Source organism: Buttiauxella noackiae, from assembly GCF_000737905.1.
Lineage (GTDB): Bacteria > Pseudomonadota > Gammaproteobacteria > Enterobacterales > Enterobacteriaceae > Buttiauxella > Buttiauxella noackiae.
This window is the reverse complement of record NZ_JPRU01000006.1, coordinates 1-115343: the sequence shown is the minus strand read 5'-3', so window position 1 is coordinate 115343 and position 115343 is coordinate 1. Positions and strand designations below refer to the sequence as shown.

Annotated in this window: 103 protein-coding genes, 1 tRNA gene, 2 rRNA genes and 1 riboswitch (1 of these 107 running past the window's edge); of the genes, 50 read left to right on the top strand and 56 right to left on the bottom strand. The window is 49.5% G+C overall.

Translation table 11 applies throughout. The features are described from left to right. Positions 1-1037, bottom strand: the 5' portion of a protein-coding gene (gene glnA, locus IX31_RS20510) for a glutamate--ammonia ligase (RefSeq protein ID WP_034461488.1). The gene continues 373 nt to the left of window position 1, outside the view; only the first 1037 of its 1410 coding nucleotides appear in the window; its start codon is at positions 1035-1037; its stop codon lies beyond the left edge, outside the window. 343 nt (positions 1038-1380) lie between these two features. Here glnA and typA point away from each other — a divergent pair, with 343 nt between their 5' ends. The 5 genes from typA (at position 1381) to fabY (ending at position 6246) form a co-directional block, all read left to right on the top strand. After that, a complete protein-coding gene (gene typA, locus IX31_RS20505) occupies positions 1381-3207 on the top strand; it encodes a ribosome-dependent GTPase TypA (RefSeq protein ID WP_034461487.1) in 1827 nt (608 codons plus the stop codon). A gap of 153 nt (positions 3208-3360) precedes the next feature. Further along, a complete protein-coding gene (gene yihX / locus IX31_RS20500; protein ID WP_034461486.1) occupies positions 3361-3957 on the top strand; it encodes a glucose-1-phosphatase in 597 nt (198 codons plus the stop codon). Beyond that, entirely contained in the window at positions 3954-4826 is an 873-nt protein-coding gene (locus IX31_RS20495) for a virulence factor BrkB family protein (protein ID WP_034461485.1), read from the top strand. The genes yihX and IX31_RS20495 overlap by 4 nt, the downstream gene beginning before the upstream one ends. Further along, complete coding sequence (dtd, locus tag IX31_RS20490; protein ID WP_034461484.1) at positions 4823-5260, top strand: D-aminoacyl-tRNA deacylase; 438 nt, start codon at positions 4823-4825, stop codon at positions 5258-5260. Before IX31_RS20495 ends, dtd begins: the two co-directional genes overlap by 4 nt. A 44-nt stretch (positions 5261-5304) precedes the next feature. Beyond that, complete coding sequence (gene fabY, locus IX31_RS20485; RefSeq protein WP_034461483.1) at positions 5305-6246, top strand: fatty acid biosynthesis protein FabY; 942 nt, start codon at positions 5305-5307, stop codon at positions 6244-6246. A gap of 20 nt (positions 6247-6266) precedes the next feature. On the opposite strand, the gene IX31_RS20480 is transcribed toward fabY, so the two are convergent. Next, the gene (locus IX31_RS20480) at positions 6267-7949 is read right to left on the bottom strand and encodes an AsmA family protein (RefSeq protein ID WP_034461482.1); all 1683 of its coding nucleotides are present in this window, start codon (positions 7947-7949) and stop codon (positions 6267-6269) included. Positions 7950-8074: 125 nt separating this feature from the next. Then, complete coding sequence (locus IX31_RS20475; RefSeq protein WP_034461481.1) at positions 8075-9466, bottom strand: nucleobase:cation symporter-2 family protein; 1392 nt, start codon at positions 9464-9466, stop codon at positions 8075-8077. 230 nt (positions 9467-9696) lie between these two features. Here IX31_RS20475 and gltS point away from each other — a divergent pair, with 230 nt between their 5' ends. Further along, positions 9697-10899 carry a sodium/glutamate symporter gene (gene gltS / locus IX31_RS20470; protein ID WP_034461480.1) on the top strand — a complete coding sequence of 401 codons (1203 nt, stop codon included), beginning with the start codon at positions 9697-9699 and terminating at the stop codon, positions 10897-10899. Between the two features lie 4 nt (positions 10900-10903). Here gltS and recG read toward each other — a convergent pair whose 3' ends face one another. The 5 genes from recG to gmk are packed head-to-tail and all read right to left on the bottom strand — an operon-like array spanning position 10904 to position 16767. Beyond that, entirely contained in the window at positions 10904-12985 is a 2082-nt protein-coding gene (gene recG, locus IX31_RS20465) for an ATP-dependent DNA helicase RecG (RefSeq protein ID WP_034461479.1), read from the bottom strand. A 4-nt stretch (positions 12986-12989) separates the two neighbouring features. After that, entirely contained in the window at positions 12990-13679 is a 690-nt protein-coding gene (gene trmH / locus IX31_RS20460; RefSeq protein WP_034461478.1) for a tRNA (guanosine(18)-2'-O)-methyltransferase TrmH, read from the bottom strand. Positions 13680-13683: 4 nt separating this feature from the next. Next, complete coding sequence (gene spoT / locus IX31_RS20455) at positions 13684-15795, bottom strand: bifunctional GTP diphosphokinase/guanosine-3',5'-bis pyrophosphate 3'-pyrophosphohydrolase (RefSeq protein WP_034461477.1); 2112 nt, start codon at positions 15793-15795, stop codon at positions 13684-13686. A gap of 18 nt (positions 15796-15813) precedes the next feature. Continuing rightward, positions 15814-16089 carry a DNA-directed RNA polymerase subunit omega gene (gene rpoZ / locus IX31_RS20450; protein WP_034461476.1) on the bottom strand — a complete coding sequence of 92 codons (276 nt, stop codon included), beginning with the start codon at positions 16087-16089 and terminating at the stop codon, positions 15814-15816. 54 nt (positions 16090-16143) lie between these two features. Then, positions 16144-16767: a guanylate kinase gene (gene gmk, locus IX31_RS20445; protein ID WP_034461475.1), complete on the bottom strand. Its 624-nt coding sequence runs from the start codon at positions 16765-16767 to the stop codon at positions 16144-16146. Positions 16768-17023: 256 nt separating this feature from the next. Between gmk and ligB the strand changes: the two genes are divergently transcribed. Beyond that, positions 17024-18715 carry an NAD-dependent DNA ligase LigB gene (ligB, locus tag IX31_RS20440; protein WP_034461474.1) on the top strand — a complete coding sequence of 564 codons (1692 nt, stop codon included), beginning with the start codon at positions 17024-17026 and terminating at the stop codon, positions 18713-18715. Here the strand turns inward: ligB and IX31_RS20435 are convergent. Together IX31_RS20435 and IX31_RS20430 are read right to left on the bottom strand one after the other, a co-directional pair. Continuing rightward, complete coding sequence (locus tag IX31_RS20435; RefSeq protein ID WP_034461473.1) at positions 18709-19326, bottom strand: trimeric intracellular cation channel family protein; 618 nt, start codon at positions 19324-19326, stop codon at positions 18709-18711. The genes ligB and IX31_RS20435 overlap by 7 nt on opposite strands. Positions 19327-19562: 236 nt before the next feature. Then, positions 19563-20426 (bottom strand): YicC/YloC family endoribonuclease, encoded by an 864-nt coding sequence (locus IX31_RS20430; RefSeq protein WP_034461472.1) that lies wholly within the window; start codon positions 20424-20426, stop codon positions 19563-19565. 125 nt (positions 20427-20551) lie between these two features. Between IX31_RS20430 and rph the strand changes: the two genes are divergently transcribed. After that, on the top strand, positions 20552-21268 hold the full coding sequence (rph, locus tag IX31_RS20425; RefSeq protein ID WP_034461471.1) for a ribonuclease PH: 717 nt from the start codon (positions 20552-20554) through the stop codon (positions 21266-21268). 123 nt (positions 21269-21391) lie between these two features. Beyond that, the gene (gene pyrE, locus IX31_RS20420; RefSeq protein ID WP_034461470.1) at positions 21392-22033 is read left to right on the top strand and encodes an orotate phosphoribosyltransferase; all 642 of its coding nucleotides are present in this window, start codon (positions 21392-21394) and stop codon (positions 22031-22033) included. A gap of 30 nt (positions 22034-22063) precedes the next feature. On the opposite strand, the gene slmA is transcribed toward pyrE, so the two are convergent. The 3 genes from slmA to coaBC form a co-directional block, all read right to left on the bottom strand. Further along, positions 22064-22660, bottom strand: coding sequence for a nucleoid occlusion factor SlmA (slmA, locus tag IX31_RS20415; RefSeq protein ID WP_034461469.1), 597 nt, complete (start codon positions 22658-22660; stop codon positions 22064-22066). Between the two features lie 252 nt (positions 22661-22912). After that, entirely contained in the window at positions 22913-23371 is a 459-nt protein-coding gene (gene dut, locus IX31_RS20410; RefSeq protein WP_034461468.1) for a dUTP diphosphatase, read from the bottom strand. Next, the gene (coaBC, locus tag IX31_RS20405) at positions 23349-24560 is read right to left on the bottom strand and encodes a bifunctional phosphopantothenoylcysteine decarboxylase/phosphopantothenate--cysteine ligase CoaBC (RefSeq protein WP_122974073.1); all 1212 of its coding nucleotides are present in this window, start codon (positions 24558-24560) and stop codon (positions 23349-23351) included. The genes dut and coaBC overlap by 23 nt, the downstream gene beginning before the upstream one ends. Positions 24561-24724: 164 nt before the next feature. Here coaBC and radC point away from each other — a divergent pair, with 164 nt between their 5' ends. The 4 genes from radC (at position 24725) to mutM (ending at position 26918) form a co-directional block, all read left to right on the top strand. After that, entirely contained in the window at positions 24725-25402 is a 678-nt protein-coding gene (gene radC, locus IX31_RS20400; RefSeq protein ID WP_034461466.1) for a RadC family protein, read from the top strand. Positions 25403-25618: 216 nt separating this feature from the next. Then, positions 25619-25855 (top strand): 50S ribosomal protein L28, encoded by a 237-nt coding sequence (rpmB, locus tag IX31_RS20395; protein WP_034461465.1) that lies wholly within the window; start codon positions 25619-25621, stop codon positions 25853-25855. Positions 25856-25868: 13 nt separating this feature from the next. Next, positions 25869-26036 (top strand): 50S ribosomal protein L33, encoded by a 168-nt coding sequence (gene rpmG / locus IX31_RS20390; RefSeq protein WP_002208990.1) that lies wholly within the window; start codon positions 25869-25871, stop codon positions 26034-26036. A gap of 72 nt (positions 26037-26108) precedes the next feature. Then, complete coding sequence (gene mutM, locus IX31_RS20385) at positions 26109-26918, top strand: bifunctional DNA-formamidopyrimidine glycosylase/DNA-(apurinic or apyrimidinic site) lyase (RefSeq protein WP_034461464.1); 810 nt, start codon at positions 26109-26111, stop codon at positions 26916-26918. A 29-nt stretch (positions 26919-26947) separates the two neighbouring features. On the opposite strand, the gene coaD is transcribed toward mutM, so the two are convergent. The 7 genes from coaD to rfaQ form a co-directional block, all read right to left on the bottom strand. Then, complete coding sequence (coaD, locus tag IX31_RS20380) at positions 26948-27436, bottom strand: pantetheine-phosphate adenylyltransferase (RefSeq protein ID WP_034461463.1); 489 nt, start codon at positions 27434-27436, stop codon at positions 26948-26950. Next, on the bottom strand, positions 27433-28209 hold the full coding sequence (locus IX31_RS20375) for a glycosyltransferase family 2 protein (RefSeq protein ID WP_034461462.1): 777 nt from the start codon (positions 28207-28209) through the stop codon (positions 27433-27435). The genes coaD and IX31_RS20375 overlap by 4 nt, the downstream gene beginning before the upstream one ends. After that, positions 28209-29483, bottom strand: a complete 1275-nt coding sequence (waaA, locus tag IX31_RS20370) for a lipid IV(A) 3-deoxy-D-manno-octulosonic acid transferase (protein WP_034461461.1) — start codon at positions 29481-29483, stop codon at positions 28209-28211. The genes IX31_RS20375 and waaA overlap by 1 nt, the downstream gene beginning before the upstream one ends. Positions 29484-29650: 167 nt before the next feature. Further along, positions 29651-30652, bottom strand: a complete 1002-nt coding sequence (locus tag IX31_RS20365) for a glycosyltransferase (protein ID WP_034461460.1) — start codon at positions 30650-30652, stop codon at positions 29651-29653. A gap of 20 nt (positions 30653-30672) precedes the next feature. Then, complete coding sequence (locus IX31_RS20360) at positions 30673-31773, bottom strand: glycosyltransferase (protein WP_034461501.1); 1101 nt, start codon at positions 31771-31773, stop codon at positions 30673-30675. A 3-nt stretch (positions 31774-31776) separates the two neighbouring features. Continuing rightward, the gene (locus IX31_RS20355; protein ID WP_034461459.1) at positions 31777-32904 is read right to left on the bottom strand and encodes a glycosyltransferase family 4 protein; all 1128 of its coding nucleotides are present in this window, start codon (positions 32902-32904) and stop codon (positions 31777-31779) included. Next, entirely contained in the window at positions 32901-33977 is a 1077-nt protein-coding gene (gene rfaQ / locus IX31_RS20350; protein ID WP_422110238.1) for a putative lipopolysaccharide heptosyltransferase III, read from the bottom strand. The genes IX31_RS20355 and rfaQ overlap by 4 nt, the downstream gene beginning before the upstream one ends. 159 nt (positions 33978-34136) lie before the next feature. On the opposite strand from rfaQ, the gene IX31_RS20345 reads away from it, so the two are divergent. Next, entirely contained in the window at positions 34137-35096 is a 960-nt protein-coding gene (locus IX31_RS20345; protein WP_034461457.1) for a polysaccharide deacetylase family protein, read from the top strand. 18 nt (positions 35097-35114) lie between these two features. Here the strand turns inward: IX31_RS20345 and IX31_RS20340 are convergent, their stop codons facing one another. The 6 genes from IX31_RS20340 to rfaD form a co-directional block, all read right to left on the bottom strand. Beyond that, positions 35115-36329 (bottom strand): O-antigen ligase family protein, encoded by a 1215-nt coding sequence (locus IX31_RS20340; protein ID WP_034461456.1) that lies wholly within the window; start codon positions 36327-36329, stop codon positions 35115-35117. Further along, complete coding sequence (locus tag IX31_RS20335; RefSeq protein WP_034461455.1) at positions 36317-37237, bottom strand: glycosyltransferase family 2 protein; 921 nt, start codon at positions 37235-37237, stop codon at positions 36317-36319. Before IX31_RS20335 ends, IX31_RS20340 begins: the two co-directional genes overlap by 13 nt. Positions 37238-37268: 31 nt before the next feature. Further along, positions 37269-38363 carry a glycosyltransferase family 9 protein gene (locus IX31_RS20330; protein ID WP_034461454.1) on the bottom strand — a complete coding sequence of 365 codons (1095 nt, stop codon included), beginning with the start codon at positions 38361-38363 and terminating at the stop codon, positions 37269-37271. A gap of 6 nt (positions 38364-38369) precedes the next feature. Continuing rightward, complete coding sequence (gene rfaC / locus IX31_RS20325; RefSeq protein WP_034461453.1) at positions 38370-39347, bottom strand: lipopolysaccharide heptosyltransferase RfaC; 978 nt, start codon at positions 39345-39347, stop codon at positions 38370-38372. Then, positions 39347-40396 (bottom strand): ADP-heptose--LPS heptosyltransferase RfaF, encoded by a 1050-nt coding sequence (rfaF, locus tag IX31_RS20320; RefSeq protein WP_034461452.1) that lies wholly within the window; start codon positions 40394-40396, stop codon positions 39347-39349. Before rfaF ends, rfaC begins: the two co-directional genes overlap by 1 nt. A gap of 80 nt (positions 40397-40476) precedes the next feature. Continuing rightward, entirely contained in the window at positions 40477-41451 is a 975-nt protein-coding gene (gene rfaD / locus IX31_RS20315; protein ID WP_034461451.1) for an ADP-glyceromanno-heptose 6-epimerase, read from the bottom strand. Positions 41452-41667: 216 nt separating this feature from the next. Between rfaD and kbl the strand changes: the two genes are divergently transcribed. After that, complete coding sequence (gene kbl / locus IX31_RS20310; RefSeq protein WP_034461450.1) at positions 41668-42864, top strand: glycine C-acetyltransferase; 1197 nt, start codon at positions 41668-41670, stop codon at positions 42862-42864. A gap of 10 nt (positions 42865-42874) precedes the next feature. After that, positions 42875-43900 carry an L-threonine 3-dehydrogenase gene (gene tdh / locus IX31_RS20305; protein WP_034461449.1) on the top strand — a complete coding sequence of 342 codons (1026 nt, stop codon included), beginning with the start codon at positions 42875-42877 and terminating at the stop codon, positions 43898-43900. 51 nt (positions 43901-43951) lie between these two features. Here the strand turns inward: tdh and IX31_RS20300 are convergent, their stop codons facing one another. The 5 genes from IX31_RS20300 to gpmM all read right to left on the bottom strand — a co-directional run bounded on the left by IX31_RS20300 (position 43952) and on the right by gpmM (position 49974). Beyond that, positions 43952-44872 carry a hypothetical protein gene (locus IX31_RS20300; RefSeq protein WP_034461448.1) on the bottom strand — a complete coding sequence of 307 codons (921 nt, stop codon included), beginning with the start codon at positions 44870-44872 and terminating at the stop codon, positions 43952-43954. Next, complete coding sequence (locus IX31_RS20295; protein WP_034461447.1) at positions 44865-46097, bottom strand: glycosyltransferase; 1233 nt, start codon at positions 46095-46097, stop codon at positions 44865-44867. Before IX31_RS20295 ends, IX31_RS20300 begins: the two co-directional genes overlap by 8 nt. Before the next feature lie 61 nt (positions 46098-46158). Continuing rightward, the gene (locus IX31_RS20290; RefSeq protein ID WP_034461446.1) at positions 46159-47130 is read right to left on the bottom strand and encodes a divergent polysaccharide deacetylase family protein; all 972 of its coding nucleotides are present in this window, start codon (positions 47128-47130) and stop codon (positions 46159-46161) included. Positions 47131-47133: 3 nt separating this feature from the next. Then, a complete protein-coding gene (gene envC / locus IX31_RS20285) occupies positions 47134-48417 on the bottom strand; it encodes a murein hydrolase activator EnvC (protein WP_034461445.1) in 1284 nt (427 codons plus the stop codon). A gap of 9 nt (positions 48418-48426) precedes the next feature. Then, positions 48427-49974 carry a 2,3-bisphosphoglycerate-independent phosphoglycerate mutase gene (gene gpmM / locus IX31_RS20280; RefSeq protein ID WP_034461444.1) on the bottom strand — a complete coding sequence of 516 codons (1548 nt, stop codon included), beginning with the start codon at positions 49972-49974 and terminating at the stop codon, positions 48427-48429. Positions 49975-50219: 245 nt separating this feature from the next. Between gpmM and IX31_RS20275 the strand changes: the two genes are divergently transcribed. The 5 genes from IX31_RS20275 to cysE all read left to right on the top strand — a co-directional run bounded on the left by IX31_RS20275 (position 50220) and on the right by cysE (position 53417). Then, a complete protein-coding gene (locus IX31_RS20275; protein WP_034461443.1) occupies positions 50220-50651 on the top strand; it encodes a rhodanese-like domain-containing protein in 432 nt (143 codons plus the stop codon). A 23-nt stretch (positions 50652-50674) separates the two neighbouring features. After that, positions 50675-50926, top strand: a complete 252-nt coding sequence (gene grxC / locus IX31_RS20270) for a glutaredoxin 3 (RefSeq protein ID WP_034461442.1) — start codon at positions 50675-50677, stop codon at positions 50924-50926. Between the two features lie 60 nt (positions 50927-50986). Next, positions 50987-51460: a protein-export chaperone SecB gene (secB, locus tag IX31_RS20265; protein WP_034461441.1), complete on the top strand. Its 474-nt coding sequence runs from the start codon at positions 50987-50989 to the stop codon at positions 51458-51460. Continuing rightward, positions 51460-52479, top strand: coding sequence for an NAD(P)H-dependent glycerol-3-phosphate dehydrogenase (gene gpsA, locus IX31_RS20260; protein ID WP_034461440.1), 1020 nt, complete (start codon positions 51460-51462; stop codon positions 52477-52479). Before secB ends, gpsA begins: the two co-directional genes overlap by 1 nt. Before the next feature lie 116 nt (positions 52480-52595). After that, positions 52596-53417: a serine O-acetyltransferase gene (gene cysE, locus IX31_RS20255; protein ID WP_034461439.1), complete on the top strand. Its 822-nt coding sequence runs from the start codon at positions 52596-52598 to the stop codon at positions 53415-53417. Here cysE and trmL read toward each other — a convergent pair. The 3 genes from trmL to cpxR all read right to left on the bottom strand — a co-directional run bounded on the left by trmL (position 53414) and on the right by cpxR (position 56042). Next, entirely contained in the window at positions 53414-53887 is a 474-nt protein-coding gene (gene trmL / locus IX31_RS20250; protein WP_034461438.1) for a tRNA (uridine(34)/cytosine(34)/5-carboxymethylaminomethyluridine(34)-2'-O)-methyltransferase TrmL, read from the bottom strand. The genes cysE and trmL overlap by 4 nt on opposite strands. 89 nt (positions 53888-53976) lie before the next feature. Further along, positions 53977-55347, bottom strand: coding sequence for an envelope stress sensor histidine kinase CpxA (cpxA, locus tag IX31_RS20245; RefSeq protein WP_034461437.1), 1371 nt, complete (start codon positions 55345-55347; stop codon positions 53977-53979). Beyond that, the gene (gene cpxR / locus IX31_RS20240) at positions 55344-56042 is read right to left on the bottom strand and encodes an envelope stress response regulator transcription factor CpxR (RefSeq protein ID WP_034461436.1); all 699 of its coding nucleotides are present in this window, start codon (positions 56040-56042) and stop codon (positions 55344-55346) included. The genes cpxA and cpxR overlap by 4 nt, the downstream gene beginning before the upstream one ends. Positions 56043-56192: 150 nt before the next feature. Between cpxR and cpxP the strand changes: the two genes are divergently transcribed. The 5 genes from cpxP to IX31_RS20215 all read left to right on the top strand — a co-directional run bounded on the left by cpxP (position 56193) and on the right by IX31_RS20215 (position 60873). Then, positions 56193-56705 (top strand): cell-envelope stress modulator CpxP, encoded by a 513-nt coding sequence (cpxP, locus tag IX31_RS20235; protein ID WP_034461435.1) that lies wholly within the window; start codon positions 56193-56195, stop codon positions 56703-56705. A gap of 124 nt (positions 56706-56829) precedes the next feature. Further along, positions 56830-57732, top strand: a complete 903-nt coding sequence (gene fieF, locus IX31_RS20230; protein ID WP_034461434.1) for a CDF family cation-efflux transporter FieF — start codon at positions 56830-56832, stop codon at positions 57730-57732. 183 nt (positions 57733-57915) lie between these two features. Continuing rightward, positions 57916-58878: a 6-phosphofructokinase gene (gene pfkA / locus IX31_RS20225; protein WP_034461433.1), complete on the top strand. Its 963-nt coding sequence runs from the start codon at positions 57916-57918 to the stop codon at positions 58876-58878. A gap of 152 nt (positions 58879-59030) precedes the next feature. Then, positions 59031-60020, top strand: a complete 990-nt coding sequence (gene sbp, locus IX31_RS20220; protein WP_034461432.1) for a sulfate/thiosulfate ABC transporter substrate-binding protein Sbp — start codon at positions 59031-59033, stop codon at positions 60018-60020. 94 nt (positions 60021-60114) lie between these two features. Beyond that, a complete protein-coding gene (locus tag IX31_RS20215) occupies positions 60115-60873 on the top strand; it encodes a CDP-diacylglycerol diphosphatase (protein ID WP_034461431.1) in 759 nt (252 codons plus the stop codon). Positions 60874-60919: 46 nt separating this feature from the next. Here the strand turns inward: IX31_RS20215 and tpiA are convergent, their stop codons facing one another. Both tpiA and IX31_RS20205 read right to left on the bottom strand, forming a co-directional pair. Continuing rightward, the gene (gene tpiA, locus IX31_RS20210) at positions 60920-61687 is read right to left on the bottom strand and encodes a triose-phosphate isomerase (protein ID WP_034461430.1); all 768 of its coding nucleotides are present in this window, start codon (positions 61685-61687) and stop codon (positions 60920-60922) included. A gap of 110 nt (positions 61688-61797) precedes the next feature. Beyond that, positions 61798-62364, bottom strand: coding sequence for a YiiQ family protein (locus tag IX31_RS20205; protein WP_122974070.1), 567 nt, complete (start codon positions 62362-62364; stop codon positions 61798-61800). Between the two features lie 147 nt (positions 62365-62511). Between IX31_RS20205 and IX31_RS20200 the strand changes: the two genes are divergently transcribed. Then, positions 62512-62931: a DUF805 domain-containing protein gene (locus IX31_RS20200; RefSeq protein WP_034461428.1), complete on the top strand. Its 420-nt coding sequence runs from the start codon at positions 62512-62514 to the stop codon at positions 62929-62931. Between the two features lie 2 nt (positions 62932-62933). Here the strand turns inward: IX31_RS20200 and fpr are convergent, their stop codons facing one another. From fpr to IX31_RS20180, 4 genes are all read right to left on the bottom strand, one after another. Then, the gene (gene fpr / locus IX31_RS20195) at positions 62934-63680 is read right to left on the bottom strand and encodes a ferredoxin--NADP(+) reductase (protein ID WP_034461427.1); all 747 of its coding nucleotides are present in this window, start codon (positions 63678-63680) and stop codon (positions 62934-62936) included. A 101-nt stretch (positions 63681-63781) separates the two neighbouring features. Then, a complete protein-coding gene (gene glpX / locus IX31_RS20190) occupies positions 63782-64792 on the bottom strand; it encodes a class II fructose-bisphosphatase (RefSeq protein ID WP_034461426.1) in 1011 nt (336 codons plus the stop codon). Between the two features lie 145 nt (positions 64793-64937). Continuing rightward, on the bottom strand, positions 64938-66452 hold the full coding sequence (glpK, locus tag IX31_RS20185) for a glycerol kinase GlpK (RefSeq protein WP_034461425.1): 1515 nt from the start codon (positions 66450-66452) through the stop codon (positions 64938-64940). Positions 66453-66473: 21 nt separating this feature from the next. Further along, on the bottom strand, positions 66474-67325 hold the full coding sequence (locus IX31_RS20180) for an MIP/aquaporin family protein (RefSeq protein WP_034461424.1): 852 nt from the start codon (positions 67323-67325) through the stop codon (positions 66474-66476). 443 nt (positions 67326-67768) lie between these two features. Here IX31_RS20180 and zapB point away from each other — a divergent pair, with 443 nt between their 5' ends. Beyond that, positions 67769-68008, top strand: coding sequence for a septal ring assembly protein ZapB (gene zapB / locus IX31_RS20175; RefSeq protein ID WP_034461423.1), 240 nt, complete (start codon positions 67769-67771; stop codon positions 68006-68008). A 183-nt stretch (positions 68009-68191) separates the two neighbouring features. On the opposite strand, the gene rraA is transcribed toward zapB, so the two are convergent. The 7 genes from rraA to priA all read right to left on the bottom strand — a co-directional run bounded on the left by rraA (position 68192) and on the right by priA (position 76203). Beyond that, positions 68192-68677, bottom strand: coding sequence for a ribonuclease E activity regulator RraA (gene rraA, locus IX31_RS20170; RefSeq protein WP_034461422.1), 486 nt, complete (start codon positions 68675-68677; stop codon positions 68192-68194). A 92-nt stretch (positions 68678-68769) separates the two neighbouring features. Continuing rightward, positions 68770-69699: a 1,4-dihydroxy-2-naphthoate polyprenyltransferase gene (menA, locus tag IX31_RS20165; protein WP_034461421.1), complete on the bottom strand. Its 930-nt coding sequence runs from the start codon at positions 69697-69699 to the stop codon at positions 68770-68772. Positions 69700-69775: 76 nt separating this feature from the next. Continuing rightward, on the bottom strand, positions 69776-71110 hold the full coding sequence (gene hslU / locus IX31_RS20160; RefSeq protein ID WP_034461420.1) for an HslU--HslV peptidase ATPase subunit: 1335 nt from the start codon (positions 71108-71110) through the stop codon (positions 69776-69778). Positions 71111-71119: 9 nt separating this feature from the next. Then, positions 71120-71650, bottom strand: coding sequence for an ATP-dependent protease subunit HslV (gene hslV, locus IX31_RS20155; protein ID WP_034461419.1), 531 nt, complete (start codon positions 71648-71650; stop codon positions 71120-71122). A 90-nt stretch (positions 71651-71740) separates the two neighbouring features. Beyond that, complete coding sequence (gene ftsN / locus IX31_RS20150; RefSeq protein ID WP_072009489.1) at positions 71741-72718, bottom strand: cell division protein FtsN; 978 nt, start codon at positions 72716-72718, stop codon at positions 71741-71743. 89 nt (positions 72719-72807) lie between these two features. Then, positions 72808-73842 carry a DNA-binding transcriptional regulator CytR gene (gene cytR / locus IX31_RS20145; RefSeq protein WP_034461417.1) on the bottom strand — a complete coding sequence of 345 codons (1035 nt, stop codon included), beginning with the start codon at positions 73840-73842 and terminating at the stop codon, positions 72808-72810. A 165-nt stretch (positions 73843-74007) separates the two neighbouring features. Beyond that, a complete protein-coding gene (priA, locus tag IX31_RS20140) occupies positions 74008-76203 on the bottom strand; it encodes a primosomal protein N' (RefSeq protein WP_034461416.1) in 2196 nt (731 codons plus the stop codon). A gap of 208 nt (positions 76204-76411) precedes the next feature. Between priA and rpmE the strand changes: the two genes are divergently transcribed. Beyond that, positions 76412-76627, top strand: a complete 216-nt coding sequence (rpmE, locus tag IX31_RS20135) for a 50S ribosomal protein L31 (protein ID WP_034461415.1) — start codon at positions 76412-76414, stop codon at positions 76625-76627. 185 nt (positions 76628-76812) lie between these two features. Here rpmE and metJ read toward each other — a convergent pair whose 3' ends face one another. Further along, a complete protein-coding gene (metJ, locus tag IX31_RS20130) occupies positions 76813-77130 on the bottom strand; it encodes a met regulon transcriptional regulator MetJ (RefSeq protein WP_034461414.1) in 318 nt (105 codons plus the stop codon). A 263-nt stretch (positions 77131-77393) separates the two neighbouring features. Here metJ and metB point away from each other — a divergent pair, with 263 nt between their 5' ends. The 4 genes from metB (at position 77394) to katG (ending at position 84531) form a co-directional block, all read left to right on the top strand. Further along, the gene (metB, locus tag IX31_RS20125; protein WP_034461413.1) at positions 77394-78554 is read left to right on the top strand and encodes a cystathionine gamma-synthase; all 1161 of its coding nucleotides are present in this window, start codon (positions 77394-77396) and stop codon (positions 78552-78554) included. A gap of 2 nt (positions 78555-78556) precedes the next feature. Further along, a complete protein-coding gene (locus tag IX31_RS20120; protein ID WP_034461412.1) occupies positions 78557-80989 on the top strand; it encodes a bifunctional aspartate kinase/homoserine dehydrogenase II in 2433 nt (810 codons plus the stop codon). Between the two features lie 226 nt (positions 80990-81215). After that, entirely contained in the window at positions 81216-82106 is an 891-nt protein-coding gene (gene metF / locus IX31_RS20115) for a methylenetetrahydrofolate reductase (RefSeq protein WP_034461411.1), read from the top strand. Positions 82107-82350: 244 nt separating this feature from the next. Next, entirely contained in the window at positions 82351-84531 is a 2181-nt protein-coding gene (gene katG / locus IX31_RS20105; RefSeq protein ID WP_034461408.1) for a catalase/peroxidase HPI, read from the top strand. A gap of 52 nt (positions 84532-84583) precedes the next feature. Here katG and gldA read toward each other — a convergent pair whose 3' ends face one another. Genes gldA through ptsP form a run of 3 tightly spaced genes read right to left on the bottom strand, consistent with a single transcriptional unit; the run spans position 84584 to position 88895 of the window. Then, positions 84584-85687 (bottom strand): bifunctional L-1,2-propanediol dehydrogenase/glycerol dehydrogenase, encoded by a 1104-nt coding sequence (gene gldA / locus IX31_RS20100; RefSeq protein WP_034461406.1) that lies wholly within the window; start codon positions 85685-85687, stop codon positions 84584-84586. 22 nt (positions 85688-85709) lie between these two features. After that, positions 85710-86372: a fructose-6-phosphate aldolase gene (gene fsa, locus IX31_RS20095; RefSeq protein ID WP_034461405.1), complete on the bottom strand. Its 663-nt coding sequence runs from the start codon at positions 86370-86372 to the stop codon at positions 85710-85712. A 21-nt stretch (positions 86373-86393) separates the two neighbouring features. Beyond that, complete coding sequence (ptsP, locus tag IX31_RS20090) at positions 86394-88895, bottom strand: phosphoenolpyruvate--protein phosphotransferase (RefSeq protein ID WP_034461404.1); 2502 nt, start codon at positions 88893-88895, stop codon at positions 86394-86396. A gap of 308 nt (positions 88896-89203) precedes the next feature. Between ptsP and IX31_RS20085 the strand changes: the two genes are divergently transcribed. The 5 genes from IX31_RS20085 to IX31_RS20065 are packed head-to-tail and all read left to right on the top strand — an operon-like array spanning position 89204 to position 94163. Beyond that, entirely contained in the window at positions 89204-90286 is a 1083-nt protein-coding gene (locus tag IX31_RS20085; protein WP_034461402.1) for a PTS fructose transporter subunit EIIC, read from the top strand. Between the two features lie 22 nt (positions 90287-90308). Beyond that, a complete protein-coding gene (locus IX31_RS20080) occupies positions 90309-90629 on the top strand; it encodes a PTS fructose-like transporter subunit IIB (RefSeq protein ID WP_034461400.1) in 321 nt (106 codons plus the stop codon). A 29-nt stretch (positions 90630-90658) separates the two neighbouring features. After that, the gene (locus tag IX31_RS20075; RefSeq protein WP_034461399.1) at positions 90659-92956 is read left to right on the top strand and encodes a formate C-acetyltransferase; all 2298 of its coding nucleotides are present in this window, start codon (positions 90659-90661) and stop codon (positions 92954-92956) included. Continuing rightward, positions 92922-93797, top strand: a complete 876-nt coding sequence (locus IX31_RS20070) for a [formate-C-acetyltransferase]-activating enzyme (RefSeq protein WP_034461398.1) — start codon at positions 92922-92924, stop codon at positions 93795-93797. Before IX31_RS20075 ends, IX31_RS20070 begins: the two co-directional genes overlap by 35 nt. A gap of 21 nt (positions 93798-93818) precedes the next feature. Next, positions 93819-94163 (top strand): PTS fructose-like transporter subunit IIB, encoded by a 345-nt coding sequence (locus IX31_RS20065; RefSeq protein ID WP_034461396.1) that lies wholly within the window; start codon positions 93819-93821, stop codon positions 94161-94163. On the opposite strand, the gene IX31_RS20060 is transcribed toward IX31_RS20065, so the two are convergent. From IX31_RS20060 to argE, 3 genes are all read right to left on the bottom strand, one after another. Then, the gene (locus tag IX31_RS20060; RefSeq protein ID WP_034461395.1) at positions 94150-95010 is read right to left on the bottom strand and encodes an AraC family transcriptional regulator; all 861 of its coding nucleotides are present in this window, start codon (positions 95008-95010) and stop codon (positions 94150-94152) included. The genes IX31_RS20065 and IX31_RS20060 overlap by 14 nt on opposite strands. A 120-nt stretch (positions 95011-95130) precedes the next feature. Beyond that, positions 95131-97782 (bottom strand): phosphoenolpyruvate carboxylase, encoded by a 2652-nt coding sequence (gene ppc / locus IX31_RS20055; RefSeq protein WP_034461394.1) that lies wholly within the window; start codon positions 97780-97782, stop codon positions 95131-95133. A gap of 238 nt (positions 97783-98020) precedes the next feature. Next, positions 98021-99172: an acetylornithine deacetylase gene (gene argE, locus IX31_RS20050; RefSeq protein ID WP_034461392.1), complete on the bottom strand. Its 1152-nt coding sequence runs from the start codon at positions 99170-99172 to the stop codon at positions 98021-98023. A 184-nt stretch (positions 99173-99356) separates the two neighbouring features. Between argE and argC the strand changes: the two genes are divergently transcribed. From argC to oxyR, 5 genes are all read left to right on the top strand, one after another. After that, on the top strand, positions 99357-100361 hold the full coding sequence (gene argC, locus IX31_RS20045) for an N-acetyl-gamma-glutamyl-phosphate reductase (RefSeq protein WP_034461391.1): 1005 nt from the start codon (positions 99357-99359) through the stop codon (positions 100359-100361). 19 nt (positions 100362-100380) lie between these two features. Next, on the top strand, positions 100381-101157 hold the full coding sequence (gene argB / locus IX31_RS20040; RefSeq protein WP_122974069.1) for an acetylglutamate kinase: 777 nt from the start codon (positions 100381-100383) through the stop codon (positions 101155-101157). Between the two features lie 30 nt (positions 101158-101187). Next, on the top strand, positions 101188-102405 hold the full coding sequence (locus IX31_RS20035; RefSeq protein ID WP_034461389.1) for an argininosuccinate synthase: 1218 nt from the start codon (positions 101188-101190) through the stop codon (positions 102403-102405). A gap of 156 nt (positions 102406-102561) precedes the next feature. Then, the gene (gene argH, locus IX31_RS20030) at positions 102562-103935 is read left to right on the top strand and encodes an argininosuccinate lyase (RefSeq protein ID WP_034461387.1); all 1374 of its coding nucleotides are present in this window, start codon (positions 102562-102564) and stop codon (positions 103933-103935) included. 270 nt (positions 103936-104205) lie between these two features. Beyond that, complete coding sequence (oxyR, locus tag IX31_RS20025) at positions 104206-105132, top strand: DNA-binding transcriptional regulator OxyR (protein ID WP_034461386.1); 927 nt, start codon at positions 104206-104208, stop codon at positions 105130-105132. Here the strand turns inward: oxyR and sthA are convergent. Further along, entirely contained in the window at positions 105106-106506 is a 1401-nt protein-coding gene (gene sthA, locus IX31_RS20020; protein ID WP_034461384.1) for a Si-specific NAD(P)(+) transhydrogenase, read from the bottom strand. The two genes, oxyR and sthA, sit on opposite strands and share 27 nt — an antisense overlap. 192 nt (positions 106507-106698) lie before the next feature. Here sthA and fabR point away from each other — a divergent pair, with 192 nt between their 5' ends. Beyond that, positions 106699-107343: an HTH-type transcriptional repressor FabR gene (gene fabR / locus IX31_RS20015; protein WP_115631628.1), complete on the top strand. Its 645-nt coding sequence runs from the start codon at positions 106699-106701 to the stop codon at positions 107341-107343. A gap of 14 nt (positions 107344-107357) precedes the next feature. Continuing rightward, the gene (locus IX31_RS20010; RefSeq protein WP_034461382.1) at positions 107358-107714 is read left to right on the top strand and encodes a YijD family membrane protein; all 357 of its coding nucleotides are present in this window, start codon (positions 107358-107360) and stop codon (positions 107712-107714) included. Positions 107715-107759: 45 nt separating this feature from the next. Here IX31_RS20010 and trmA read toward each other — a convergent pair whose 3' ends face one another. After that, a complete protein-coding gene (gene trmA / locus IX31_RS20005; RefSeq protein ID WP_034461380.1) occupies positions 107760-108860 on the bottom strand; it encodes a tRNA (uridine(54)-C5)-methyltransferase TrmA in 1101 nt (366 codons plus the stop codon). 110 nt (positions 108861-108970) lie between these two features. Further along, positions 108971-109155, top strand: a riboswitch (cobalamin riboswitch). A 68-nt stretch (positions 109156-109223) separates the two neighbouring features. Between trmA and btuB the strand changes: the two genes are divergently transcribed. The 5 genes from btuB to IX31_RS19980 all read left to right on the top strand — a co-directional run. Continuing rightward, positions 109224-111080, top strand: a complete 1857-nt coding sequence (gene btuB, locus IX31_RS20000; RefSeq protein ID WP_034461500.1) for a TonB-dependent vitamin B12 receptor BtuB — start codon at positions 109224-109226, stop codon at positions 111078-111080. Then, the gene (gene murI / locus IX31_RS19995; protein ID WP_072009488.1) at positions 111025-111891 is read left to right on the top strand and encodes a glutamate racemase; all 867 of its coding nucleotides are present in this window, start codon (positions 111025-111027) and stop codon (positions 111889-111891) included. Before btuB ends, murI begins: the two co-directional genes overlap by 56 nt. A gap of 385 nt (positions 111892-112276) precedes the next feature. Then, a 16S ribosomal RNA gene (locus IX31_RS19990) occupies positions 112277-113816 on the top strand. 89 nt (positions 113817-113905) lie between these two features. After that, positions 113906-113981 (top strand) — tRNA-Glu (locus IX31_RS19985). A 217-nt stretch (positions 113982-114198) separates the two neighbouring features. Then, a 23S ribosomal RNA gene (locus IX31_RS19980) occupies positions 114199-115343 on the top strand; the annotation flags it as partial.

Below are 115343 nucleotides of genomic sequence, written 5' to 3'. Positions count from 1 at the left end.
ATACGGATTGAAGCAGAACGGTTAGCTGCAGAGTAAGCCAGCATTACTGGAGCTTCGTAACCCGGGACCAGACGCTTGTAGGAGTTGGTTGTTGGGTTAGCAAGGGCGTTGATAGCTTTAGCGTGTTTGATAACGCCGCCGATGTAATACAGCGCTTGCTCAGACAGGCCCGCATATTTGTCACCAGCGAACAGGTTTACACCGTTCTTAGCCAGGGACATATGGCAGTGCATACCAGAACCGTTATCGCCAAACATTGGTTTAGGCATAAAGGTCGCTGTTTTGCCGTAAGCATGGGCAACGTTGTGAACGACATATTTGTAGATCTGAATTTCATCTGCTTTTTTAGTCATGGTGTTGAAGCGGGTAGCCACTTCGTTCTGACCAGCAGTTGCAACTTCATGGTGGTGAGCTTCAACAACCAGGCCCATTTGCTCCATAGTCAGACACATTGCAGAACGCAGGTCCTGAGAGGAGTCAACCGGAGGAACTGGGAAGTAACCGCCTTTAACTGCAGGACGGTGGCCTTTGTTGCCGCCTTCGTATTTGGTGCCGGTGTTCCATGCGCCTTCGATATCATCGATAGCAACGTGAGAACCGGAAATAGAGCTACCGAAACGAACGTCGTCGAACAGGAAGAACTCTGGCTCTGGCCCGAACAGAACGGTATCGGCGATGCCAGTAGAACGCAGGTAGTCTTCAGCACGCTTGGAAATGGAGCGCGGGTCGCGGTCATAACCCTGCATAGTGCCTGGCTCAAGAATGTCGCAACGAATGATCAGCGTAGAATCAGCGAAGAACGGGTCAATGACAGCAGTAGAAGCATCTGGCATCAGAACCATGTCTGACTCGTTGATGCCTTTCCAGCCACCAATTGAAGAGCCATCAAACATTTTGCCTTCTTCGAAGAAGTCAGCAGTAACCTGATGAGCAGGGATAGTGACGTGCTGTTCTTTACCTTTGGTGTCAGTGAAGCGCAGATCAACAAACTTCACTTCGTGTTCATTCAGCATCGTCAAAACGTGTTCAGCGGACATACTTAACTCTCCCGGATTTGGTCATTGAATTGGCTTGTTGCCCTGAAATGATTAAAGCGAAATCTGTGCCAACTTTTAAATTACCCCAAAAAGGCGCTATCATGCGCACTATAGTGCAAAAGGGCTGCACCACGATGGATAGTTTGCACCAATGTAGTGCTTAAGTCTGAGATTTGAGCACCATATTGGTGCAATTTTCGTTGTGGCTCCCTTTTTTGCTCCGTGAAAGCGATCACAAACCATTACTTTTTACATTGTTTGTAAAAGTTCTTTGTGATCCTGTTATGTCCTTCGATTAATACGTGTACAATAACGCGCTATTTCTAATGCCTGAGGCAAAGTTGTGATCGAAAATCTGCGTAATATCGCCATCATCGCGCACGTTGACCATGGTAAAACTACCCTGGTTGATAAGCTGCTGCAGCAATCTGGTACTTTCAGTAACGAGCGTGCTGAAGCCACTGAACGCGTGATGGACTCCAACGATTTGGAGAAAGAGCGTGGGATTACCATCCTCGCTAAAAACACCGCTATCAAATGGAATGACTACCGTATCAACATCGTTGATACCCCTGGGCACGCCGACTTCGGTGGTGAAGTTGAACGTGTAATGTCCATGGTAGACTCCGTTCTGCTGGTCGTTGACGCAATGGATGGCCCAATGCCGCAGACGCGCTTCGTAACCAAAAAGGCATTTGCCCATGGTTTGAAGCCGATTGTTGTTATCAACAAAGTTGACCGTCCTGGCGCGCGTCCTGACTGGGTTGTTGATCAGGTCTTCGACCTGTTCGTAAACCTCGACGCAACCGACGAGCAGCTCGATTTCCCAATCATCTATGCATCAGCATTGATGGGTATCGCAGGTAACGATCACAGCGATATGGCGGAAGACATGACCCCGCTGTACCAGGCGATCGTTGACCACGTTAAAGCACCAGACGTTGACTCTGATGGTCCGTTCCAGATGCAAATCTCCCAGCTTGATTACAACAACTATGTTGGCGTTATCGGCATCGGTCGCATCAAACGCGGTAAAGTGAAGCCTAACCAGCAAATCACTATCATCGACAGCGAAGGTAAAACTCGTAACGGTAAAGTCGGTAAAGTACTGACTCACCTCGGTCTGGAGCGTATTGAATCCACCGAAGCTGAAGCCGGCGACATCATCGCGATTACCGGTCTGGGCGAGCTGAACATCTCCGACACCCTTTGCGATACGCAAAATGTTGAAGCGCTGCCAGCACTGTCTGTTGATGAACCAACTGTTACCATGTTCTTCAACGTCAACACCTCTCCGTTCTGTGGCAAAGAAGGTAAATATGTTACCTCTCGTCAGATCCTTGACCGCCTGAACAAAGAGCTGGTGCATAACGTGGCACTGCGTGTTGAAGAAACCGAAGATGCGGATGCATTCCGTGTATCCGGTCGTGGCGAACTGCACCTGTCCGTGCTTATCGAAAACATGCGTCGTGAAGGCTTCGAACTGGCTGTGTCCCGTCCGAAAGTAATCAACCGTATGATCGATGGTCGTATGCAAGAGCCATTCGAAAACGTGACTCTGGATATCGAAGAACAGCACCAGGGTTCTGTAATGCAGGCGATGGGTGAGCGTAAGGGCGATGTCAAAGACATGATCCCTGACGGCAAAGGCCGTATCCGTCTGGATTACCTGATCCCAGCACGTGGCCTGATCGGCTTCCGTACTGAGTTCATGACCATGACTTCTGGTACTGGTCTGCTGTACTCCACATTCAGCCATTACGACGACGTGAAACCAGGCGAAATCGGCCAGCGTCAGAACGGCGTGCTGATCTCTAACGGCCAGGGTAAAGCGGTTGCGTTTGCTCTGTTCGGTCTGCAGGACCGCGGTAAGTTGTTCCTGGGTCACGGTGCAGAAGTTTACGAAGGCCAGATCATCGGTATTCACAGTCGTTCTAACGACCTGACTGTAAACTGCCTGACCGGTAAGAAACTGACCAACATGCGTGCGTCCGGTACTGATGAAGCAACGACTCTGGTTCCTGCATTGAAGATGTCTCTGGAGCAAGCTCTGGAATTCATCGATGATGACGAACTGGTAGAAGTGACTCCGACTTCCGTACGTATTCGTAAGCGTCACCTGACTGAAAACGACCGCAAACGTGCGGGTCGTGGTAGCAAAGAAGCGTAAGTTTCTTTCCTGCAAAGCATTGAAGCCCTGCCTGTTTAGGCGGGGCTTTTTTTTGCTTAATAACTCGCAGAACCCGGATCACTTTTTTATCAGCGATAGTCAAAGCTACCCTTTACCGCTACAGTTATTTGTCCATGCGCAAAGGAGAGGCTTATGTTGTATATCTTTGATTTAGGCAACGTCATTGTTGATATCGACTTCAACCGCGTGATGGGGGTTTGGAGTGATTACAGCCGCGTGCCACTGGCGAATTTGCAAAAAAGCTTTGTAATGGGCGAGGCGTTTCAACGCCACGAGCGGGGGCAAATTAGCGACGAAGAATTTGCTGCTGCGGTATGCGAAGAAATGGGAATGGCGTTGAGCTTTGATCAGTTTTCCGCCGGCTGGCAGGCTATCTTTGTTGCCTTACGCCCAGAAGTGATTGCCATCATGAACAAGCTGCGTGAGCAGGGACATCGTGTCGTTGTGCTCTCTAACACCAACCGTTTACACACTTATTTCTGGCCCGGTGAATATCCTGAAATTGCCCAGGCGGCAGATAAAATCTATCTGTCCCAGGAAATGGGGATGCGCAAGCCCGACGCTGAGATCTATCAAAAACTCCTCGAAACAGAAGGTTTTTCAGCGAGTGAGGCGGTCTTTTTTGACGACAACGCCGATAATATTAAGGGAGCCCAACAGTTGGGCATCACCAGCATTTTGGTGACTGGAAAAGATACGATACCTGGATATTTCGCCAAAAACCTATGATAAAAGACGTTCACCGCAAAACGAGCAAGCACCTCAGGCCATGTATCGCCTGGGGTAAATTGCTCTGGCATCGGATTGACCAGGATAATATGACCACGCTTGCAGGTAATCTTGCTTACGTGTCATTGCTCTCACTGGTGCCTTTGGTTGCGGTAGTGTTTGCGCTATTTGCAGCGTTTCCGATGTTTGCCGACGTTAGCATTCAACTCCGGCATTTTGTCTTCTCAAATTTTCTGCCCGCGACGGGCGATATCATCCAGCGCTATATCGAACAGTTTGTTGCTAACTCCAACAAGATGACTGCTGTAGGGGCCTGTGGTCTTATCGTTACCGCACTGCTGCTGATGTATGCCGTGGATAGCGCACTAAATACTATCTGGCGTAGTACGCGAACCAGGCCAAAAATTTACTCATTTGCTGTCTACTGGATGATTTTGACGCTAGGGCCGCTGCTGGCTGGTGCGAGCCTGGCGATAAGTTCGTATCTACTTTCACTGCGCTGGGTAACGGGCTTAAACAGCACGATTGATATTGTATTGCGTATCTTTCCATTGCTGCTTTCCTGGCTGTCATTCTGGATGTTGTACAGCATCGTTCCAACCACCCGAGTTCCGGTGCGAGATGCTCTGATTGGCTCGCTGGTAGCCGCTCTTTTGTTTGAGCTTGGGAAGAAAGGTTTTGCCCTCTACATCACTATGTTTCCTTCTTACCAATTGATTTACGGCGTGTTAGCTGTGATCCCCATTTTATTTGTCTGGGTTTATTGGACCTGGTGTATCGTGTTGCTCGGCGCCGAAATTACTGTCACTCTCGGGGATTACCGCAAACTCCGTGTCGAAGCACAGCAGGAAGAATTGGAAGAACCATGATTGCATTAATACAGCGTGTCACCCACGCTTGCGTCACCGTGGACGGTGTCGTTACGGGTGAAATTGGCCCGGGACTTTTAGTGTTATTGGGTGTCGAAAAAGAAGATAACGAACAGAAAGCGAATCGCCTTTGTGAACGGGTTTTGGGTTACCGCATTTTTGGCGATGAAAACGACAAAATGAATCTGAACGTGCAGCAGGCAGGTGGCAGCGTGCTGGTGGTGTCGCAGTTTACCCTCGCCGCTGATACCGAACGCGGTATGCGCCCAAGTTTTTCTTGTGGTGCGGCACCTCAGCTTGCTGAAGAGTTATATGAATACTTTGTTCAACGCTGTCGACAGCAGGGCATTGTTGCCGAAACAGGGCGCTTTGCTGCCGACATGAAAGTCAGCCTGACCAATGATGGCCCGGTGACGTTTTGGTTACAGGTCTGAATTCGCAGCCTTTACGGTCCCGCGTAACAAGAGAGAGTACATGTATGTATCACCTTCGCGTACCGCAAACCGAAGAAGAGCTTGAGCTCTATTACCAGTTTCGCTGGGAGATGCTACGTAAGCCGTTGCATCAACCCAAAGGCTCCGAACGCGATGCCTGGGATGCCTTAGCTCATCACCAAATGGTGGTGGATGAAGAGGGCAACCCGGTTGCAATTGGCCGTTTGTACATCAATGCTGATAACGAAGCAGCGATCCGTTTTATGGCCGTTCATCCTTCGGTGCAGGATAAAGGCTTGGGTACGCTGGTGGCGATGACCCTTGAATCTGTTGCGCGCCAGGAAGGGGTTAAACGTGTGGTATGTAGCGCACGTGAAGATGCCGTCGAGTTTTTTGCCAAGCTCGGTTTTGAGAACCAGGGTGAAATCACCACCCCTTCCACTACCCCTATTCGTCACTTTTTAATGATTAAACCGGTCGCCTCGCTCGATGATATTCTCCATCGCGCAGACTGGTGTGGGCAGTTACAACAGGCGTGGTACGAACACATTCCGCTTAGCGAGAAGATGGGCGTGCGCATCCTGCAATATACCGGGCAGAAATTCATCACGACGATGCCGGAAGCGGGCAATCAAAATCCTCACCAGACGTTATTCGCAGGCAGCCTGTTTTCACTGGCAACGCTCACCGGCTGGGGGCTGATTTGGTTGATGCTGCGTGAGCGTCACCTGGGCGGCACGATTATTCTTGCCGATGCGCATATTCGATATAGCAGCCCGATCACCGGAAGGCCGGGAGCGATTGCGGACTTAGGCTCGTTGAGCGGTGATCTGGACCGTCTGGCGCGTGGCCGTAAAGCTCGTGTTGCACTGCAAGTTGAGCTCTACGGTGATGATAAGCAAGGCGCTGTTTTTGAAGGTGTGTATCTGGTGTTGCCAGCTAAACCTTTTGGGCCGCTTGAAGAAGGCGGCAATGAAGAAGAATAGTTGAAGTAACAGCCCGGCGCTTATGCGCCGGGTACTTCCCCATTCTGCATGGTTTGCTGTACTTGTTTTCCGTCGGCGCTTGTCGCCTGTAATGTTCCATTCACCGTGGGTTTCAGTGGTGTTTGAGCTGCAAGGTTACCGGTCACTGAAAGCTGCAAATTGCCGTTGCCTTCCAGCGGCAAGGCAGGCCATCCCCATTGTTGCAACATGTTGACTGGTATCGAGCGCCCGCGCAGATTCATTGCTGCATTGCGTTGCGGAGCTTGTGAGATAGCGCCAGTTGCTTCCAGCATCCCTTCACCCGCAAAAGCACTCAGTTCGGTAATAGATATCTGGCTGTCGGTAGCATTCAATGAAATGGATGGGCGGCGAACATCCACACGGTTAAACGTGGCGGCCGCGGCGTTCAGCGTGGCGTTACCACTCCATATTCCCCACTGGCTATTGCGCACCACTTCGAGATTGTTCGCCGTGCCATCTAAGGCGGTGAGCTGGAACGGGAAGGCGGGATCAATATCGATGATCAAATTACGGTTTGCCGAAAGCTTTTTAATCGTGACTGAATTCAGCCATTCCGGTAAAGGCTCTATCCAACGGGTTTTCCAGTCAGCAGGCAGTGTGTATTCAAGTCCGGCAAAAACCAACTCATCAAGTGCCAGTTTTTTTTCATTGCGCAGCCATACGCCAGAGGTGCGAACCATGCCTCTTTCCCAGCGGGAAGTGAACTGACGTATCACTGCGGTTTGCGGGTTAAAATCGATATTTACGATCGGGTCATTTAGCTGCAGCGCACCAATAATAAAATCACTGGCATTCATCGATAAACGCCCGTCATCGCTTTGCCAGCCACCTTTTGCCAGCGTCAGGTTGCGCAAACTTAGATCTAAATCGGTTATCGCCCAATCTTTGCCTTCCATACGCGCATCTGTCACCTCGAGGCTATCGATTTTCAATGAAGGGACAGAGCCAAGAGGGGCCAGGAAATCGGTAATGGATTTATTAGTTTGTAGGCGGATATCGTTGAGCCGTAAGCTGCCAATCTGCCATGAGCCATCGGCAAGACGGTTGGCATTACCGGTGAGTGAGCCACGCGCAATGTCTGCACCGATAGTTGAGAGCGTCACCTGTTCGTTATTAATCGCACCTTGCAACAAGACGTTGGTAGCTGGCACTCCGTTAAGTGTCATGGAACCGGCGCTAAATTGAATATCAGCAGTATTACCCAGCACCTTACCTTGCTGTGGCTGCCAGGGTTTTACGCCCCCGTTGACGCGTTGAGCGTGCAGGTCCCACCCAGTATTTGGGCTATTGATTGCCATATCGCTCAATTGCAGCATATCGGACTGGAAGGGTAGCGGGGCAGCATTGGGGCTGATATTTAGCGTTCCGTTTTGCAGCACAATCGCATCGACGTGCAAAGGCTGCGAAAACTGACGTGAGCTCAGACCAATATCGATATTTTGCGCCACCAGTGTTGCTGGCTGGCCTTTGCGGCCGAAAGTGACGTTTTTCAGCGTGACATGAGTGGGCGATGCCCACTGGTGGTCGATCACTTCAAAAGAGAAATTGTAATCACTCTTTTCGTTGACCCAACTACTGATCTGGGATGCTCCCCAACGAGTTTGAAGTAATAAATAAGCGGCTATGAGTGCCACTATTATGACAACCAATAAAGCTATGATCAGCTTTCCTAGAAATTTCATTGTCTTCCATCCCATGAAGTTTCGGTAAGGGTGTTATGCCCCATTTACCGTTATAGCTCAAGGATGGGATTGTCAGGAGGGGTAACACGCGCTGGCGCGAACAAATCACCAGCGCGTGAAGTACATCAATTTTTCTCAGGCGGGAAAATCAGGTTTAACACGATGGCGGTGATACCACCGGCAGCAATGCCAGATGAGAGCAAGGTTTTAAGCCAGTCAGGAGCGAACTGGAGAATCAGCGGCTGTTGAGAAACACCCATACCGACCGCCAGTGACAGCGCAATAATCATAATCGCACGACGATTCAGCGGCTCGCGGGAGACAATACGCACACCGGATGCAGCGATTGTGCCGAACATCACAATAGTTGCGCCACCTAAAACTGGCTCAGGAATGTGTTGTACAAACCCACTGACTGCCGGGAACAGACCCAACACAATCAGCATCAGTGCGACGACAAATCCAACATAACGGCTGGCAACACCCGTAAGCTGAATAACGCCATTGTTCTGGCCAAAGCAAGAGTTAGGGAAGGTGTTGAATACGGCTGAAACACAAGAGTTCAGGCCATTAGCCAACACGCCACCTTTCAGGCGCTTCATATAGAGTGGTCCGGAAACTGGCTGCTCGGACACGTCGGAAGTTGCTGTGATATCACCGATGGTCTCCAGTGAGGTCACCATAAACACCAGCATCAGTGGGATAAGCAGATTCCAGTCGATACCCAACCCGTAGTAAAGCGGCGTTGGTACCATAATTAAATCTGTATTGGTTGATGGTGCAACATCTGGCAGCATGCCCATCGCCCAGGCAAGTGCATAACCCACAGCCATTGCGATAACCAGAGAAGCTACACGCAAGTAGGCGTTACGTTGGCGGTTTAGCAAAATGATGACTAACAGCACCGCACCGGCCAGTAGCAGATTTTTTGGTGCACCAAATGTATGGTCACTCATTGCACCATAGCCACCACCAATAGATGTCAGGCCAACCTGAATTAAGGAAAGACCAATAATCATCACAACTACGCCGGAAACCAGCGGCGTGATAATGCGGCGAGCAAGGTGCAGGAAGCGCGATATCAGCATCTCGGTGCAACTTGCGAGCATTAACGTGCCAAAAAGTGCAGCCATCATTGTCGGAACATCAGCCCCACCATTCTTCAATGCCATACCACCCATAATCAGCGGTGCCACAAAGTTAAAACTGGTGCCTTGAATAGACAGAAGCCCAGAGCCTACCGGGCCCCAGGCTTTAATCTGGATAATTGATGCCACACCTGATGCAAACAGGGACATACTGATAATGTGTTGGGTATCTTCAGCTGGAAGTCCCAGAGCCTGGCAAATCAACATCGCAGGCGTGATTACCGCAACAAACATTGCTAATAAATGCTGACCAGCAGCGAATAGAGTTTGTGGGAGAGGCGGGCGGTCCTCGAGGCGGTAAATCAATTCACTGGAACGAGCGTGGGCAATCGGTTGCGCATCTTCAGACTCAACAGCATTAACAGACATTAGAAATTATCCCCTGCCGAAAAAACGGTGATTTTAGCGGACTGAAGGCTAAAAGCAAACGTTTGCCAAGGGTGTTTCCTAAGATAAAAAGTGTATATGCCGAGCTTTTTATATAACTTTCGACTGTTTTTTGGTTAAAATCCAGCTGCTGACTTTTCTAGAACCTGAAATTCCAGTGAAGGATAAATTAAAAGCGTCTGTGAGAAATATGCGCAAACAGGAGCACTTCTATGTTTTATCTCGACACCCTTTCTACCCTTGTTGCTGCGACTCTCGTGTTGTTACTGGGCCGAAAAATGGTCCACACCATACCGCTATTAAAAAAATACACTATCCCTGAACCGGTAGCGGGTGGGCTATTAATCGCCCTTGCCTTGCTGGTACTCAAAAAGAGCGTCGGCTGGGAATTTGAATTTGATATGAGCCTCAAAGACCCTTTGATGCTCGCCTTCTTTGCCACCATCGGCCTTAACGCCAACCTTTCCAGCCTGCGTGCGGGCGGCAAAGTTGTCGGTATTTTCCTGATTGTGGTTGTTGGTTTGCTGGTCATGCAAAACGCCATTGGTATTGGTATGGCGAGTCTGTTAGGCCTTGATCCATTAATGGGTTTACTGGCGGGGTCTATTACGTTATCTGGTGGGCATGGTACAGGGGCCGCCTGGAGTAAATTGTTTACCGAGCGTTATGGTTTCCAGAATGCCACTGAAGTGGCGATGGCTTGCGCAACATTTGGCCTGGTGCTGGGTGGTTTAATTGGCGGGCCGGTGGCGCGTTATCTGGTCAAACACTCGTCCACACCGAACGGCACACCTGAAGATAGCATTGACCCAACCGCTTTCGAAAAACCTGCGGTAGGGCGCATGATTACCTCTATGGTAATGATTGAAACCATCGCGATGATTGCCATCTGCCTGACAGCAGGTAAATTTGTGGCGCATTTTATTCAGGGCACTAGCTTTGAATTACCGACTTTCGTTTGTGTGCTTTTTGTCGGGGTTATTCTTAGTAATTCGCTCTCGTTGCTGGGCTTTTATCGCGTCTTTGAGCGTGCGGTTTCGGTGTTGGGCAACGTGAGCTTATCGTTGTTCCTGGCCATGGCACTGATGAGCCTGAAACTGTGGGAATTGGCATCTCTGGCGTTGCCTATGCTTGCGATTCTGACGGTGCAAACCATCTTTATGGCACTGTATGCGATCTTTGTAACTTATCGCTTGATGGGGAAAAACTATGATGCGGCAGTGCTTGCTGCGGGGCATTGTGGTTTTGGACTGGGTGCTACGCCTACGGCAATCGCTAATATGCAGGCAATCACCGAGCGTTTTGGCCCATCGCACATGGCGTTCCTGGTTGTTCCAATGGTCGGTGCGTTCTTTATTGATATCGTTAACGCGCTGGTGATCAAAATGTATCTGATGCTGCCAATCTTCGGCTAAGTCATCAGGCGTTTGAATAACGTTCCGTTTCAGGCATCCAGCGTTCAATGAGCGCGGTTGCCTGTTCCGGATAGCGTTCATGGATATGGCGTGCAAGGCGCTGTACTTCCGGGATCATCGCCTGGTCGCGTAGCAAATCAGCCACTTTAAACTCGGCATTGCCCGTCTGGCGTGTGCCGAGTAATTCCCCCGGACCACGAATTTCTAAATCTTTCTGAGCAATCACGAAGCCATCATTGCTATCGCGCAGTACCTGTAAACGCAGCTGTGCGGTTTTCGACAGTGGCGACTTGTAAAGCAACACACAGTGAGATGCAACCGCACCACGACCCACACGCCCACGTAGCTGGTGGAGCTGCGCAAGCCCCAGACGCTCAGGGTTTTCGATAATCATCAGGCTGGCATTCGGTACATCAACACCAACCTCTATGACAGTTGTCGCAACCAGCAGATGAATTGAGCCTTCTTTGAAAGCCTGCATCACCGCCTGCTTCTCCTGCGGCTTCATACGGCCATGAACCAGGCCGACGTTCAGATTCGGCAGGGCGATTTTTAGCTCATCCCACGTGACTTCCGCGGCCTGGGCTTCGAGTAGCTCTGATTCTTCAATTAACGTACAAACCCAGTACGCCTGGCGTCCTTCATCACTGCAAGCTCCGCGCACCCGATCGATAATATCGTTGCGGCGTGAGTCTGGAATCGCGACGGTTGTTACCGGTGTACGGCCCGGTGGGAGTTCATCGATCGTAGATGTGTCTAAATCGGCATAAGCCGTCATCGCCAGCGTGCGCGGAATAGGTGTAGCAGTCATGATTAGCTGATGTGGGTGAAAGCCCTGAATCTGGCCCTTTTCCCACAATGCCAGGCGTTGATGAACACCAAAGCGGTGTTGCTCATCAATGATAACCAGTGCAAGTTGTGAAAACTGCACCTGTTCCTGGAAGATCGCGTGCGTTCCCACCACCATTGATACCTGACCGCTGGCGATCGCATCCTGTTGAGCAATTCGCGCTTTGCCTTTTTGCTTACCTGCAAGCCAGCCAACCTCAATACCCAATGGTGCAAACCATTGGCGGAAGTTATTAGCGTGCTGTTCTGCGAGTAATTCCGTTGGGGCCATCAGACCCACCTGCTTGCCGTGTGCGATTGCCCGTAATGCTGCAAGTGCCGCAACCAGCGTTTTACCCGAGCCCACATCACCTTGCACAAGGCGCATCATCGGCACATCCAGCGCCATATCGTGTTCGATTTCCGCCACGACACGCTCTTGTGCACCGGTCGGCTTAAACGGAAGGGCAGCCAACAGGCGGTTTTTTAATTCGTCATGATTATGCAAAGGCAGCGCGTGATAACGCTGCGCACCTGCGCGTAGCGCAAGCATGCTCAGATTATGTGCCAACAACTCTTCAAGAATTAAGCGCTGTTGAGCAGGGTGTTTTCCCGTCTCCAGATCGGCTAACTGCATGGTTGGTGGCGGGCGATGTAGTGTGCGCAATGCTTCTGGCAGGCTCATCATTCCCTTGCTCAAATCAGCCGGGAGCAATTCAGAAATGGCGCAGGTATCGAGCAATTCAAGGGCCTGATCGGTCAGCTTGCGCAATGTAGCCTGGCGGATACCTTCCGTTGTGGGGTAAACCGGCGTCAGCGTTTCTTGTAGTTCTGGTGTGCTGAGATCGCCCTGAATACGGTATTCCGGGTGAATCATTTCCGCGCCGTGCGTCCCGCGTTTTGCTTCGCCATAGGCAAGCACGCGTTTGCCGGTTGCGAGACTGTTTTTCATTGCCGCGTTGAAGTTGAAAAACCGCATCGTCAGGATGCCTGTACCATCAGTAATCTGGCAGGTCATCATACGGCGGCGGCCAAAACTGATATTACAGTTCAGCACTTCGCCTTCTACCGTGGCGTATACGCCGGGTATCAGGTCGTTAATAGGGTAGAGATGGGTACGGTCTTCATAGCGAAGCGGCAGGTGAAGCAGAAGATCCTGAATGGTATACAGGCCAATTTTGGCCAGTTTGCCGCTCTGGCTGGCACCCACTCCGGCAAGCGTGCTTAACGGTATGGCATCCAGCAAACGGCCTTTCATTCGGCTACTCCGCAGATTGCATGGTGGCCCACCATGCGGCATCAGCTTCTATTTCACCTTGCTGATTCACATGTGGGTAAGGCAAACCTTTACGGCGGGAGACTCGCGCCAGTACAGGGTAGCCGCCTTCAAACAGCAGGCGCTGTTGTTCAGACTCTGGTAGGGTGCTGTTTTCGCGCTGATACATACCGGCATTCTGGCGCTGGCGCTGTGCCTCATAAAGAATGAGTGCGGAAGCCACGGACACATTGAGCGATTGCACCATCCCGATCATCGGAATAATGATGTCCTGGTCTGCCAACGCTAACGCTTCCTGAGTAATCCCTGTTTTTTCCTGCCCCATCAAAATGCAGGTTGGGCGGGTGTAATCAATTTCGCGGAAATCGACGGCTTTATCAGAAAGGTTGGTGGCGAGAATTTGCATCCCGCTGCTTTTTAGATGGGTAACTGCATCGCCAATATCGCGGTGCGTTTTAACTTCAACCCAGGAGTTACTTCCGGCAGCAGAAGAGGCCATGGTGCGCATTCGGTTACCCGGCCAGACTGCGTGAACTTCATGTACACCCACGGCATCTGCGGTGCGAATAATCGCCGAGACGTTATGAGGTTTATGGACTTGCTCCATGCAGACGGTCAGGTCAGGCTGACGCCTGGCGAGCATCTCGCAAATACGCGCATAACGTTGAGGATTCATAACACTAGTTTCGGTTGCGGGTAACTTTGATCACATCCGGCATCACGCGGATTTTGCGCATAATATTAGCCAGATGAACACGATCGCGGGCAGACATACGGATAAACGCGCTATAGACGCGACCATCTTTTTCTTCGGTATTCAGGCTGTGGATATTTGAGCCTGCTGTGTTGATAGCAGCCGTCAGATTTGCCAGTGCACCCTGATGGTTGAACATATCCACTTTGATTTCAGTGAGGAACTCTTGCTCAGTTTCCTTATCCCATTCAACCGCCATAAACTTCTCGGCTTCTTTCTGATAGCCACGAATATTACGGCAAGACTCATGGTGGATAACCAATCCTTTACCAGGGCTGACGTGGGCAACAATCGGATCGCCAGGAATTGGGCGGCAACACTTAGCAAAAGTAATCAGCACGCCGTCTGCACCTTTGATAGGCAGATGGCTATGCGGTAGAGCATTCGCCTGCAAAGACGCCTGGGATTCGCCTTGCAGATTTTTCGCGACAACCACGCTCATGGCGTTACCCAAGCCAATTTCAGCCAGCAAATCATCAAGCGTGGCGAGCTTCATGCGCTCAAGCTCACGTTGAATATTTTCCGGCGGAACTTCGGCAAGCTTGCGGCTACCACCTAACGCATGGTTAAGCAGGCGGCGCCCGAGGCTAACAGAGTCATCACGCTTAAGGTTTTTCAGCATCTGGCGGATTTTAGCGCGCGCTTTGGAGCTTACGACAAAATTCAGCCACGCGGCGTTAGGGCGAGCGCCTGGTGCGGTAATGATTTCGATTGTCTGGCCGCTGCTAAGAGACTGAGACAGCGGATAGGGTTGTCTGTCGACACGAGCACCAACGCAGGCATGGCCAATGTCGGTATGTACGGCATAGGCAAAATCGACAGGTGTCGCACCAGCAGGCAATTCGACAATGCGCCCTTCGGGGGTGAAAACGTAAATCTCATCCGGGAACAGATCGGATTTCACGCTCTCGATAAATTCAAATGAGCTACCGGCACTTTGCTGAAGTTCCAGCAAGCTTTGCATCCAGCGTTGGGCACGGATTTGCGCGGTCGTGCTACTTTCACCTTGCTCTTTATAAGCCCAGTGAGCGGCAACACCCATTTCAGCCATTTGGTCCATATCTTCGGTACGGATTTGCACTTCAACCGGTACACCGTGTGGGCCAATCATTGAAGTATGTAGGGACTGATATCCGTTCGCTTTTGGAATGGCGATATAGTCCTTAACCCGGCCAGGACGTGGCTTATAGAGGCTATGCATCTGCCCAAGAACGCGGTAACAGGTATCCATGTCGTGAACAATTACGCGGAAGGCGTAAATATCCATAATCGAGTGGAAACGCTGCTCTTTGAGCGTCATTTTGCAGTAAATGGAATAAAGGTGTTTTTCGCGACCACTGACGCGACAAGGAATGCCTGCTTCTTGCAAACGACCATCGATTTCAGAGAGGATTTTTTGAATCATCTCTTTGCGGTTACCACGCGCCGCTTTAACCACTTCTTTAATGACGCGGTAACGGTTCGGGTAAAGCGCTTCAAAGCCCAGCTCTTCCAGCTCGGTTTTCAGATGATGAATACCAAGACGGTGTGCCAGAGGGCTATAAATTTCGAGGGTTTCGCGAGCAATGCGGCGACGCTTGTCAGGGCGCAAAGCCCCGAGAGTGCGCATATTATGCGTACGGTCGGCGAGTTTGATCAGAATGACGCGGATGTCTTGCACCATCGCCATGATCATTTTGCGGAAGTTTTCAGCCTGAGCTTCTTTCTTATCGCGGAATTTCAGTTTGTCGAGCTTAGATACCCCTTCCACCAGTTCGGCAACGCTTTTGCCAAACAGTTGTTCCATATCCTGGTAGGTGGCAGGGGTGTCTTCGATCACATCATGCAGTAGTGCAGCCATCAGTGTTTCATAGTCGAGTTTCATCTCGGCCAGAATGCAGGCTACAGCTACAGGATGGGTGATATAGGGTTCACCGCTTGAACGTGCTTGTCCCTCGTGAGCATCACGCGCAACAAGGTATGCTTGCCGAAGTCGCTTAATCTGCTCCTCGGGCAAGTATGGTTGAATCAGTTGATTCAGGCTTTCAAACAGATACAAGGGCTACCCGCAGGCTAATTAACGACGACCTTCAGCAATAGCGGTAACAGCCTGCAGTTCTGCGGCTTCCTGCTCTTGCTGTTCCTGGCGATCACGAACATCGAGAATCTGGTTGGTGATCAACCCTTCTTCGATTTCGCGCAGAGCGATTACAGTCGTTTTATCGTTTTCTTCAGGCACTAGTGGATCTTTACCACCAGTTTGCATCTGACGAGCGCGACGTGCGGCGACCAGAACCAGGTCAAAACGGTTACCAATTTTCTCAACAGCGTCCTGAACAGTTACGCGTGCCATAATTAAAATGCTCCACAGATGAAGAAATGACTGGGCATGATACTGAAACTAGGCTCAGTCTGCCAATAGTTTGCTGATTAAAGCGTCATGTCGCGCTTTTTGGCGACCCATTCGTAGACGCTCGGCACGAATGATAATTTTTAAATCTGACAGTGCGGTGTCAAAATCGTCATTGACGATTAAATAGTCATATTCAGCGTAATGGCTCATTTCTGCAACAGCCTGCTCCATTCGCTTCGTAATAACTTCTTCACTGTCTTGCCCACGGCCACGTAAGCGACGGTCTAACTCGTCTTTCGACGGCGGCAGAATAAAAATACTGCGAGCTTGCGGCATTTTCTCACGAATCTGCTTAGCTCCTTGCCAGTCGATATCCAGAAAAACATCTACACCTGTCGCCAAAACTTGCTCAATGGCATGGCGTGAAGTGCCGTAATAATTACCAAACACTTCCGCGTGTTCAAGGAATGCGTCTTCAGCAATCATCTGCTTAAACTCTTCCTTTTCTACAAAGAAATAGTGCTCGCCATGTTTCTCTCCCGGACGAATACCACGGGTGGTATGGGAGATAGAAACTTGCGTGTCATACAGCGGTTGTGTCTTTAACAAAGCCTGGATGAGGCTGGATTTCCCCGCGCCACTTGGGGCGGAAACGATATAAAGCGTGCCTTGAGCCATGAGTTCTAACTTATTCGGTAAGCATAAAAAGAAGTGCGTATACGGGCCTATTATACACGCCGTCTACGTGTCACGGAGAATTTGTCGTGTTCCTTGGCAATATTTCTGCCATTTTGCGCAAGGATTTCCAAAAAACATGCCGTATTACTGCAACACATTAAAAACCCCTGAAAGCTCCTCGCATCCTTTTTAAAACCCAATCGCACAGCGTGTTTCTTAGCGTTATATCTCTCTTTGCTTCTACACGGAGGGTCATATGAGGTGGATAACAAAGTTTATCGGAGTTCTGGGGTTGTTTAGCGCAATGGCGTCAGCATCATGCCCGGTCTGGTCATCTGAGCAAGCTCAACAGGAGATGGCGGCATTGAAAGAAAAGCTTGGGGAATGGGATCAAGCCTATTATCAGCAAGGCGTCAGTATCGTCACTGATGCTACGTACGATGGCCTACTCAGGCAGTTCAATAATTGGCAGCGGTGTTTTAGCCCGGCAGAAGAACCTCAACAGCCTGGGCTATTCACACAGGGTAAAGCGCTTCATCCCGTTGCCCATACTGGCGTTAAAAAACTCCCCGACAGAGCAGCCGTTGCAACATGGGTAAAGGGGAAAACCGATCTTTGGGTACAACCGAAAGTTGATGGTGTGGCGGTGACATTGGTTTATAACCAAGGCCAGCTCGTTCAACTTCTGAGCCGGGGTGATGGTGAAAAAGGGCAGGATTGGACAACAAAAGCCAAAATGATTCCTGACATCCCTAAAACCCTGACTGGCCCACTTGCCAATAGTGTGCTTCACGGTGAGATCTTCTGGAAAAGGGATAATCATGTACAGAAAACAATGGGTAGCATTAACGCCCGGGGAAAAGCCGCAGGCGCTATGATGCGCAAGGGGGACAATGCTTTACTCAACGAGTTGGGGATCTTTATATGGGCCTGGCCAGACGGTCCCATCCAAATGAACCAGAAAATGAACGTGCTTGCTCAGGCCGGTTTTCCGCTGACTAAAACCTGGTCAAAGTCCGTTAATTCTATAGATGAGATATCGAAGCAACGCGAGTCATGGTTTACGACCCCATTACCCTTTGTGACAGATGGCGTGGTTGTTCGAGAGGGGGGTGAACCTGCTGGAAAGCTCTGGGCTCCGGGACAGGCTGGATGGGTGGTTGCATGGAAATATCCGCCGTTACAGCAAATTGCTGAAGTTAAAAGCGTTCAGTTTACTGTGGGGCGTACGGGCAAAGTCTCCGTTGTACTTAATCTGCATCCTTTACAGATTGATGATAAACAGGTTAAACGAGTAAACATCGGTTCAGTTAGAAAATGGCAGGCGTTGGATATTGCCGCAGGTGATCAGGTAATGGTGAGCCTTGCCGGGCAGGGAATTCCTCGTTTTGACGAGGTTGTGTGGCGCATTAATCCACGGAATAAACCACAACCTCCATCCGAAAAAAAGACCACAACACTGAGCTGCCTCTATTTTGAGAGTTGGTGCAGCGAGCAGTTTATCGCTCGTCTTACGTGGTTAAGCTCCCCGGAAATACTGAATATCAACGGAGTTAGTGTACGTTCGTGGCAGCAGCTCCAACAAAACCTCAACCTGGAACATATCTTTTCCTGGTTGGCAGTCACTCAGGAAGATTTGTCTAAGATGAGTGATACGTCTGTGGCAAGAATTGCACATCTGTGGCAGCAATTCTTGCAAGCCCGGCAGCAACCCTTCAGGCAATGGCTTCTGGCATTTGGTTTGCCGCTACCAAGGACGGTACTCTCCATAATGCCCGATTCGCAATGGTCACATTTGGTTGCCAGAGATGAGCTTAGTTGGCAAAAGCTGCCGGGAGTAGGTTCTATAAGAGCAAAAAAGCTGGTGGAGTTTGTCAATAATCCCCAAATAGCTGCACTAGCGGCTTTTCTGGCACAGCAAGGAATTCGGGGATTTATTGATCAGTGATCTGCATGTTTGTAGTGGAATACTGGCAATCCAAGGCGCAGACGTAATGCCAGCAAACGTGTAGTGAATCCGAAGATAAGTGTGGAAATGATCACCACATCCTGGTTCGAAACATAGTGCTGCAAAACGATATAAAGAACAGCTGAGGCAAAGGCGATGCCGGCATATAGCTCTTTCTGGAAAACCAGTGGGATACGTTTACAGAACATATCGCGCAGGACACCACCAAATACGCCGGTCACTACGGCTGCAATAATGGCAATGATTGGGCCTTCACCCATATCCAATGCGATTTGTGCACCGATGATAGAGAAGACAACCAATCCAAGTGCGTCGAGAACCAGGAAAAGGCGGCGCAGATGGGGCATCACAGGGGCAAACACCGTGGTGAGTACAGCGGCAACGGCCACAATCACGACGTATTCAGGGTGTTTCACCCAGCCTAACGGGTAGTGCCCAAGCAGAATGTCACGCACAGACCCACCGCCAAGTGCAGTTGCTGTAGCAATAATGATGACGCCGAAAGTATCCATACGGCGGCGACCTGCTGCGAGTGCGCCGGTCATTGCTTCGGCAGTAATCCCGACTAAATAAAGAATATGTAATAGCATTGATACCCCCAGTGAAAACGCTGAGAGGGTAACGTTTTGTGAACGATATCACGATTGAGTTTTTTTAAAGCGAAGAGATTTTGATTACATTTACTAATGCTTAAGTGCTTTCTTTAGCAGTAATGTAGGGGTTTTTTGTGGTTTTTCTATTTAAAGTAGATTATTTAAATTGATGCTTAATGTCACTTAAATGACAAAAGCCCGCATAACGCGGGCTTAGAAAGGCAATGTGAACATCACTCGATGTTCTGAATCTGCTCACGCATCTGCTCAATCAGAACTTTCAATTCAATAGCTGAATTGGTGACATCTGAATTGATAGATTTTGATGCCAGTGTGTTCGACTCGCGGTTGAATTCTTGCATCATAAAGTCGAGGCGGCGGCCAACAGCTTCTTTTTTCTTCAGAATGTTATACGTCTCTTTAACGTGCGCTTCGAGACGATCCAGCTCTTCAGCGACATCAACACGCTGTGCCATCAACACCAGCTCTTGCTCAAGGCGGTTGTTTTCAAGCTGAACTTGCGCATCTTCTAGTTTTGCCAGCAGGCGTTCACGCTGCCATTTCAAAACTTCAGGCATCTGTGCTCGAACATTAATGACCTCAGCACTGACGCCTTGCAGACGTTGCTCAATCATCGCCTTCAGAGCTTCGCCTTCGGTTTCACGAGCAACAATGAAGTCATCCAGTGCGCCATCAAGAGCTGCAAGAATTTCAGCGGTGATGGCATCAAGATCTTGTTCCTGAGCGGACATCACGCCTGGCCAACGCAGAATATCAACTGGGTTGATTTCGCCTTCATCACTTTGCATTTTCACCCAGTTAGCTGCTTCAACTAGCTGTTTAGCCAGTTTTTCATTGAGCAGCAAAGAGCTTTGAGACCGAGCATCAGGTTCGAAACGCAGGTTACATTCGATTTTCCCACGGGTTAAGCGGGTGCGGATACGCTCACGAGCCACTGGTTCGAGGCTGCGGAACTGTTCCGGCATACGAATATAAGTTTCGAGATAGCGTTGGTTTACCGAACGTAACTCCCAGGAGGCGCTGCCCCATTCGCCTTTTACTTCACGTCGGGCATAGGCGGTCATACTGCGGATCATATTTCGTAACCGTATTGCGTAATAGATGTGGGGATTATAGCCATGCCTGGACTTGCAGGATAGGAATAAGCGAGTGAAGTCCGTATAATGCGCAGCCACATTCGTTTTAGCCCGGAGATAACCCCATGCGTCCATCAGGTCGTAGCGCCGAACAAGTGCGTCCAGTCACCCTGACCCGTAATTACACCAAACACGCAGAAGGCTCCGTGCTGGTCGAGTTCGGTGACACAAAAGTACTTTGCACCGCCACTGTTGAAGAAGGTGTTCCGCGTTTTCTGAAAGGCCAGGGCCAGGGTTGGATCACCGCAGAATACGGTATGTTGCCTCGTGCAACGCATACTCGTAACTTCCGTGAGGCAGCAAAAGGTAAGCAGGGTGGTCGTACTCTTGAGATTCAGCGTCTGATTGCTCGCTCGCTTCGTGCAGCAGTCGATTTGAAAGTTCTGGGTGAATACACCATCACGCTGGACTGTGATGTTCTGCAGGCGGACGGCGGTACTCGTACAGCGTCAATCACTGGTGCTTGTGTTGCTCTGGCTGATGCACTGAACAAGCTGGTGGCCGCAGGTAAGCTGAAAACCAACCCGATGAAAGGGATGGTAGCTGCAGTCTCAGTTGGTATCGTTAATGGTGCTGCTGTTTGCGATCTGGAATATGTTGAAGATTCTGCTGCAGAAACCGACATGAACGTCGTGATGATGGAAGATGGCCGAATGATTGAGGTTCAGGGCACCGCTGAAGGCGAGCCGTTCACCCATGAAGAGTTACTGGCGCTATTGGCGCTGGCGCGAGGGGGAATTGAATCTATCGTAACGGCGCAGAAGGCGGCGTTAGAAAATTGATTTTAGGCGACTCTAAGAGTCGCCTTTTTTATACCTGTCATATTTCAAGCTGCATCTGCTCGCCTTGATGCAACTCGAATTATTTTGGGTCAATACCTAAATTAAATGCAAAGGAGCAAATCCATGAAACCGTATCAGCGCCAGTTTATTGAGTTTGCGCTTAACAAGCAGGTACTTAAGTTTGGCGAATTCACGCTGAAATCCGGGCGTACCAGCCCTTATTTCTTCAATGCCGGGCTGTTCAATACCGGGCGTGACCTGGCACTGTTGGGCCGTTTTTATGCTGCCGCGTTAGTGGATTCCGGGATTGAGTTTGATTTGTTGTTTGGGCCGGCTTACAAAGGAATTCCAATCGCGACGACTACCGCTGTTGCGTTGGCCGAACATCACGAGCTTGATCTGCCATATTGCTTTAACCGCAAAGAAGCAAAAGATCATGGTGAAGGTGGCAATCTGGTTGGTAGTGCCCTGGAAGGGCGTGTAATGCTGGTGGATGATGTAATCACCGCAGGTACCGCAATTCGTGAATCCATGGAAATTATTGCCGCTAATAATGCATCGCTGGCTGGCGTACTAATTTCTCTGGACCGTCAGGAACGTGGTCGTGGCGAGATCTCAGCGATTCAGGAAGTTGAGCGTGATTACCAGTGCAAGGTGATTTCAATCATCACACTGAAAGACTTGGTTGAATATCTGGAAGAAAAACCTGAGATGGCTGTGGATTTAGCGGCTGTGCAGGAATACCGTACTCAGTACGGTGTGTAAGAAAAAGGGCCTTTAAAAGGCCCTTTTCAATTACTGAAGCTGGGAGGCAACCAGTGGCCATCGGGTATCAAAATCATCGGTAGGTAAATAGCGGAATTCGCTACGTACAAAACGCGATAATGTCCCTTCGCAGAAGGCCAGAAGTTGGCTTGCTAGCAGCGATTCATCAGTGACAAACCCTTCGCCTTCACGCATTTTCTTTTCGCGCATCACCTGACGTAACTGCACTTCAATTCGCTCAAAGAGCTGGTTGATGCGGCCTTGCAGGCGGTCTTGTTCAAACATCAGCGCATGACCGGTGAGAATACGTGTAAGACCAGGGTTGCGTTCGCCAAACCCGAGAATCAGTAGAACAATCAAACGTAATCGAGAGTGGGTGTCTTTCTCATCTTTCAAAATGAGATTGATACGGGTAATTAGACTGTCTTCAATAAACTCGATAAGACTATCGAACATCTTCGTTTTACTAGGAAAATGTCGATAAAGTGCAGCTTCGGAAACGCCAACAGTCGCCGCGAGCTTAGCGGTGGTAATTCGTTGGCTTCCATCACTGGATTCAAGCATTTGGGCCAGAGACTGAAGTATTTCTTCGCGACGATTCCGTTTCGCGGTTTGTTTTTCTGCCATGTTCTAAAATACCCCTGAAATAACGCACTTGTCAGGCAAGTAGCCACACAGCGCTCGCAAACTTAAAATTTGCGGTTTTTTCACATTTTTTACGCTGTGGAGTTACGTTTATATACTCTAAATAATTCGAGTTGTGGGTAGTGGGTAGGCGGCAAAAGAGCTTATCCTCAGGAGCTTACTTTAGTAAGTGACTGGGGTAAGTGAGTGCAGCCAACACCCCCACAACTTGAAGTGTGACGAGTATAAATGAAGTTACTGGCGGCCAGAATGCCCGAAACCGCCTTCACCTCGGTCACTGGAGTCGAAATCTTCAACCAGATTGAATTCAGCTTGAACGACAGGCACAAACACCATTTGTGCAATGCGCTCGCCGGGTTCAATGGTGAAGTGGTCTTGTCCACGGTTCCAGACGGAAACCATTAACTGGCCCTGGTAATCGGAGTCTATCAGCCCAACAAGGTTGCCTAACACTACGCCATGCTTATGACCAAGTCCTGAACGAGGCAAAATCACCGCCGCGAGAGATGCATCCGCGATATGAATAGCCAGTCCGGTTGGTATCAGCTTGGTGACACCCGGAGCAAGCTCTACGGCCTCATCCAGACATGCGCGGAGGTCAAGACCCGCAGAGCCGGAAGTTGCATAAGTCGGCAGTGGGAACTGTTGGCCAACGCGTGGGTCCAGAATCTTAACGTCGATTTTTTTCATCATAACGGGTAACTATCTCGTTCAGTAAAAGATGGCCAAGGAGTTCCTTACGCTCAAGAGGTAAGACTTTATCTCCATCCTGCCAGAAAAGGTGCAATGCATTGTTTTCGCTGTTAAATCCCTGACCTTCTTGTGAAACATCGTTCGCACAAATCAGATCGAGGTTTTTACTCACGCGTTTTTGCCTGGCGTATTCTTCCACATTATTTGTTTCGGCGGCAAACCCAACAACATAAGGACGATGAGTTAACAGTGCTGCGACGCCGGCGACAATATCTGGGTTTTTTATCATTTTTATTGTGATTTCATCGCCTTGCTTTTTGATTTTTTCTTCAGCAACTGCGGCGGCACGATAGTCTGCAACAGCCGCACAGCCAACAAAAATTTGCTGCCCCTGGACATATTGTTGAACCGTGGCTTCCATTTCGAGGGCCGTGGTGACATCAATGCGTTTTACCCATGCTGGGGTAGGCAAAGAAACAGGGCCGGAAATTAATGTCACATTTGCACCACGAGCTGCCGCTGCAGCCGCAATTGCGAAGCCCATTTTTCCCGAACTATCGTTGGTGATGTAACGCACCGGGTCCAGGCGTTCACGAGTCGGGCCTGCGGTAATCATGACATTAAGATGTTGCAGATCTTTGATGACAGTAAAATGTTGCGCTGCCATCTCGACAATCGTCAACGGGTCAAGCATACGGCCAGGGCCGACATCGCCACAGGCTTGGCTGCCGCTATCAGGCCCCCAAATCAGTAGGCCGCGCGTAGATAAAACCTCAAGATTGTGCTGAGTTGCTGTTGCCCGATACATTTGTTGGTTCATGGCTGGCAAAACGGCAACGGGTGCGGGTGTCGCAAGGCAAATTGTGCTCACCAGGTCATTTGCCATCCCTGCGGTAATGCGGGCAATTAAATCAGCTGTCGCCGGCGCAAGAATAACTAAATCAGCCCATTTTCCTAATTCGATATGCCCCATAGCCGCTTCTGCTGCGGGGTCTAACAAGCTATCTGAAACGGGATAACCTGACACGGCTTGTAAACTCAGTGGCGTAATAAAGGCTTTGGCAGCCTCAGTCATTACTACCCGAACCTCAGCGCCGCGTTCGCGCAGACGGCGTACCAGTTCTGGTGTTTTGTAAGCAGCGATACCGCCGCTCACACCCAGAACAATTTTTTTGCCAGCAAGCCCAATCATGATTTTTCCACCAGAAGTCACAGTCATCTGAATATTTTACCACACTCATTCGGTATCGACTTTTTGCAGTTTGCGAGACATCCCGCATGGAGAATATCTGCGTATCGTGTGTATTGCTTGAGTTGTGCAAAATAGTGGTAACGAAGGGCAGGGAGGTTCTGATGGACGATTCATTGAGGCAAGACAAAGCGGATATGCCGCGGGAAAAGCTTTTGAAATTTGGGGCTAGCTCATTATCTGATGTGGAATTACTGGCACTTTTTTTACGCACTGGCTGCAGAAACACGAATGTAATGGCATTTGCGCAAAACTTACTGCATCAGTTTGGCTCAATAAGCCGGCTGTTGTCGGCTGATTATTCACAATTCAAAGATGTGAAAGGTATCGGAAGCGCTAAATACACCCAGTTGAATGCCATTGCTGAGCTTGCGAGGCGTTATTACTATTCTCGTGGTGTTGAGGAATTAACTCTCAAGGGGCCAGATTCCGTAAGGGATTTCATCCAAAGCCAACTGACCACAGCAGAACGTGAGATCTTTATGGTTATTTTTTTGGATAATCAGCATCGGGTGATTAAACATTGCCCTATGTTTTCGGGAACATTGAATCATGTTGAGGTTCATCCGAGAGAAATTGTGCGTGAAGCGATGAAATCCAATGCAGCGGCGCTAATACTCGCGCATAATCACCCGTCTGGTCGAGCAGAACCGAGTAAAGCTGATCGTGTTATCACTGAACGTATCGTAAAAGCTTGCCTGTTTATGGAAATTCGAGTGCTCGATCACCTTGTTATTGGCCGTGGAGAGTACGTTTCTTTTGCCGAACGCGGGTGGATTTAAGACGAATTGCGCGATCCTTGGGGATCTTTGTCTGTTCGGGACTTGAGCACATGCGTTATGCAGCGTATACTACGCCACCTTTGAGAATCTCGGGTTTTGGCATTATGCGCCTGGCACTGTGGTTCACATTGAACCGCCAGGGACCAGGCTTGCGGCCTGACGAGGCGCCATAACCCTATACGAAGCTCGAGCTAATTTGATTTTTGGAGAATAGACATGTCCCGAGTCTGCCAAGTTACTGGCAAGCGTCCGGTGACCGGTAATAACCGTTCCCACGCAATGAACGCGACCAAACGCCGTTTCCTGCCGAACCTGCACTCTCACCGTTTTTGGGTTGAGAGCGAGAAGCGTTTTGTCACACTGCGTGTATCTGCTAAAGGTATGCGTGTAATTGATAAGAAGGGTATCGAAACGGTCTTGGCCGATATGCGTACCCGTGGCGAGAAGTACTAAGAGGAACTAAGTCATGGCTAAAGGTGTTCGCGAGAAGATCAAGCTGGTTTCTTCTGCTGGTACTGGTCACTTCTATACCACCACGAAGAACAAGCGTACTAAGCCGGAAAAATTGGAATTGAAAAAATTCGATCCAGTTGTCCGTCAACACGTACTGTACAAAGAAGCTAAAATTAAATAATTTTAGTGTCTTTGATGAAAACCTCGCTTCGGCGGGGTTTTTTTGTTTTAGGACTTTGAGTGTGGAGGATTGATGCCTGAGTTACCTGAAGTAGAAACCAGCCGACGTGGTATAGAGCCACATCTGGTTGGTGAAACCATCTTGCATGCTGTCGTGCGTAATGGTCGACTGCGTTGGCCTGTCTCCGATGAAATCCATGCTCTGAGTGATAAACCCGTTTTAAGTGTGCAGCGTCGCGCTAAGTACCTGCTGCTCGAACTTCCCGATGGCTGGATTATTATCCATCTTGGCATGTCGGGTAGCCTGCGCATTCTTCCTGAAGATTATCCCGCTGAAAAACACGACCATGTCGATTTGGTTATGAGCAACGGCAAAGTCCTGCGTTATACCGATCCACGCCGTTTCGGTGCATGGCTGTGGGCGAAAGAGCTGGAAGGTAGCAATGTGCTGGCGCATCTTGGCCCAGAGCCGCTGAGCGACGAGTTTTCAGCTGATTATCTGCGTGAAAAATCCGCGAAAAAGAAAATCGCTATTAAGCCGTGGTTGATGGATAACAAACTGGTGGTGGGTGTGGGTAACATTTATGCCAGTGAATCGCTGTTTGCTGCAGGAATCCATCCGGATAGAGCTGCGCAATCATTGTCTCAAACAGAATGTGATTTACTGGTTAAAACGATAAAAGCGGTGCTGCTTCGCTCCATTGAGCAGGGCGGCACGACGCTAAAAGATTTTCTTCAATCTGATGGTAAACCGGGCTATTTCGCTCAGGAGTTACAGGTTTACGGACGGACAGGTGAACCGTGCCGGGTTTGCGGTGCACCAATTATTATCAGCAAACATGGGCAACGCAGTACTTTTTATTGCCGCCATTGCCAGCACTAATTATCACCCGTCATCATGCAACTCGAATGCTATAAAGGCTGTTTGAGCTTTTCCAGGAGCGCTTTGCAGACTGGTTCAGGCAGGAAATGAGCGACATCACCATGATGGCGGGCGACTTCTTTTACCAGCGATGAAGAGACAAAAGACCACTCTTTCGACGGCATCAGGAATACGCTTTCAAGCTCTGGCATTAAGTGGCGGTTCATATGAGCCAGCTGCATCTCATATTCAAAATCTGCCGCTGTGCGTAGCCCACGGACCAGGACATTCGCCTGCTGGGTCTTCGCAAAATTTGCCATTAAATCGCTAAACCCGACAACTTCAACATTCGGCAAATGTGCTGTAACGGCTTGTGCGAGCTGCACTCTTTCTTCCAGTGTGAACAGGGTTTTTTTATGCGGGCTGTTAGCAATCGCCAGAATTAAGGTATCGAACATCATCGCACCGCGAGTCACGATATCCAGATGGCCATTGGTAATGGGATCAAACGTGCCTGGGTAAATCGCTCGGGTGGTCATAGTGGTTTTTTTTCCGTGTAGCTTTGATTCAGTGCCCAGAGTTCAGCGTACTTGTTAAACGTGTATTGTGCATTGACGACCGCAAGTAACCAGCCCTGCTTCCCATCGAGAAAACCAGCGCGCAACAACAGAGTTTTACAAAATGCCCCGAAGGTATGACCGAAAATACCTGCAATGGAGACTCGTTTGCCGCGTTGATGACGCTCTTGCGCCCACGCGGTCGCATAATTTAACTGTTTACGTTGGAAGCTTGCGAAATCACGGCAGGTCAAATGGAGCAAATCCCCTTTAAGTGGGACAACTTTTGCGCCTGGTGCTTCCAGAGATTCATGAACCTGATTGTCATTATAGCTATAGCGTGAACGGGCATAGAGGCGAGTCACACGATCCGGATACCAACCGCTATGGCGCATAAAGCGACCGAGGAACAGGTTGCGGCGTGCAATACTGTAAACAGTATCTGGCTGAGGGTTTTCTAGTACTGCTTTGAGTGTGCTAGCCAGTTCAGGTGTGACACGCTCATCGGTATCGATCATCAAAATATAATCGTGAGTGGCGTAGTTCTGTGCGAGCTGACGCTGTTTGCCAAAACCCTGCCAGTCTTCATTAATGAAAACCTTTGCACCTGCCTGAAGGGCTATCTCGACGGTAGAATCGGTACTTCCTGAATCCAGCAACACCACCTCATCTGCCCATGAGACTGAAGCCAGGCATTCTGGTAATACGTCAGCCGCATTTTTAGCGATCATCACGACGGACAAACGATTGGGCATTAATGGCTCCGTTGCGGCAGATACGGTTGCAGTAATTGTAGCAAGCGTTGCAGTGCGCCTTGATTCTGGTGAAGTACTTCAACGGCATGGCGACCGTAGTAAAGACGATAATCTTCATCAGTCAGCAAAGTGGTGATTTCATTGACCAGGGAGTTGGCATCCGTGACGGTAATCAGCCCATCAGCATTCTGCAATCTGGCGCATATATCTTTGAAATTGAAGGTATGTGGGCCCATCAAGACCGGAATGGCATGAGCGGAGGGTTCCAGTGGGTTATGGCCACCACGCTCAACCAGGCTGCCGCCAACAAAGGCGAGATCGGCAATCCCGTACAACATCATCAGTTCGCCCATCGTATCGCCAATCACCACTTGCGTGCTGTTGGACGGTTTTTCTCCGCTGCTGCGCATGATGTAACTGAAACCAGCTTTCTGAGCCATATCCCTTGCGTCTTTAAAACGTTCCGGGTGGCGCGGGACAAGAATGAGTAATAAATCAGGGAATTTGGCCAGTAACTGGCGATGCGCATCAAGAATAATGCTCTCTTCGCCATCATGGGTGCTGGTAGCAATCCAGACTTTGCGATGCGGAGCCCACTGGCGGCGTAGCGTAATCGCACGTGCGGCAAGCTCTGGAGTCACAGAGATATCAAATTTCAGGCTGCCGGTTACCGTCAGTTGCGAGCGTTTCAATCCTAGTTCGATGAAACGGCCGCCATCTTCTTCATTTTGTGCAGCAATAAGCGTGATTTTGCTCATCAGGCGACGAGTGAAATTACCCAGTTTTTTATATCCATTTGCCGAACGGGCAGAGAGACGGGCATTGGCAATGACCAACGGGATTTTACGTTTATGTAATTCGTTGATCATGTTTGGCCACAGCTCGGTTTCCATCACGATGACCAATTTCGGGCGCACAGTGTTGAAAAAGCGCTTCATTGCGCAGGGGAGATCGTAAGGCAAATAGACATGATGCACGTTTTGCCCAAACGCTGACTGAGCGCGTTCAGAGCCGGTCGGGGTCATCGTGGTGACGGTGATCGGAATCGTCGGGTAACGATGGCGTAGGGCTCGCACCAACGGAATTGCCGCCAGTGTCTCACCTACGGAAACTGAATGCAGAAGAATACCATCGGGCTCCACTTTTCCACGGCAATAACCGTAGCGTTCCGCCCAGCGTTTACGATACGCGGGAGCTTTACGGCTACGGAGTAATAGTCGCAGCCATACAATTGGCTGAATAAGATAGAACAAGGCGGTATACAACGATTCCAAGCGAATTTTCCGTATTTTCATTATCGGCGGGCAAATTCTAAGCATTCGGGAAGCTTAAAGCTATTGTTTTGGTAACTTCGCGGAGGCATTGCTTAGTATTCGGAGCAGTTTGTGTTTGTGTAGCAGAAATGACGGGTAGTAAGCACTACCCGTAAAAGAAATGCTTCTCAACCAGGTACTCGTGTTGCTTTCTTCAGTTTTAGATAACGGCGACCCAGGCGCCAGCGCAGGCGGAAACCGCGGGCATTTTTCCAGATAAGGCGCCAGATGCCACGATCAAAAAACTCCTGGATGATCATCTTCTTTTTATGCGGATCTTTCATGTTATTGAAAGTATGCAAAATCCCAAGGCCTTCTTTTGCAATTTGCCAGTTGCAGGCTGGAATGTTTTTGACTGCTTCGGGATAGCGCTGGTTAATAGCATCCAGCATTTCCAAAATTTTCATGTAGTGGCGAGCGGAGCGGATTAACGTGTCATCAGTATCGGGTTTGTGAGAAACCGAGGCTGAATGAATATAGTAATCGTAGTATTGCTCGTCAGTATATTGAACACGTTCTGCGGCCAGTAACACTTCTGTTGTCCACGGAATATCCTGGTGGCGCAAACCTGGTTCAAACGTAAATCCATGTTCACGAATAAAATCATGGCGATAAAGATTCAGCCACGTGACATGCAGAAACTTGCGTGAATCCAGAGCGCGCTTTAGCCACTGTGGACCTGTCAGAACATCAGTAGACTGAAGTTTATCCTGCGGGAAAATTGGGCGTGAAGGTTTCTTATTATTTTCATAGACGTAATTACCATTACAGGTGACAACATCCAGGTTGTTTTTCAGCGCTAAATCAAGCAGATGGCGGTACATGCCAGGCTTGAAGTCGTCATCAATGTCCGGGAAGGAAAGGTATTGGCCTGTAGCCACTGCAAGTCCGGTATTACGTGCAATCGAAACGCCCTGGTTTTCCTGCTCCAGAACTTTCATACCAGGGAATTTGCTGCGCCATGCTTCAATGATCGCCATCGAGCCATCGGTTGAACCATCGTTCACCATAATGACTTCCATGTTGTTTATGTTCTGAGCTTCAAGGCAGGCAAAAAATTTGGCCAGGAAAAGTTCGCCGTTATAAACAGCAACGACAACGCTAAGAATTGGACGTAGGTTTTGTGGCATAAAATTACCTGAAAATTTCGTTATCTTTCTTCTGCTGCCAGCGACAAGTACTGCTGGCAGATGGCACCAATGCTATAAGACTCAATCTTCGTGGAATCAATAATCGGCGGATTGTTATAAATATCCAACATGGTATTCGCAAGTTCCTGAGCAGTCATACCTGAAAGACCGCGTGCAAGCCCCTCTGTAAGAATTTCCGCAGGCCCACCCGGGCAGCGCGTACTGACAGCAGGTGTCTGGCAAATAAGAGCTTCCACTAATACGTTACCAAACCCTTCGCAATCTGAGCTCAACAGCAGCATGCGTGCATTGGCAATCCACGGATAAGGATTCGGAACGAATGATTTGATAATGACGCGGTCAGCAACACCTGCGGCAGCAGCCATTGCTTTAATATCGGCAACGCGTTCTTCGCTACCGCTACCCATCAAGACCAATGGAGCCTGAATCTCACTAAGTGCATAGGCATTGATGAGTCGATCATGGCGCTTATGTTCATGGAAACGACCAACATGAATGAGATAGTCCTGACCTGCCATCTCACATGGCTCTTTCGCTCGTAAATGAATCCCGTCAATGTCGAATGGGTTATGTATGACGGTCTGCTTAGTAAGGGTAATGTCAAAACCCGTAGTAATATCTTGTAGCACCGCCTGAGACACGGCGACGACATTACTATTCTGGTAAACACTTTGAATTTTTTTGCGTTTTAACCAGCGGGAGAAGCCATGGCGATGTTGGAGATACGAGAAAGAGAACATGCCATGCACGCAATACCACAGCTTTTCACGTGGTATAGATTTTGTATGAGCAACAATGCGATCTGTTTTATGCAGATGCGAAAAGATGAGGTCAAAATTCCCTTTTTTCTGCGCTTGTTCAACTGCGCTATCGAGCAGAGCTGCACGGCGAGAGAGCTCAGTTAGCTTGCGCCAGGGTTTTTTGCAGGTATCCAGAATGACTTGATAGTCGACGCCTTCAGGGATTTCGTAGTCACAAACGCGGCGCAGAGAAAATACGGAAACCTGATGGCCCATGCCCACCAAACCTTGCGATAAGGTTAGAACGGTTTTTTCAGCACCGCCGCCAGGTAAACCATCAATAACCATTAGGATACGCATCATCTAATCCAGTATGTTTTGGTACAGCGAAATAAGTTGCTGTGAAAGTTTTTCCGGTGTCGCATCCTTGACTCGTTCACGAGCAAATATCCCCATACTTTCATCAACAAAGCGCGATGGTATTGCCATTACCGCTTCTGACAATCGTGGGATATCGAGTGCATCACAAACGTATCCGTTTTGTCCGGTTGTAATAAATTCAGCACCACCACAGGTGTGCGAAGTAATAACCGGTAAACCACATGCCATTGCTTCAAGTATCACATTAGGGAATGGATCATATAGCGTTGGCAGTAATAGTCCATCAACAGCTTGATAGAAAGGTAGTGTGTTTTTCTGCATTCCCATAAACCGCACTCGGTTCAGGCACCCCAACGACTGTGCTAGTTCCTGGTACTGTTTATCGGCTTTATCCTGTCCGACAACGACAAGATAGCGATCGGTATTCGCGATGGCTCTTATCGCACTGGCAAGCCCTTTGCGCTCAAATCCCGATCCTACAAAGACCAGCGCCACCGCATTTTGCGGGATAGCCATCTCATTGCGTAGCTTGTTCCTCAGTTCTTCACTCGCTGGAACGAAGCGGGAGGAGTCAATGGCATTATAGATGACATGTATCTTATTAGCAGGTATAGAGAAATCTTCGATGATTTCTTGCTTCACCATTTCGGCATTGCAGATGACGGCTTTTAGCTCAGGAGCCTGGTACATAGCCCGTTCAGCTTGCATGACATAGCGGTGATATCTGTCCAAAAACAACCACTTTCCACGCCAGGCTGGCAAAATTCTGGCTCGCTGCATTAACCAGCGTCGATGGACGCCATCACCAGCCCGATAAATATCACACCCTGCGATACGCTCATGGCTCTGAACAATATCGAAATTTTCACGTTGCCAAAGTTTCCTGGCTGCATCAGCGAAGCCTTTTTCACGGCTGATTCGCCCAAGCTTCATTGGGTCACATATATGAATATGCCAGTTATCCTGGCGTTCGCCTTCCCACTGCCGGGTGATAACGTTGAGCTCCATGTCATGGGCACTTAATGCTTCAAGTGCGCGTGAAACGAAACGCTCCGCACCTCCATCCGGGCGATACTTTTGGCGGACTATTGCCAGACGGCAGTGCTTCATAACAACTGTTTCCTTGCGGCGGCCACAACAACATCAACCGGAATGGCATCGAGATAACGTTCTTTTGTATTGGTATCAATCTTGTCTGGGTCGGGAAGCTCACCGAAGTTACCCGCCCAGATAACGTCACCGACGACATCCCACGGGCTCCAGAATGTTAATTTTGACGGGCCAAATAATGCGATGCAGGGCGTTCTTAGTGCGGCAGCCATATGCATGGGCACCGAATCTACACCAATAAAAAGGCGAGCATGATCGATGAGTGCAGCTAATTGTCGCAGGGTTAATTCACCTGCGAGGGAATGAATGCGTTCTGGCGGACATAATGCGCGGATTTTCTCAATCATTGCTTTTTCATTCTTATCGGGACCGGAAGTCAAAATAAGAGTATGGCCGTCATTTTGTAGCGCTGTGATAGTTTGCGCCATTTTGCTCTCATCCCAGCATTTGAAGAACCAGCGGGATGTAGGCTGCACCACGATAAATGAACCTTCAACCCCTTTGCTTTGCAGTTTGGTTTGCACAGTCTGCCAATCGTCAGACTGATAGCTCATCGTGACGTTGTTGTTGCCAGGTATGCCAAGGGGCGCAAGAATGGATAAGTTTTGTTCAACGGTGTGCAGTGCCTGATGACCGGCCACGGAAGCAAGCTGAGTATGGCAATGCTGCCAGATCCACCCGCGGCGTTTATTGAAATCGAAACCGATACGAGAAGGGGCGCCAGTGAAACGAGTCACAATGGCGCTACGCCACTGATCGGCAAGGTTGATAACCAAAGTATATTTTTGCTCGCGCAGTGTTTTGAGTAACTGCCACTCTTTGCATAAATGCTGGCGAGTACCGAGTTTGCGCCACTTACGGTCAATGCCATAAATACGATGAATGAATGGGTGAGCTGCCAGCATATCGCGTGTTTCTTCATACAGCAGGACATCAATTTCTGCCTGTGGCCATGCCTGATGTAATGAGTTGATCACTGGAGTGGTGAGCAGCATGTCACCATGATGGCGTAACTTAATCAGTAGAATGCGAGCAGGTGGCTCGCTTGCGAGAGAATTCAAGGCGTTATTCATTATCATCTTTAGGTGATCAACCAAAGGGTGATTCTAATAGACCTTGAGTATGGTTGCTACATTTGTGCTCAGAAGTCATAAATTTGAACGCAAGCGGTTTGCCCTAATCAGACAGGCTGCGTAACATGATGTAAACCTCGTGTTAGCTCAGAGACGGAAATGACTAAACCTGCATTCATCATTACTATTGATACCGAAGGCGATAATCTGTGGCAAAACCACCGGCAAATCAAAACTGAGAATGCCCGTTTTTTACCTCGTTTCCAGGCATTGTGTGAGAAATATGGTTTTAAACCGGTTTGGCTGACAAATTATGAAATGGCTATCGACCCGGATTACATCGAATTTGCTAAGGATGTAATTACTCGTGGCCAGGGTGAAGTTGGCATGCATTTACATGCATGGAATAGCCCACCTGATTATGATTTAACCGGTGATGATTGGCGCTGGCAGCCTTATCTGATTGAGTATCCTGATGCGGTCCTGCGCGAAAAGGTGGTTTATATGACCACTTTATTGGAAGAAACCTTCGGCACAAAAATGATCAGCCACAGGGCAGGGCGCTGGGCATTCGATAGTCGTTACGCCAAACTTTTGGTGGAGTTGGGTTATAAGGTGGATTGCTCGGTAACCCCAAGGGTTAACTGGCGAAATGCTAAGGGCGCCCCAACAGGCAATGGTGGAACGGATTATCAACATTTCCCGACCCAGGCTTATTTCATGGATCTGGAAAATATTAGCCAGCCAGGGCATTCAGATTTACTCGAAGTGCCTATGAGCATTCAATATAAGCACGGTCCGTTAATGAATAGCTTTAAACAAAGCTATGACCGGCTTCGTGGGAAATATCGTAGTCCTTCCGTTAATTGGCTGCGCCCATCGGGTGGTAACGCCGCACAAATGATAGCAGTTGCGGAAAAAACATTAGCTGAGGGCAATGACTACGTGGAGTTTATGCTCCATTCGTCGGAATTTATGCCTGGCGGTAGCCCAACATTCAAGAATGAAGCTGATATTGAGCAGTTATATCTGGATCTGGAGGTGTTATTCACCTGGCTCGCTGAGCGAACCAGGGGGATGACGTTGGCTGAGTATTATGAGTTTAAAAAAGCCGGGTAGTGATCCGGCTTTGCCAATCTAAACTTCTTTTTGCTTTGGCGATAGAGTTACACCACATACACCTATCAAAGCAATATAAAATAAAATCGCTTCCGAACTTAAAAGCAATACATCACTTAAGCCGTAGACAATCAAACAATTCATCGTAAATAGTAGCGGGGTGTTGCGCTCACGCAAGGCGACCCAACATATACTTATATAGAACCATAGTAATGCCAGACCGCCAAATATACCTTGCAGAGATAGCGCTTCAATTGTTTCATCATGTAGATGAACATTGAGGAACTTCATTGTTGCTCTGTATTGTGGATTCTGAGTGGTATATTGATCTGAATAGTTAAAGCGAGACTCCATGGATTGTCCTAATGGCGCATATATAAAATTTTTAATACCAACGGTCCACATTGAGAAACGAGCCCCAAGCGAAGTATTATCTTGACCTTCTTGATAAAGAGTAACTTCACTATATGTTTGCTGTATTTTAGGGTGGATATAATTTTTATATAAAGAAAAAAATGCAAGTGATGCAATGATTAGGACAAGCAATGTTGATTTTACATGAATTTTTTTGAAGTAATAAACTGTCATTACACCAATAATTAATAAGTGAAGAATAATCGCTGCCCGGGTTCCTGTTAGGATCGTTACTACAAATGATAGAGCTATGGCTAATCCTGCAATCGTGTAACAAGTTGTATTTTTATGTGAATAAAGTAAATAAACAAATAGTATACTAAAAGTTGAATAAATATATGCAGCATTAGTTGCACGATCCAACCCCATTTCTACTCTTTGCACCCCATGTATCGATTGCCAAAATGCAAAGCATGATGCAGCAGCAAATCCTAATCCTACAGTATATAACATTATTTTTCTATAATTAATAATATTTAAATAATCACGCAGTTGGGTTAAATAGAAAACAAGACACCCGCCCAACACTAACTTTTTACCTCCATTCAACTGATCGCTATATATATTATAACCATTGGCGTGACGTTCTAATAATAAAAACCAGATTAACTTAACAACACCTAATAAAATAATGGGGTAAGCGATATTAAATTTTTTGAAATGTACTGTTTTATATTCAATAATGAGACCTAAAATCGCAAGGTATATTGAAATATAATAGAATTCTCTTTGCTTTGAAGATGATATTAATGCAAGGCATATTGAAATCATGGCTAAAGTAAACACCATAATGTATAAGCGGGATTTTAATTTTTCCATAATGTACTTAAAGCCTTTCTCTTATAACTAAGTCTTACGTTTGTATTAAGGAAGAATCCTAATGAATGTGTCATTAAAACACGTTTAATAACATTCTCTTTTTTCTCATTTACTTCTAGTAATTCTGGATATTTAAGGTAGATATCTAGCCAGTGACATAGTATCAAATGTTGGAATTTCTTTGGTAAGGCATTTTCCATTTTTAGTGTACAGATAATCAAATTTGTAATTTTATTGTGATCTGGTGTTGTGGATAAACTTCCCGAGCGCTTAATATAATAATATGGACTATCATATTGGAAGTATATATTATGAGCATCTAGCAGCATGCTAGGGAATATATAAAAATCTTCGTAACAAGTCATTGATGGAATTTTGTGAGAAAGATAAATATCTCGTCTAATAAATTGTCCGCAGAGATACGCTTGAAGGTCCTTATGAATGAGAAAACGAGTAATTGCTTCATCCTGAGTTATTTTTTCAGGGTTTAACCCTGACCACTGATGATCTATTTTTTTTATGTCACGAATTTCGTGCAAACGAGTGAGAAGCATATCTGGGTTTTTTTCATGAAGGAAGCTAATAATGGAAGATAGGCTTTTAGCTTTCATAACATCATCACTATCCAACATAGTAATGTACTTCCCATGTGATAATGAAATACCATGCTGGCGGACCTGACCTACATTCTTATAATTTACTGTAGAGATAAAAACTTGTGAGTATTTATTTGAATAATCAGCAATTTTTATTGCTGTTGAATCTTCTGAACCGTCATTAATTATGATGATTTCAGACTGATTAATCCCAGAACCTAAAGCATTAATCAGACTCTGAAATGTTGTATCGATGGTTTCTTCACAATTATGGGCAGCAATAATAATACTTAGTAGAGGATTATTGACCATGTGCTTACTCATTAATGATAAAATATAAAATTTAATTTTTGCAGCTAGGCTGATTATTATCTGAATTGTTGAGAATGAAACTACTTATCTTGTTAAGGTCTTCATTCTTCAATGCAAACATCTCTTCTCTTGAGCGATCAAAATAGTAAGGAGCTTCAAAGATATATGATTTTTCGTACTCTTTGTGGCCAATCAACAGCACGTTGCCTAATGGACGTTGCTCTTCAATGCAGCACGGACCATAAATGAGGACAATAGGAACACCAACGGCATCTGCTATATAAACATTTCCAGAATCTGATGCAATATAGAAATCCATTTTACTGATAGCAAAAGGGACATCTTCCAAAGGTAATTCGCCAATCAGACTCACAATATCTTCTCGTTCACCAACTTCACGGTGCAAGTCATCGAGCCATACTTGTTCGCTTTGAGGTCCGAAAACATAGTAAATACAATTTAAGTCACCTAAAGCATCAAATACTTTTTTCCATACTACGGCAGGGATTGTTTTTGACTTATTTCCTGCTGATATACTCAGGCCGATTTTTATAACATTTTGTTTATCAAGCGATATTGGGTAGGACTCAGGCTTTCGTAATGGCCGGGTGGCATGCTTAGGGACATTACGCCAGGTCAAAGTACGATCAGCGAGCTTAAGATAATCGTCGACAGTTAATTGGTTTTTACTATGTTCAACAGTACCTGTAGCCGTAAAGTAAAGTGGAGCTTGATACCAGCGACGCGTATAAGTCGACAAATACTGTTTGTTCTTCGCATTACAGACTGATGCAAAGAACAGATTCGTACTATTTGGATGTAACAAGTAAACATTTTCGTAGCGATTCATAAATTTGAAAGCCAGGCGAAACTTGCGCCATAGGCTCTTTTTATGTTCTTCAATCAAGAAAATGGTATCGATAGTTTCATCATGCTTAGCCAAAGGAAGAACAGTTTTGCTGATCAAAACATCACTATGCTTCAGATGGGCGAGTAAAGGCGTAACGTTGACGAAATCGCCTATTTTTGCCGTTTGAATGAGTAAGTTTCGGCCGGTTTTTTTATAAAACAACTTTCCGATCAATTTGAACGGAAGAAAGAGGATAAAAAGGATTAGATAGCTCATTAATCGTTATTCTGTCGTTAAGTGGCTAATTTTCTGGAGTGCGGTAAACGTTTCTACAGCGGTGATGTTAGCCATATTTTTTCCTGCGCCCCTGATTTCATGTTGATTTTCACCGTAGCCACCAATTAAACCCGGATCGGTTGGGCCATACAATGTGATGTTTGGCTGACCTAATGCGGCGGTCAGATGACTTAATCCGGTATCGACAGAGACAACAGCTCTGGCTCCAGCAAGTTGTTTGGCTACCTGTTCAAGGGACAGACGTGGCAACACTTCAACATTATCAAATCCTTCAGCCAAACGAATTGCCCGTTCGTGCTCGTGATTTGCGCCCCACGGGAGTTTAATACGTAAGCCAGTATTGTGCATTAATTGAATAAGATCTCGCCAGTGTGATTCCGGCCAGTGTTTTTCATCGCGTGTGGTGGCATGAAGGAAAATCATATATTCCCCCATATCTGACGGCGCGGTAGCCAGAAAATGCCGGGCTATTGCATAGTCACCTTGTTTTTCAGGCTTTTGATAACCAATGCTTTTGGCAAATAACTCGCGGGTACGTTCCACGGCATGTTGCTGTTTCGCGATTGAATGCCGGCGATTGTAAAAGAGGCTGGCTAACGGTTCACGGGCGCTATTCCAGTCCATACCATGTTTTATCCCACGGGCTTTGCGGGTAACCAGAGCAGCGCTCTTTATTAAACCCTGAGCATCAACAATGAGATCGTAATTCTCAACACGTAGCGCCTGGTAGAATGCAGCACGCTCGGCTTTCACTGCAGCTGAAAACCAGCTTTTACGCCAGCGACGAATCGCCACTGGAAGAACTTTATCGATAGCTGGATGCCAGGTGGGGATTTGTGCAAAGCCTTCTTCAACTACCCAATCGAAGCGGATACCAGGAATGGCGTTCATTGCGTCAGTCAGCGCAGGCAAAGTATGTAGCACATCACCCATTGACGATGTTTTGACGATTAATACCCGCATTACGCTTCTTTCTCCGCTAGCAGCAGAGCTGCAAGCTCTTCCATTACTCGCTCAGGAGTAATATCAATCAAACTTTGATGGTAGCCTTCTGCGGCGTCGCCTTTACGCACTTTGTGATAGCCGCTAATCAGGCGGATGACTCGTGCCTTATGCGAAAGCGGTGGGGTAAAGTCTGGGCTGCTTGGGCCATACAACGCAACAAGTGGGCGATTGAGCGCTGCGGCAACGTGCATTAGACCTGAATCGTTACTCACCACAGCCTGACAAGCGGCGATGAGTATAACGGCTTGCTCAAGAGCGGTATCACCTGCAAGATTACGGCAATGCGCCTGCTGCTGCGTGGTTAACGCGGCGACAATATCATTCCCGGCTTCTTTATCTTTTGCCGAACCAAACAACACAACTTGATAGCCATCATCAATGAGTTTGCCAGCAAGGGTTGCGTAGTGATAATGCGGCCAGCGTTTTGCCGGACCAAATTCAGCACCAGGGCAGAAACCAATAATTGGGCGTTTAGCATCGAGGCTAAACGCTGCAGTTGTCTGGAGCTTTTCGCTTTCGTTGACTTGCAACTGAGGCCATAGCAACGGCTGGGGGAGATCTTTAGCCGACTGCATTACCCCTTTCTCATATGCTAACGCAACATAACGCTCGACCATTAATGGCCAGGCTTGCTTATCCAGCACGCGGGCGTCATTGAGCAATCCGTAGCGCATTTCACCGCGCCAGCCGGTACGTTGTGGGATGTTGGCAAAGAAAGGAACCAGTGCAGATTTGAAAGAGTTTGGCAGCACATAAGCTTGATCGTAACGTTTAGCACGCAGGGCGTGTCCAAGACGGCGACGTTCGCCAATCTCCAGAGCACCATGTCCAAGTGGCATCGACAGTGCTTCGTTAACTTCTGGCATACGTGACAGTAATGGACGGCACCATGCCGGTGCCATCACATCAATGATTGCCTGGGGATAGCGCGCCTTGAGCGTGCGATAAAGACTTTGCGACATCATCATGTCGCCCACCCATGACGGGCCAATCACCAGTATTTTCATACACTTCATCCTTCAAGCTGTCTCTGCGTTGGCTTCATTTGCTCACACCAGTCACATAGTTATCCTATGTTCCTGGTGCTTCACTCATTTGCCGCCTTGATCCCGCCTGAATGATTTTGTGTAGCTGCGTCACGGTTCAGCCAGGCCATATATTCTGTTACGCCTTCGGCTACAGTTTTGAATGGCTTGTCGTAACCTGCAGCACGCAGATTGGTTAAGTCGGCCTGAGTAAATGCCTGGTAGCGGCCTTTGAGTTTTTCCGGGAACGGAATGTACTCAATGCTGCCTTTTTTATGGAATGCCAGGGCTGCGTCGGCAATGGCCTGGAAGGATTCCGCACGACCGGTGCCGCAGTTATAGATACCAGATACGCCGTTCTGCCAGAACCACAGGTTAACCGCTGCAACATCACCCACGTAGATGAAGTCGCGCTTAAAGTTATCGCTGCCTTCAAACAGTTTTGGATTTTCGCCGTTGTTCAACTGAGTGTTCAGATGGAACGCAACGCTTGCCATGCTGCCTTTATGGCCTTCGCGTGGCCCGTAGACGTTGAAGTAACGGAAGCCAGTAATCTGGGAGCTCGCTTCAGGCAGGATTTGGCGTACGTATTCGTCGAACAGGAACTTGGAGTAACCGTAAACATTCAGCGGCTGCTCGAATTCACGAGACTCGATAAAATCGCTGTTGCGGCCGCCGTAAGTTGCAGCTGATGAGGCATACAGGAATGGAATTTCGCGTTCGAGGCAGTAATGCAGAAGTTCTTTCGAGTACTGATAGTTATTGTCCATCATGTACTTGCCATCCCACTCGGTGGTGGAAGAGCAAGCACCTTCATGGAAAATTGCTTCGATATCGCCGAATTCTTCACCTGCCATAATCTGGATTAAGAAGTCTTCTTTATCCATGTAGTCGGCAATATTTAAATCTACGAGGTTGGCGAACTTGGTGCCATCCTTTAGGTTGTCGACTACCAGGATATCAGTATGGCCGATATCATTCAGTGACTTAATGATGTTGCTGCCAATAAGGCCAGCACCGCCGGTGACAATAATCATAAGCGAAAACCTTAAAAAAAGAGGGCCGTAAGGCACAATACCTCACGCGCTAATGGCTCTTATCATACCATTACATTGATGGACCCGCCTAATCAGAGGAAGTTTCTCAGCCTCGTGATTTATGCTGCAAATTTCAATTTCATTGAAGCGTAATCTCGTGTCCTGGTATAGGTTTGGGTAATATGTGCCGAAATTAGCCATGCCTGGAGAATCGCAATGCGCGGAGATTTTTACCAACAGTTAACATCCCAACTTGAAACCGCACGAGCGGAAGGGTTGTTTAAAGAAGAACGTATTATCACTTCTGCCCAACAGGCAGATATCACTGTTGCTGATGGCAGTCATGTTATTAACTTCTGCGCCAATAACTATCTGGGGCTCGCTAACCACCCGCAACTGATCGATGCCGCAAAGCAGGGCATGGATACACACGGCTTTGGGATGGCCTCTGTGCGTTTCATTTGTGGAACACAAGACAGCCATAAAGAGCTGGAAGGCAAACTTGCGGGCTTCCTCGGAATGGAAGACGCGATTCTTTACTCTTCCTGCTTCGATGCCAACGGCGGCCTGTTTGAAACGCTTCTTGGCCCAGAAGATGCGATTATTTCTGATGCCCTGAACCACGCGTCCATTATTGATGGCGTGCGTCTGTGCAAAGCGCAGCGTTATCGCTATGCAAACAACGATATGCAAGAACTTGAGGCTCGCCTGAAAGAAGCGCGCGCAGCAGGGGCTCGTCACATCATGATTGCCACAGACGGTGTGTTCTCTATGGATGGCGTGATTGCTAACCTGAACGGCGTTTGTGATTTAGCTGATAAATATGACGCGCTGGTGATGGTCGATGATTCTCACGCCGTCGGTTTTGTCGGCGAAAATGGTCGTGGCACGCATGAATATTGCGATGTGATGGATCGTGTAGACATCATTACCGGCACGTTGGGCAAAGCGCTCGGTGGTGCATCTGGTGGCTACACTGCGGGTCGTAAAGAAGTGATTGAGTGGTTGCGTCAGCGCTCTCGCCCATACCTTTTCTCTAACTCTTTGGCACCGGCTATCGTTTCGGCATCCATCAAAGTTCTGGAAATGCTGGAAACCGGTGCCGAAATTCGTGCTCGTCTTTGGGCTAACGCGAGTTTGTTCCGCGAGAAAATGTCTGCAGCAGGTTTTACCCTGGCGGGTGCGGATCACGCCATCATCCCTGTGATGTTAGGTGAAGCGGTTGTGGCGCAGAACTTTGCACGTGAACTGCAAAAAGAAGGCATTTATGTCACTGGGTTCTTCTTCCCGGTAGTACCAAAAGGTCAGGCTCGCATTCGTACTCAGATGTCAGCGGCTCACACGACTGAACAAATTGAACGTGCGGTTGACGCATTTACGCGTATCGGTAAACAGTTGGGCGTTATCGCCTGAGGGAGCGGTCATGAAAGCATTAGCGAAACTGAAAGCAGAAGAAGGCATCTGGATGACGGATGCACCCAAGCCTGAAATGGGTCATAACGATCTGCTGATTAAAATCCGTAAAACCGCAATCTGCGGCACCGATGTGCATATTTATAACTGGGACGAATGGTCGCAGAAAACTATTCCGGTTCCGATGGTTGTTGGTCACGAATATGTGGGTGAAGTGGTTGGCATCGGTCAGGAAGTTAAAGGTTTTAAAATTGGCGACCGCGTATCTGGTGAAGGCCATATCACTTGTGGCCACTGCCGTAACTGTCGTGCCGGCCGTACTCACTTGTGCCGTAACACGACAGGCGTTGGTGTAAACCGTCCGGGTTGTTTTGCAGAATACCTGGTGCTGCCTGCGTTCAATGCTTTCAAAATCCCTGACAACATTTCTGACGATTTAGCCTCTATCTTTGACCCGTTCGGCAACGCTGTTCACACCGCGCTGTCATTCGATCTGGTTGGTGAAGATGTGCTGGTTTCAGGTGCTGGCCCAATCGGTATTATGGCGGCGGCTGTAGCAAAACACGTTGGCGCGCGTAATGTCGTGATCACCGATGTTAACGAATACCGTCTGGAACTTGCGCGTGAAATGGGCGTGACCCGTGCGGTCAACGTCAGCAAAGAAAACCTGACCGACGTAATGAAAGAACTGGGCATGACCGAAGGTTTTGATGTGGGTCTGGAAATGTCTGGTGCTCCACCGGCATTCCGTACCATGCTCGATACCATGAACCACGGTGGCCGTATTGCAATGCTGGGTATTCCGCCGTCAGATATGTCTATCGACTGGACGAAAGTCATCTTCAAGGGCTTGTTCATTAAAGGCATTTACGGGCGTGAAATGTTCGAAACCTGGTACAAAATGGCGGCGCTAATTCAGTCTGGCCTGGATCTGTCACCAATCATCACTCACCGTTTTGGTATCGATGATTTCCAGAAAGGTTTTGATGCCATGCGTTCCGGGCAGTCTGGTAAAGTCATTCTTAGCTGGGATTAATTGTTGCTCAGTTGATTAAAAAAGGCCGGGAAACCGGCCTTTTTCACATTTTTATTCACTTGCCATCTGTTTTTCAGCATCTGTCAGATAACGCACTTTGCGCGTGTAATCCTGTCCTTTAAACAGTAATTCACTCTCTGGCGAAACCAGATATTTTTGCCATTCAGAAAGTGGGAAACCGCCATGCGCGCCCACAACTTGTTTCGGAATCACCGATGGTGTGCCGCCAATTTTCTTGGATACCGGCCAGTTCATCCAGTCACCTAAATTCACGGTTTTGATATCGAGCATATCCAGCAACGCGGCTAGCGGCAGTTGATCTGTTGGTGGCTGGCTATCGTCCATCAACTCCCAGGTGTCCTGGAAGAGCGTGAGCCATAATGGGCAAATTCGACGCCAGGTTTTACGCGTTGCCGCGAGGAATGCCCCGTTAACGTGATCCACAATATATGGACGCACGGTATCTTTATAATATGCGGGGACTTTATCGACCGGAGCTTTATCCAGTTTGGCGATCATTTTGCCCTGACGGAAACTGGAGTAAATGTGGTGCTCTTCGATTTTAAAACGCGGCATTTGCAGCAAATTGAGATCAGAATCGATCATCAAAATACCGTCTGTGCGGGCTTGCAATGGTGCATTTAGTTTGATTAAACGGCTGAGATAAATTTGCTTGTAACGGTACCCTTCCTCGCGTTGTGGAAGCTCAAGAGTCGCGATGCGGGTTTTCGGTGGAAGTTCACCAAATTCGTGCGCAGGGCGATCGGAAACAATCACGATCTCTTCAACTTCAGGAGCAAAACGAGCCGCGAATTGCGCAGAAAGTAAGCCTTCTTCGATGTAATCCACACCAGCGCAAGGAATGACAATCGATGTCACTGGCACTGCCGCACTTCCGGCCGCAGGTTCCTGATAAGGGATATTATGTCGCGCCGTAATATGGCGATATTTTGGGTTTAGAAATTTAAACATATTCATTCCGGGTTGGTTTTACTGCGCCAAGTACGGCTTCGACACCGGCAACATAGTGTTCGATCGCATAGTTATCAATCACGCGTTGGTAGGCGGCTTGTGTGAGGGCATCACGTAATGCGCTATCTTGCCATACCTGCTGAAGATGCGAAGCGAGCATGATGGTATCGCCATAAGGATAAAGCAGACCGGTACGTCCTGAGTCGATTAACTCTGCCGTCCCCGTCACATTTGAACCGATCACTACGGTTTTAAGCAGCATGGATTCGAGCACTACACGCGGTAGTCCTTCGCTTTTCGATGCCAGAATAAAGACATCAAATGCGGCCAGAAAATCCAGCGGGTTGTTACGAAAGCCGGTAAAGATAACCCGATCTGCAAATCCGTAATCAGCAGCCTGGCGTTTTAGTTTTTCGCGTTCGGCCCCTTCGCCTACCAGAATAAATTTCCATTTTGCGTCGGGATGCTGTTGCTGAAAACGGTGCAAAGCTTCCAGTGTATGGTGGCAGGATTTTCTTGGGATAAGCGAGCCGATACTACCAAACAAAAATGTATCGTCGCCAATGCCCAGCGAGCGGCGCACCGCCTCGCCAGAAGGTAAGGGCTGGTGAACATCAATGGCGTTAGGAACAGTGATACAGAGCGACTTTTTCACGCCGTGGTTAAGCAGCACGCTTTCCACACCATGAGAGACAGCGATTATAGCGTTGCCTGTACGGTTCACGATTTTTGTAATCGCCTGACTCATTACCGGTTCGATACGACAGTGTTGCACGACCGCAACATTGAGCGGCTCGGCTGCCAGATATCCTTCCAGGTTAGAGCCCGGCTGGTTGTTCATATATAGAATTTCGTAGCCATCTTTCTGCAACCGCTCACGCAACGCCATTGCGTTAGGTTTGATGCGCCATTGCTCATCAATATAGGCGGTTACCTTTTTGCGCCCTGACTTGCTGAAAAACAAAAATGAGCGAGCGACTTCCTTGCAGATTTTTGCCCAGCCAGGTTGTTTACGTTGGGGGATAAAAATGACAGGAATCTGAATGCTGGTCAGCACTTTCTCAATGGTTTCACCTTCACCACGCGCGTAGTTGTAGTAAAAGCAGCACGTGATATCAAACCGTTGGCGGTCAATACGTTTGAGCAGTTCCAACATACTGTTGGTCCCGCCGCCCCACTCTTTACCGTTATCCAGCAAGAGAATTTTATGCCGCTGTTGCGTCATCGTAGACCGACTCCTGTAGCTTTATTCAACGCGGCATTATAAGGGCTATCAACCGTGATAACTATCCCGCGAAATTTCCAACTGTGGGTGTGCTTTTTCCCCAGCCCTGCCACTGATGCTGCATATATTGCATTAATTGGCTCTGGCTGATGCTTTCACTCAACACAGTGAAGAACGTAGTGGCATAGACAGGTTGCAAAGGTTGTTTCGGTTTGCACAAACTAATGCCTTTAAATGGATTACGGGGTTGTTCCGTCGGTTTGCCGGGCACTACAGGGCGAATATTGTTTGGTTTTGAGGTATCAACCTGCGGCTCATTCAACAAGCTGCTCGGGCGGACCAGCGTAATATCCGAAGGCAAGTTGTAGACCATCTGTTGCAATACACGCACGGTTGTTGGGTGTGGATGGCCGATGGCTATCGCGGAGCCGTTTCGGCGCGCTAACTCTACAGCACGATTAAACTGGAAACGGATATCGGCTTCGTTTTGCGTATCGTCGAGGAACACTTTGCGCTTGATAACTTTAACGCTGGTTCCAGCTGCGGCCCGCATCGACTGGCTGTTGCCGATTGTCATGCTGTCGAGAAAATAGAGATTATATTGCCCTAATGCCTGCATCACTTTTTGCATACCGAACAGGCTGGACGTCATCGCGCTGCCCATATGGTTATTGAGTCCCACAGCATAAGGAACATCATTAACCGCTTCACGAATAATGCGTTCGATTTCGCCGCTGCTCATATCCGGGCGCAAAGTATCTTTTTCCAGCGGCTGTTTGCTCAGCGGAGCCATCGGTAAATGGATTAGCACTTCATGCCCGGCATTATGTGCTTTGGTTGCCATTTCGCGTGCGTGAGGGGCATTGGGTAAAACAGCCACGGAAATATTAGAAGGAAGAGCGATAACCTGATTTTCTTGCGCGGGGCGATAACCAAAGTCATCTATAACGATTGCCAGCTTTCCGGCGTAAACGGGGTTTGCCAGCATGAGTGTGCTGACGAGAGAGAAAAACACACGACGGAATTGAAGCAAAACTTATCTTCCCAACCACGGTTGTGGATTGACTGCCTGGCCCTGGCGACGAATTTCAAAATAAAGTGACGGGCGGCCCTGACCACCACTGTTGCCCACCAGTGCAATTGCCTGGCCGGCGCGTACTTGTGTTCCAACATTAACCAATGCGCTTTGGTTATAACCGTACAAACTCATATCGCCTTTGCCGTGTTCGACCACCACAACCAAACCATAGCCTTGCAGCCAGTCGGCAAGGATCACACGTCCATCGGCAATGGCTTTAACTTCAGTGCCTTCACCTGCGGCGATAACAATCCCTTTCCAACGTAGCTCACCCTGAAGCTGTTCGCCATAACGATGCAGAATTGAACCGCGCACCGGCCAGAAAGCTTGTCCGTTTGGCGATCCCAGGCCACCAGTACGTGACATCAGTGAGCGTTCGCTTTCTGTTGGTTTGTAGGTACTACCTTTGCTGGTGGCTTCTTTCTGACGATTTCTAACCTGCTCAGCTTCACGTGCTTCTTTCTCTGCCCGCGCTTTGGCTGCCGCTTCTGCCCGGGCTATTTGCCCCTGAAGGCGAGACTGGTTCTGGCGCATTTCGCTCAGCTTTTGCTGATCTTGCTGCAAAGAAGATTCAAGAGTGGATAGCGTCTTTTTGCGCTCGTTACGGGCGCTTTCCAGCTTAGTTTGCTGGGCTTGTTGTTCGTAAAGCAGTGTTTGCTGTTCGGTTTGCTTGGACTCCAGACTCTCTTTTTGCTCCGCCACCTCAGCTTTCGTCTGCTTAAGCCCTTCAATCGTTTCCTGGCGCGCAGCGTTCAGATAGCCAAAGTAAGCCTGTAAGCGCTGTCCCCGCTGGCTTTCTTCACCGCTTAATATCAGCTGAATGCCGGTATGTTGACCCTGACGAAAAGAAGCATCGAGTTGTGCCGCCAGATTACGTTCCTGCGAGGCCTGCTGTTTTTGCAGTTTCGCGAGTGAGGCATTCATGGTGTCAATTTGGCGGTTGAGGTCGGCAAGCGTGTTTTGCGTGTCGCGCAGCTTGCGGCTGGCTTCGGCAATCGCTTTTTCTTGTGCCTGGAGTTGAGCGAGTAATGTAGAGCGTTGCTGCTGTTGCTGACGTACCGCACGTTCTTGAGTAGCAATATTCTGCTGGATAGATTTCAGCTCGGCGCGATCGTCGGCATGGCTGATCGAGGGGCATAACAATACGCCAGCGCTTAAAACGCTGGCGTACATCATAGGCCTGACTGAAAACAGTTTCGTTTTCACGGCCCATGTTATTGAAAAAATCGCCTTTCCCCTCATGGGGAGGGATTATTCCACGATGAACAGCGGCTTGCCAGTCATCTCTTGCGGGATTTCCATACCCATCAGGCTCAACATTGTTGGCGCGATGTCAGAAAGCTTGCCGCCTTCTACCGCTTTCACACTACGATCGCCCACATAAATCAATGGAACAGGCAGGCTCGTATGCGCGGTGTGCGCCTGGCCAGTTGCCGGGTCAGCCATCTGTTCTGCGTTACCGTGGTCAGCGGTGATAAGCAACTGCCCGCCAACATTTTCAACCGCAGAGACAACCTGAGCGATGCAACCATCCAGTGCTTCAACCGCAGCAATAGCCGCTTCATAAACACCGGTATGACCGACCATGTCACCATTTGGATAGTTACAAATGATGGTGTCGTATTTACCGCTGTTGATAGCTGCCAGCAGTTTTTCGGTCAGTTCTACAGAACTCATTTCTGGTTGCAGATCGTAAGTAGCAACTTTCGGGGAGTTAATCAGAATACGGTCTTCGCCAGCAAATGGCTCTTCAACGCCACCGTTATAGAAGAAGGTAACGTGAGCATATTTTTCAGTTTCGGAGATACGCAACTGAGTTTTATCGTGCTTCGCCATCCATTCACCGAAAGTATTGGTCAGTGAAGCAGGTGGGTAAGCACAAGCGGCTTTGATGTCTGCTGCGTATTCGGTCAGCATCACGAAATCGCCGAAGTTAACCACTTTCTTACGTGCAAAGCCGTCGAAGTCAGCGTTAACAAAAGTACGGGTGATTTGGCGAGCACGGTCAGCACGGAAGTTCATGAAGATCAGCGCGTCGCCATCGTTCATTACGGCTTCTGCTTCGCCTTGTGCACGAATCACAGTCGGTTTAACGAATTCATCGTTTTCATCACGTGCGTATGCTGCTTCCAGGCCCGCAATAGCGGTTTCTGCCTGGTATTCGCCTTGAGCCAGAGTCAGCAGATCGTAAGCCAGTTCAACGCGATCCCAGCGGTTGTCGCGGTCCATAGCGTAGTAACGGCCAATCAGAGAAGCAACGCGGCCTTTGCCTAGTGCAGCAAACTTATCGGCAAACTTCTTCAGAGAAGATTCTGCACTACGTGGCGGTGTATCGCGACCATCGAGGAATGCGTGCAGGTAGATGGCTTCTGCGCCACGTTCAGCTGCCAGTTCAATCATTGCCAGAATGTGTTCTTCGTGGCTGTGAACGCCACCGGCTGAAGCCAGACCCATGATGTGTACTGCTTTGCCAGCAGCAACCGCTTTGTCTACTGCTGCAGTCAGCGTCGGGTTTGCGAAGAAAGTACGTTCTTTAATTTCAACGTCCAGACGAGTCAGGTCCTGGTAAACAATACGGCCAGCGCCGAGGTTTACATGGCCAACTTCGGAGTTACCCATTTGGCCTTCTGGCAGACCGACTTCCAGGCCGGATGCGTTGATTAAAGTGTGTGGACGCTTCGCCCACAGGCTATCCATAACCGGGGTTTTAGCATTCAGAATAGCGTTATCCTGCTGCTCTTCGCGGTGGCCATAGCCATCCAGAATCACCAGAACCATAGGTTTTTTAGTAACTGACATTGCGACAACCTCTAAGTCAAAGACAAAATTTGCGTAATTTTACTACAGGCTGCGGGGTAAATAGCCGCAGAAGATCAAAGAAAGAGGCTGGATTGTGATCGGTTTTACGTCGTTGCGGTAATTTTTTTCGTAACAGTCCGCAGAATCTACATTACCTGGCGCAGACTGGCTGTATTTGGCACAACGCAAATGTATACTCCTCACCTGGTTTTTTCATATTACTTAGTCGGGAGTTACACCCCCCCATGCAAGAAATTATGCAATTCGTTAGTCGTCATCCCATACTTAGTCTGGCGTGGGTTGGCTTACTGGCCGCCGTACTTTTCATGACCTTTAAAGGTTTAACTTCTAAAGTTAAGGTTATCACCCGTGGTGAAGCGACACGTCTTATCAACAAAGAAGACGCTGTTGTTGTAGATGTGCGTTCCCGTGATGATTTCCGCAAAGGCCATATTGCTAACTCATTGAATGTTCTGCCTGCTGATATTAAAACTGGCAACTTTGGTGAGCTGGAAAAACATAAAGCACAACCAGTGATTGTGGTTTGCGCTAATGGTGTTTCTTCTCAAGAATCAGCCGCACTGCTGACGAAAGCCGGTTTTGAAAAAGTGACCTTGCTGAAAGAAGGTATCGCTGGCTGGAGCGGGGAAAACCTGCCATTAGTTCGCGGAAAATAATGCTACGTACACTGAGGTAAACCATGGCGAATATTGAAATCTATACCAAAGCAACCTGTCCGTTTTGCCACCGTGCAAAAGACCTGCTGCAAAGCAAAGGGGTCTCGTTTCAGGAGTTGGCGATTGACGGCGATGCCGTAAAGCGTGAAGAGATGATTAAACGCAGTGGGCGCACCACAGTGCCGCAGATTTTTATTGACGCACAGCACATTGGTGGTTGCGATGACTTGTATGCACTTGATGCTCGTGGTGGACTTGATCCCCTGTTGCGCTAGTGCAGTTCCTTTGTCGCTTACTGCCGTTTAAGGATGTATTAATTTTTTAAGGGTTTAACAATGTCAGAACAAAACAACACAGAAATGGCTTTCCAGATTCAGCGTGTTTACACCAAGGACATCTCTTTCGAAGCACCAAATGCACCACACGTATTCCAGAAAGACTGGCAGCCTGAAGTGAAGCTGGATCTCGATACTGCTTCAAGCCAGCTGGCAGACGACGTTTATGAAGTAGTGTTGCGCGTAACTGTGACCGCAACACTTGGTGAAGACACTGCATTCCTGTGCGAAGTTCAGCAGGCAGGTATCTTCTCCATCGGTGGGATCGAAGGTCCGCAGATGGCACATTGCCTGGGTGCGTACTGCCCGAACATTCTGTTCCCTTATGCACGTGAAGCAATCACTAGCCTGGTTTCTCGTGGCACCTTCCCGCAGCTGAACCTTGCACCGGTTAATTTCGATGCGCTGTTCATGAGTTATCTGCAGCAGCAATCTGGCGAAGGCGAAGGTGCTGAAAACCATCAGGATGCCTGATGAACAGCCTTAATGCTTCAATGACTGTGATCGGTGCCGGTTCGTACGGCACCGCTCTTGCCATCACCCTGGCACGTAATGGCCACCACGTTGTTCTGTGGGGCCATGACCCTAAACACCTTGCTGTATTGCAGGCAGATCGCTGTAATGCGGCGTTTCTTCCTGACGTTCCTTTCCCTGACACACTTCACCTCGAAAGCGATTTAGCGAAAGCGTTATCTGCCAGCCGTAATATTCTGGTAGTAGTGCCGAGCCATGTCTTTGGCGAAGTTCTACGCCAAATCAAACCGCTTATGCGCAAAGATGCGCGTATCGTGTGGGCGACGAAAGGTCTGGAAGCTGAAACCGGGCGTCTTTTGCAAGACGTTGCGCGTGAAGCTTTGGGCGACGAAATTCCTTTAGCGGTAATTTCCGGTCCAACGTTTGCTAAAGAACTTGCAGCGGGTTTACCAACGGCTATTGCTCTCGCGGCAACTGACGAAACCTTCGCGCAGGATCTCCAGCAACTGCTGCACTGCGGCAAAAGCTTCCGTGTTTACAGCAACCCAGATTTCATTGGCGTGCAGTTGGGCGGTGCGGTGAAAAACGTTATTGCGATTGGCGCGGGGATGTCAGACGGTATTGGCTTTGGTGCGAACGCCCGTACTGCGTTGATCACTCGTGGCCTCGCTGAAATGACGCGTCTTGGTACCGCTTTAGGCGCAGACCCTGAAACGTTTATGGGAATGGCTGGTTTGGGCGATTTGGTCCTGACTTGTACCGACAACCAGTCACGTAACCGTCGCTTCGGTATGGCGCTGGGGCAGGGTGCGGATGTTGATTCGGCACAGCAGAAAATCGGCCAGGTCGTTGAAGGTTACCGCAACACTAAAGAAGTGCGGGAGCTGGCGGCGCGTTTTGGCGTTGAAATGCCAATAACCGAGGAAATTTATCAGGTATTGTATTGCGGAAAAAACGCGCGCGAGGCAGCATTAACGTTGCTTGGTCGAACGCGCAAGGATGAACGCAGCGGCAGCTAATACCCGTCATACTTCAAGTTGTGGGTATAGTTACGGATGATGGAACGACAAAACCGCAATAACTGAAGCGTTCCGGTACTTTGTGCCGGGCGCTGTTTTTCTGTCTGGAGAGAGCAATGTCGTCTGAAGAACTGGATCTGGTGTGGAGCAACATTAAAGCCGAAGCGCGAGCGCTTGCCGATTGTGAACCGATGTTGGCCAGTTTTTACCACGCGACTCTCCTCAAACACGAAAACCTGGGCAGTGCCCTGAGCTATATGCTCGCCAACAAACTCGCCTCCCCGATTATGCCAGCCATTGCGATTCGTGAAGTTGTCGAAGAAGCATATGCCGCAGAACCACAAATGATCGCCTCAGCAGCTCATGACATTCAGGCGGTGCGCACCCGTGACCCGGCAGTCGATAAATATTCTACCCCGCTGTTATACCTGAAAGGTTTTCATGCTTTGCAGTCCTACCGTATCGGTCATTGGCTGTGGAAAGAGGGCCGCAGGGCGTTAGCGATTTTCCTGCAAAATCAAGTTTCTGTGTCATTCCAGGTAGATATCCACCCAGCTGCGAGAATTGGCTGTGGGATCATGCTCGATCACGCGACCGGCATTGTGATCGGTGAAACGGCAATCGTTGAAAACGACGTGTCAATTTTGCAGTCGGTAACACTTGGCGGTACGGGAAAAACCAGCGGCGACCGCCATCCGAAAATTCGTGAAGGCGTGATGATTGGTGCCGGTGCGAAAATCCTTGGCAATATTGAAATTGGGCGTGGGGCGAAAATTGGTGCAGGTTCTGTGGTGTTACAACCAGTGCCGCCTCATACCACGGCGGCTGGTGTTCCAGCTCGAATTGTTGGCAAGCCTGAAAGCGATATGCCTGCCATCGATATGGATCAGCACTTCAACGGTGCTAACAATGGTTTTGAGTACGGCGACGGAATCTAACTTCTCAGAACGGCGCCGGGATAGCCAAGCTGGCGCCATGCTTCATACACCACCACCGATACTGCATTCGACAAATTCATGCTGCGGCTGTCCGGCATCATTGGGATACGGATTTTTTGCTCAGCAGGCAAAGCGTCAAGAATCGTAGCTGGCAGGCCGCGCGTTTCTGGGCCAAACACCAAATAGTCACCATCCTGATAACTCACGGCGCTGTGGGCCGGCGTGCCTTTAGTGGTTAATGCAAACAGGCGTTGCGGGTTTTCTGCATCCAGAAAAGCGCTGTAGTCTTTATGGCGATTAACCGCAGCGAACTCATGATAATCCAGGCCTGCGCGGCGCAGACGCTTGTCATCCCAGCCAAAACCCGTTGGCTCAATGATATGTAACCGGAAGCCCGTATTGGCGCAAAGACGGATGATATTTCCGGTATTCGGTGGGATTTCAGGTTCAAACAACACGATATTCAGCATACGGCCCCCATAAGACAAGGCGCGCAGAATAACAATTTATCGCTGGAAGGAAAACAGGCCCCGAAGGGCCTGTAATTTATGATGGAAAATTAGCGATGATAGAGCGGTAACCAAAGTACCAGTCGCAAACCACCTAATGGACTGTCATCGGCTTTCACCCAGCCACGATGCTGCTGAACGGCTGTTTCTACAATCGCAAGCCCCAGACCTGTACCGCCAGATTCGCGATCGCGCGCTTCGTCTGTACGATAGAACGGGCGGAAAATTTGCTCACGATCTTCCGGGCTGACGCCTGGGCCATCATCATCAACTGTGATAGTAATCCCTTGATTATCAACAGAGAAGTTGACTGCAATTTTCGTGTGCGAATAACGCAATGCGTTGCGGACGATATTTTCTAATGCACTTTCCAGTGCGTTAGGGTTGCCGTACATCAACCACGGGCCTGGCGGGTAAGTGACTTCTAATGATTTGCCCATCTGTTCGGCTTCAAAGGCTGCGTTATCCAGCACTTCTGACCAAATTTGATTGGCTTTCATCGTCTCGCTCGCCAGTGCATTTTTTTGCTGATTACGTGACATCACCAGAAGATCATTGATCATGCCATCCAGACGCTGAGCTTCCGTTTCAATACGTTCAAGCTCTTTGCTTTCACCCGTTTTACGACGCAGCAGGGCGGTGCCTAATTGCAAACGAGTTAGCGGAGTACGCAGTTCATGCGAAATGTCAGACAACAGCCTTTGCTGGCTTGTCATCATCCTTTCCAGCGCGGTAATCATCTGGTTAAAGCTGGCACCAGCTGCGAGAAACTCTTGCGGTCCGGATTCGAGTTCAGGGTGTTGGCGCAAATTACCCTGGGCTACTTCATCAGCGGCGTTTTTCAACTTACGCGCAGGTTTTGCCAGGCTCCACGCCAACCATAATAGCAGCGGTGAACTGACCAGCATCGTGACAATAAGTAACAGTAAAGGTCTATCAAACAGCAGGTTAATAAAATCAGATTGGGAATTACTTGCAGGGCGAATCAGGTAGAGCTGGTAGTTATCTTCGCCATCACGCACAGCGAATGGCCCCACCAATTCTACGCGACCATATTTTTTCTTTTGCGGATGATCGGCGTTATCAGACTGGCCGATAAAGTTACGAATGATCTGCATTTCATTACGCTGGGCGCCAATAACTCGCCCTTCGCTGGTCACGAGTAATAAACGCTGTCCCGGGGGGGCCCATTTATCAATGGCCCGGAACAAACGACGCCACCACATCAGGTCATTTGGTGGATCGTTTTCAAGTTCCGCTTCGACATGCTGTTCAATCATGATGCCTTGACGTTGCTCATTCTCCATCAACTCGGTCATTTGACGCGAATCCAGTTTAGGCAGCATCAGCACTAGCATTAGCACTAACGCCAACGTCAACCAGAAGATGGCAAAAATACGCGCGGTAAGGCTACTTATCATGAAGCAGACACCATCAGGTAGCCGCGGCCACGTAATGTTTTAAACCACGGATGACCATCTTTACGGTCCGGCAATTTACGACGCAAATTGGAAATATGCATGTCGATTGCACGGTCGAAAGGTGTCAGGCGTTTACCCAGAACTTCCTGGCTTAAATGTTCGCGTGAAACCACCTGGCCCAGATGCTGTGCCAGCAAATAGAGCAGGGTGAATTCGGTACCGGTCAAATCCAGCGCTTGTCCATCAAAGCTGGCTTCCTGGCGGCCTGGGTTAAGGCTTAAACCGTCAACTTCGACAGTCGGTGAGCCACTGTCACTGTTTTGCTGCTGCTCACTCCAGTGTGAACGACGCAAAATAGCGCGTATACGGGCCACCAGCTCACGATCGTTAAAGGGTTTAGGCAGATAGTCATCTGCACCCAGTTCAAGGCCGAGAACGCGATCCAGCTCACTTCCTCGCGCTGTCAGCATAATGACTGGAGTCTGGTGTGACTGGCGCAACTCTTTCAATGTATCAATGCCATTTTTCTTTGGCATCATCACGTCGAGCAATAAAAGGTCAATGGTGTCATCAAGAAGCTCCAACGCTTGTTCGCCATCGTGGGCAACAATTACGTTAAAACCTTCCATGTCGAGCAGTTCCTTTAATAGGGAAGTAAGCTCTCGGTCATCATCAACTAGCAGAATTTTATTCATTGTTAAATTACCTCCGAGGCAGAAAGTACGTCATCAAGGCGCGCTAATCTATGACTTTACGTTGTTTTACACCCCCTGACGCTAGTTTGCAGCGGGAATCGTAGACTGAATCTCGTTGAATCGCAGCACAGATGATTTCAGGAGCAAGTGATGCGCAATGTTACCGCTGCCGTCATGGCCTCTACATTGACTCTGATAACCCTGGCTAGTCAGGCCAAAGAGTTACCGGCCAGCGATAACTGGTACCAGGGCGGTGAAGGTTTAGTGAAGCGTAATCACCTTCAGAGCCATATGTTCGATGGGATAAACCTGACCGAACAACAGCGCCAGCAAATGCGCGATCTTATGCAACGGGCACGGCATGATAGCCCACCCGTGAATGTAAGCGAAATGGAGACCATGCATAACCTGGTCACCGCAGACAATTTTGATGAAACGGCAGTGCGTGCCCAGGCTGAAAAAATGGCACAAGAACAAGTGACTCGCCAGGTTGAAATGGCGAAAGTACGCAACCAAATGTACCGCTTGTTAAGCCCTGAGCAACAGGCCGTTTTAAATGACAAACACCAACAGCGCATGGATCAATTCCGTGAACTGGCGGACCTGCAACAGATGTCTTCGATGCAGGCTCTGAGTAGTAGCAGTAAGCGTAGTAACCAGTAACAAACCCTGTTTTCCTTGCCATAGACACCATCCCTGTCTTCCCCGCCTTAACAGGCGGGTTTTTTTTGCCTGAAGGTTCAGGTGAATCCGCTATACTAGCCAGCAATCATTCGCTGGAGCCCCTATGAATCAACAATATGGGAAACTAGTCAGCCGTGCGGCAATCGCCGCGACGGTAATGGCATCATTGTTACTTTTGATTAAGATTTTCGCCTGGTGGTATACCGGTTCGGTCAGTATTCTGGCTGCATTGGTGGATTCGCTGGTGGACATTGCTGCGTCGCTGACTAATCTTCTTGTCGTACGTTACTCACTGCAACCGGCGGATGAAGAACATACATTTGGCCATGGTAAAGCTGAATCGCTGGCTGCTCTTGCGCAAAGTATGTTTATTTCAGGTTCTGCGCTATTCCTTTTTTTGACGGGGATCCAACATTTAGCTGAACCGTCACAAATGAAACAACCATTAGTTGGTGTCGTAGTCACGGTCATTGCATTATTCAGCACGTTAATACTTGTGACTTTCCAGCGCTGGGTTGTGAGGAAGACGCAAAGTCAGGCCGTTCGGGCAGATATGCTTCATTATCAGTCTGATGTTATGATGAACGGAGCAATTCTCGTTGCACTGGCGCTGTCCTGGTATGGGTGGCATCGTGCGGATTCGATATTTGCTTTAGGTATTGGCGTCTATATTTTATATAACGCGATTCGTATGGGACATGAAGCCGTACAATCTCTTTTAGACCGTGCATTACCAGATGATGAACGTCAGGCAATTATTGATGTCATCAATGCATGGCCAGGGGTCAAAGGGGCGCATGACTTACGTACGCGGCAGTCAGGGCCGACCCGCTTTATTCAAGTCCATATTGAAATGGAAGACAATCTACCACTGGTTCAGGCGCATGTTATTGCCGAACAAGTGGAGCAAGCGATTTTACGTCGCTTCCCTGGTTCAGATGTGATAATTCACCAGGACCCCTGCTCGGTTGTTCCGACGCAGCAACAAGGGCATTTTGAGCTTTAATTTTTCGTTGTAAGGTCAGGCTGAACCGATATTTTGTGGTTAAGATACCGGCATATGGCCTGACCTGAATCAATTCAGCAAGAAGCGGTTGTTATACTATTTGTAGCAGAGTCGACGCCTCGGCATGCCGCAGGCCGTTTCCGGCAACAGGATTAATTTGCATTTAAAAGTTCAGAGGTAGTCATGATCAAAAAAATTGGTGTGTTGACGAGTGGCGGTGATGCGCCAGGTATGAACGCCGCGATTCGTGGTGTTGTCCGTGCTGCATTGTCGGAAGGTCTGGAAGTCGTAGGTATTTATGACGGTTATCTCGGCTTGTATGAAGATCGCATGGTGAATCTGGACCGCTACAGCGTGTCCGATATGATTAACCGCGGCGGTACCTTCCTGGGATCCGCTCGATTCCCGGAGTTTCGTGATGAGAAAATCCGTGAAGTGGCTATCGAGAATTTGAAAAAACGCGGTATCGATGCGCTGGTTGTTATCGGTGGTGATGGCTCCTATATGGGTGCTATGCGTCTGACCGAAATGGGCTTCCCATGCATCGGCCTGCCAGGCACCATTGATAACGACATCAAAGGTACCGACTACACTATCGGCTTCTTCACCGCTCTGGAAACAGTCGTGGAAGCAATCGACCGTCTGCGTGACACCTCTTCCTCCCACCAGCGTATTTCTATCGTGGAAGTGATGGGCCGTTACTGTGGCGATCTGACTTTAGCTGCGTCCATTGCTGGTGGCTGTGAGTTTGTTGTGCTGCCAGAAGTTGAGTTTAATCGCGAAGACCTGGTTGAAGAGATCAAAGCGGGAATCGCGAAAGGTAAAAAACACGCTATCGTCGCTATTACTGAGCACATCTGTGACATCGACGAGCTGGCTCAATATATCGAGACGGAAACCAAACGCGAAACTCGCGCCACTGTCCTGGGCCACATTCAGCGTGGTGGTTCGCCGGTTGCCTATGATCGCATTCTGGCTTCCCGCATGGGTGCTTACTCCATCGAACTGCTGCTGCAAGGCCATGGTGGTCGTTGCGTCGGTATTCAGAATGAGAAACTGGTTCACCACGACATCATTGACGCTATTGAAAGCATGAAGCGTCCATTCAAAGGTGACTGGCTGGATTGCGCCAAGAAACTCTACTAATTCACTTGTTGTGAAATCTGAAGCCGGGGAAACCCGGCTTTTTATCGTTTGTTATATGCTCGATAGTTATAGCCAATCTTTTTTTATTCTTTAATGAATGGTTAAATTTCTGGCACGCTGCTTTCATCAAATCTGATTAAAGAGAGCGAACGATGAATAAGTGGGGAGTTGGACTTACATTACTGTTGGCGTCAACCAGCGTACTGGCAAAAGATATTCAGTTACTTAACGTCTCATACGATCCCACTCGCGAACTTTATGACGAGTACAACAAGGCGTTCAGTGCACACTGGAAACAACAAACCGGCGATAACGTCGTTATCCGCCAGTCTCATGGTGGTTCCGGTAAACAAGCCACATCAGTAATCAATGGTATTGAAGCTGATGTCGTGACTTTGGCGCTGGCCTATGATGTGGATGCGATTGCTGAGCGTGGCCGTATCGACAAAAACTGGATCAAACGTCTACCGGATAACTCCGCGCCTTACACTTCAACCATCGTTTTCCTGGTGCGTAAAGGCAACCCAAAACAAATTCATGACTGGAACGATCTGATTAAACCGGGCGTTTCCGTTATTACCCCGAATCCAAAAAGCTCCGGCGGTGCGCGCTGGAACTATCTTGCTGCCTGGGGTTACGCTCTGCATCACAATAATAACGACCAGGCCAAAGCGCAGGATTTCGTGAAAGCGCTGTATAAAAATGTGGAAGTACTGGACTCTGGCGCACGTGGTTCAACCAATACCTTTGTTGAACGCGGTATCGGCGATGTGCTGATTGCCTGGGAAAACGAAGCGTTACTGGCGACTAACGAACTGGGTAAAGATAAGTTTGAGATTGTCACTCCGAGCGAATCTATTCTGGCCGAGCCGACTGTTTCCGTAGTCGACAAAGTGGTCGATAAGAAAGGAACTCAGAAGGTTGCTGAAGAGTATCTGAAATACCTCTACTCGCCGGAAGGCCAGGAAATTGCGGCGAAAAACTATTATCGCCCTCGCAATGCAGAAGTGGCGAAGAAGTATGAAAATGCCTTCCCGAAACTGAAACTGTTCACCATTGATGAAGAGTTTGGCGGCTGGACCAAAGCGCAGAAAGAACACTTCTCGAATGGCGGAACCTTCGACCAGATTAGCCAGCGTTAAACGAAATGGCGGCCCCGAAAGGGGCCGTTTTGCTTTTGGGTTACGGGAGTTTGGGATACGCTGGGCAACCCTCTCATCATGTCTGAGGTTTTGTATGCTCCGGCGTCGACGCACAATAGTTGTCTGTGTTTTTTTGCTGATTCTCGCAGCCGTTGGCTGGTTTAGTCTTCAGCAATATCTGCATCACCCAGACGCCCTGTGGCGCATCGTCAGCCAGCAGTGCGTTCCTCATCAGCGCGATCGCCAAAACCCTGAGCCTTGTGCCAAAGTGGATTTGCAGTCTGGATTCGTACTGCTGAAAGATATTCATGGCCCGCTTCAATACCTGTTATTACCCACGACCAAAATGAAAGGGATGGAAAGCCCGGAATTATTGCAGGCGAAAACCGCTAATTTTTTCTGGCTAGCGTGGCAGCAGCGCAATTTTATGAGCCTGCGCCGTGGATCTCCGGTACCTGATGACGTTATCTCGCTGACAATTAACTCCACCTCCGGGCGCACCCAGAATCAGTTACACATCCATATTTCATGTTTGCGCCCAGATGTGCGTAACCAGTTAAATCAGTATGCAAAGACGTTGAACAGCGGCTGGCAAGATTTCCCGGTACCGCTTGCCGGAAATAAATATATCGCACGGAAGGTAAGCGAAGCGGAGTTTGTGCAGCGTAGCCCGTTTATTATGTTGGCATCTCAGGTTCCACAAGCACGCGAGCATATGGGGCGTTATAGCCTGGCGATGGCGAAATTAGCTGACGGAAAGTGGGTCATACTGGCGACGGAGCGTAACTTACTACATTTGAATTTGGCTTCTGCGGAGCAGTTGCAGGATCACAGCTGCGAACTACTGAAATAAAAAAGGCCCTGCCGGAGCAGAGCCTTAATATTTTAAGCGCGAGAAATTACGCTTTTTTCGCTTCAGCCGCAGCTTTAACGATTACTGCGAATGCGTCAGCTTTCAGAGATGCGCCGCCAACCAGGGCACCATCGATGTCTGGCTGAGCAAACAGCTCTGCAGCATTTTTGTCGTTTACGGAACCGCCGTACTGGATGATCACTTGCTCAGCAACTTTCGCATCAGCTTTAGCAATGTGGTCACGAATGAATTTGTGAACTGCCTGAGCCTGAGCTGGAGTTGCAGATTTGCCAGTACCGATTGCCCATACTGGTTCGTAAGCGATTACCACGCCTTCGAATGCCGCAGCACCCTGAGTTTTCAGAACTGCATCGATCTGACGTGCGCAAACTTCTTCAGTTTTGCCAGCTTCGTTTTCTGCTTCAGTTTCGCCGATGCACAGTACTGGGATCAGGCCAACTTCTTTCAGGATAGCGAATTTTTTAGCGATCAGTTCGTCAGACTCTGCGTGGTAAGTACGACGCTCTGAGTGACCGATGATGATGTATTTAGCACCAACATCTTTCAGCATTTCTGCAGAAACTTCGCCAGTGAATGCGCCAGACAGGTTCAGGTCAACGTTCTGAGCACCAAGAATGATGTGGCTGCCAGAAGCGGCGTGTTTAGCCAGATCCAGGTACATTGTTGGAGGAGCGATAGCAACGCCACAGCCAGCAACGCCAGCCAGTTCTTTGCGTAAGCCAGCAATCAGCTCGTGTACCATGTGCTTGCTGCCGTTCAGTTTCCAGTTACCCATCACCAAAGGATGTCGCATCTTCATTCTCCACAAGGTCAAACTAATAAAAGAATCGCTGCCATTTAAGGCAGCATGGTCTGTGAAACAGTATAGAGACTCAGCAAGCGAAAGGCTTTGCTTTTTGTCATTTATTCGCCGTTGTTAAGGGTTTCAGATAGCGTCAGCTTAATCGGTTCAACTGCGAAGGTAAGCCCCTTTTCACCGTTATCCGCAACAACATAACGAATCGCGCCATCGGTTTGCGCGTAATAACGTTTGTTCTTCCCATCGCTAAGTAATTTAGTGAGTTTTGCCCCGCTTTGCGGTTTTGAAAGTGATGGGGTAAAGGTGCGAATCAGCGCTGACATATACTCAGACGCTTTTGCTCGTGCCGCTTTTTGCTCGGGGCCCTGAATCGGCAACCACGTTATCTGCATCGACTTTATTTTCAACGTACCGCGCTCAAGCGCCGTAGATGCGTAGAGATTTTCGTTTATTTTGCTGGCGGCGCGCATCAGGTTTGCCTCATCGGTGCTGGAGTCGATAGCGCGGAATTCATTGATCGGCAAAGACGGGTTTTCTGCGGTGAATTTTTCCCGAAACTGCGTAATGTTCATATCAAATGTTGGTGCACCGGCCAGTAAATAGGGCGCGGCTTGCAGTGGTGAGGTGGAATCTGAAGGCGGATCGGCCCAAACCACCGCAGCGGGTAGCATCAGTAAAGCCAGAGCTGCAAACAGATGTCTCATTGACAAATTCTCCTGTGAATTCTGCTTCCCGATTAAATCGGCATTCCGTTGGCTTGTCAAAACCCGGCATAGCCAGGGTACACTACGGCGCTAAACAATAAAATGGACCTTACCATGACCATACAGCAATGGCTGTTCTCTTTTAACGGACGTATTGGACGCCGTGACTTTTGGATTTGGATTGGCGTTTGGTTAGTCGCGCTGATCATTCTCTTCACCCTCGCGGGTGCTGAAATTATGCCTTATTCCACCGCCGGTTTCTTCTTGTCGGGTTCTTTGATTCCGACTGCCGCTGTGATTGTGAAACGTCTGCACGATCGCAATAAGAAAGGCTGGTGGGCGCTACTGTTTATTCCGGCCTGGCTGTTACTTGCCGGAAACTGGGAGACATTCGGCACATTAGCGCAGTGGGGACTTGGGCGTTTTATCCCAACCTTGATTCTGGTGATGGTCATTATGGACCTGGGTGCATTTGTTGGCACCCAGGGCGAGAACCGCTTTGGTAAAGACACCAGCGAAGTGAAATACCGCTAACGCTACCAGTAGTGTTCGGCTGTCATATGGCCCGGTCGGCGGCGCAAATGTTTGGTCATCTGCCGGGTATCTTTCAGCAACTGCTGCGTATCACGCACCATTTGCGGGTTACCGCACAACATCACATGGCTGGTCTCAATGTTCATTGGCAGACCTACCGCCGCTTCAAGTTCCCCGCTTTCGATAAGTGCGGGTACACGTCCGGTTAACGAGCCTGGAAGTGATTCCCGGCTGACCACTGTCTGAATCCGTAATTTCCCTTCATATTGCTGCTGGAGTTTTTGCATCAATGGCAAATAACTCAAATCCTGCGCATAACGCACGGCATGAAGCAAAACGATATTCTCGAAACGATCCAGGTCTTTGCCTTCCTGCAAAATCGAAAGATAGGGGCCTAATGCGGTACCTGTCGACAGCATCCACAACGTCTGGCAATCCGGGATTTCATCCAGCACAAAGAAACCCGCAGCTTCGCTAACCAACATGATTTCATCGCCGGGTTGCAGAGCATGCAGGCGTGGGCTGAGTTTGCCCTCAGGAACGGTGACCAGATAAAACTCAAGATTAGGATCGCTAGGCGCATTGACGTAGGAATAGGCGCGCTGCACGCGTTCACCATCGATTTCCATGCCAAGCTTGGTAAATTGCCCGGCGGTGAAAGGAGCGACAGGCGCATGAACAGTGAGACTAAACAGAGCATCGGTCCAGTTTTCAACCTGAACGACTTTACCTTTGACCCATTCCGCCATGATGCACGTTCCCCTTTGTTGTGTTTTCCCTATCTTCACCAGAAAAGTGCGAGATTTCCAGCCGGTTAAAGCTGGAAAGCTCATTCAGACAAACGGTAGTCTTACAGAATATGCGTTTGTACGTCTGGATCTTTGCGGTCGAGATAGTGAATAGATTTGATACGGCGAATGGTGCGCGATTTACCACGAATCAGCAGTGTTTCGGTGGTCGCCATATTCCCTTTACGGGTAATGCCGTCCAGCAAATCGCCTTTTGTGATACCGGTCGCGGAGAAAATTACATTGTCGTTACGTGCCATATCGTCGAGTTTCAATACCACGCCCGCTTCAATGCCCATCGCTTTGCAGCGCTCAAGCTCTTTCTCACCCATCAGACGGTTTTCATCGCTATCACCTTTAACGTGGTGACGAGCCAACAAGCGCCCTTGCATGTCACCGTCCAACGCGCGAATGACAGCTGCGGAAATCACCCCTTCTGGCGCGCCTCCGATACCGTACATCACATCGACTTCACTATCTGGCATACAGGTCAAAATGGATGCCGCAACATCACCATCAGGTATTGCGAAAACGCGTACGCCAAGCTTTTGCAGTTCAGCAATGGTGGCGTCGTGGCGCGGTTTGGCGAGAATAGTTACGGTAAGTTCACTCAGTGGCTTGTTGAGTGCAACGGCGATGTTATAGAGGTTTTCAGCCAGCGGCAGATTGAGGTCGATAATGCCTTTCGCGCCAGGGCCAACAATCAGTTTTTCCATGTACATGTCTGGGGCGTTGAGGAAACTACCTTTGTCACCCACAGCCAGCACAGCCAGCGCGTTGGCCTGACCCATGGCGGTCATCCGTGTGCCTTCAATCGGGTCAACGGCGATATCTACCGCATCCCCCTGGCCAGTCCCGACTTTTTCGCCAATATAGAGCATCGGCGCTTCGTCGATTTCCCCTTCACCAATCACAATCTGGCCGTCAATATTGACCTGATTAAGCATGATACGCATGGCGTGAACGGCTGCGCCATCCGCCATGTTTTTATCGCCACGGCCCAACCATTTATAACCAGCCAGTGCTGCGGCTTCGGTTACGCGGGAAAATTCAATCGCAAGTTCTCGTCTCATTGCACACTCATTTAGCAAACTCAATTGCGACGCATTTTAGCACAGGTGAGGAATCGTCGGGGGAAGGTGGGATGTTGCTGTGGATTCAGGACTCATCTCAACTCTCTCCCAGGATAGGGAGAGAGTAGGTTGGTGATATCAGAACTTAACTTTCGTCATGCTCTTCCCACGCCAGCGCACGCTTAACGGCTTTTTTCCAGCCAGCGTAACGGACGTTACGTTCAGTGGTTTCGATACCCGGACGGAACTCTTTTTCGATAACCGCCTTCTCGCTGACTTCATCCAGATTCTGCCAGAAACCAACGGCCAGGCCTGCCAGATAAGCTGCGCCTAACGCTGTGACTTCACGGACTTCCGGGCGCTCAACGCGGGTGCCTAAAATGTCCGCCTGGAATTGCATCAGGAAATTGTTTGCGACAGCTCCGCCGTCTACGCGCAGAGCATGCAGGCGAATATCTGCGTCAGCTTGCATCGCCTCCAGTACATCACGCGTTTGGTAAGCGATGGACTCAAGTGTTGCACGGATAATATGGTTTGCGTTCACGCCGCGAGTCAGGCCGAAGATTGCGCCGCGGGCATACGGGTCCCAATAAGGAGCGCCCAGGCCAGTAAAAGCGGGAACGACATATACACCGTTAGTGTCTTTGACTTTGGTGGCAAAGTATTCGGAGTCCGTCGCGTCGCTAATTAGTTTCATCTCATCGCGTAGCCACTGGATAGACGCGCCGCCCATAAATACCGCACCTTCCAGTGCATAATTCACTTCACCGCGTGGGCCGCAGGCAATAGTGGTCAGCAGCCCGTGAGTTGATTTCACCGCCTGAGTACCGGTGTTCATCAGCATAAAGCAGCCGGTACCGTAGGTATTTTTCGCCATCCCTTCTTTTACACATAGCTGGCCGAAGAGTGCCGCCTGCTGGTCACCGGCGATCCCGGCGATTGGAATACGCGTACCGCCTTTACCACCGATGTTGGTCTGGCCGTACACTTCGGAAGATTTACGTACTTCTGGCAGCATCGCACGTGGAATATCCAGCGCTTCCAGCATGCGGTCATCCCAGTCCAGACTGTGGATGTTAAAGAGCATGGTTCGTGAGGCGTTTGTGTAATCGGTAACGTGTACGCGCCCCTGGGTCATTTTCCAGATAAGCCAGGTATCGACAGTACCAAACAGCAGTTCGCCACGGCGAGCACGTTCACGTGAGCCTTCTACATGGTCAAGAATCCATTTCACTTTGGTGCCAGAAAAGTATGGGTCAACGACCAGACCTGTGTTGGATTTGATGTACTCTTCCAGGCCATCACGTTTGAGTTTCTCGCAGATTTCAGCGGTACGACGGCACTGCCAGACGATGGCGTTATAAATTGGTTTGCCGGTCTCTTTTTCCCAGACAATAGCGGTTTCACGCTGGTTGGTGATACCAATTGCGGCGATTTGGTCTGAGTTAATATCGGCTTTAGCCAGCACTTCTACAAGCGTGGAGCTTTGTGTTGCCCAGATCTCCATTGGGTCGTGTTCTACCCATCCTGCTTTTGGATAGATTTGCTGAAACTCGCGCTGTGAAACGCTAACTACGTTGGCATCATGATCCAGGACGACGGCGCGGGAGCTGGTTGTACCCTGATCGAGTGCGACAATATATTTTTTTTCGTGGGTCATAATTTTGTCCTGAAGTCAGTCTTACAAAGAAGCATTTTGTTGAGTGGATGCGCTGGATTTTTCTTCATCTGCAACACAAACATCGCAAGGTAAATGGTGGCCAATCAGCTTGCGGTAACCAAAGGCACCTAACGCCGCACCTACAATCGGGCCAAATACTGGCACCAGGAAGTAAGGAATATCACGGCCACCGGTAAAGGCGACATCGCCCCAGCCAGCTAACCAGGCGAAAAGTTTCGGGCCAAAGTCACGTGCTGGATTCATCGCAAATCCGGTCAATGGCCCCATTGAGGCACCAATTACCGCAATCAATAAGCCAATCAGCAATGGTGCTAACGGGCCACGTGGGATGCCGTTGCCATCGTCAGTCAGCGCCAGAATAACGCCCATCAGAATGGCGGTGATCACCATCTCTACGGCAAAGGCCTGTACCAGATTGATGTGTGGGTTAGGGTAGGTTGAGAAGATACCTGCCAAATCCAGGCTTTCCACACTGCCACGTACCATGTGGTGCGTCTGCTCGTAATCGAGGAATAAATTGTAATACAGGCCGTAGACCAAAGCTGCGGCACAGAACGCACCTGCAACTTGCGAAAGAATAAACGGCACCACTTTACGTTTATCGAAGCAGGCGAACAGGCAAAGTGCGATAGTCACCGCCGGGTTAAGATGCGCACCGGAAACGCCTGCGGTCAGGTAGATAGCCATAGCCACTCCCAAACCCCAGATGATACTGATTTCCCACTGCCCGAAACTTGCGCCCGCGACTTTTAAGGCGGCGACACATCCGACACCAAAGAAAATCAACAACGCGGTACCCATGAACTCGGCGATGCACTGACCTTTCAAAGTTGATGGAGCTGTCTGACTCATAGTAGGGTCCTGAAGGCAAAATTAATGATTATTGTTTGTTCGGGCTTCCCTGCCGCGCAGGTGCCATGTAGGCATAGTGTTAATTTATCGTTAACGAACATAAACGAGAAATATCGAACTTTAAAATTGTGTTGTTCGTCATAAAAATGAGCGATTACGCGCTAAATTGTGCGCATTATCACCCAGAAAAGACAACGCAAACGCTCATGGAAGTAATCAATGCGTTAACAAATAGTGATTTTAGCGCTCCAGGTCATTCGGCATATGCTGAAAAACGTTATGTTATGCAAAGAGCGCTTGAACTCGCTGGACACGGCTACTCACGCTACTTACAATCGAGACACGCTGCGTGGAGCGCATATATTCATAAGGTGTCATCGGGAATATCCGGGACGGGGATTTAGAAATCCATCAACGCCTTGCAATTCAGAAGAGGTTCAGAAATGTCATTTGAAGTGTTTGAGAAACTGGAAGCAAAAGTACAGCAGGCGATTGACACCATTACCCTGCTGCAAATGGAAATTGAAGAGCTGAAAGAGACCAACAATAATTTGTCTCAGCAAGTTCAGCAATCTCAGAGCAACCATGAAGAATTAGTGCGCGAAAACAATTCTCTGAAAGAACAACAGCACGTGTGGCAGGATCGTCTGCATGCCTTGCTGGGTAAAATGGAAGAAGTCTAAATACCCGTCATACTTCGAGCCGCAGGGGCGTTGGCTGCACTCAAAAACCCCAGTCACTTACTCAAGTAAGCTCCTGGGGATTTGCTCCCTTGCCGCCTAACTGTAACTCGAATTATTTTGGTTATTGTTTTCTTTAGAAGAAGAACGGGCGCCCAAGGGCGCCCGTTTTGTTATTCGATTGGGTTATTCAATATCGAGGGGATCTTCGGAAAGGATAATGCCGGTGTTATCTGCATACAGATGGTCGCCGGAGAAGAATGTCACGCCACCAAAGTTAACGCGCACATCACTTTCGCCAATGCCAACTCCTGCTGAACCTACCGGAATAGCGGCAATTGCCTGAATACCAATATCCAGCTCTTCCAGGTCGTCGACCTGGCGTACTGCACCGTATACCACGATGCCTTCCCACTCATTTTGAGTCGCCAGACGGGCAAGTTCTGCATCAATCAAAGCACGGCGAACAGAGCCGCCACCATCGATTACCAGCACTCGGCCACGGCCATTTTGTTCGAGCAGATCATACAACAATCCGTTGTCCTCGAAACATTTCACCGTGATGATTTGCCCGCCAAAGGACGACCGCCCACCGAAGTTGGAAAACAGCGGTTCAACGACGTTGACATCTTCCTGATAGATGTCGCAAAGCTCGGAAGTATCATATTTCATAGGATTAAGATTCTGTTGCTGCACGAGTTGTCAGTATATCGCTTAATCCTAACTGTTGGCAAAATCATCAATTGTTAATTGATATTTGTCAGCTAAAACGACACCGTACTGAGCACAACTCCTACCGCAAACAACAAGTTAGTGAGTAATGCGGCTTTAACCGTTCGTTCAAGCATTGGGCGCATGGCGACCGGCTCCATCTCACTGAGCACGAAACGCGTCTGTTTAATCAGTAGCGGTGCTGCGAGCACAAATAGCCATCCCCAGAGGCTTTGCAACCAAACCAGGTTAAATACCGCCAGGCACGCCAGCGCCCCAATCAACAGGCAAGCATGATAGCGACGGGCAAGCATCGGACCCAGGCGCACAGCCAGTGTGTTCTTACCGTTCTCACGGTCGCTGTCGATATCACGTAAGTTATTGATGTTCAGCACAGCTGTTGCCAGTAATCCACAAGCCGTCGCGGGTAAAAACACTAACGGGGCCAAAGCATGAGCCTGGAGATACCAGGTGCCAGCCACACTTAGCCAGCCAAAGAATACCAGTACTGAAATGTCCCCAAGACCCATGTAACCATACGGACGAGTTCCGACGGTGTAGGTAATAGCCGCGATGATAGCCAGCAAACCGAGGACCAGGAAACCGAGGAAATCTGCCAGCGTACGGCAAGCAACCGCGACCAGCGCCAGGCCAGAAATACAGATTAATACTACTGTGATAACCAGCGCCTTTTTCATCTGCGCCTGGGTAATCACCCCTTTTTGCATTCCGCGCAATGGCCCGATTCTGTCTTCTTTGTCGCTGCCTTTTACCGCATCACCGTAGTCATTCGCCAGGTTTGAGAGGATTTGCAGTAACCCGGCAGTCAGCAGTGCCAGCAGTGCAATAGCGGGGTTGAACACGCCTTGCCAGAAAGCCAACGCGGATCCACAGACGATAGAGGCAAATGCCAGTGGTAATGTGCGTGGGCGCAAGCTTTCAAGCCAGGCTTGAGTCGTGCTTACAGAGTGCGATTCGCTCATAGTTCTCTCTGTTAGATATAAAAAAATGGAGGGCATAAGCCCTCCATTTCAAATGAAGAAAATACGTTGAGCGGGATTATAGGATAAAACGGCTCAAGTCTTCATCTGCTACCAACTCATCCAGATGTTTGCTGACATATTCGCCGTCAATCAGAATGGATTGGCCGTTCATTTCGCTGGCATCGTAAGAGATGTCTTCGACCAGGCGTTCTAACACAGTGTGCAGACGACGCGCACCGATGTTTTCGGTGGACTCGTTCACTTGCCATGCGGCCTGAGCAATACGGCGAATACCGTCTTCGGTGAAGTCGATATTCACGCCTTCGGTGCCCAATAGTGCTTTGTACTGCACGGTGATAGACGCGTTTGGCTCAGTCAGAATGCGCTCGAAATCTTCAACAGTCAGTGCCTGAAGTTCCACGCGAATTGGCAGACGCCCCTGTAATTCTGGGATCAGGTCTGACGGACTTGCGACCTGGAAGGCGCCAGATGCGATAAACAGAATGTGGTCAGTTTTGACCATACCGTGTTTAGTCGAAACGGTGCAGCCTTCAACCAGTGGCAGTAAATCACGCTGAACACCTTCGCGGGAAACGTCCGGGCCGGAGCTGTTGCCACCGCGCTTACAGATTTTGTCGATCTCATCGATAAACACGATGCCGTGTTGCTCGACGGCATCAATGGCGTCTTGCTTCAGTTCTTCCGGATTCACAAGCTTCGCCGCTTCTTCTTCAATCAGAAGTTTCATCGCGTCTTTGATTTTCAGCTTGCGTGGTTTTTGCTTCTGGCCGCCCAGATTCTGGAACATAGACTGCAACTGGCTAGTCATCTCTTCCATGCCAGGAGGAGCCATGATTTCAACACCCATCGGTGCCGCAGCCAGGTCGATTTCAATTTCTTTATCGTCTAACTGCCCTTCGCGTAATTTTTTACGGAAAGACTGACGCGCTGCAGATGGCTCTGGTGCCGTTTCGTTTTGGCCCCAGTTGTTTTTAGCCGGCGGGATCAGCACATCAAGAATGCGCTCTTCTGCCATTTCTTCGGCACGGTAGCGGTTTTTCTCGATGGATTGCAGGCGAACCATTTTCATTGCAGAATCAGTCAGATCGCGGATGATAGAATCCACTTCTTTACCAACATAGCCAACTTCGGTGAATTTGGTCGCTTCAACTTTAATGAAAGGTGCGTTAGCAAGTTTTGCCAGGCGACGAGCGATTTCGGTTTTACCCACGCCAGTTGGGCCGATCATCAGAATGTTTTTTGGCGTAACTTCATGACGCAGCTCTTCATCAAGCTGCATACGGCGCCAGCGGTTACGTAGCGCAATCGCCACGGAACGCTTGGCATTGTCCTGGCCAATGATGTGTTTGTTCAGTTCGCTGACAATTTCGCGAGGAGTCATTTCAGACATGGGGATTCCTTACGCCTTAGACGCTAATTCTTCAATAGTATGGAAATGGTTGGTGTAGATGCAGATATCACCGGCAATCCCCAGCGATTTCTCTACGATGTCACGAGCACCCAGTTCGGTATTTTCAAGTAGTGCACGTGCCGCAGCCTGGGCATACGGGCCACCGGAACCAATTGCAATCAGATCATCTTCTGGCTGAATAACATCACCGTTACCGGTGATGATAAGAGATGCATTTTCATCGGCGACTGCAAGCAACGCTTCGAGTTTGCGCAGCATACGATCGGTACGCCAGTCTTTTGCCAGTTCAACCGCAGCTTTAACCAGGTGGCCCTGGTGCATTTCTAGCTTGCGCTCAAACAGTTCGAATAGGGTAAAAGCATCCGCAGTGCCGCCAGCAAAACCGGCAATCACTTTGTCGTTATATAAACGACGTACTTTTTTAACGTTGCCTTTCATTACGGTGTTGCCGAGCGTGGCCTGACCATCACCACCGATTACGACATGGCCGTTACGGCGCACACTTACTATTGTTGTCACGAGCAGACCCCTTATTGCATCAGCTAAATAAGTACCCCGACATTATATCGGGGCTGAATGCAATTATAGATGGGGGGGATTTTGGGGGTTTCAACCCCCAGTGCCGAGACGAATGCAGTTAGAGTGGCCTGCCATCTTCAACTGGCTAATTGTACCGTCAGCTTTCTCTTTGCCCTTGATTGGGCCAATTACGACTCGATTCCAGCCATTATTGGTGGTAATGCGTGAGTCAAAGCCTTCGAAAGCAAGCTGCGCACGTACCGTTTCCGCCTGTTCGCTGCCCTTAAAGGAGCCGCACTGTACCATCCAGCGTTTCTCATCCTTTGGCTTGTCCTGAGGTGCCGGAGCTTGTTTCACAACTTCTTCACGGGTAATCGGCGCTGCCGGTTGAGTGGTAGGATTGGCCGCTCGTTGCTGAGTGTGCGGTGGTGTTTGTAGCAGATCTTGATACGGCTGCTGAGTTGCCGCTGTACGAGGTTGCTGCTGTGCCTGACGGGGCTGCTGCGCTACAGGTTGTGATTGCTGAACAGGCCGTGGTTGTGCTGTAACAGTTTGAGTATTGAATTGTTGCTGTTGAGCTTGTTGTTGCTGAATGATTTTTTGGCGCTGTAAGGTACTCTGACGCTGTTCGGGCGTCTGTTCGTTCCACGGCACTTCATTGAGCTGAGTCGGCTGCTGACGCATATCCGCCTGCATTTGCTCTAACAATTGGCGCTGTTCGCTGGTGAGCTGATCTTTATTCTGCACTTCACCACCGGCAGAAGGTTCGGTTGGGGCACGCACCCCCGTCTGGCGATTTTCCAGTTCTTTGATATAACGCCAGCGTTCTTCTGGTTTAGGTGGCAGACCATTTCCTGTGACTTTGTGTCCAGGCAGGGTTTCGCTTTCATCTTTTTTATGATGAGTAATGAAGTAGAGAGCACCAATAAAGGTCACCAGAACGGCGGCCGCAATTGCGACCATTGTCGGCGAGACAGATGGTAGGCTGCGTTGCTTGCTGCGGGTGTTACTTTTCTTACGCCGCGTACCTGCCGATTGCCCGCGGCGTACATAATCTCGTTGTGCCACTATTGATTCGCTATATTTTATTCGTTTATCAGCCCGCCATGTTACTTAATGGATATCCCTTTGACCAGAATCCAGTGTCCTAAAGCGGGTCATTTTCTACTGCCAGGTGCGCTGGTGGAGCCTCTTTCAATGAGTTCACAGTCCAGCAAACGCGAACCACTACTCACGGTGTGCCCGTTAAGTTGATCCAATAACAACAGCATAGCTTCCCTACCGATATCAAAACGGGGTTGCGCTACGGTGGTGAGCGGTGGGTCACAGAACTGTGAAAGTGCGATGTCATCAAAGCCCATAATCGATAAGTCTTCTGGCACGCGTAAGCCATTTCGCTTGGCCTGAGACAGTGCGCCCAGCGCCATCACATCGCTATGACAGAACACCGCAGTCGGCGGATTTGGCAGCGCCAGCAACTGCGACAATGCTGCGGCACCGGCTTCATAGGTAAAGTTACCACGTGCAATGTAGTGCGGATCGATTACTGCACCCGTGCGGCGCAGTGCCTGAACATACCCCTGCAAGCGATAGTGGCAAAGCGGCATCTCTTCCGGGCCTGCAATACAGGCAATTTTTTGATGGCCGAGCTGCTGTAAATAATAAACAGCGTTAAATGCAGCAGTAAGATTATCAATATGAACCGTAGGCAGTTCCAGCTCAGGAGCAAATTCGTTTGCCATCACCATCGGCGGTAAATTGCGTTGTTCTTCAATGCTGGCATCAAAGGGAAGGCGCGAGCCGAGCAGCAGCATGCCATCAATCTGCTTGGTGATAATCAGATTAATGAAGGTTTTTTCCTGCTGATTTTGGTGGGCGCAATCGCCAATCAGCACCAGGTAGCCCTGTTCAGCAGCCGTCACTTCGATACCGCGAATGATTTCGCTAAAGAAGGGGTCGCAGATATCCGGGACAATAACCAGAATGGTGCGTGATTCATTACGCTTTAAATTTCGCCCCAGGGAGTGGGGTAAATAACCTACGGCTATTGCCGCTTGTTCCACACGATTACGAGTACTTTGCGATACTTTGTCCGGGTTCATTAATGCCCTGGACACTGTTGCAGTTGATACTTTCGCCTGAACGGCAACATCTTTCATGGTTGCATTGGCAACCTGATTCTTCGGCTTCAACTTCTTCTCCTCGCGTGCACTGTACAGGTGCTGACAACGTCCGTGGTGTCTGACCATGTCCACATTCTTAGCAGAAATTGATGTTCGTTGGTTACAGTTATTTCATTAAAAGTGTGATGGTTGTTGAAATTTTCGATCCGCTTCGCATAACCACAGGGCTTTGTGCTAGCCGTCTATCGGATCAACATCCAGCGTCCACTTCACTTTGCGTGATTCCGGTAAGGTATTGACCAGCTTCAACGAATGGCTGACCAGGCGTTGCAGACGCGCGCGCGAAGGGTGCTGCAGCAGAATCTGCCAACGGAAGCGCCCGCCGCGTTTGGGCTGCAAACAGGGTACCGGCCCCATAACCCAGAGTTGATCATCTCGTAATGGGCTGGATTCCAATAGGTTTCGTAACTGCTGTAAGAAGAGCGGTGCCTGATGGTTATTCTGGTCTTCTGCGCGAAACATGATGTGGCTGGTAAACGGCGGTAAGAACACTGTCTGGCGCTCTTTCAGTGCCTGGCTTGCGAAGTCGTCATAACCTTTGGTGAGCAGCGTTTGTAATAAAGGGTGCTCAGGATGGTGAGTTTGCAACATGACTTCGCCTTGTTTACCGGCGCGGCCAGCGCGGCCAGACACCTGAACATAAAGTTGTGCAAAACGCTCCGCTGCGCGGAAGTCAGCCGAAAACAGTGCGCCATCGACATCGAGTAAAGCCACCAGAGTCACATCGGGGAAGTGGTGGCCTTTCGCCAGCATCTGCGTGCCAATCAGGATGCGTGCGCCGCCGCGATGGACTTCTGCCAGTTGCTGCTCAAGTGCACCTTTTCGACTGGTGGTGTCGCGATCAATACGCGAAATCGGCACGCCAGGAAATTCCGGTGTCAGGCTATGTTCGAGCTGTTCGGTACCCATGCCTACTGGAACCAGATTGGTGGAGCCACAATGTGGACATTGCTGTGGGATAGCTCTTTGGCTGTCGCAATGGTGGCAGCGCAAATGACGTTGGCCTTGATGATAGGTGTAGTAGTGATCGCAGCGTGGGCACTCCGCTATCCAGCCGCATTCATGGCACAGCAGTGCGGGGGCAAAGCCTCGGCGGTTAAGAAACAGGATCACCTGGTTGTCAGCTTTAAGGTGCTGACCAATTTTTTTGATAAGCGCAGGCGCCAGGCCGGATTTCAGTGGCTGCCCTTTTAAGTCCACCACTTGCTGTGTTGCCGGGCGTGCATTACCGGCGCGTTTTGTCAGACGTAATTGGCGATATTTCCCCAATTGAACGTTATGCAATGTTTCAAGGGCGGGGGTCGCGGAGCCAAGGATGATGGGAATATCTTCCGCATGCGCGCGGTATACGGCTAAATCACGAGCGTGATAACGCCAACCTTCTTGCTGCTTGTAAGAGCTATCGTGCTCTTCATCTATAACAATGACGCCAAGTCGGCAAAACGGTGTGAATAAAGATGAGCGGGTGCCAATCACAATAGCTGCTTCGCCGCTACGGGCTTTTAACCACACAGCAAGACGCTCACTGTCATTAAGCCCGGAGTGCAGCACTTCGACCGGTGCGTTAAAACGCTCACGGAAACGGGCGATGGTTTGTGGCGTCAGGCCAATTTCAGGTACCAGAACTAGCGCTTGTTTGCCTTGTGCCAGCACGTTTTCTAGCACGCTTAGATAAACTTCTGTTTTGCCCGAACCGGTAATACCTGCAAGCAACCAGACCGCAAAATGGTCGGCAGAACTGTGGATAGCGCCAATAGCAGTAGCTTGCTCAGTGTTCAGCCGTAAACGCTCACCTTCAACAGAATAGCTATCGCGCCAGTCTGTCGTTGAAGGCGCTGCACTTTTCAGATCACATAACCCTTTGGCCCGCAGCGCTTGTAACCCAGGTTCACTGATTTCCATCTCGCTCACCTGGTGACGCCAGATGATATTTTGCCGTATCGCCGCCAGTGCTTGTTGCTGCTTAGGCGCGCGTTTCAGGCTATTGAGATCTACAGCTTTGCCTTCTTCTGTGGCAAACCAGTACCACAATGGCGCATGGTGCGCGGGTTTTCCTTCGCGCAGCAAACCAGGTAGGGCGTGGAAGAGCACATCGCCAAGCGGATGGTGGTAATACTCAGCCGCCCACAGCAGAACGCGCCACAGAGAAACAGGAAACAACGAAGCACCATCCAGAACTTCAGCAACTGGCTTTAGCTCATTAATCGGCAATTCGCTGTGCTCGCTAACGGCAACGACAATCCCGACAGCCTGGCGTTTGCCAAACGGCACCATGACGCGACAGCCTGACTCCACCTGCATTCCATCGGGAATGAAGTAATCAAAAGTGCGGGCAAGAGGAACCGGCAAAGCGACGTGAGCAACAGGCATTAAAGCTTCCAGGCTGATAAAAATGACGAGATAGTGTACACTGTGTGTTCCAGAAAATGCGGATCAGTTTGCATCCAACGGTGGGGTTCTGTATGATTCGCCGCCTTTGATGCGCAGTTTTTGGTATCAAAAAACCTAATTTATCAACTTCGCGTGGTGTCTGGCGTTAGGGCTGGAAGAGCGACGCGGCCTTATACAGAGGTTTTCCATGAAAAAGAATATTCACCCGAACTACGCAGAAGTTACTGCAAACTGCTCATGCGGTAATGTTATCAAGATTCGCTCTACCGTGGGTCATGATCTGAACCTGGACGTATGTGGCGAATGCCACCCGTTCTACACTGGCAAGCAGCGTGATGTTGCTACCGGTGGCCGCGTTGACCGCTTCAACAAGCGTTTCAGCGTTCCAGGCGCGAAGAAGTAATTCGCTGCACGGTAAGAGAAAGGCGCCTAACGGCGCCTTTTTTGTTACCCGTCATCCTTCAAGCCGCAGGGGTGTTGGCTTCACTCCTAAACCCCAGTCACTTACCTACGTAAGCTCCTGGGATTTACTCACTTGCCGCCTACCTGCGACTCGAATGCTATAGGGTAACCCAGTAATTTCTTAAGCTAGTATTCCCAGGTTTCCGGATCAATCCCCAGCTCGCGCATAATCACTTTCGCCGCTTCAGGAATCTCATCACTACGCTCTTTGCGCAGGTCTGCATCATTTGGCAACGGTTGCCCAGTAAACGCATGCAAAAACGCTTCGCACAGCAGTTCACTGTTGGTTGCGTGACGCAGGTTATTCACCTGGCGACGGGTACGCTCATCGGTGAGGATTTTTAACACCTTCAGAGGAATGGACACCGTAATTTTCTTTACTTGCTCACTCTTCTTCCCGTGCTCAGCGTAAGGGCTGATATATTCGCCGCTCCATTCAGCCATGAGATACTTAATCCTCTTAATCAATGTATTTAGGCTTCTACCGGTCATATGCGCGGTAGAAGCGATTATCTGGTCGTAGTGTAAGCGTTTATTGATTCGCGGTCTGCGACGCTATCACCCTAAAGCGTATAATTTTAACGGCTATTGCGTGTTTGCTCAATCTATACGCAAAGAAGTTTAGATGTCCAGATGTATTGACGTCTAACTCGGCAGTGTTTACTCTGGTGCCTGACCTTTATTCGACCAGCAAGGATTCGAGAGCCATGACGCGCAAACAGGCAACTATCGCAGTACGTAGCGGTTTGAACGATGACGAGCAATACGGCTGCGTTGTACCGCCAATCCATCTCTCCAGTACTTATAATTTCACCGGGTTTAATGAACCGCGCGCGCATGATTATTCGCGCCGTGGCAATCCTACGCGTGATGTTGTTCAGCGCGCACTGGCAGAGCTGGAAGGCGGAGCGGGCGCTGTGCTGACGAATACCGGCATGTCGGCAATCCATTTGGTAACCACCGTTTACCTCAAGCCTGGCGACCTGCTGGTGGCTCCGCATGACTGTTACGGCGGCAGCTACCGTTTGTTTGATAGCCTGGCAAAACGCGGTGCATATCGCGTTTTATTTGTCGATCAAGGAGATGAAGCGGCTTTAACTGCGGCACTCAACGAAAAACCAAAACTCGTGCTGGTCGAAAGCCCAAGTAATCCCTTGTTACGAGTAGTAGATATTGCGAAAATCTGCGCCGCAGCACGTGAAGTAGGGGCAATTAGTGTGGTGGATAACACCTTTTTGAGCCCGGCTTTGCAAAACCCACTGGCATTGGGTGCGGATTTGGTTCTGCACTCATGTACCAAATATCTGAATGGTCACTCAGATGTTGTTGCGGGCGTAGTAATTGCGAAAGATCCTGAAACCGTCACTGAACTTGCGTGGTGGGCAAATAACATTGGCGTGACCGGTGGTGCTTTCGATAGCTACCTGCTGCTGCGTGGCCTGCGTACACTTTCACCTCGTATGGAAGTGGCACAACGTAACGCTCAGGCGATTGTCGATTTCCTGAAGACGCAACCGCTGGTGAAAAAGCTGTATCATCCTTCGCTGCCTGAAAACCAGGGCCATGAAATTGCTGCTCGTCAGCAAAAAGGTTTTGGGGCGATGCTAAGTTTTGAATTTAATGGCGACGAGCAAACGCTGCGTCGATTCCTGAGTAGCCTGACTCTCTTCACTCTGGCGGAATCATTGGGTGGAGTAGAAAGTTTGATTTCACACGCGGCGACGATGACCCACGCGGGCATGGCGCCAGAAGCGCGTGCTGCAGCGGGGATCTCTGAAACCTTGTTGCGTATTTCGACTGGCATTGAAGATAGCGAAGATTTAATTGCTGACCTGGAAAATGCGTTCCGGGTTGCAGCCGAGGGGTAAGCATGAGTGTTTCAGCACCAGCAGGGGCGTCGGGTCGTCAGCTGCATAAATTTGGTGGCAGTAGTCTGGCAGATGCGAAGTGCTATCTGCGCGTTGCGGGGATCATGGCCGAGTATTCAAAACCTGGCGACATGATGGTTGTTTCCGCAGCGGGTAGTACGACCAACCAGTTGATTAATTGGTTGAAATTAAGCCAAAGCGATCGCCTTTCTGCCCATCAGGTTCAGCAAGCTCTGCGCCGTTATCAGAGCGAGCTGATTAGTGGCCTTGTTACACCTGATGTTGCTGATGCTTTAATCGGTCAATTTGTTCACGATCTTGAGCGTTTGGCGGGTTTGCTGGATGGCAAAATGACCGACGCCGTGTATGCCGAAGTTGTGGGCCATGGTGAAATTTGGTCTGCTCGCCTGATGTCTGCGGTGCTAAATCAGTTAGGTCATCCGGCTGCATGGCTGGATGCACGCGAATTTATGCGTGCAGAACGTGCAGCTCAGCCACAAGTCAATGAAGGCTTATCCTGGCCGCTGCTGCAAGAGCTTATGGCGCAGCATCCGAACAAGCGCCTCGTGGTTACTGGCTTTATCTGCCGTAATGAGGCGGGCGAAACCGTTCTGCTGGGCCGTAACGGTTCTGACTATTCCGCAACTCAAATTGGCGCACTGGCTGGGGTTTCCCGCGTGACCATCTGGAGTGACGTTGCCGGGGTTTACAGCGCAGACCCACGTAAAGTGAAGGATGCTTGCTTGCTGCCGCTGCTGCGTCTGGATGAAGCTAGTGAACTGGCCCGTCTTGCTGCCCCGGTGCTGCATGCTCGTACCTTGCAACCTGTTTCCGGTAGCGATATCGATCTGCAACTGCGTTGTAGCTATTCACCAGAACAAGGCTCAACTCGTATCGAACGAGTGTTGGCTTCTGGTACTGGTGCACGAATCGTTACCAGCCATGATGATATTTGCCTGATTGAGCTTGAGGTTTCTGCACAGAAAGATTTTAAACTGGCGCACAAAGAGCTCGATACGCTGTTAAACCGCGCCCAGATTCGCCCGTTGTCGATTGGTGTACATCCTGACCGCAATCTGCTTCAACTTTGCTACACCTCCGAAGTGGCTGGCAGCGTGCTGCAAACTCTACAAAATGCTGACCTACCGGGCGAATTACGTCTGCGTGAAGGCCTGGCTTTAGTAGCAATGGTGGGTGCGGGCGTTTGCCGTAACCCACTGCACAGCCACCGTTTCTGGCAGCAACTGAAAGATCAGCCTGTTGAGTTTATCTGGCAGTCCGAAGATGGTATTAGCCTGGTTGCGGTATTACGTGTTGGCCCAACAGAAAATCTCATTAAGGGTCTACATAAGTCACTGTTCCGTGCCGAAAAACGCATCGGTCTGGTTTTGTTCGGTAAAGGGAACATTGGTTCACGCTGGCTGGAGCTGTTCGCCCGCGAGCAAGAAACTATCTCTGCACGAACCGGCTTTGAATTCGTGCTTTCAGGCGTAGTAGATAGCAGCCGCAGCTTGCTGAATTACGAAGGTCTCGATGCCAGCCGTGCTCTCGCTTTCTTCAATGACGAAGCGGTAGAGCAGGATGAAGAATCACTATTCCAGTGGATGCGTGCGCATCCTTATGATGATTTGGTGGTTCTGGATGTGACTGCGAGTGAACAACTGGCCGATCAATACCTCGATTTTGCCAGCCACGGTTTCCACGTTATCAGCGCTAATAAACTTGCGGGCGCCAGTAATAGCCAGAAGTACCGTGAAATTCGTAACGCTTTTACCAAGACCGGTCGCCACTGGCTGTATAACGCCACCGTGGGCGCTGGCTTGCCGGTAAACCATACCGTTCGTGACTTACGCGAGAGCGGCGACTCCATTCTGGCTATCAGCGGCATTTTCTCCGGTACGCTTTCATGGCTGTTCCTGCAATTCGATGGCACTGTGCCATTTACCGAGCTGGTGGACCAGGCCTGGCAGCAAGGGCTGACGGAACCCGATCCACGCGTCGATCTCTCCGGGAAAGACGTGATGCGCAAGCTGGTGATCCTGGCTCGCGAAGCGGGTTACGACATCGAGCCGGATCAGGTTCGTGTTGAATCGCTGGTTACAAACGGCAGCGAAACGGGCTCAATTGACCATTTCTTTGAAAATGGCGATGAATTGAATGACCAAATGCTTCAGCGTTTTGAAGCGGCTCAGGAAATGGGTCTGGTGCTGCGCTATGTCGCACGTTTCGATGCTAATGGTAAAGCGCGTGTCGGTGTGGAAGCTGTGCGCCCTGAGCATCCACTGGCTTCGCTGCTACCTTGCGACAACGTGTTTGCTATCGAAAGCCGTTGGTATCGTGATAACCCGCTGGTTATTCGTGGGCCAGGGGCTGGTCGTGACGTAACAGCTGGCGCTATTCAATCGGATCTCAATCGTCTGGCGCAATTGCTCTAACTGCGGAAACACAAAAATACCGAGGCCAGCTATTGCTGGCCTTTTTTATTCTTTTCAATCGAACATGAGAAAAATTCAATTTGGTTGAGAATTCCTCACTTCTTGTGTTGAATTTTCAGTTGACGGAATCATGCTTTTCCTTCATCTTGCTATCTGGACGTCTAAACGTCTGGATAGCAATAAAACACAACATCACATAATAAAATGCGATTAATGAGGTAAGGGTATGAGCTTTTTTCACGCCAACCAGCGGGAAGCACTAAATCAGAGTCTGGCCGAAGTTGCCGGGCAAATTAACGTTTCCTTTGAGTTTTTCCCGCCGCGCACCAGTGAAATGGAACAGACCCTGTGGAGCTCAATTGATCGACTAAGTAGCCTGAAACCAAAATTTGTCTCCGTAACTTACGGCGCAAACTCCGGCGAGCGTGACCGTACCCATAGCATCATCAAAGGTATTAAAGACCGTACAGGTCTGGAAGCTGCACCGCATCTGACTTGTATTGATGCCTCTCCCGACGAACTGCGCACAATCGCACAGGATTACTGGAACAGCGGTATCCGTCATATTGTCGCCCTGCGCGGTGATTTACCACCAGGCGGCGGCAAGCCAGATATGTACGCTTCAGATCTGGTGACATTGCTTAAAGATGTCGGTGATTTTGATATTTCCGTTGCGGCTTACCCGGAAGTTCACCCGGAAGCGAAAAGTGCACAGGCTGATTTGATTAACCTGAAGCGCAAGATTGATGCCGGTGCAAACCGCGCCATCACTCAATTCTTCTTCGATGTAGAAAGCTATCTGCGCTTCCGCGACCGTTGTGCTGCTGCCGGTATCGACGTGGAAATCGTGCCAGGCATCCTGCCAGTCAGTAACTACAAGCAAGCGCATAAATTTGCCACCATGACCAACGTGCGTGTTCCGCACTGGATGGCTCAAATGTTTGAAGGGCTGGATAACGACGCAGAAACTCGCAAAATGGTCGGTGCCAATATTGCGATGGATATGGTGAAAATCCTCAGCCGTGAAGGCGTGAAAGATTTCCATTTCTATACGCTTAACCGTGCTGAAATGAGCTACGCGATTTGCCACACACTGGGTGTTCGCCCATTAGTATGATTCAGTCAATGGCCCGCAAGGGCCATGATTTTCCCCTGCACATCCACTCCCCCTTCAAATACCCATTTCATTTGTAATGTTAAGTTTTGAAAGTTTATGTTGCTGTCGACGTTTCTGAGAAAAACTTTTGCTATGTTGCTCATTAGCCAACAGGAAATAACTATCAAATCTGTAGTTTTTTTCATCTATAACTTATCTGCAGAGCCGTATATCCTGGTATTAAAATAGTGAAGGGAGCAGGAAGATGAGCACAAACGAAAACGATCATAATACGTTGTCCGCAGGGAAGTGCCCGTTTCATCAGGGCAGTCATGATGTGAGTGCAGGAGCCGGAACAAGCACGCGAGACTGGTGGCCGAAACAACTCCGTGTTGACCTCCTCAATCAGCACTCAAACCGCTCTAACCCCCTCGGCGAAGATTTTGATTACCGCAAAGAATTCAGCAAACTCGATTATTCCGCACTGAAAGGTGACCTGAAAGCATTACTCACTGATTCCCAGCCATGGTGGCCAGCCGATTGGGGCAGCTACGCCGGGCTATTTATTCGTATGGCCTGGCATGGTGCCGGCACTTACCGTTCCCTGGACGGACGTGGTGGTGCAGGTCGTGGTCAGCAACGCTTTGCTCCACTCAACTCCTGGCCAGATAACGTAAGCCTTGATAAAGCTCGCCGCCTGCTGTGGCCTATCAAACAGAAATATGGTCAGAAAATATCCTGGGCCGACCTGTACGTGCTGGCAGGGAACGTAGCACTGGAAAACTCAGGCTTCCGTACCTTTGGTTTTGGTGCCGGGCGTGAAGATGTTTGGGAGCCGGATCTGGATGTGAACTGGGGTAATGAGAAAGCCTGGTTGGAACATCGCGACCCAGAAGCGCTTGCTAAACGCCCATTAGCCGCAACCGAGATGGGGCTGATTTATGTAAACCCTGAAGGGCCAAATGCCAGCGGTGAACCGCTTTCAGCCGCCGCTGCCATTCGTGCTACTTTCGGCAATATGGGGATGAACGACGAAGAGACTGTGGCACTTATCGCTGGCGGTCATACGTTGGGCAAAACCCATGGTGCGGCGGAGGCAACGCATGTGGGTGTTGATCCAGAAGCTGCACCGATTGAAGCGCAAGGCTTAGGTTGGACGAGCAGCTATGGCAGTGGTGCAGGTGCTGATGCAATTACCTCTGGCCTGGAAGTTGTCTGGTCACAAACGCCAACCCAGTGGAGTAACTATTTCTTTGAGAACCTGTTCAAATTTGAATGGGTACAGACACGCAGCCCTGCTGGTGCTATTCAGTTTGAAGCGGTCGATGCGCCTGAAATTATTCCTGATCCGTTTGATCCATCGAAAAAACGTAAACCGACAATGTTGGTCACTGACCTGACGCTGCGTTTCGATCCGGAATTCGAGAAAATCTCCCGTCGCTTCCTCAATGATCCACAAGCTTTCAATGAAGCTTTTGCTCGCGCATGGTTCAAATTGACCCACCGTGATATGGGGCCAATTGCGCGTTATATCGGCCCGGAAGTACCAAAAGAAGAACTGATTTGGCAGGACCCGTTGCCAAAAGCGACATTCAGTCCAACGCCTGCTGATATCGATCACCTGAAAGCAGAAATTGCCCATTCTGGCCTTTCTGTCAGTGAATTGATTTCTGTAGCCTGGGCGTCGGCATCGACTTTCCGTGGCGGTGATAAACGTGGTGGAGCCAATGGCGCACGCCTGGCACTGGCACCTCAGCGCAACTGGGATGTGAATGCTTTAGCGGTTCGTGCATTGCCTGCGCTAGAAGCCATTCAGAAAGCGTCTGGTAAAGCGTCACTGGCCGATATCATTGTGCTGGCGGGTGTTGTGGGTGTGGAACAGGCGGCGGAAGCGGCTGGTATCAGCGTTCGCGTTCCGTTTATTCCTGGGCGTGTGGATGCCAGCCAGGATCAGACCGATATCGAGATGTTCAACCTGATGGAGCCTGCAGCAGATGGATTCCGTAACTACCGTGCCCGTGTGGATGCGGCGACAACAGAATCCATGCTGATTGATAAAGCACAGCAACTTACGCTGACCGCACCGGAGCTCACCGTGTTGGTTGGTGGCATGCGTGTGCTGGGTGCGAATTTTGATGGCGGCAAACATGGCGTATTCACCGAACGTTTAGGTGTGCTCAGCAACGATTTCTTTGTCAATCTGCTGGATATGGGCACGGAATGGAAGGCGACTGATGACTCTTCAGAACTGTTTGAAGGGCGCTGCCGTCAAACTGGTGAAGTGAAGCGTAAAGCGACACGCGCGGATCTGGTCTTTGGCTCAAACTCCGTACTGCGCGCACTGGCGGAAGTTTATGCCTGCAGTGATGCGAAAGAGAAGTTTGTGAAGGACTTCGTTGCGGCATGGGTGAAAGTGATGAATCTGGATCGCTTTGACCTGAAATAAGCCGGTATCTGACGTAACAATCCCCGCAGATGCGGGGATTTTTTTATCTGCGCTATTCCCACTCTTGCAAGAAGCGCTGACCGTACTGGTCGGCAACTAAAAGTGCCGCATAAACCTCATCCGGCGTAGCACCGCCAGGCATGTTATGGATAGTTTCGCCTTCTGCGCAGGATGCCTGCGCCACAATGCGCATTTTTGCGGTAACGTCTTGTTTGATATCAAGTTGCGCCAGCGTAATTGGCAGCCCGACGGAGTGACACAGCGCCGCTACGGTTTCAATCTCTTCTAGTGGCGCGTTTTCCAGAACTAACTGGGTCAGCGTACCGAAAGCGACTTTTTCACCGTGATAATAGTGATGTGCGTCTGGAATTGCCGTCAGACCGTTATGCACTGCGTGTGCAGCGGCCAGGCCTCCACTTTCAAAGCCGACACCGCTCAAGTAGGTGTTGGCTTCAATTACGCATTCAAGAGCTGGAGTGACTACATGCTGCTCTGCAGCCAGCATCGCTTTTTCACCCTGTTCAATTAACGTGTTATAGCAAAGTTCAGCCAGCGCTAATGCAGCCTGAGTGCACTTGCCGCCGGCCATTGTGGTCGCACCGCTACGTGAACAGGCACGTGCCTCAAACCAGGTTGCCAATGCGTCGCCGATCCCGGCGGCTAAAAGGCGTGCAGGTGCACCTGCCACGATTTTGGTATCAACAATCACTATATTTGGATTGTTCGGCAACATCAGGTAACGATCAAACTCACCCTCATCGGTATAAATAACAGAGAGCGCGCTGCATGGCGCATCGGTAGAGGCGATAGTGGGTGCGATGGCAACAGGTAAACCCATAAAATGCGCCAGTGCTTTGGCGGTATCGAGCGTTTTGCCGCCACCGATACCGAGAACTGCACCACACTGTGTTTGTTCTGCAATACTGCGCAGACGATCGATTTCATTTTGTGAACATTCGCCGCCAAAAGGTGCGATTTCCAATACCAGACCGGCATCTTTAAAGCTTTTTTCTAGTGCGGACTCGGCAAATCCTAAGACAAATTTGTCTCCGACCACTAGCCAGCGCTCAGCCAGTGGTTTGAGATAGTGGCCGAGGCGGGAAATAACCTCAGCGCCCTGAATGTACTTACCCGGTGACTGTATTATGCGATCCATTCACTGCCTCCTTTTGTGTCCGTTACAGGCTCAGGCGACCAAACGCTTTCTGCCAGTCTTCTTCAAACTTCACCACCGCCGAGTCTACTGCTGGCGCAGCCAAAAATTGCTGTGCGACATCAAGGGGAAGCGTGATGGATTCGCATCCTGCCAGTAAGCAATCCAGTGCCTGACGCGGAGTTTTAAAGCTGGCTGCCAGAACTTTGCTGTCAGGAGCGTGAAGCTCAAGCAAAGCTTGTAACTCCTGCACCATGCGAATGCCATCCCCGCCTTGCGCATCAACGCGGTTAACATATGGAGCAACGTACTCCGCTCCGGCGAGAGCAGCTAATAATCCCTGAGCAGCGCTATAAACAGCTGTTCCCAGCGTAGGAATACCCAAAGCAGTTAGCTGCTTAATCGCCGCCAGCCCCTCAAAGGTAACGGGAATTTTTACCACCAGACCTGGAACGCACTCTCTGAGTTTCTGCGCCTCTGCAACCATTCCATCCGCGCTGCGGCTCATCACTTGTGCAAACAGGCGGCCTTCTTTGCCCACTGCATTTTGCAGGCGTGGCAGTACGTCCCATATAGATTCGCCATTGGCGGCAACAATACTCGGATTGGTTGTCACTCCTTGTAATGGGAAGATTCGCGCCAGACGTTCTACTTCCGCAATGTTTGCTGTATCGAGATAAAGCTCCATTAATTTTTCCTCTTGGGTGAATTACAGTTCCAGTTCGCGGGCTAGCAGAACCGCGATGGCTTCGCCATTTGTGGCCTTTACCAGGGAATCACGGAATTCTGCATGCATGATTCTGCGTGCAAGTCGGGAGAAAATTCGCATATGCTGGTCACCTGCCGCATGCTTATTTAGCGTCAACATAATGATAAATTGTGCCTCATCGTCTCCCCACTGAACGGGAGTAGGGAGCCGGGCGACACTAATCGTCGATTGCTCAATATGTTCTGATTTACTGTGGGGAATAGCGAAGCTAAAGCCCAGACCTGTCGAAAACACGGCCTCCCGAGCCCATAAATCGGCCTCAAGTTTGCGTGGGTAACGACAGCGCCCAGCGATAAGCAGGTTATCGGTCATTCCTTTAATGACCTCTTCTTTGCTACGCCAGTTGTTATCAAGAGAGATGCATTGAGTTGTGATCAGCGGTGCATCCTGCTGAGTCATACGGAATTGCGCCAATAAGTGTTCGACTTCAAGGGAAGTTCGACACGCCATCGCCTGATTAAGCAACTGGCGACAGGCTCGGCTATCGAGTTGGGCCAGACGTGCCTTTGTTGCGGGTATGGAAGGTGCACTCATGCTGATTTCATCAAGCCCCAGACCCACAAGCAGTGGGAGAACTGAGCCTTTTGCTCCCAGTTCGCCACACAGCCCAATCCATTTCCCCTGGCGATGCACTGCCTGCACGGCGTAATCCAGAGCCCGTAAGAAAGCAGGGTTCAGGCTGTTGTAATGCCGGGTGACCTTCGCATTGTCACGGTCAACGGCCAGTAGATATTGCGTAAGGTCGTTGCTGCCGATACTAAAGAAATCAATTTCTTCACAGCACTGGTCGATGATGAACATTACTGAGGGCACTTCAAGCATGATGCCCAACGGAATTTTTTCATCAAATGGGATATGTTCGCTACGTAGCGATTGTTTCACTTCCGCGAGTTGATCTTTAACCCACAAGATCTCTTCCATTGAGGAGATCATTGGGATCATGATTTTTAACGATCCGTGTGCAGATGCCCGCAAAATGGAGCGCAACTGAATGTGGAAAAGCGGCAGATATTCCTGGTAAATACGTACGGCACGATAGCCGAGGAATGGATTGTTTTCCTCAGGGATATTCAGGTAATCCACCGGTTTATCGCCACCGATATCTATTGTGCGCACAATAATGCTGCGCCCGTTTGCACCTTCCAACGCCTGACAATAAATGTTGTAAAGTTCATCTTCGGAGGGTGCATGAGCGCGGTCCATGTATAGCATTTCAGTGCGAAACAGGCCCACAGCCTCTGCTCCGTTATTAAATGCAGGAGCCGATTCAACGCAATGAGCAATGTTTGCAGCCACTTCCAGACGAAGACCATCAGCAGTACGTCCTGGTTGGTTAAGCCAGACTTTTTGCTGATCGCGTAGGACTTGCTGCACATACGCTTCTTGCTGGTAATAGCGTTTTACCGTTTCGCTAAGATTTACTACTACCAAACCAAGATCACCATCAATCTGCACGGTTTGTTGCAACCACGGCGTGAGTGCGTCGATATCAACGCCCACCAAGGTTGGAATATTAAATGAGCGAGCAAGAATGACCGTGTGGGAGGTGGTTCCGCCACTACGTAACAGAAGACCTTTGAGTAGTGTTTTATCCAGCTCAAGAAACTGGCTCGGCGTAATTTCATCAGCTAAACAGATAGCAGCTTGCTGAAGCTTGCCTGGTGCTGGGAAGCGCTGCTCCCCATAGATATGCTGCAGTAGTTGGAAACAGACATCCCGAACATCAAGCACTCGCTCTTGCAGATAAGCACTACCTGACTGGGAAAATTGATTACAAAAGTGTTCTGCTGTTTTTACGACTGCAGCAGCACAGCTGGCGCCATGATGGATATGTTCCAGAAGCAGAGTGCGCAATGACGCATCACTTGCCAGAGAACGGTGGGCTTCAAGAATAGCGCTCGCTGTGCCATCATTTCCTAGTAACTGGAGATTGATGGTTTTCAGTAATTTTTCGAGCCCGCTCTCAAGTTTCTCCTGCTCTTCATCAATATTTCCAGCCGCTGGTAACTCCCCCAGTTTGTTTAAATCGAGGGACGCGAGTTGTATCAGCTTGCCACTGGCACTTCCTCCACAAACCGGATTTGCATGAAACAGTGTGGGATTCAGGCGTGCGAGGGATTCAGGAATCGGTGCAGCTTCACTACTGTTAGTTTCTGGCAGAGGGGCATCGCAGTAAGGGAATTCGTCTTGCATGAAAACGGAAAGCCTGTTGAAAGCACCTTCTTCATCACTGCCAGCGATCAGTAACTGGCAGTCATCTCCTTTTAACGTCCCCGTACCAATAAGTGCCAATGCACTCTTGGCATTGCCACGGCGCTCTGTGCGCAAGTTAATCCATTCAACAGTCGAAGAAAACTGATTGCACAGTGTTTCAACATGACTCGCTGGGCGGGCGTGTACCCCGTTGGGTAAGTCACAACGGAAATTTATAACCAGTGCCATAGACGTTCTCCTGAGCCAACTCTAAACAATGGCTACAGAATAAGAGCCCTTCAATGGGAGTCGCCACGGGACAAAACTGTCAAAAGCTGGACAAATGTATTGTCTGGTTTTATTTGCGAGATATCTCACAAAACCAGTCTTAGTTAATAGTGAAGCCATTAACTCTAACTTTTGAGACGGATCTCATTTTTCCTTAAGCATTACAAAAATCCAGTAAATGGCATTTTTATCCACTGTCTGCCAACGTCGGGATTGCCTATTGTGTCCGCAATATTCAGGACATGAGCCGCTTAGGCCAGGAGTGCTTTATGAAAGAGTTGGTCCAGATCCTCAAAAATACGCGGCAGCATTTAATGACAGGCGTGTCGCATATGATTCCATTCGTGGTTGCAGGCGGTATTTTGCTGGCTGTCTCCGTCATGTTGTATGGCAAAGGTGCGGTACCAGATGCGCTCAACGATCCCAACCTGAAAAAACTATTCGATATTGGCGTGGCTGGTTTAACGCTGATGGTGCCTTTCCTTGCGGCTTACATCGGTTATTCCATTGCAGAGCGTGCAGCGCTGGCACCTTGTGCGATTGGTGCCTGGGTCGGGAACAGTTTTGGCGCTGGTTTCTTCGGCGCGATTATTGCTGGGATCATCGGTGGCATCGTTGTCTTCTATCTCAAGAGAATCCCCGTACCAAAAATACTGCGCTCGGTGATGCCTATCTTTGTCATTCCTATTATCGGCACTTTTATTACTGCGGGCATCATGATGTGGGGTCTGGGGGAACCTGTCGGTGCATTGACCAGCAATCTAACCCATTGGTTACAAGGGATGCAGCAAGGAAGCATCGTCGTTCTGGCGGTGATTATGGGGCTAATGTTGGCGTTTGATATGGGCGGCCCGGTTAACAAAGTTGCTTACGCTTTTATGCTGATTTGCGTAGCACAGGGCGTGTATAGCGTAGTGGCAATTGCTGCTGTCGGTATTGCCGTTCCACCTCTGGGTCTTGGCCTGGCAACGCTAATGAACCGTAAAAACTTCACCGGAGAAGAACGTGAAGCGGGTAAAGCGGCGGTGGTTATGGGCTGTGTTGGTGTGACTGAAGGCGCTATTCCATTCGCTGCTGCTGACCCGTTACGCGTTATTCCTTCCATTATGCTGGGTTCTGTATGCGGAACGGTTACCGCTGCGTTGATGGGGGCACAATGCTACGCAGGTTGGGGTGGGTTAATCGTGTTACCGGTTGTTGAAGGCAAGTTTGGTTTTATCGTGGCGTTATTGGTAGGCGCGGTTGTTACGGCAGTCAGTGTGAACCTGTTGAAAACCTTTGCCCGCAAAAAACAGACCGATCTGCCAGCGAAAGCGGAAGATGATTTAGACTTGGATTTTGAAATTAACTGATTGAACCGAAAAGGAATTAACCATGACTAAGATTATTGCTGTTACCGCTTGCCCATCTGGAGTTGCTCATACTTACATGGCAGCTGAAGCATTGGAAAGTGCAGCCAAAGCAAAAGGCTGGGAAGTGAAAGTTGAAACCCAGGGTTCTATTGGTCTTGAAAATGAACTGAGTGCCGCAGATGTTGCCAGTGCTGATATGGTGATTTTGACCAAAGATATTGGCATCAAAATGGAAGAGCGCTTTGCCGGTAAAACCATTGTGCGCGTCAATATTAGTGATGCGGTGAAACGTGCTGACGCCATCATGAGCAAAATTGAAGCCCATCTGGCGCAAACCGCCTGAGCCTTTGAATGATCAGTAAGGAACATATCATGACTCATCGTATCGAACGCCTGAAATTAGCACTGTTTGCCCAGCCGCGAGAAATTTCGCTGGAACGCGCCATGTTGTATACCGCTAGCCACCGTACAACAGAAGGTGAACATGTGTTGTTACGTCGCGCTAAGGCAACAGCGTACATCCTGGATAATGTGCAGATAGCGATTCGTGACGATGAGTTGATCGCGGGTAATCGTACCGTGAAACCGCGTGCCGGGATTATGTCACCGGAGATGGACCCTTACTGGCTGCTAAAGGAGTTGGAACAGTTTTCGACTCGCCCGCAAGACCGTTTTGAGATCAGCGAACAGGATAAAGAGCTGTACCGCGAGCAGCTTTATCCTTACTGGGAAAAACGTTCAATGAAAGACTTCATCAATAGCCAGATGACAGATGAAGTCAAAGCGGCAGTAAAAACGCAAATTTTTAGCGTAAACCAGACCGATAAAGGGCAGGGGCATATCATTATTGATTACCCGCGTCTGCTGCAAAATGGGTTGGGTAGGTTGGTGGCGGAACTGCGTGAGCATTGCCAGCAGTCACCAGGAAATCACTTCTATCAAGCGGCATTGATTTTACTGGAAGCTTCACAGCGACATATCTTGCGCTATGCCGAGTTAGCCGAGACGTTGGCGGCAGAATGCACAGACACCTGTCGTCGCGCTGAGTTACAGAAAATTGCCGAGATTTCCCGCCATAACGCAGCTTCCAGACCAGAAGATTTCTGGCAGGCATGTCAGCTGTTTTGGTACATGAATATCATATTACAGTACGAATCCAACGCCAGTTCGCTATCGCTTGGCCGATTTGATCAGTACATGCTGCCATTTTATCAAGCGTCGCTTAATCGCGGTGAAAGCCCTGCATTCCTGCGCGAGCTGCTGGAATCGCTGTGGGTGAAATGCAATGACATCGTCCTGCTGCGCTCCACCAGTAGCGCCCGTTATTTCGCTGGCTTCCCGACGGGATACACCATTTTGCTTGGTGGCCTGACAGAAAATGGGCGCAGCGCGGTGAATGTACTCTCCTTCTTGTGTCTGGATGCCTACCAGAGCATTCAGTTGCCGCAGCCGAATCTTGGGGTGCGCGTGAATGAACTGATTGACCGTCCTTTCCTGCTAAAAACAGCTGAAACTGTGCGGCTGGGAACCGGGATTCCACAAATTTTTAATGACGAAGTTGTGGTGCCTGCTTTCCTTAATCGTGGAGTGTCGCTTGAGGATGCTCGTGATTACGCCGTTGTTGGTTGCGTGGAACTATCTATTCCTGGGAGAACCTACGGTTTGCATGATATTGCCATGTTCAATCTTTTGAAGGTCATGGAAATTGTGCTGCTGGAAAACGAAGGGAACAGCGACCTGGATTATCAGAATTTGTTGCAGCAGATCCGTGACAAAATCCGCCACTACATCAAGCTGATGGTTGAGGGAAGTAACATTTGTGATATCGGCCACCGTGATTGGGCACCTGTTCCGCTGCTTTCATCATTTATCGATGATTGTCTTTCACATGGCAAAGATATTACTGAGGGTGGAGCTCGTTATAACTTCTCTGGTGTTCAAGGGATAGGTATCGCTAACCTTAGTGATTCGCTATATGCGCTGAATGGCATGGTTTTTGAACAGCAACGCTTAAGTTTTGATGAGCTTCTGGCGGTATTGAAAGCGAACTTTGCTACCCCTGAAGGGGAACAAATACGCGCGCGGCTGATGAACCGCTTCGATAAGTACGGCAACGATATTGATGAAGTAGATAACATTAGTGCTGATCTGCTGCGTTTCTACTGTAAAGAGGTAGAGAAGTATCGTAATCCACGCGGCGGATATTTTACTCCGGGCTCTTACACTGTTTCAGCGCATGTACCATTGGGCGCTGTCGTCGGCGCTACTCCGGACGGGCGTTATGCGGGTGAGCAATTGGCTGATGGTGGTTTATCTCCAATGCTGGGTCAGGACTGTCAGGGGCCAACGGCGGTACTGAAATCGGTCAGTAAATTGGATAATTACTTACTTTCCAACGGCACGTTGCTGAACGTCAAATTCACTCCCAGCACCCTGGAAGGTGATGCCGGGCTTCATAAGCTGGCAGATTTCATTGGCGCATTCACGAAACTTAAATTGCAGCATATTCAATTCAACGTCGTGAATGCTGAAACCCTACGTGAGGCACAATTACGCCCGCAAGATTTCGCTGGACTGGTGGTCCGTGTGGCTGGATACAGCGCCTTCTTTGTTGAGCTGTCGAAGGAGATTCAGGATGACATTATCCGCCGTACAGCGCATCAACTGTGAGGTTATTGAAGGCGATGCAATAAAAGCACGGATCTTCAATATTCAGCGCTACTCTCTGAATGATGGTCATGGAATCCGCACAGTCGTTTTCTTTAAAGGTTGCCCACATTACTGTCCATGGTGCGCTAACCCGGAGTCTATCTCCGGGAAAATTGAAACCGTAAGACGACTGTCGAAGTGTCTGCATTGCTCAGCCTGTCTGAATGATGCAGATGAATGCCCTTCTGGCGCTATGGAAAGAATCGGTCGCGATTACTCTCTGGCGCAACTGGAAAAAGAGGTGCTTAAAGACGACGTTTTCTTCCGTTCTTCAGGTGGTGGTGTAACGCTTTCTGGCGGGGAAGTTTTGATGCAGGCGGCTTTTGCCACGCGATTTTTAAAACGTCTAAAATTGTTAGGTATTCATACCGCTATTGAGACGGCCGGTGATGCTGCTCCTGAGAAAGTCCTTGCACTGGCAAAGCAGTGCGACGAAGTGTTGTTCGATGTGAAGATTATGGATAGTGAAAAGGCAAAATCAGTGCTGAACATCAACCAGCCCAGAGTTCTGCAGAACCTAAAGATGCTGGTGGAGTCTGGAGTGCATGTGATTCCAAGGGTTCCGCTGATACCCGGCTACACTCTTGAAAGAGATAATATGGTGGAGATCCTGCAGTTCCTGGCTCCATTAAAAATTACTGAACTTCATTTACTTCCATTCCATCAGTATGGTGAGCCGAAATATCAGTTACTGGGCCGGCCGTGGAATATGAAGGGTATGGCACCACCTGATGTATCAGATATCACCCCGTTGCAACAGATGGCAGAAAATGCAGGATTCAGTGTGACAATGGGTGGCTAGCCTTAATGGAGGATCGTGAGGATGACTCGACATCTGGTTGCAGTAACGGCATGTGTCAGTGGTGTCGCTCACACCTATATGGCTGCCGAACGGCTCGAAAAACTCTGCCAGCAAGAAAAGTGGTCGGTAAAAATAGAGACTCAGGGAGCGCTGGGAATTGAAAACGAACTGACTCAAATGGATATTGAGCAAGCAGACGTTGTATTGCTAATTACTGATATTGAACTGGCGGGCGCGACACGCTTCACTCATTGCCGTTGCGTACAAACCGGTATTAATGCATTCCTTCGGGAGCCGCAAAAAACGATGTCAGCAGTGCGACGAATTTTTGGTACCCCGCAACATACGCATATCATTCTGAGTTGATGGATTTTTCGGTCAACTGGCTGTGATACTGGCGTCGATATTCAGATGGTGACCTGTCCGTATTTTTTCTAAACAGGCGGCAAAAATAGTTACTGTCGATAAATCCGCAGGCGTGAGCCACTTCCTTAACTTTCAGATCGTAGCGTTTAAGCAACGTTTTGGCATGCTCCAGGCGGGTGTAGTTAAGGTATTCATTAAAGCCTACCGCGCCCGTTTTTTGGAACAAGTGTGAAAGATAGTTGGGTGAGATATAAAACGCCTGAGCGACGGATTCTCGGGTCAACGGCTCGGCATATTTTTCATCAATATATTCACGCACGGCTTCGAATAATGCCTGGCCGCGTGATGCTGTCTGGATCTGGCTGCCAAGCAGGTCAGTGCAATGGCTGAGAATACTGCTGACGATAAACCGCGCCGTTTGCTGTTCGTGAGGTTGCATCACTAGCTCATTAAGCGCCTGTAACAAAAACGAGCCGATTCTTGGCCCGCGGCGGGCGACGTTCTGTTTACCCAGTATTTTAAAAGTCACGCCATCCCATTCCAGAATGCTGAACCCAAGTTGCTGTTTACCAAACAAAATACTTAACGTTGTAACTGGCGTATTCCATTGTGGGCTGTTCCAGCATTTTGCCGGAACGTAAAGCACATCATGTTGTTCAAGTCTGGCGGGCATACCTGCGTCACAGGCATCCATCAAAACACCATCCAACACCACTTCAATCCTTGGGAAATCAACCTGATATGCAAGCTCGGATGGGGCAATCTGGTTATTAGCAAACCAGACGTGTTGAATGCCCGATGGGCTGTTCAGCAGGCGTGAAATAATTTGGCTTACGTCGTAATTCATGGTGGCCCGCAGCGGGTTAACAGGGATAAGTTATGGTGCCACATTGGTACTGTTTTGCGCATCAGTAAAAATAAAAAACCCCGCATGCGCGCGGGGTTTTAGTTAAGCCCATTCTAAGACTTAACCCGTGTTACGCATACCAGCTGCGACACCTGCGATGGTGACCATCAGTGCCTGTTCAACACGAGCATCCGGCTCATCACCTTTCTCTTCAGACTGGCGTGAACGGTGTAGCAATTCGGCCTGCAACACGTTCAAAGGGTCGGTGTAGATGTTACGCAGTTGGATGGATTCGGCAATCCATGGCAGGTCAGCCATGAGGTGCGAATCGTTGGCGATATCCAGAACGACTTTGATATCGGCTTCCAGTTGGTCACGTAATTGTGCGCCAAGGGCCCACAACTCTGGCTTCACCAGGCGTTGATCGTAGTATTCAGCAAGCCACAAGTCTGCTTTGGCAAACACCATTTCCAGCATACCGAGGCGTGTGGAGAAGAACGGCCAGTCGCGGCACATAGTTTCCAGTACGTCTTGTTTGCCATCTTCCACCACTTTTTGCAGCGCGGCACCGGCACCCAACCAGGCTGGCAGCATCAGGCGGTTCTGCGTCCAGGCGAAGATCCATGGAATCGCACGCAGAGATTCAACGCCACCGTTAGGTTTTCGTTTGGCAGGACGCGAGCCCAGCGGCAGTTTACCCAGTTCCAGCTCGGGTGTTGCCGAACGGAAGTACGGCACGAAGTCTTCGTTTTCGCGGATATATCCACGATACATATCGCAGGAGGTTACAGAGAGATCCTCCATGATATGTTTCCACTCTTTCTTAGGCTCTGGCGGCGGCAGAAGGTTGGCTTCGAGAATCGCGCTGGTATAGAGCGACAGGCTGCTGATGGTGATTTCTGGCAGACCGTATTTAAAGCGAATCATCTCGCCTTGCTCCGTCACACGCAGGCCACCTTTCAGACTACCCGGCGGTTGAGAAAGCAGTGCGGCGTGCGCTGGTGCACCACCACGGCCGATAGAACCACCGCGTCCGTGGAACAGCGTCAGAGTAATTCCGGCTTTCTCGCAGGTTTTGATCAGCGCGTCCTGAGCCTGGTACTGTGCCCAGGATGCTGCCATTACGCCTGCATCTTTTGCAGAGTCAGAATAGCCAATCATGACCATCTGTTTGCCCTGGATAAATCCGCGATACCAGTCGATGTTCAGCAACTGAGTCATCACGTCGTCGGCGTTGTTCAAGTCGTCGAGTGTTTCAAACAGTGGTGCGACAGGCAGAGCGAAAGTGCAACCCGCTTCCTTCAGCAATAAGTGAACGGCCAGCACGTCAGATGGTGTTTTTGCCATGGAAATAACGTAAGCGGCAATAGAACCACGTGGCGCTTCGGCAACCACTTTACAGGTTTCCAGTACTTCACGAGTATCGTCGCTTGGTTCCCACTGGCGTGGCAAAAGTGGGCGCTTAGAGTTCAGTTCACGGATCAGGAAAGCTTGTTTGTCTGCTTCAGACCAGCTTTCGTAATCGCCAATGCCCAGGTAGCGCGTCATTTCACCCAGAGCTTCGGTATGACGAGTGCTTTCCTGGCGAACGTCGATGCGCACTAGCGGTACGCCGAAGCTTTTCACGCGGCGTAGGGTGTCGAGCAGCTGGCCGTTGGCAATAATGCCCATTCCACAAGCTTGCAGCGACTGGTAACACGCATAAAGTGGGTCCCAGAGCTGTTCGTTTTGCGTTAACAAACCTTCTGGTTTCGGCAGGCGCTGGCCTTTCAGGCGCGCTTCGAGCCAGGCTTGAGTAGCCAGTAATTGCTGGCGAACGCCTTTCATAATGCAGCGATACGGTTCTTGTGACGCGTCTGGGCCAGCCAGTTCGCTCAGCTCAGGTGTACATTCCACCATCGAGAGTTCGGAAATCAGCACCTGAATATCACGCAGGAACAAGTCGGTTGCTTTCCAGCGGCTTAACAGCAGGACGTGACGGGTAATATCAGCGGTCACGTTCGGGTTGCCGTCGCGGTCGCCCCCCATCCAGGAAGTGAAACGTACCGGAACAAAATCGACTGGCAGTTTGTAATTCAGATTGTCTTCGAGTTGCTCATTCAGCTCACGCAGGTAGTTTGGAACACCTTCCCACAGGCTGTTTTCTACTACCGCAAAGCCCCATTTTGCTTCATCTACTGGAGAAGGGCGGTGCTTACGAATTTCATCGGTGTGCCAGGCTTGAGCTACCAGTTGGCGCAGACGGCGCATAATCTGGTTACGCTCGTAGTCGGCGATATCACTGTGGTCGAGTTGTTTCAGACAGCTGTTTACTTCAACCAGCTTGTGAATCAGGGTGCGACGGGTAATTTCTGTTGGGTGTGCGGTCAGCACTAATTCCAATGAAAGAGACTCAACAGCATCACGAATGGCGGCTTCACTAAGGTCAGGCTGATTTTTTAATTTTTGGAGAGTCTTAGCGATAACTTCGGGATTACTGGCAGCTTCGCCATTGGCTGAAATGCTGTGATATTGCTCGGCGGTGTTGGCCAGATTCAGGAATTGGCTGAATGCGCGGGCTACTGGGAGTAGTTCGTCGTTAGATAGGTTTTGTAGCGTGGTTAACAACTCCTGACGGTTCGCCTCATTGCCCGCCCGTGAGGACTTAGACAATTTGCGGATTGTTTCTACGCGGTCAAGAATGTTTTCACCTAATGCATCTTTGATGGTATCCCCGAGCAACTTGCCGAGCATACTGACATTACTTCGCAAAGCGGAATATTGTTCGTTCATTGTAGTCCCACACACCCCATCTTTTTATGTAACTTAATTTCACCCGTGAAGGTTCAACACCGTCTTTATAAAGCCACGTAAGTCATCATTCGTCAATTGCTACGAAATCGTTTCAGCAAACGAATAAATGACGCTAATTCATGAAATTTAATTACTAACTTCGTAGATAAGCGTTTCTTATGAGGATCCGCTAAAAAGCAGCGTAAAAAGGGGGCAAAACCCCCTGAATCGCTATTTTTTAATGCCAACAAAAATGATGAATTACCTGTGTAATGAGTTTGCGAGTCGGCTCTATAAAGCGTGTTTCGATGTATTCGTCTGGCTGATGAGCCTGGTTTATGGAGCCGGGCCCCAGTACAAGCGTAGGGCAAATGGTCTGAATAAATGGTGCCTCGGTGCAGTAGTTCACTACTTCGGTCTGCGCACCCAGTAATTTCTCAACGACTTGCACCAATTGATGGTCTTTAGCGCATTCATAGCCCGGAATTGGTGGATGAAGTTCAGATACTGTCAGGCGGCCAGGCCATTTCTGGCTAACGGGTTCTAATGCTTCATTAAGTAAACCATTCAGATCATTTAATGTCAGGCCTGGCAGCGGGCGAATATCCATATGCAGTTCACAGCAGGCGCAAATACGATTGGCGGCATCGCCACCACTAATATGTCCGAGGTTTAGCGTTGGATATGGCACAGTGAAAGCATCGTGGTGATAACGCTCTTTCAAGGTGTTTTTCAGCGACATGATATGGCCGATAGCATCGTGCATCAGTTCGATAGCATTTACGCCGCGAGCCGGATCGCTTGAGTGGCCAGATTGCCCAAGAATACGAATGGCATTTGAAAGATGCCCTTTGTGGGCGCGTACAGGCTGTAAAGAGGTTGGTTCACCAATGATCGCGCAATCCGGGCGAATATGCGTAGTTTCAGAGAAATAGCGCGCGCCCGCCATCGTCGTTTCTTCGTCCGCTGTCGCCAGAATATAGAGAGGCTTTTTAAGCGTCGTCACATCAACATCGCGCAGCGAATCTAGAATAAAAGCAAAGAAGCCTTTCATATCGGCAGTGCCGAGGCCGTAAAGTTTATTTTCATGCTCTGTCAGCGTAAACGGGTCACGTGTCCAGCGACCATCATCAAACGGCACCGTATCGGTATGCCCCGCCAGCAGTAAGCCGCCAGCTCCATTTCCGGTGCTCGCCAACATATTGAATTTATTTCGCGTGCCGGGAACCGATTGTACTTCTACATTGAAGCCCAGGTCGCGGAACCATCCCGCCAGTAAATTGATTAAAGACTCATTGCTCTGATCCAACGCACTGTCGGTTGCACTGATGGAAGGGGTCGCGATCAACGCGCGGTAAATCTCGATAAAAGGAGGTAATTTCATCTTCACTGTTGACAGGCCTTAGCTAGGGTTGGTATACATAATCATGCAGTTATATTGAATAAAAATACAATATTCACTGCCGTAAGGGAACCCCTGGTTCCGGTGGATTTAACCACGTAATTATACGTTGGGTGATGGCTTACCAGCTGGCACCTTTAGCAGACACAACCTAAGAAGGTGTACAGCCGAGATGTTGAATACGCTGATTGTTGGTGCCAGCGGTTATGCAGGCGCAGAGCTTGTGAACTATTTGAATCGCCATCCTCATATGAACATAACCGCATTGACGGTTTCAGCGCAAAGTAATGACGCAGGAAAATTGATATCTGACTTGCATCCGCAATTAAAAGGTATCGTCGACATGCCGTTACAGGCGATGTCGGATATCAGCGAATTTACTGACGGCGTAGATGTGGTGTTCCTCGCAACAGCCCATGAAGTGAGTCACGATCTGGCGCCACAATTTCTGGCAAAAGGCTGCGTTGTTATCGACCTTTCCGGTGCATTTCGCGTTAACGATGCCGAGTTTTATCAGCGTTATTACGGCTTTACTCATCAACATCCCGAATTACTGGAGCAGGCGGTTTATGGCCTTGCTGAATGGCAGAGTGACAAGCTAAAAGAAACCAGTTTGATTTCAGTTCCTGGCTGCTACCCAACTGCTTCACAGCTGGCGCTAAAACCGCTGATTGAAGCCGGATTGCTGGATTTGAACCAATGGCCTGTGATCAACGCGACCAGCGGTGTGAGTGGTGCAGGGCGTAAAGCGGCAATTTCCAACAGCTTTTGCGAAGTGAGCCTGCAACCGTATGGCATTTTTAATCATCGCCATCATCCAGAAATTGCAACGCATCTCGGCACTCCAGTTATTTTCACACCTCACTTGGGCAACTTCCCGCGTGGGATTCTGGCGACCATTACCTGTCGTCTGAACAAAGGTGTTACGCAGCAGCAAATAGCCGGTGCGTTTAATCAGGCTTATCAAGATAAACCGTTGGTGCGCTTGTACGACAAAGGAGTGCCAGCACTGAAAAATGTGGTTGGCCTGCCGTTCTGCGATATCGGTTTTGCCGTGCAGGGCGAGCATCTGATTGTCGTCGCCACCGAAGACAATTTACTGAAAGGCGCATCGGCACAGGCCGTGCAGTGCCTGAATATTCGTTTTGGCTTTGCCGAAACGCAGTCTCTTATTTAACCAGCGGTCGAGTGAAATCATCATGAATCCATTAATTATCAAATTAGGCGGCGTACTGCTGGATAGCGAAGAAGCGCTGGAACGTTTGTTTACCGCGTTGGTGAACTATCGTCAGTCTCATCAACGCCCGCTGGTGATAGTTCACGGTGGCGGTTGCCTGGTCGATGAGTTGATGAAAAAGCTTTCTTTGCCAGTGACGAAAAAAAATGGTCTGCGCGTAACGCCTGCCGATCAGATTGACATCATTACCGGTGCGCTGGCGGGTACGGCGAACAAAACCTTGTTGGCGTGGGCAAAAAAACATGACATCAATGGTGTCGGCCTTTGCCTCGGCGATGGCGACAGCGTCACCGTCACTAAACTGGATGAAGAGTTGGGCCATGTGGGCCTGGCAAAACCGGGTTCAGCTAAGCTGATTACCACGCTGTTGGATTCCGGTTTCCTGCCGATTGTCAGCTCTATTGGCGTGACCGTCGAAGGCGAGTTGATGAACGTGAATGCTGACCAGGCGGCTACGGCGCTGGCAGCAACCCTCGGCGCGGATTTAATTCTGCTGTCAGACGTCAGCGGTATTCTGGATGGTAAAGGGCAACGCATTGCAGAAATGACGGCGGCGAAAGCTGAGCAGTTAATTGCTCAGGGCATCATTACCGACGGCATGATAGTTAAAGTTAACGCGGCGCTGGATGCAGCACGCACGCTGGGTCGCCCGGTGGATATCGCATCCTGGCGTCACGCGGAGCAGTTACCTTCTTTGTTCAACGGTGTAGCCATTGGCACCCGGATTCTGGCCTAGTTTAAAAATAAGTTTTTGAAGGATAAGACAATGCAAAATCACGGCATCAAAAAAATCGTTCTCGCATACTCTGGCGGCCTGGATACTTCTGCCATCATTCCATGGCTGAAAGAAAACTACGGCGGCTGTGAAGTGGTCGCATGTGTTGTGGATATTGGCCAGGATCGTGAAGACCTGAAAGGCGTAGAACAAAAAGCACTGCGCTCTGGCGCAACTGAGTGCTACGTCGTAGATGCACGTGAAGAGTTCATCAGTGACTATGTTTACCCAGTATTGCAGACCGGCGCGCTGTACGAAGGCACCTATCTGCTGGGGACTTCAATGGCACGTCCGCTTATCGCTAAAGCGCTGGTGGATGTAGCAAATAAAGTTGGCGCAGATGCGCTGTGCCACGGTGCGACCGGCAAAGGTAACGACCAGGTGCGTTTCGAGTCTGCATGGGCGGCACTGGCACCACATCTGAAAGTGGTTGCGCCATGGCGTGAGTGGAACCTGCGTTCCCGTGAAGCGCTGCTTGATTACCTGAAAGAGCGTGACATCCCAACTACCGCTTCGCTGGAGAAAATCTATAGCCGCGACGAAAACGCCTGGCACATCTCCACCGAAGGCGGCGTGCTGGAAAGCCCGTGGAATGCACCGAACAAAGATTGCTGGGTCTGGACTGTTGATCCTAAAGAAGCGCCAGATCAGGCTGAAGACGTTACCGTTACCGTTAAGAAAGGCAAAGTCGTTGCCGTTAACGGTGAAGCAATGACGCCATTCCAGTGCCTGGAAACACTGAACAAGATTGGTTCTAAGCACGGCATTGGTCGTATTGATATCGTAGAAAACCGTCTGGTAGGGATTAAATCCCGTGGCTGCTACGAAACCCCAGGAGGCACCATTATGATGGCTGCACTGCGTGGCGTTGAGCAGCTGGTTCTGGATCGCGATAGCTTCAAATGGCGTGAGCAACTGGGCCTGGAAATGTCCTACGTGGTTTACGATGGCCGTTGGTTCGCACCGCTGCGTAAATCTCTGCAGGCATCTGCTGAATCTCTGGCAGAAGAAGTGAACGGTGAAGTGATTCTTGAGCTGTATAAAGGCCATGTCACTGCGAAGCAGAAAAAGTCTCCAAACAGCCTGTATAGCGAAGAGTTCGCAACATTCGGCGAAGATGAAGTTTATGACCACAGCCACGCTGGCGGTTTTATCCGTCTGTTCTCGTTGTCGTCACGGATTCGTGCTTTGAACGAATTGAAGAAGTAATCAGGCTATCTTACTTGCCATTTTGAACCCGGGCAGTGCTCAGAATCCTCGCGTACTACATGTACGCTCCGGTTCCTGCGTGCTGGCCGTGTCCAAACTGTCTTCGACGATAACGCCTGAGGGTATTTAAGTAACTTAATTTAATGGAGCATCAATATGGCACTTTGGGGTGGACGTTTTACTCAGGCAGCAGATCAGCGGTTCAAATCGTTCAATGATTCATTGCGCTTTGACTACCGACTGGCTGAGCAAGATATTGTGGGTTCTGTCGCCTGGTCCAAAGCGCTGGTTACTGTTGGTGTTCTGACTGTTGCTGAGCAGCAGGAGCTTGAGCAGGCATTGAACTTCCTGTTGGAAGAAGTGCAGGCAAATCCGCAGGCAATTCTTGAGAGCGATGCGGAAGATATTCACAGCTGGGTGGAAGGCAAACTCATCGATAAAGTCGGTGCGTTGGGTAAGAAACTCCACACTGGTCGTAGCCGTAATGACCAGGTCGCCACGGATCTTAAATTGTGGTGCAAAATGCAAATCAGTGAACTGCTGGAGGCCACTCGCCAACTGCAACATGCGCTGATTGAAACCGCAGAAAACAATCAAGACGCTGTGATGCCGGGTTATACGCACTTGCAACGTGCGCAGCCGGTGACTTTTGCACACTGGTGCCTGGCCTATGTTGAAATGCTGGCGCGCGATGAAAGCCGTTTGCAAAGTACGCTTGAGCGTCTCGACGTTAGCCCGTTGGGCAGCGGTGCATTGGCAGGTACAGCCTATGAAATCGACCGTGATCAACTGGCGGGCTGGTTAGGTTTTGCATCTGCGACGCGCAACAGCCTGGACAGTGTGTCTGACCGTGATCACGTGCTTGAACTGCTTTCTGACGCATCTATCGGCATGGTTCACTTGTCTCGCTTTGCTGAAGACCTGATTTTCTTCAACACCGGCGAAGCAGGGTTTGTTGAGTTATCTGATCGCGTGACCTCTGGCTCTTCCTTAATGCCTCAAAAGAAAAACCCGGATGCGCTGGAGCTGATTCGTGGCAAATGTGGCCGTGTGCAGGGAGCTTTGACTGGCATGATGATGACCCTGAAAGGGCTGCCGCTGGCGTATAACAAGGATATGCAGGAAGACAAAGAAGGCCTGTTCGACGCGCTCGACACCTGGCTTGATTGCTTGCATATGTCCGTGCTGGTGCTCGATGGTATCCAGGTGAAACGTCCACGTTGTAAAGAAGCTGCCGAGCAGGGTTATGCTAACGCAACCGAGCTGGCTGATTACCTGGTAGCGAAAGGCGTTCCGTTCCGTGAAGCGCACCATATCGTGGGTGAAGCGGTGGTAGAAGCAATTCGCCAGGGCAAAGCACTGGAGGCATTGTCGCTTGCTGATTTACAGAAATTTAGTGGCGCAATCGGTGATGATGTTTATCCGATTTTGTCTCTGCAATCGTGCCTGGATAAACGTGCAGCCAAGGGCGGCGTCTCTCCTCAACAGGTGGCTTTGGCGATTGCCGATGCGAAGCAGCGCCTGGTGTAAATGATTTGCAGGATAAAATGAGCCTGGCCTTCTGCCGGGCTTTTTTTGTATCTAACGAATAAAAAAAGAGCGGACTTAATGTCCGCTAAATGATTCACGTTGGCTTCAGTACTTAGTTCGGAGAACAGGCGTTTCCCTACAACACAACCACGCTTCATGGATGGTTTGTGCTGTTGATGGCTATTATTCAATATGAATGGTTGATAGGGATAATCGTTCGTTGCTATGATTTCTATCGCCATGGGCTATCATGGCGACGGAGGATAGAGAATGAATATTCGTGATCTAGAATACCTGGTGGCGCTGTCTGAGCATCGTCACTTTCGTCGGGCAGCGGATGCCTGCCATGTCAGTCAGCCAACGCTTAGCGGCCAGATTCGGAAACTTGAAGATGAACTCGGCGTGATGTTGCTTGAACGCACCAGCCGTAAAGTGTTGTTCACTCAGGCGGGTTTGTTGCTGGTGGACCAGGCTCGCACTGTACTGCGAGAAGTTAAAGTCCTTAAAGAAATGGCGAGTCAGCAGGGCGAGGCGATGTCCGGACCGCTGCACATTGGCTTAATTCCAACCGTTGGGCCTTATCTGCTGCCGCAGATTATCCCAATGCTGCATAAAACTTTCCCCAAACTAGAAATGTATCTGCACGAGGCGCAAACCCATCAGCTGTTAGCGCAGCTTGATAGCGGAAAACTCGATTGTGCGATTCTCGCTTTGGTGAAAGAGAGCGAAGCCTTTATTGAAGTGCCGTTGTTTGATGAGCCAATGATGCTGGCGATCTATCAGGATCACCCGTGGGCGGACCGTGATCGCGTACCATTGTCGGATCTTGCCGGTGAAAAGTTGCTGATGCTCGAAGACGGGCATTGCCTGCGCGATCAGGCGCTGGGTTTCTGTTTTGAAGCGGGAGCTGAAGAAGACACGCATTTCCGTGCAACCAGCCTTGAAACGCTGCGTAACATGGTCGCTGCCGGAAGTGGGATAACATTGTTACCTGCGCTGGCCGTTCCAAACGAGCGCTGCCGTGACGGCGTGGTTTATCTGCCATGTTATAAACCAGAGCCGCGTCGTACTATTGGCCTGGTTTATCGTCCGGGTTCTCCACTACGTGGCCGCTATGAGCAACTCGCAGAGGCCATCCGTACACATATGGATGGCCATTTTGAGTCAGAGTTAAAACAAGCGGTTCAAGCCGTTTAAAGCCGCTACCCGATAGGCCTCCGCCATCGTCGGGTAGTTGAAGGTGGTGTTAACAAAGTACTCAATCGTGTTGCCGCCACCTTTCTGCTCCATAATTGCCTGGCCGATGTGAATAATTTCTGCCGCGCGTTCACCAAAGCAGTGAATCCCTAAAATCTCTTTCGTCTCACGATGGAAGAGAATTTTTAGCGTACCCACGTTCATACCGACAATTTGCGCGCGAGCGAGATGTTTGAACTGCGCCCGTCCCACTTCGTACGGTACTTTCATCGACGTTAATTGCTGCTCGGTTTTGCCGACTGAACTAATTTCCGGGATGGTATAAATACCGGTCGGAATATCTTCAATCAGATGCGCCGTTGCTTCGCCTTTAACCAGGGCCTGGGCCGCGATTCTGCCCTGATCGTAAGCCGCAGATGCCAGGCTTGGGTAACCAATCACATCGCCGACGGCATAGATATGCGGTTGTGCGGTCTGATACATGCTGTTGACCTTCAACAGACCGCGGCCATCGGCTTCCAGCCCAACATTTTCCAGTGACAGCGAATCGGTATTACCCGTGCGCCCGTTCGCATAAAGCAGGCAGTCGGCTTTCACTTTTTTGCCTGATTTTAGCGAGACAATAACGCCATCTTCCACGCCTTCGATGTTCTCAAACTCTTCGTTGTGGCGAATAACGACACCGCTATTCCAGAAGTGGTAAGAGAGCGAGTCGGACATCTCTTGATCGAGAAATGCCAACAGGCGATCGCGGGTATTAATCAAATCAACCTTGACGTTCATGCCACGGAAAATCGACGCATACTCGCAGCCAATCACCCCTGCGCCATAAATAATGACGTGGCGTGGTTCGTGATGCAGATTAAGAATGGAATCGCTGTCGTACACTCGCGGATGGCTGAAATCGACTTCTGGCGGACGATAAGGGCGCGAGCCACAAGCAATAATGAACTTCTCGGCGGTGATCATCTCCACCGAGCCATCATGGCATTCCAGCGAAATAGTATGCGCATCTACAAAACGTGCATCCCCCTGTAACATCTCGCAGCGATTACGCTCATAAAAGCTCTGGCGCATGCGAGTTTGTTGGTTAATGACGCTATCAGCGTGATTAAGAATGTCGGCAAAGGAAGAACGGAGGAGATGGGTGTGGTCGCTATATAAAGGGTTTTGGTTAAATTCGATAATGCGGCTGACTGCGTGGCGCAGCGCCTTTGAGGGGATGGTTCCCCAGTGAGTGCAACCGCCACCCACGTTATGGTAGCGCTCAACAACGGCTACCCTTGCTCCGAGTTTCACCAGCCCCATTGCGGCACCTTCGCCGCCAGGACCGGAACCAATTACTATTGCGTCATAATCGTAGGTGTGTGACATGGTAAGGCTTACCTGTTCTTATACATAAAAGCAACACAATGGTAACATCAACAGCGGGATAACCCAATTATCCTTGTGCTTTTTGCTGTGTAACGCGAGGCGGCTCGCGTAAACAATCATTCACAATCCTGTATAAAACCAGTTAAGTTATTCTCTGGTATAGTGCGAGTTCGATTAAGAGATTCAGGCAATATGATGGGTGTAAGAGCGCAACAAAAAGAAAGAACCAGGCGTTCTCTGGTCGAAGCCGCGTTTAGCCAGTTAAGTGCTGAACGAAGTTTTGCCAGCCTGAGTTTGCGCGAGGTCGCCCGTGAGGCTGGTATAGCGCCAACATCGTTTTATCGCCACTTTCGTGATGTTGACGAACTGGGTTTAACGATGGTTGATGAAAGTGGCCTGATGTTGCGCCAGTTGATGCGTCAGGCACGGCAAAGAATTGCTAAAGGCGGAAGTGTAATCCGTACCTCCGTCTCAACATTTATGGAATTTATCGGTAATAATCCCAACGCGTTCCGTTTGTTGTTGCGTGAGCGTTCCGGAACTTCTGCCGCATTTCGTGCCGCTGTTGCCCGTGAAATTCAGCACTTTATTGCGGAACTTGCTGACTATCTGGAACTCGAAAATCGCATGCCTCGCAGCTTTACTGAAGCGCAGGCAGAAGCAATGGTTACGATTGTCTTTAGTGCTGGTGCTGAAGCGCTGGACGTTGATGCCGATCAGCGTCGTCAGCTTGAAGAGCGCCTGGTACTTCAGTTACGCATGATTTCAAAAGGTGCGTACTACTGGTATCGCCGGGAGCAAGAAAAAGTGGCATTAGCTCAAATATCTGAAGAGTGAGTAAAGGAAGAGCAATGAAACAGTTACAAGAGAGAGGTACGCTCGGGTTTGCGTTTATTGCAGGCCTGGCAATTAACGGAACGTTTGTCGCGCTATTTAGCTCGGTCGTACCGTTTTCCATTTTCCCGATGATCACGTTGGTGCTAACAGTGTACTGTTTGCATCAACGCTACCTGAACCGTACGATGCCAGTTGGCCTACCAAGTATTGCTGCGGCGTGCTTCGTGTTAGGGGTCTTGTTATATAGCGCGGTTGTGCGGGCTGAGTATCCGGCGATTGGCTCTAACTTCTTGCCTGCGGTGCTTTCAGTCGCATTGCTGTTCTGGATTGGTTTCAAAGTTCGTGCCCGTAAAGCGCAGGTCACTGAATAGTATTCCTAGCCAGAAATAATAACGGACGCCTCGGCGTCCGTTTTGCTATTTGCGTGTCAGCCACACACCGCATTCCATATGATGTGTATACGGGAACTGGTCGAAGAGCGCCAGACGCGACACATTATGGGTTTCGCTTAATACTTCCAGATTCTCGCATAGGGTTTGTGGATTGCAGGAAATATAGAGAATACGCGGGTATGCCTGCACCATCTTCACCGTGTCTGCATCCAGGCCGCTACGCGGTGGATCGACGAAAATGGTTTCGCACTGATAGCCTTTCAGGTCGATACCTTTCAGGCGCTTAAACTCACGTACGCCATTCATTGCCTGAGTAAAATCCTCTGCTGCCATACGAATAATCTGCACGTTTTCAATTTCATTCGCCGCAATGTTGTACTGTGCAGCCGCAACTGACGGTTTGGCGATTTCAGTCGCCAGCACGCGGTTAAAGTTTCGTGCCAGCGCCAGGGAGAAGTTACCGTTACCACAGTACAATTCCAGCAAATCGCCCCTGGAACCCTGAGTTGCATCCAGTGCCCATTCCAGCATATGAACATTCATCGCGGCATTCGGCTGAGTAAAACTATTCTCAACCTGGCGATAAATCATCTCTTTACCGGCAACGGTCAAACGCTCATCAATGAAATCCTGATCTAACTCGATTTTGGTCTTTGTAGCACGGCCAATTAAATGCACGTTGAAACCCTGGGCACGCAGATTATCGCGCAATGCTTCAGCGTGTTGCTGCCACTCTTCATCCAACTTGCGATGATAAAGTAACGAAACCACAGCCTGATTGCTCATGGTAGTCAGATAATCAATCTGGAAAAGCTTATAACGTAGGGCGGGAATATCACGTACTCCATCGAGCATTGCTGGCATTAGCGCGTTGATAAGCGCACTTGCTGCCGGGAAACTATTGACTCGAATACGTTGCTTGGTTTCCTGGTCAAACATGATGTGGTACAGGTCGCCTTCATCGTGCCAGATGCGGAATTCAGCGCGCATCCGATAATGGCTGACTGGCGAACGGAACACCTCCGGCGCGGGAGCTGCAAAAGGGGCCATCATGCTTTGCAAGCGGGCGACTTTTTCGGCCAGTTGCGCGTCGTATTGTTCAATCGGGAGATGTTCGGGGGTCATGAGCTGATACCTGTAAGTAAAGTCAAACTACGCGGCGAATTGTAGGGAATAGGTGCGTGATGTCCAGTGCTGTTGCATTTTGATGCTTATAGACAAGATTATTAACAACGTCGTAGCATAGCGTTTCCGGCCTTTTTACAAGTTAAAAGGGAACCCAGTGCAATTCTGGGGCTGACGCGCAGCGGTAAGGAATAGTGGGATGAGAGCCAAGTGCAGACACTGCTTAATAAAGTGGGAAGTCATCATCCGTAAAACACCTCCAAGCCCGAAGACCTGCCGGTATACGTCGCAATCTGCATAACTATCGCGTGCTATCTGTTATGTCTGCGGCATCCTTAATGGAAGTGGATGCTTATATAAATGATGATTAAAAAACTTTCGCTGTTTACGGCTGTGTCCGTAACGGCTTTTTCTGCCTGGGCGCAAGACAGCAATTCTGATGACACTCTAATCGTAACGGCAAACCGTTTTCAGCAACCGGTGAATACTGTGTTGGCTCCTACCGATGTTGTGACCAAAGCGGACATAGAAAGATGGCAGTCAAAAACGGTGCTGGATGTTATGCGTCGCTTGCCTGGTGTTGATATCGCACAAAACGGTGGTATGGGACAAAGTGCATCACTTTTTGTTCGCGGGACAGAGGCACGACATGTTTTAGTTTTGGTTGATGGCATTCCTATTGCCCGTCCTGGAATTTCAAATAATTCCGATATAGACCAAATTCCGGTATCCCTGGTTCAGCGAATTGAATACATACGGGGGCCGCGTTCAGCTGTTTATGGTTCGGGTGCTATTGGCGGGGTCGTCAACATTATTACCCAGGATGGCGATGATCGTTCGCAGATTAATGCAGGCATCGGCTCGAATGGCTATCAGCAATATGATGGCACTTTACGCCAAAAGGTTGGCGATACTGTCTTCACGGCGGCTGGGGCGTATCAGACTACAAATGGTTTTAATGTTCAACCTGGCTCAAGTTATAGCGGTGATGCCGATCGAGATGGGTATCGTAATAAACTGTTCTGGGGCGGTGTTGAGCATAAATTCAATGATAATTTTGCTGGTTTCTTCCGGGGTTACGGTTATTCCAGCAATGCAGATTATGATCAAGGTAATTGGGGTTACGATGGCGGTGGTGATGAGCATCAAAACTACACCCAGTCTTGGGATACCGGCCTGAATTTCAATTCTGGAATTTACTCGTCGCAATTACTGGCTAATTATCAGCGCATAAAAGATTACAACTACAGTAGCCTGGCTGGACGTTATCAAGAAGGGACAACTCTTGATGATATGGAACAACGTTATATCCAGTGGGGTAATAATGTTGAAGTCGGGCACGGCGCGATAAGCGCAGGAATCGACTGGAAACAAGAAAAGCTGACTTCTTATGGTGAAACCTATGCTGGCGCGCCTGCGAAAGATAGTTATACGCGTGATAACACAGGCCTTTACCTTACTGGCCAACAGCAGATAGAAAGCGTTACTTTGGAAGCCTCTGGTCGTGAAGACCATGATGAGCAATTTGGCTGGCATGGTACATGGCAAACTGCTGCTGGTTGGGAATTTGTAGAAGGTTACCGTACGACACTTTCTTACGGTACAGGATTCCTCGCACCATCTTTAGGGCAACAGTTTGGTGCGGACCGTTTTGGTATTGCTTCCAATCCAAATCTGAAACCAGAAGAGTCAAAACAATGGGAAGCCGGATTGGAAGGTTTAACCGGTCCATTGGATTGGCGCTTATCGGCATACCGCTACAAAATTCAAAACCTCATTGATTACGACAATAATAGTTACTACAACGTAAAATCCGCGACGATTAAAGGTATGGAATGGACTGGAAGCGTGACTACAGGTCCGGTGGACCATCGCTTGACACTTCAGTACATCAATCCACGCGATGATGAAACCGATAAATTATTACTTCGTCGTGCAAAACAGCAGGTGAAGTATGAATTGAGTGGTCAAGTGTATCAGTTGGGTTGGGATGTCACTTACCAATATATGGGTGAACGTTATGACTATGATTATGACTCCAGCAGCGATGTAAAAATGGGCGGGGTAAGTTTATGGGATCTCGCTGCCTCATATCCAATAACCTCTCATCTCACCGTTCGTGGTAGAATCGCCAACCTGTTCGATAAAGATTACGAGACGGTTTATGGCTATCAAACCCCAGGACGGGAATACTACCTCACTGGCAGCTATACCTTCTAATACACGTCCCACCGTACTGGTTTTTGACTCCGGTGTCGGTGGGCTTTCTGTGTATGACGAAGTCCGGCAGCTTTTGCCTGACCTGCACTATATATATGCTTTCGATAACGTAGCATTTCCCTACGGCGAGAAAAGCGAAGAGTTCATAGTTGAGCGCGTAGTTGAAATTGTTACTGCGGTTCAGGAACGCTACCCACTCGCACTCGCTATCATCGCCTGCAATACGGTGAGTACCGTTTCGCTTCCCGCGCTCCGTGAGAAATTTGCTTTCCCTGTTGTAGGCGTTGTTCCAGCTATTAAGCCTGCTGCACGCCTGACGACTAATGGTGTGGTTGGTTTACTGGCGACTCGCGGTACAGTTCGCCGTCCTTATACGCACGAACTGGTCGCACGCTTTGCCTCGGAATGCAAAATCGAAATGCTCGGTTCGGCGGAACTGGTGGAATTAGCAGAAGCCAAGTTACATGGTCAACCTGTCGACCTTGAGGAACTGCGTAAAATCCTTCGGCCGTGGCTAAGAATGAAAGAACCACCAGATACAGTGGTATTGGGTTGCACCCATTTCCCTCTATTAGAAGAAGAGTTGCTGGAAGTCCTGCCGGAAGGCACTCGATTGATAGATTCAGGTGCTGCAATTGCTCGCCGTACGGTATGGCTTTTAGAACATGAATCTCCGAATGCATTATCTGCAGATGAGAATATTGCGTTCTGCATGGGGCTCACGCCAGAGATTGCTCAATTAGCACCCGTTTTACAGCGTTATGGCTTTCCAAGGCTTGAAAAACTAGCTGTATGCAGCGATTTTGAATAAAAAAGAGACGGTTGAAATAAAAATTGAAAATAGGGGTTGTCAGCTTCCAGAAAATCCCTATACTGCGCCTCCACTGACACGGCACAACGGCTTACAAACCGGCTGGTTAGTTGGAGAAAAGCGCGAAATAATCGCTTGACTCTGAAAGAGGAAAGCGTAATATACGCCACCTCGAGTTAGCAAGCGAAAGCGCGCAACTCACTGCTCTTTAACAATTTATCAGACAATCTGTGTGGGCACTCGCAGGATTGATATCTCAGATACCTTTGGGTATCACAAAAAATATCAAGTCTTGAAGAGTGACCAAGCAGTAATTCATTTAGTTGAATTATTACGAAAGTTAATTTTTGAGCACCGCTTCACGAGTTGAAGCAAATCAAGCTTTTAATTGAAGAGTTTGATCATGGCTCAGATTGAACGCTGGCGGCAGGCCTAACACATGCAAGTCGAGCGGTAGCACAGGGAGCTTGCTCCTGGGTGACGAGCGGCGGACGGGTGAGTAATGTCTGGGAAACTGCCTGATGGAGGGGGATAACTACTGGAAACGGTAGCTAATACCGCATAACGTCTTCGGACCAAAGAGGGGGACCTTCGGGCCTCTTGCCATCAGATGTGCCCAGATGGGATTAGCTAGTAGGTGAGGTAATGGCTCACCTAGGCGACGATCCCTAGCTGGTCTGAGAGGATGACCAGCCACACTGGAACTGAGACACGGTCCAGACTCCTACGGGAGGCAGCAGTGGGGAATATTGCACAATGGGCGCAAGCCTGATGCAGCCATGCCGCGTGTATGAAGAAGGCCTTCGGGTTGTAAAGTACTTTCAGCGAGGAGGAAGGCATTGTGGTTAATAACCGCAGTGATTGACGTTACTCGCAGAAGAAGCACCGGCTAACTCCGTGCCAGCAGCCGCGGTAATACGGAGGGTGCAAGCGTTAATCGGAATTACTGGGCGTAAAGCGCACGCAGGCGGTCTGTCAAGTCGGATGTGAAATCCCCGGGCTCAACCTGGGAACTGCATTCGAAACTGGCAGGCTAGAGTCTTGTAGAGGGGGGTAGAATTCCAGGTGTAGCGGTGAAATGCGTAGAGATCTGGAGGAATACCGGTGGCGAAGGCGGCCCCCTGGACAAAGACTGACGCTCAGGTGCGAAAGCGTGGGGAGCAAACAGGATTAGATACCCTGGTAGTCCACGCCGTAAACGATGTCGACTTGGAGGTTGTTCCCTTGAGGAGTGGCTTCCGGAGCTAACGCGTTAAGTCGACCGCCTGGGGAGTACGGCCGCAAGGTTAAAACTCAAATGAATTGACGGGGGCCCGCACAAGCGGTGGAGCATGTGGTTTAATTCGATGCAACGCGAAGAACCTTACCTACTCTTGACATCCACRGAATTCRGCAGAGATGCYTTAGTGCCTTCGGGAACYGTGAGACAGGTGCTGCATGGCTGTCGTCAGCTCGTGTTGTGAAATGTTGGGTTAAGTCCCGCAACGAGCGCAACCCTTATCCTTTGTTGCCAGCGGTTCGGCCGGGAACTCAAAGGAGACTGCCAGTGATAAACTGGAGGAAGGTGGGGATGACGTCAAGTCATCATGGCCCTTACGAGTAGGGCTACACACGTGCTACAATGGCGCATACAAAGAGAAGCGACCTCGCGAGAGCAAGCGGACCTCATAAAGTGCGTCGTAGTCCGGATCGGAGTCTGCAACTCGACTCCGTGAAGTCGGAATCGCTAGTAATCGTAGATCAGAATGCTACGGTGAATACGTTCCCGGGCCTTGTACACACCGCCCGTCACACCATGGGAGTGGGTTGCAAAAGAAGTAGGTAGCTTAACCTTCGGGAGGGCGCTTACCACTTTGTGATTCATGACTGGGGTGAAGTCGTAACAAGGTAACCGTAGGGGAACCTGCGGTTGGATCACCTCCTTACCTGAAAGATACGAACTTGCGTAGTGCTCACACAGATTGTCTGATGATAGTAAATGAGCAAGCGATATCCTGTTATCAGGATCATTCGTGTCCCCATCGTCTAGAGGCCTAGGACACTGCCCTTTCACGGCTGTAACAGGGGTTCGAATCCCCTTGGGGACGCCATCTCCGATAATGTGTGAAAGACATTATCACCGAATATCTCAAAACTGACTTTCGAGTCRTGTTTGAGATATTGCTCTTTAAAAATCCGGAACAAGCTGAAAATTGAAACGACACACTGTTTCCTTTCTCCGTAATAAGAAAGGAAGTGAAGTGTGTTCGAGTCTCTCAAATTTTCACAACATCGATGGTTGTCTTACGAGACACCTTCGGGTTGTGAGGTTAAGCGACTAAGCGTACACGGTGGATGCCCTGGCAGTCAGAGGCGATGAAGGACGTGCTAATCTGCGATAAGCGTCGGTAAGGTGATATGAACCGTTATAACCGACGATTTCCGAATGGGGAAACCCAGTGTGATTCGTCACACTATCGTTAAGTGAATACATAGCTTAACGAAGCGAACCGGGGGAACTGAAACATCTAAGTACCCCGAGGAAAAGAAATCAACCGAGATTCCCCCAGTAGCGGCGAGCGAACGGGGAGCAGCCCAGAGTCTGAATCAGTTTGTGTATTAGTGGAAGCGTCTGGAAAGTCGCAGGGTACAGGGTGATACTCCCGTACACAAAAATACACCTACTGTGAACTCGAAGAGTAGGGCGGGACACGTGGTATCCTGTCTGAATATGGGGGGACCATCCTCCAAGGCTAAATACTCCTGACTGACCGATAGTGAACCAGTACCGTGAGGGAAAGGCGAAAAGAACCCCGGCGAGGGGAGTGAAACAGAACCTGAAACCGTGTACGTACAAGCAGTGGGAGCCTCTTTTATGGGGTGACTGCGTACCTTTTGTATAATGGGTCAGCGACTTATATTCTGTAGCAAGGTTAACCGTATAGGGGAGCCGCAGGGAAACCGAGTCTTAACTGGGCGTTAAGTTGCAGGGTATAGACCCGAAACCCGGTGATCTAGCCATGGGCAGGTTGAAGGTTGGGTAACACTAACTGGAGGACCGAACCGACTAATGTTGAAAAATTAGCGGATGACTTGTGGCTGGGGGTGAAAGGCCAATCAAACCGGGAGATAGCTGGTTCTCCCCGAAAGCTATTTAGGTAGCGCCTCGTGAACTCATCTTCGGGGGTAGAGCACTGTTTCGGCTAGGGGGCCATCCCGGCTTACCAACCCGATGCAAACTACGAATACCGAAGAATGTTATCACGGGAGACACACGGCGGGTGCTAACGTCCGTCGTGAAGAGGGAAACAACCCAGACCGCCAGCTAAGGTCCCAAAGTCATGGTTAAGTGGGAAACGATGTGGGAAGGCACAGACAGCCAGGATGTTGGCTTAGAAGCAGCCATCATTTAAAGAAAGCGTAATAGCTCACTGGTCGAGTCGGCCTGCGCGGAAGATGTAACGGKGCTAAAC

Bases quoted from the DNA above. Each gene is read 5' to 3' on its own strand.
- gpsA (WP_034461440.1), top strand. From the start codon at position 51,460: ATGAACAGCCTTAATGCTTCAATGACTGTGATCGGTGCCGGTTCGTAC.
- gmk (WP_034461475.1), bottom strand. From the start codon at position 16,767: ATGGCTCAAGGCACGCTTTATATCGTTTCCGCCCCAAGTGGCGCGGGG.
- glpX (WP_034461426.1), bottom strand. From the start codon at position 64,792: ATGAGACGAGAACTTGCGATTGAATTTTCCCGCGTAACCGAAGCCGCA.
- btuB (WP_034461500.1), top strand. From the start codon at position 109,224: ATGATTAAAAAACTTTCGCTGTTTACGGCTGTGTCCGTAACGGCTTTT.
- yihX (WP_034461486.1), top strand. From the start codon at position 3,361: ATGTTGTATATCTTTGATTTAGGCAACGTCATTGTTGATATCGACTTC.
- IX31_RS20340 (WP_034461456.1), bottom strand. From the start codon at position 36,329: ATGGAAAAATTAAAATCCCGCTTATACATTATGGTGTTTACTTTAGCC.
- IX31_RS20475 (WP_034461481.1), bottom strand. From the start codon at position 9,466: ATGTCTGTTAATGCTGTTGAGTCTGAAGATGCGCAACCGATTGCCCAC.
- IX31_RS20430 (WP_034461472.1), bottom strand. From the start codon at position 20,426: ATGATCCGCAGTATGACCGCCTATGCCCGACGTGAAGTAAAAGGCGAA.
- glpK (WP_034461425.1), bottom strand. From the start codon at position 66,452: ATGACCCACGAAAAAAAATATATTGTCGCACTCGATCAGGGTACAACC.
- rph (WP_034461471.1), top strand. From the start codon at position 20,552: ATGCGTCCATCAGGTCGTAGCGCCGAACAAGTGCGTCCAGTCACCCTG.
- IX31_RS20070 (WP_034461398.1), top strand. From the start codon at position 92,922: ATGACATTATCCGCCGTACAGCGCATCAACTGTGAGGTTATTGAAGGC.
- dut (WP_034461468.1), bottom strand. From the start codon at position 23,371: ATGATGAAAAAAATCGACGTTAAGATTCTGGACCCACGCGTTGGCCAA.
- rpmE (WP_034461415.1), top strand. From the start codon at position 76,412: ATGAAAAAGAATATTCACCCGAACTACGCAGAAGTTACTGCAAACTGC.
- rraA (WP_034461422.1), bottom strand. From the start codon at position 68,677: ATGAAATATGATACTTCCGAGCTTTGCGACATCTATCAGGAAGATGTC.
- slmA (WP_034461469.1), bottom strand. From the start codon at position 22,660: ATGGCAGAAAAACAAACCGCGAAACGGAATCGTCGCGAAGAAATACTT.
- IX31_RS20480 (WP_034461482.1), bottom strand. From the start codon at position 7,949: ATGAAATTTCTAGGAAAGCTGATCATAGCTTTATTGGTTGTCATAATA.
- katG (WP_034461408.1), top strand. From the start codon at position 82,351: ATGAGCACAAACGAAAACGATCATAATACGTTGTCCGCAGGGAAGTGC.
- pyrE (WP_034461470.1), top strand. From the start codon at position 21,392: ATGAAACCGTATCAGCGCCAGTTTATTGAGTTTGCGCTTAACAAGCAG.
- gpmM (WP_034461444.1), bottom strand. From the start codon at position 49,974: ATGTCAGTTACTAAAAAACCTATGGTTCTGGTGATTCTGGATGGCTAT.
- IX31_RS20060 (WP_034461395.1), bottom strand. From the start codon at position 95,010: ATGAATTACGACGTAAGCCAAATTATTTCACGCCTGCTGAACAGCCCA.
- cpxP (WP_034461435.1), top strand. From the start codon at position 56,193: ATGCGCAATGTTACCGCTGCCGTCATGGCCTCTACATTGACTCTGATA.
- IX31_RS20365 (WP_034461460.1), bottom strand. From the start codon at position 30,652: ATGCCACAAAACCTACGTCCAATTCTTAGCGTTGTCGTTGCTGTTTAT.
- metF (WP_034461411.1), top strand. From the start codon at position 81,216: ATGAGCTTTTTTCACGCCAACCAGCGGGAAGCACTAAATCAGAGTCTG.
- IX31_RS20205 (WP_122974070.1), bottom strand. From the start codon at position 62,364: ATGCTACCCGCTGCGGTGGTTTGGGCCGATCCGCCTTCAGATTCCACC.
- IX31_RS20335 (WP_034461455.1), bottom strand. From the start codon at position 37,237: ATGGTCAATAATCCTCTACTAAGTATTATTATTGCTGCCCATAATTGT.
- menA (WP_034461421.1), bottom strand. From the start codon at position 69,699: ATGAGCGAATCGCACTCTGTAAGCACGACTCAAGCCTGGCTTGAAAGC.
- IX31_RS20435 (WP_034461473.1), bottom strand. From the start codon at position 19,326: ATGCTATTACATATTCTTTATTTAGTCGGGATTACTGCCGAAGCAATG.
- ligB (WP_034461474.1), top strand. From the start codon at position 17,024: ATGAGGTGGATAACAAAGTTTATCGGAGTTCTGGGGTTGTTTAGCGCA.
- envC (WP_034461445.1), bottom strand. From the start codon at position 48,417: ATGAGGGGAAAGGCGATTTTTTCAATAACATGGGCCGTGAAAACGAAA.
- cpxR (WP_034461436.1), bottom strand. From the start codon at position 56,042: ATGAATAAAATTCTGCTAGTTGATGATGACCGAGAGCTTACTTCCCTA.
- fsa (WP_034461405.1), bottom strand. From the start codon at position 86,372: ATGGAGCTTTATCTCGATACAGCAAACATTGCGGAAGTAGAACGTCTG.
- rfaQ (WP_422110238.1), bottom strand. From the start codon at position 33,977: ATGAATAACGCCTTGAATTCTCTCGCAAGCGAGCCACCTGCTCGCATT.
- IX31_RS20375 (WP_034461462.1), bottom strand. From the start codon at position 28,209: ATGCCCAATCGTTTGTCCGTCGTGATGATCGCTAAAAATGCGGCTGAC.
- cpxA (WP_034461437.1), bottom strand. From the start codon at position 55,347: ATGATAAGTAGCCTTACCGCGCGTATTTTTGCCATCTTCTGGTTGACG.
- trmH (WP_034461478.1), bottom strand. From the start codon at position 13,679: ATGAATCCTCAACGTTATGCGCGTATTTGCGAGATGCTCGCCAGGCGT.
- ppc (WP_034461394.1), bottom strand. From the start codon at position 97,782: ATGAACGAACAATATTCCGCTTTGCGAAGTAATGTCAGTATGCTCGGC.
- rpoZ (WP_034461476.1), bottom strand. From the start codon at position 16,089: ATGGCACGCGTAACTGTTCAGGACGCTGTTGAGAAAATTGGTAACCGT.
- IX31_RS20035 (WP_034461389.1), top strand. From the start codon at position 101,188: ATGCAAAATCACGGCATCAAAAAAATCGTTCTCGCATACTCTGGCGGC.
- IX31_RS20275 (WP_034461443.1), top strand. From the start codon at position 50,220: ATGCAAGAAATTATGCAATTCGTTAGTCGTCATCCCATACTTAGTCTG.
- recG (WP_034461479.1), bottom strand. From the start codon at position 12,985: ATGAAAGGCCGTTTGCTGGATGCCATACCGTTAAGCACGCTTGCCGGA.
- IX31_RS20075 (WP_034461399.1), top strand. From the start codon at position 90,659: ATGACTCATCGTATCGAACGCCTGAAATTAGCACTGTTTGCCCAGCCG.
- IX31_RS20085 (WP_034461402.1), top strand. From the start codon at position 89,204: ATGAAAGAGTTGGTCCAGATCCTCAAAAATACGCGGCAGCATTTAATG.
- rpmB (WP_034461465.1), top strand. From the start codon at position 25,619: ATGTCCCGAGTCTGCCAAGTTACTGGCAAGCGTCCGGTGACCGGTAAT.
- dtd (WP_034461484.1), top strand. From the start codon at position 4,823: ATGATTGCATTAATACAGCGTGTCACCCACGCTTGCGTCACCGTGGAC.
- ptsP (WP_034461404.1), bottom strand. From the start codon at position 88,895: ATGGCACTGGTTATAAATTTCCGTTGTGACTTACCCAACGGGGTACAC.
- trmA (WP_034461380.1), bottom strand. From the start codon at position 108,860: ATGACCCCCGAACATCTCCCGATTGAACAATACGACGCGCAACTGGCC.
- trmL (WP_034461438.1), bottom strand. From the start codon at position 53,887: ATGCTGAATATCGTGTTGTTTGAACCTGAAATCCCACCGAATACCGGA.
- coaD (WP_034461463.1), bottom strand. From the start codon at position 27,436: ATGACCACCCGAGCGATTTACCCAGGCACGTTTGATCCCATTACCAAT.
- argH (WP_034461387.1), top strand. From the start codon at position 102,562: ATGGCACTTTGGGGTGGACGTTTTACTCAGGCAGCAGATCAGCGGTTC.
- murI (WP_072009488.1), top strand. From the start codon at position 111,025: ATGGCTATCAAACCCCAGGACGGGAATACTACCTCACTGGCAGCTATA.
- gldA (WP_034461406.1), bottom strand. From the start codon at position 85,687: ATGGATCGCATAATACAGTCACCGGGTAAGTACATTCAGGGCGCTGAG.
- IX31_RS20330 (WP_034461454.1), bottom strand. From the start codon at position 38,363: ATGAGCTATCTAATCCTTTTTATCCTCTTTCTTCCGTTCAAATTGATC.
- rpmG (WP_002208990.1), top strand. From the start codon at position 25,869: ATGGCTAAAGGTGTTCGCGAGAAGATCAAGCTGGTTTCTTCTGCTGGT.
- IX31_RS20360 (WP_034461501.1), bottom strand. From the start codon at position 31,773: ATGCGTATCCTAATGGTTATTGATGGTTTACCTGGCGGCGGTGCTGAA.
- IX31_RS20200 (WP_034461428.1), top strand. From the start codon at position 62,512: ATGACCATACAGCAATGGCTGTTCTCTTTTAACGGACGTATTGGACGC.
- fabR (WP_115631628.1), top strand. From the start codon at position 106,699: ATGATGGGTGTAAGAGCGCAACAAAAAGAAAGAACCAGGCGTTCTCTG.
- IX31_RS20355 (WP_034461459.1), bottom strand. From the start codon at position 32,904: ATGAAGCACTGCCGTCTGGCAATAGTCCGCCAAAAGTATCGCCCGGAT.
- secB (WP_034461441.1), top strand. From the start codon at position 50,987: ATGTCAGAACAAAACAACACAGAAATGGCTTTCCAGATTCAGCGTGTT.
- rfaC (WP_034461453.1), bottom strand. From the start codon at position 39,347: ATGCGGGTATTAATCGTCAAAACATCGTCAATGGGTGATGTGCTACAT.
- argC (WP_034461391.1), top strand. From the start codon at position 99,357: ATGTTGAATACGCTGATTGTTGGTGCCAGCGGTTATGCAGGCGCAGAG.
- sbp (WP_034461432.1), top strand. From the start codon at position 59,031: ATGAATAAGTGGGGAGTTGGACTTACATTACTGTTGGCGTCAACCAGC.
- mutM (WP_034461464.1), top strand. From the start codon at position 26,109: ATGCCTGAGTTACCTGAAGTAGAAACCAGCCGACGTGGTATAGAGCCA.
- IX31_RS20300 (WP_034461448.1), bottom strand. From the start codon at position 44,872: ATGTTTAAATTTCTAAACCCAAAATATCGCCATATTACGGCGCGACAT.
- IX31_RS20345 (WP_034461457.1), top strand. From the start codon at position 34,137: ATGACTAAACCTGCATTCATCATTACTATTGATACCGAAGGCGATAAT.
- tpiA (WP_034461430.1), bottom strand. From the start codon at position 61,687: ATGCGACATCCTTTGGTGATGGGTAACTGGAAACTGAACGGCAGCAAG.
- hslU (WP_034461420.1), bottom strand. From the start codon at position 71,110: ATGTCTGAAATGACTCCTCGCGAAATTGTCAGCGAACTGAACAAACAC.
- IX31_RS20495 (WP_034461485.1), top strand. From the start codon at position 3,954: ATGATAAAAGACGTTCACCGCAAAACGAGCAAGCACCTCAGGCCATGT.
- metJ (WP_034461414.1), bottom strand. From the start codon at position 77,130: ATGGCTGAATGGAGCGGCGAATATATCAGCCCTTACGCTGAGCACGGG.
- IX31_RS20180 (WP_034461424.1), bottom strand. From the start codon at position 67,325: ATGAGTCAGACAGCTCCATCAACTTTGAAAGGTCAGTGCATCGCCGAG.
- rfaD (WP_034461451.1), bottom strand. From the start codon at position 41,451: ATGATTATTGTCACCGGCGGTGCTGGCCTTATTGGCAGCAACATCATT.
- radC (WP_034461466.1), top strand. From the start codon at position 24,725: ATGGACGATTCATTGAGGCAAGACAAAGCGGATATGCCGCGGGAAAAG.
- grxC (WP_034461442.1), top strand. From the start codon at position 50,675: ATGGCGAATATTGAAATCTATACCAAAGCAACCTGTCCGTTTTGCCAC.
- cysE (WP_034461439.1), top strand. From the start codon at position 52,596: ATGTCGTCTGAAGAACTGGATCTGGTGTGGAGCAACATTAAAGCCGAA.
- IX31_RS20120 (WP_034461412.1), top strand. From the start codon at position 78,557: ATGAGTGTTTCAGCACCAGCAGGGGCGTCGGGTCGTCAGCTGCATAAA.
- tdh (WP_034461449.1), top strand. From the start codon at position 42,875: ATGAAAGCATTAGCGAAACTGAAAGCAGAAGAAGGCATCTGGATGACG.
- metB (WP_034461413.1), top strand. From the start codon at position 77,394: ATGACGCGCAAACAGGCAACTATCGCAGTACGTAGCGGTTTGAACGAT.
- kbl (WP_034461450.1), top strand. From the start codon at position 41,668: ATGCGCGGAGATTTTTACCAACAGTTAACATCCCAACTTGAAACCGCA.
- pfkA (WP_034461433.1), top strand. From the start codon at position 57,916: ATGATCAAAAAAATTGGTGTGTTGACGAGTGGCGGTGATGCGCCAGGT.
- rfaF (WP_034461452.1), bottom strand. From the start codon at position 40,396: ATGAAAATACTGGTGATTGGCCCGTCATGGGTGGGCGACATGATGATG.
- zapB (WP_034461423.1), top strand. From the start codon at position 67,769: ATGTCATTTGAAGTGTTTGAGAAACTGGAAGCAAAAGTACAGCAGGCG.
- fabY (WP_034461483.1), top strand. From the start codon at position 5,305: ATGTATCACCTTCGCGTACCGCAAACCGAAGAAGAGCTTGAGCTCTAT.
- IX31_RS20215 (WP_034461431.1), top strand. From the start codon at position 60,115: ATGCTCCGGCGTCGACGCACAATAGTTGTCTGTGTTTTTTTGCTGATT.
- fpr (WP_034461427.1), bottom strand. From the start codon at position 63,680: ATGGCGGAATGGGTCAAAGGTAAAGTCGTTCAGGTTGAAAACTGGACC.
- priA (WP_034461416.1), bottom strand. From the start codon at position 76,203: ATGCCTGTTGCTCACGTCGCTTTGCCGGTTCCTCTTGCCCGCACTTTT.
- IX31_RS20065 (WP_034461396.1), top strand. From the start codon at position 93,819: ATGACTCGACATCTGGTTGCAGTAACGGCATGTGTCAGTGGTGTCGCT.
- gltS (WP_034461480.1), top strand. From the start codon at position 9,697: ATGTTTTATCTCGACACCCTTTCTACCCTTGTTGCTGCGACTCTCGTG.
- sthA (WP_034461384.1), bottom strand. From the start codon at position 106,506: ATGTCACACACCTACGATTATGACGCAATAGTAATTGGTTCCGGTCCT.
- IX31_RS20080 (WP_034461400.1), top strand. From the start codon at position 90,309: ATGACTAAGATTATTGCTGTTACCGCTTGCCCATCTGGAGTTGCTCAT.
- fieF (WP_034461434.1), top strand. From the start codon at position 56,830: ATGAATCAACAATATGGGAAACTAGTCAGCCGTGCGGCAATCGCCGCG.
- IX31_RS20010 (WP_034461382.1), top strand. From the start codon at position 107,358: ATGAAACAGTTACAAGAGAGAGGTACGCTCGGGTTTGCGTTTATTGCA.
- oxyR (WP_034461386.1), top strand. From the start codon at position 104,206: ATGAATATTCGTGATCTAGAATACCTGGTGGCGCTGTCTGAGCATCGT.
- IX31_RS20295 (WP_034461447.1), bottom strand. From the start codon at position 46,097: ATGACGCAACAGCGGCATAAAATTCTCTTGCTGGATAACGGTAAAGAG.